Annotated in this window: 97 protein-coding genes; 17 read left to right on the top strand and 80 right to left on the bottom strand. The window is 47.2% G+C overall.

Features of this window, described 5'->3' with window-relative positions:
• Window positions 1-41: 41 nt before the first annotated feature.
• A complete protein-coding gene (locus BMW94_RS09650; RefSeq protein ID WP_053783990.1) occupies window positions 42-314 on the top strand; it encodes an HU family DNA-binding protein in 273 nt (90 codons plus the stop codon).
• 271 nt (window positions 315-585) lie between these two features.
• Here the strand turns inward: BMW94_RS09650 and BMW94_RS09645 are convergent, their stop codons facing one another.
• The 21 genes from BMW94_RS09645 to BMW94_RS09545 form a co-directional block, all read right to left on the bottom strand.
• Window positions 586-1,386 carry an ABC transporter ATP-binding protein gene (locus BMW94_RS09645; RefSeq protein ID WP_062320810.1) on the bottom strand — a complete coding sequence of 267 codons (801 nt, stop codon included), beginning with the start codon at window positions 1,384-1,386 and terminating at the stop codon, window positions 586-588.
• Between the two features lie 60 nt (window positions 1,387-1,446).
• Entirely contained in the window at window positions 1,447-2,601 is a 1,155-nt protein-coding gene (locus tag BMW94_RS09640; protein ID WP_090997614.1) for an ABC transporter ATP-binding protein, read from the bottom strand.
• Between the two features lie 4 nt (window positions 2,602-2,605).
• On the bottom strand, window positions 2,606-3,442 hold the full coding sequence (locus BMW94_RS09635) for an ABC transporter permease (RefSeq protein ID WP_090997611.1): 837 nt from the start codon (window positions 3,440-3,442) through the stop codon (window positions 2,606-2,608).
• Between the two features lies 1 nt (window position 3,443).
• Complete coding sequence (locus BMW94_RS09630; RefSeq protein ID WP_063567843.1) at window positions 3,444-4,454, bottom strand: ABC transporter permease; 1,011 nt, start codon at window positions 4,452-4,454, stop codon at window positions 3,444-3,446.
• Window positions 4,455-4,543: 89 nt separating this feature from the next.
• Complete coding sequence (locus tag BMW94_RS09625; RefSeq protein WP_090997608.1) at window positions 4,544-6,355, bottom strand: ABC transporter substrate-binding protein; 1,812 nt, start codon at window positions 6,353-6,355, stop codon at window positions 4,544-4,546.
• A gap of 205 nt (window positions 6,356-6,560) precedes the next feature.
• Window positions 6,561-7,247 (bottom strand): response regulator, encoded by a 687-nt coding sequence (locus tag BMW94_RS09620; protein ID WP_090997605.1) that lies wholly within the window; start codon window positions 7,245-7,247, stop codon window positions 6,561-6,563.
• Window positions 7,247-8,485 carry a sensor histidine kinase gene (locus BMW94_RS09615; protein WP_090997602.1) on the bottom strand — a complete coding sequence of 413 codons (1,239 nt, stop codon included), beginning with the start codon at window positions 8,483-8,485 and terminating at the stop codon, window positions 7,247-7,249. The genes BMW94_RS09620 and BMW94_RS09615 overlap by 1 nt, the downstream gene beginning before the upstream one ends.
• A 33-nt stretch (window positions 8,486-8,518) precedes the next feature.
• On the bottom strand, window positions 8,519-8,965 hold the full coding sequence (locus tag BMW94_RS09610; RefSeq protein ID WP_090997599.1) for a DUF1453 family protein: 447 nt from the start codon (window positions 8,963-8,965) through the stop codon (window positions 8,519-8,521).
• 237 nt (window positions 8,966-9,202) lie between these two features.
• Window positions 9,203-9,748: an adenylyl-sulfate kinase gene (cysC, locus tag BMW94_RS09605; RefSeq protein ID WP_217648182.1), complete on the bottom strand. Its 546-nt coding sequence runs from the start codon at window positions 9,746-9,748 to the stop codon at window positions 9,203-9,205.
• Window positions 9,749-9,780: 32 nt separating this feature from the next.
• A complete protein-coding gene (locus tag BMW94_RS09600; RefSeq protein ID WP_090997593.1) occupies window positions 9,781-10,545 on the bottom strand; it encodes a sulfotransferase domain-containing protein in 765 nt (254 codons plus the stop codon).
• Between the two features lie 244 nt (window positions 10,546-10,789).
• A complete protein-coding gene (locus BMW94_RS09595) occupies window positions 10,790-11,434 on the bottom strand; it encodes a Vat family streptogramin A O-acetyltransferase (RefSeq protein WP_090997591.1) in 645 nt (214 codons plus the stop codon).
• 116 nt (window positions 11,435-11,550) lie between these two features.
• Window positions 11,551-13,527, bottom strand: coding sequence for a CotH kinase family protein (locus BMW94_RS09590; protein WP_090997588.1), 1,977 nt, complete (start codon window positions 13,525-13,527; stop codon window positions 11,551-11,553).
• A 342-nt stretch (window positions 13,528-13,869) separates the two neighbouring features.
• The gene (locus tag BMW94_RS09585) at window positions 13,870-18,195 is read right to left on the bottom strand and encodes an alpha/beta hydrolase fold domain-containing protein (protein WP_090997585.1); all 4,326 of its coding nucleotides are present in this window, start codon (window positions 18,193-18,195) and stop codon (window positions 13,870-13,872) included.
• Between the two features lie 97 nt (window positions 18,196-18,292).
• A complete protein-coding gene (locus BMW94_RS09580) occupies window positions 18,293-19,843 on the bottom strand; it encodes an extracellular solute-binding protein (protein ID WP_175480635.1) in 1,551 nt (516 codons plus the stop codon).
• A gap of 398 nt (window positions 19,844-20,241) precedes the next feature.
• Window positions 20,242-22,650 carry a DUF4962 domain-containing protein gene (locus BMW94_RS09575; RefSeq protein WP_090997581.1) on the bottom strand — a complete coding sequence of 803 codons (2,409 nt, stop codon included), beginning with the start codon at window positions 22,648-22,650 and terminating at the stop codon, window positions 20,242-20,244.
• Between the two features lie 34 nt (window positions 22,651-22,684).
• A complete protein-coding gene (locus BMW94_RS09570) occupies window positions 22,685-23,452 on the bottom strand; it encodes an SDR family NAD(P)-dependent oxidoreductase (RefSeq protein ID WP_090997578.1) in 768 nt (255 codons plus the stop codon).
• Window positions 23,453-23,482: 30 nt separating this feature from the next.
• A complete protein-coding gene (locus tag BMW94_RS09565) occupies window positions 23,483-25,321 on the bottom strand; it encodes a cache domain-containing sensor histidine kinase (RefSeq protein WP_090997575.1) in 1,839 nt (612 codons plus the stop codon).
• Window positions 25,318-26,355, bottom strand: coding sequence for a response regulator transcription factor (locus tag BMW94_RS09560; protein ID WP_090997574.1), 1,038 nt, complete (start codon window positions 26,353-26,355; stop codon window positions 25,318-25,320). Before BMW94_RS09560 ends, BMW94_RS09565 begins: the two co-directional genes overlap by 4 nt.
• Before the next feature lie 42 nt (window positions 26,356-26,397).
• Window positions 26,398-27,276, bottom strand: a complete 879-nt coding sequence (locus tag BMW94_RS09555; protein WP_063567831.1) for a carbohydrate ABC transporter permease — start codon at window positions 27,274-27,276, stop codon at window positions 26,398-26,400.
• 12 nt (window positions 27,277-27,288) lie between these two features.
• The gene (locus BMW94_RS09550) at window positions 27,289-28,221 is read right to left on the bottom strand and encodes an ABC transporter permease (protein WP_254790205.1); all 933 of its coding nucleotides are present in this window, start codon (window positions 28,219-28,221) and stop codon (window positions 27,289-27,291) included.
• Window positions 28,222-28,262: 41 nt separating this feature from the next.
• Window positions 28,263-28,472 (bottom strand): tautomerase family protein, encoded by a 210-nt coding sequence (locus BMW94_RS09545; protein WP_063567830.1) that lies wholly within the window; start codon window positions 28,470-28,472, stop codon window positions 28,263-28,265.
• A gap of 589 nt (window positions 28,473-29,061) precedes the next feature.
• Between BMW94_RS09545 and BMW94_RS09540 the strand changes: the two genes are divergently transcribed.
• The gene (locus BMW94_RS09540; protein ID WP_090997570.1) at window positions 29,062-29,640 is read left to right on the top strand and encodes a TetR/AcrR family transcriptional regulator; all 579 of its coding nucleotides are present in this window, start codon (window positions 29,062-29,064) and stop codon (window positions 29,638-29,640) included.
• A gap of 80 nt (window positions 29,641-29,720) precedes the next feature.
• Window positions 29,721-31,907, top strand: coding sequence for a YhgE/Pip domain-containing protein (locus tag BMW94_RS09535; protein ID WP_090997568.1), 2,187 nt, complete (start codon window positions 29,721-29,723; stop codon window positions 31,905-31,907).
• A gap of 128 nt (window positions 31,908-32,035) precedes the next feature.
• Here the strand turns inward: BMW94_RS09535 and BMW94_RS09530 are convergent, their stop codons facing one another.
• Complete coding sequence (locus BMW94_RS09530; RefSeq protein ID WP_090997564.1) at window positions 32,036-32,374, bottom strand: DUF4190 domain-containing protein; 339 nt, start codon at window positions 32,372-32,374, stop codon at window positions 32,036-32,038.
• A gap of 179 nt (window positions 32,375-32,553) precedes the next feature.
• Here BMW94_RS09530 and BMW94_RS09525 point away from each other — a divergent pair, with 179 nt between their 5' ends.
• Window positions 32,554-33,105, top strand: a complete 552-nt coding sequence (locus BMW94_RS09525; RefSeq protein WP_090997563.1) for a mediator of RNA polymerase II transcription subunit 4 — start codon at window positions 32,554-32,556, stop codon at window positions 33,103-33,105.
• Window positions 33,106-33,433: 328 nt separating this feature from the next.
• Here the strand turns inward: BMW94_RS09525 and BMW94_RS09520 are convergent, their stop codons facing one another.
• The 3 genes from BMW94_RS09520 to BMW94_RS09510 all read right to left on the bottom strand — a co-directional run bounded on the left by BMW94_RS09520 (window position 33,434) and on the right by BMW94_RS09510 (window position 35,791).
• Complete coding sequence (locus BMW94_RS09520) at window positions 33,434-34,189, bottom strand: amino acid ABC transporter ATP-binding protein (RefSeq protein WP_090997561.1); 756 nt, start codon at window positions 34,187-34,189, stop codon at window positions 33,434-33,436.
• Window positions 34,190-34,251: 62 nt separating this feature from the next.
• The gene (locus BMW94_RS09515) at window positions 34,252-34,911 is read right to left on the bottom strand and encodes an amino acid ABC transporter permease (RefSeq protein WP_063565931.1); all 660 of its coding nucleotides are present in this window, start codon (window positions 34,909-34,911) and stop codon (window positions 34,252-34,254) included.
• A gap of 109 nt (window positions 34,912-35,020) precedes the next feature.
• Window positions 35,021-35,791 (bottom strand): amino acid ABC transporter substrate-binding protein, encoded by a 771-nt coding sequence (locus BMW94_RS09510; RefSeq protein WP_090997558.1) that lies wholly within the window; start codon window positions 35,789-35,791, stop codon window positions 35,021-35,023.
• A 455-nt stretch (window positions 35,792-36,246) separates the two neighbouring features.
• On the opposite strand from BMW94_RS09510, the gene BMW94_RS09505 reads away from it, so the two are divergent.
• Window positions 36,247-36,675 carry a hypothetical protein gene (locus BMW94_RS09505; RefSeq protein ID WP_090997556.1) on the top strand — a complete coding sequence of 143 codons (429 nt, stop codon included), beginning with the start codon at window positions 36,247-36,249 and terminating at the stop codon, window positions 36,673-36,675.
• Window positions 36,676-36,723: 48 nt separating this feature from the next.
• Here the strand turns inward: BMW94_RS09505 and BMW94_RS09500 are convergent, their stop codons facing one another.
• Together BMW94_RS09500 and BMW94_RS09495 are read right to left on the bottom strand one after the other, a co-directional pair.
• Window positions 36,724-38,229 (bottom strand): alpha-glucosidase/alpha-galactosidase, encoded by a 1,506-nt coding sequence (locus tag BMW94_RS09500; protein WP_090997554.1) that lies wholly within the window; start codon window positions 38,227-38,229, stop codon window positions 36,724-36,726.
• A 229-nt stretch (window positions 38,230-38,458) separates the two neighbouring features.
• Complete coding sequence (locus BMW94_RS09495; RefSeq protein ID WP_254790195.1) at window positions 38,459-39,469, bottom strand: AraC family transcriptional regulator; 1,011 nt, start codon at window positions 39,467-39,469, stop codon at window positions 38,459-38,461.
• 178 nt (window positions 39,470-39,647) lie between these two features.
• Here BMW94_RS09495 and BMW94_RS09490 point away from each other — a divergent pair, with 178 nt between their 5' ends.
• Window positions 39,648-40,253, top strand: coding sequence for a histidine phosphatase family protein (locus BMW94_RS09490; protein WP_090997550.1), 606 nt, complete (start codon window positions 39,648-39,650; stop codon window positions 40,251-40,253).
• A gap of 277 nt (window positions 40,254-40,530) precedes the next feature.
• Here BMW94_RS09490 and BMW94_RS09485 read toward each other — a convergent pair whose 3' ends face one another.
• From BMW94_RS09485 to BMW94_RS09450, 8 genes are all read right to left on the bottom strand, one after another.
• On the bottom strand, window positions 40,531-42,873 hold the full coding sequence (locus BMW94_RS09485; RefSeq protein ID WP_090997910.1) for a rhamnogalacturonan lyase: 2,343 nt from the start codon (window positions 42,871-42,873) through the stop codon (window positions 40,531-40,533).
• Between the two features lie 803 nt (window positions 42,874-43,676).
• Entirely contained in the window at window positions 43,677-46,109 is a 2,433-nt protein-coding gene (locus BMW94_RS09480; protein WP_090997547.1) for a glycoside hydrolase family 6 protein, read from the bottom strand.
• 551 nt (window positions 46,110-46,660) lie between these two features.
• Window positions 46,661-47,752: an efflux RND transporter periplasmic adaptor subunit gene (locus BMW94_RS09475; RefSeq protein WP_175480634.1), complete on the bottom strand. Its 1,092-nt coding sequence runs from the start codon at window positions 47,750-47,752 to the stop codon at window positions 46,661-46,663.
• Between the two features lie 78 nt (window positions 47,753-47,830).
• A complete protein-coding gene (locus tag BMW94_RS09470) occupies window positions 47,831-49,195 on the bottom strand; it encodes an ABC transporter permease (RefSeq protein ID WP_090997542.1) in 1,365 nt (454 codons plus the stop codon).
• The gene (locus BMW94_RS09465; protein ID WP_090997538.1) at window positions 49,192-49,896 is read right to left on the bottom strand and encodes an ABC transporter ATP-binding protein; all 705 of its coding nucleotides are present in this window, start codon (window positions 49,894-49,896) and stop codon (window positions 49,192-49,194) included. The genes BMW94_RS09470 and BMW94_RS09465 overlap by 4 nt, the downstream gene beginning before the upstream one ends.
• Before the next feature lie 237 nt (window positions 49,897-50,133).
• The gene (locus BMW94_RS09460; RefSeq protein ID WP_090997535.1) at window positions 50,134-51,291 is read right to left on the bottom strand and encodes a hypothetical protein; all 1,158 of its coding nucleotides are present in this window, start codon (window positions 51,289-51,291) and stop codon (window positions 50,134-50,136) included.
• Complete coding sequence (locus tag BMW94_RS09455; RefSeq protein ID WP_090997532.1) at window positions 51,288-52,751, bottom strand: sensor histidine kinase; 1,464 nt, start codon at window positions 52,749-52,751, stop codon at window positions 51,288-51,290. Before BMW94_RS09455 ends, BMW94_RS09460 begins: the two co-directional genes overlap by 4 nt.
• The gene (locus BMW94_RS09450) at window positions 52,748-53,461 is read right to left on the bottom strand and encodes a response regulator transcription factor (RefSeq protein WP_053784030.1); all 714 of its coding nucleotides are present in this window, start codon (window positions 53,459-53,461) and stop codon (window positions 52,748-52,750) included. The genes BMW94_RS09455 and BMW94_RS09450 overlap by 4 nt, the downstream gene beginning before the upstream one ends.
• A 206-nt stretch (window positions 53,462-53,667) precedes the next feature.
• On the opposite strand from BMW94_RS09450, the gene BMW94_RS09445 reads away from it, so the two are divergent.
• Together BMW94_RS09445 and BMW94_RS09440 are read left to right on the top strand one after the other, a co-directional pair.
• Window positions 53,668-54,144 (top strand): RNA polymerase sigma factor, encoded by a 477-nt coding sequence (locus tag BMW94_RS09445; protein ID WP_175480633.1) that lies wholly within the window; start codon window positions 53,668-53,670, stop codon window positions 54,142-54,144.
• A gap of 223 nt (window positions 54,145-54,367) precedes the next feature.
• Window positions 54,368-57,160, top strand: a complete 2,793-nt coding sequence (locus BMW94_RS09440; protein ID WP_090997907.1) for a chitinase N-terminal domain-containing protein — start codon at window positions 54,368-54,370, stop codon at window positions 57,158-57,160.
• Window positions 57,161-57,252: 92 nt separating this feature from the next.
• Here the strand turns inward: BMW94_RS09440 and BMW94_RS09435 are convergent, their stop codons facing one another.
• The 5 genes from BMW94_RS09435 to BMW94_RS09415 all read right to left on the bottom strand — a co-directional run bounded on the left by BMW94_RS09435 (window position 57,253) and on the right by BMW94_RS09415 (window position 61,534).
• Entirely contained in the window at window positions 57,253-57,666 is a 414-nt protein-coding gene (locus BMW94_RS09435; protein ID WP_090997525.1) for a hypothetical protein, read from the bottom strand.
• A gap of 239 nt (window positions 57,667-57,905) precedes the next feature.
• The gene (gene phnE / locus BMW94_RS09430; protein WP_063565946.1) at window positions 57,906-58,712 is read right to left on the bottom strand and encodes a phosphonate ABC transporter, permease protein PhnE; all 807 of its coding nucleotides are present in this window, start codon (window positions 58,710-58,712) and stop codon (window positions 57,906-57,908) included.
• Window positions 58,709-59,572, bottom strand: a complete 864-nt coding sequence (gene phnE, locus BMW94_RS09425) for a phosphonate ABC transporter, permease protein PhnE (protein WP_254790194.1) — start codon at window positions 59,570-59,572, stop codon at window positions 58,709-58,711. The genes phnE (BMW94_RS09430) and phnE (BMW94_RS09425) overlap by 4 nt, the downstream gene beginning before the upstream one ends.
• Window positions 59,569-60,369 carry a phosphonate ABC transporter ATP-binding protein gene (phnC, locus tag BMW94_RS09420; protein WP_063565947.1) on the bottom strand — a complete coding sequence of 267 codons (801 nt, stop codon included), beginning with the start codon at window positions 60,367-60,369 and terminating at the stop codon, window positions 59,569-59,571. The genes phnE (BMW94_RS09425) and phnC overlap by 4 nt, the downstream gene beginning before the upstream one ends.
• A gap of 181 nt (window positions 60,370-60,550) precedes the next feature.
• Window positions 60,551-61,534: a phosphate/phosphite/phosphonate ABC transporter substrate-binding protein gene (locus BMW94_RS09415; protein ID WP_090997522.1), complete on the bottom strand. Its 984-nt coding sequence runs from the start codon at window positions 61,532-61,534 to the stop codon at window positions 60,551-60,553.
• Window positions 61,535-61,786: 252 nt separating this feature from the next.
• Here BMW94_RS09415 and BMW94_RS09410 point away from each other — a divergent pair, with 252 nt between their 5' ends.
• Entirely contained in the window at window positions 61,787-63,538 is a 1,752-nt protein-coding gene (locus tag BMW94_RS09410; protein ID WP_090997519.1) for a bifunctional metallophosphatase/5'-nucleotidase, read from the top strand.
• Window positions 63,539-64,025: 487 nt separating this feature from the next.
• On the opposite strand, the gene BMW94_RS09405 is transcribed toward BMW94_RS09410, so the two are convergent.
• The 3 genes from BMW94_RS09405 to BMW94_RS09395 are packed head-to-tail and all read right to left on the bottom strand — an operon-like array spanning window position 64,026 to window position 66,635.
• Window positions 64,026-65,036, bottom strand: a complete 1,011-nt coding sequence (locus BMW94_RS09405) for a Gfo/Idh/MocA family protein (RefSeq protein ID WP_090997516.1) — start codon at window positions 65,034-65,036, stop codon at window positions 64,026-64,028.
• 58 nt (window positions 65,037-65,094) lie between these two features.
• The gene (locus BMW94_RS09400; protein WP_090997514.1) at window positions 65,095-65,943 is read right to left on the bottom strand and encodes a sugar phosphate isomerase/epimerase family protein; all 849 of its coding nucleotides are present in this window, start codon (window positions 65,941-65,943) and stop codon (window positions 65,095-65,097) included.
• Window positions 65,944-65,993: 50 nt separating this feature from the next.
• Window positions 65,994-66,635 carry a carbohydrate-binding family 9-like protein gene (locus BMW94_RS09395; RefSeq protein ID WP_090997510.1) on the bottom strand — a complete coding sequence of 214 codons (642 nt, stop codon included), beginning with the start codon at window positions 66,633-66,635 and terminating at the stop codon, window positions 65,994-65,996.
• A gap of 188 nt (window positions 66,636-66,823) precedes the next feature.
• On the opposite strand from BMW94_RS09395, the gene BMW94_RS09390 reads away from it, so the two are divergent.
• Together BMW94_RS09390 and arr are read left to right on the top strand one after the other, a co-directional pair.
• Window positions 66,824-67,729 (top strand): helix-turn-helix transcriptional regulator, encoded by a 906-nt coding sequence (locus BMW94_RS09390; protein ID WP_090997507.1) that lies wholly within the window; start codon window positions 66,824-66,826, stop codon window positions 67,727-67,729.
• Window positions 67,730-67,959: 230 nt separating this feature from the next.
• Complete coding sequence (gene arr / locus BMW94_RS09385) at window positions 67,960-68,376, top strand: NAD(+)--rifampin ADP-ribosyltransferase (protein ID WP_090997505.1); 417 nt, start codon at window positions 67,960-67,962, stop codon at window positions 68,374-68,376.
• Window positions 68,377-68,435: 59 nt separating this feature from the next.
• Here the strand turns inward: arr and BMW94_RS09380 are convergent, their stop codons facing one another.
• The 5 genes from BMW94_RS09380 to BMW94_RS09360 form a co-directional block, all read right to left on the bottom strand.
• Window positions 68,436-69,464 carry a LacI family DNA-binding transcriptional regulator gene (locus tag BMW94_RS09380; RefSeq protein ID WP_090997502.1) on the bottom strand — a complete coding sequence of 343 codons (1,029 nt, stop codon included), beginning with the start codon at window positions 69,462-69,464 and terminating at the stop codon, window positions 68,436-68,438.
• Between the two features lie 253 nt (window positions 69,465-69,717).
• Window positions 69,718-71,061: an ABC transporter substrate-binding protein gene (locus tag BMW94_RS09375; protein WP_090997499.1), complete on the bottom strand. Its 1,344-nt coding sequence runs from the start codon at window positions 71,059-71,061 to the stop codon at window positions 69,718-69,720.
• 70 nt (window positions 71,062-71,131) lie between these two features.
• Entirely contained in the window at window positions 71,132-71,965 is an 834-nt protein-coding gene (locus BMW94_RS09370) for a carbohydrate ABC transporter permease (RefSeq protein ID WP_090997496.1), read from the bottom strand.
• A gap of 12 nt (window positions 71,966-71,977) precedes the next feature.
• On the bottom strand, window positions 71,978-72,868 hold the full coding sequence (locus tag BMW94_RS09365) for a carbohydrate ABC transporter permease (protein ID WP_072735121.1): 891 nt from the start codon (window positions 72,866-72,868) through the stop codon (window positions 71,978-71,980).
• An 11-nt stretch (window positions 72,869-72,879) separates the two neighbouring features.
• Complete coding sequence (locus tag BMW94_RS09360) at window positions 72,880-73,980, bottom strand: Gfo/Idh/MocA family protein (protein ID WP_090997492.1); 1,101 nt, start codon at window positions 73,978-73,980, stop codon at window positions 72,880-72,882.
• Window positions 73,981-74,623: 643 nt separating this feature from the next.
• Here BMW94_RS09360 and BMW94_RS09355 point away from each other — a divergent pair.
• Window positions 74,624-76,615 carry a DUF4832 domain-containing protein gene (locus tag BMW94_RS09355; RefSeq protein WP_090997489.1) on the top strand — a complete coding sequence of 664 codons (1,992 nt, stop codon included), beginning with the start codon at window positions 74,624-74,626 and terminating at the stop codon, window positions 76,613-76,615.
• A 138-nt stretch (window positions 76,616-76,753) separates the two neighbouring features.
• Here the strand turns inward: BMW94_RS09355 and BMW94_RS09350 are convergent, their stop codons facing one another.
• The 6 genes from BMW94_RS09350 to BMW94_RS09325 form a co-directional block, all read right to left on the bottom strand.
• Window positions 76,754-78,592 (bottom strand): ABC transporter ATP-binding protein, encoded by a 1,839-nt coding sequence (locus tag BMW94_RS09350; protein ID WP_090997486.1) that lies wholly within the window; start codon window positions 78,590-78,592, stop codon window positions 76,754-76,756.
• Window positions 78,573-80,381 carry an ABC transporter ATP-binding protein gene (locus BMW94_RS09345; protein WP_090997483.1) on the bottom strand — a complete coding sequence of 603 codons (1,809 nt, stop codon included), beginning with the start codon at window positions 80,379-80,381 and terminating at the stop codon, window positions 78,573-78,575. The genes BMW94_RS09350 and BMW94_RS09345 overlap by 20 nt, the downstream gene beginning before the upstream one ends.
• Before the next feature lie 384 nt (window positions 80,382-80,765).
• Window positions 80,766-81,965: a hypothetical protein gene (locus BMW94_RS09340; protein ID WP_090997480.1), complete on the bottom strand. Its 1,200-nt coding sequence runs from the start codon at window positions 81,963-81,965 to the stop codon at window positions 80,766-80,768.
• A gap of 41 nt (window positions 81,966-82,006) precedes the next feature.
• Window positions 82,007-82,291: a DUF4183 domain-containing protein gene (locus tag BMW94_RS09335; RefSeq protein WP_090997477.1), complete on the bottom strand. Its 285-nt coding sequence runs from the start codon at window positions 82,289-82,291 to the stop codon at window positions 82,007-82,009.
• A 133-nt stretch (window positions 82,292-82,424) separates the two neighbouring features.
• Window positions 82,425-82,838 (bottom strand): DUF4183 domain-containing protein, encoded by a 414-nt coding sequence (locus tag BMW94_RS09330; RefSeq protein WP_090997474.1) that lies wholly within the window; start codon window positions 82,836-82,838, stop codon window positions 82,425-82,427.
• A gap of 121 nt (window positions 82,839-82,959) precedes the next feature.
• Window positions 82,960-83,373 carry a DUF4183 domain-containing protein gene (locus BMW94_RS09325; RefSeq protein ID WP_090997471.1) on the bottom strand — a complete coding sequence of 138 codons (414 nt, stop codon included), beginning with the start codon at window positions 83,371-83,373 and terminating at the stop codon, window positions 82,960-82,962.
• 457 nt (window positions 83,374-83,830) lie between these two features.
• On the opposite strand from BMW94_RS09325, the gene BMW94_RS09320 reads away from it, so the two are divergent.
• Window positions 83,831-84,463 carry a DUF4183 domain-containing protein gene (locus BMW94_RS09320; protein WP_217648181.1) on the top strand — a complete coding sequence of 211 codons (633 nt, stop codon included), beginning with the start codon at window positions 83,831-83,833 and terminating at the stop codon, window positions 84,461-84,463.
• A gap of 308 nt (window positions 84,464-84,771) precedes the next feature.
• Here the strand turns inward: BMW94_RS09320 and BMW94_RS09315 are convergent, their stop codons facing one another.
• From BMW94_RS09315 to BMW94_RS09305, 3 genes are all read right to left on the bottom strand, one after another.
• Window positions 84,772-85,629: a hypothetical protein gene (locus BMW94_RS09315; RefSeq protein WP_090997466.1), complete on the bottom strand. Its 858-nt coding sequence runs from the start codon at window positions 85,627-85,629 to the stop codon at window positions 84,772-84,774.
• 299 nt (window positions 85,630-85,928) lie between these two features.
• Window positions 85,929-86,663 (bottom strand): nuclease-related domain-containing protein, encoded by a 735-nt coding sequence (locus tag BMW94_RS09310; protein WP_090997462.1) that lies wholly within the window; start codon window positions 86,661-86,663, stop codon window positions 85,929-85,931.
• 247 nt (window positions 86,664-86,910) lie between these two features.
• On the bottom strand, window positions 86,911-87,804 hold the full coding sequence (locus BMW94_RS09305; RefSeq protein ID WP_090997459.1) for an NAD(P)-dependent oxidoreductase: 894 nt from the start codon (window positions 87,802-87,804) through the stop codon (window positions 86,911-86,913).
• A 197-nt stretch (window positions 87,805-88,001) separates the two neighbouring features.
• On the opposite strand from BMW94_RS09305, the gene BMW94_RS09300 reads away from it, so the two are divergent.
• From BMW94_RS09300 to BMW94_RS09285, 4 genes are all read left to right on the top strand, one after another.
• Window positions 88,002-89,126 carry a GerAB/ArcD/ProY family transporter gene (locus BMW94_RS09300; RefSeq protein ID WP_175480632.1) on the top strand — a complete coding sequence of 375 codons (1,125 nt, stop codon included), beginning with the start codon at window positions 88,002-88,004 and terminating at the stop codon, window positions 89,124-89,126.
• On the top strand, window positions 89,095-90,597 hold the full coding sequence (locus BMW94_RS09295) for a spore germination protein (protein WP_090997453.1): 1,503 nt from the start codon (window positions 89,095-89,097) through the stop codon (window positions 90,595-90,597). Before BMW94_RS09300 ends, BMW94_RS09295 begins: the two co-directional genes overlap by 32 nt.
• Complete coding sequence (locus tag BMW94_RS09290; RefSeq protein ID WP_090997450.1) at window positions 90,594-91,757, top strand: Ger(x)C family spore germination protein; 1,164 nt, start codon at window positions 90,594-90,596, stop codon at window positions 91,755-91,757. The genes BMW94_RS09295 and BMW94_RS09290 overlap by 4 nt, the downstream gene beginning before the upstream one ends.
• Window positions 91,758-92,033: 276 nt before the next feature.
• The gene (locus BMW94_RS09285; protein WP_090997448.1) at window positions 92,034-92,564 is read left to right on the top strand and encodes a hypothetical protein; all 531 of its coding nucleotides are present in this window, start codon (window positions 92,034-92,036) and stop codon (window positions 92,562-92,564) included.
• A 116-nt stretch (window positions 92,565-92,680) separates the two neighbouring features.
• On the opposite strand, the gene BMW94_RS09280 is transcribed toward BMW94_RS09285, so the two are convergent.
• From BMW94_RS09280 to BMW94_RS09165, 23 genes are all read right to left on the bottom strand, one after another.
• The gene (locus BMW94_RS09280) at window positions 92,681-92,977 is read right to left on the bottom strand and encodes a WXG100 family type VII secretion target (protein WP_090997445.1); all 297 of its coding nucleotides are present in this window, start codon (window positions 92,975-92,977) and stop codon (window positions 92,681-92,683) included.
• A gap of 44 nt (window positions 92,978-93,021) precedes the next feature.
• The gene (locus tag BMW94_RS09275; protein ID WP_090997442.1) at window positions 93,022-94,323 is read right to left on the bottom strand and encodes a Tle-like phospholipase domain-containing protein; all 1,302 of its coding nucleotides are present in this window, start codon (window positions 94,321-94,323) and stop codon (window positions 93,022-93,024) included.
• Between the two features lie 117 nt (window positions 94,324-94,440).
• The gene (locus tag BMW94_RS09270) at window positions 94,441-94,692 is read right to left on the bottom strand and encodes a hypothetical protein (RefSeq protein ID WP_079695038.1); all 252 of its coding nucleotides are present in this window, start codon (window positions 94,690-94,692) and stop codon (window positions 94,441-94,443) included.
• 243 nt (window positions 94,693-94,935) lie between these two features.
• Window positions 94,936-95,217: a hypothetical protein gene (locus tag BMW94_RS09265; RefSeq protein ID WP_090997439.1), complete on the bottom strand. Its 282-nt coding sequence runs from the start codon at window positions 95,215-95,217 to the stop codon at window positions 94,936-94,938.
• Window positions 95,218-95,647: 430 nt separating this feature from the next.
• Window positions 95,648-96,217 (bottom strand): hypothetical protein, encoded by a 570-nt coding sequence (locus BMW94_RS09255; RefSeq protein ID WP_090997431.1) that lies wholly within the window; start codon window positions 96,215-96,217, stop codon window positions 95,648-95,650.
• Between the two features lie 368 nt (window positions 96,218-96,585).
• Window positions 96,586-97,689, bottom strand: a complete 1,104-nt coding sequence (locus tag BMW94_RS09250) for a toxic anion resistance protein (protein WP_090997428.1) — start codon at window positions 97,687-97,689, stop codon at window positions 96,586-96,588.
• 15 nt (window positions 97,690-97,704) lie between these two features.
• Window positions 97,705-98,433 (bottom strand): hypothetical protein, encoded by a 729-nt coding sequence (locus BMW94_RS09245; RefSeq protein WP_090997425.1) that lies wholly within the window; start codon window positions 98,431-98,433, stop codon window positions 97,705-97,707.
• A gap of 153 nt (window positions 98,434-98,586) precedes the next feature.
• A complete protein-coding gene (locus BMW94_RS09240; RefSeq protein WP_090997422.1) occupies window positions 98,587-99,627 on the bottom strand; it encodes an ATP-grasp domain-containing protein in 1,041 nt (346 codons plus the stop codon).
• Entirely contained in the window at window positions 99,624-100,451 is an 828-nt protein-coding gene (locus BMW94_RS09235; RefSeq protein WP_090997419.1) for an HAD family hydrolase, read from the bottom strand. Before BMW94_RS09235 ends, BMW94_RS09240 begins: the two co-directional genes overlap by 4 nt.
• Window positions 100,448-101,599, bottom strand: coding sequence for a cysteine protease StiP family protein (locus tag BMW94_RS09230; RefSeq protein ID WP_090997416.1), 1,152 nt, complete (start codon window positions 101,597-101,599; stop codon window positions 100,448-100,450). The genes BMW94_RS09235 and BMW94_RS09230 overlap by 4 nt, the downstream gene beginning before the upstream one ends.
• Before the next feature lie 11 nt (window positions 101,600-101,610).
• Window positions 101,611-103,011, bottom strand: coding sequence for a phosphoribosyltransferase family protein (locus tag BMW94_RS09225; RefSeq protein WP_090997413.1), 1,401 nt, complete (start codon window positions 103,009-103,011; stop codon window positions 101,611-101,613).
• Entirely contained in the window at window positions 102,947-104,143 is a 1,197-nt protein-coding gene (locus BMW94_RS09220) for an HpcH/HpaI aldolase/citrate lyase family protein (RefSeq protein WP_090997410.1), read from the bottom strand. Before BMW94_RS09220 ends, BMW94_RS09225 begins: the two co-directional genes overlap by 65 nt.
• Before the next feature lie 140 nt (window positions 104,144-104,283).
• On the bottom strand, window positions 104,284-105,018 hold the full coding sequence (locus BMW94_RS09215; RefSeq protein WP_090997407.1) for a TerC family protein: 735 nt from the start codon (window positions 105,016-105,018) through the stop codon (window positions 104,284-104,286).
• 29 nt (window positions 105,019-105,047) lie between these two features.
• Window positions 105,048-106,292, bottom strand: coding sequence for a TerD family protein (locus tag BMW94_RS09210; RefSeq protein WP_090997404.1), 1,245 nt, complete (start codon window positions 106,290-106,292; stop codon window positions 105,048-105,050).
• A 21-nt stretch (window positions 106,293-106,313) separates the two neighbouring features.
• On the bottom strand, window positions 106,314-106,895 hold the full coding sequence (locus BMW94_RS09205; protein WP_090997400.1) for a TerD family protein: 582 nt from the start codon (window positions 106,893-106,895) through the stop codon (window positions 106,314-106,316).
• Between the two features lie 111 nt (window positions 106,896-107,006).
• Window positions 107,007-107,582, bottom strand: a complete 576-nt coding sequence (locus BMW94_RS09200) for a TerD family protein (RefSeq protein ID WP_090997397.1) — start codon at window positions 107,580-107,582, stop codon at window positions 107,007-107,009.
• 63 nt (window positions 107,583-107,645) lie between these two features.
• Window positions 107,646-108,239: a TerD family protein gene (locus BMW94_RS09195; protein ID WP_090952824.1), complete on the bottom strand. Its 594-nt coding sequence runs from the start codon at window positions 108,237-108,239 to the stop codon at window positions 107,646-107,648.
• Between the two features lie 38 nt (window positions 108,240-108,277).
• A complete protein-coding gene (locus tag BMW94_RS09190) occupies window positions 108,278-108,724 on the bottom strand; it encodes a tellurite resistance TerB family protein (protein ID WP_090997392.1) in 447 nt (148 codons plus the stop codon).
• Between the two features lie 389 nt (window positions 108,725-109,113).
• The gene (locus tag BMW94_RS09185; protein WP_090997387.1) at window positions 109,114-110,409 is read right to left on the bottom strand and encodes a galactokinase; all 1,296 of its coding nucleotides are present in this window, start codon (window positions 110,407-110,409) and stop codon (window positions 109,114-109,116) included.
• A 158-nt stretch (window positions 110,410-110,567) separates the two neighbouring features.
• Entirely contained in the window at window positions 110,568-111,185 is a 618-nt protein-coding gene (locus BMW94_RS09180) for a hypothetical protein (RefSeq protein WP_090997384.1), read from the bottom strand.
• Between the two features lie 28 nt (window positions 111,186-111,213).
• Window positions 111,214-111,954, bottom strand: coding sequence for a hypothetical protein (locus BMW94_RS09175; RefSeq protein ID WP_090997381.1), 741 nt, complete (start codon window positions 111,952-111,954; stop codon window positions 111,214-111,216).
• 179 nt (window positions 111,955-112,133) lie between these two features.
• Window positions 112,134-114,068 carry a 3'-5' exonuclease gene (locus BMW94_RS09170; RefSeq protein WP_090997379.1) on the bottom strand — a complete coding sequence of 645 codons (1,935 nt, stop codon included), beginning with the start codon at window positions 114,066-114,068 and terminating at the stop codon, window positions 112,134-112,136.
• 239 nt (window positions 114,069-114,307) lie between these two features.
• On the bottom strand, window positions 114,308-115,222 hold the full coding sequence (locus tag BMW94_RS09165; protein WP_090997377.1) for a hypothetical protein: 915 nt from the start codon (window positions 115,220-115,222) through the stop codon (window positions 114,308-114,310).
• Between the last annotated feature and the right edge of the window lie 121 nt (window positions 115,223-115,343).

Below are 115,343 nucleotides of genomic sequence, written 5' to 3'. Positions count from 1 at the left end.
CATAAACTTAACATCCAAAAACGAAAAGCGAGGTATGACAAATGGATAAAGAACAATTGATCACAGAAGTAGCCAAAAACGGCGGATTCTCCAAAAAGAACGCTGAAAAGGCCGTAACGGTTGTGCTGGATTCGATTTTGGAAGCATTGAAAGAAGGCAAAGAGGTTCAACTGGTTGGATTCGGCAAATTCGAAGTGCGTAATCGGGAAGCACGTATGGGTAAAAGCCGTCGAACTGGTAAGGAAATTCAACTTCCAGCAGGTAAAGTTCCTGTATTCACAGCAGGATTAACAATGAAAGAAGCTCTAAACTAAACAGCAACAACAAGATCGGAAAAGAGGTTTTTATTCAAACACACAACGAACATTTTGATGTAAATGTCGTGTTTTCTACGGTTGATGATATCATTAACTTTTATTCGGGCAAGCAGACAAACCAGAATATCGCGGAAGATCACACCCATTCAACACCCCCATCAACAGAGTCTGCACGGACGCTACAACTACCCACTCGCTAAAACGAACCTTTCATCTTGGACAATAAGAAGCCCTGTTCCGCTTAAAACGGTCCAGGGCTTGATTTGTGTCAATCGAGCACCCAGGGAGAATGAATTTTGGGTACATCATTGATTAATTGCTTGGTATAGGGATGCTCCGCATGGTGAATGACCTCCTCCGCTCTCCCTGCCTCCACCATTCGCCCATGCTCCATAATACAGATCGTGTCGCTCACATAATAAGCCAGACCCACGTCGTGCGTAATAAACACAATGGTCATGCGGTTCTCGTCGCGCAGCTTGAGCAGCATATCGAGAATCGTTGAACGCGAGCACGCGTCCACCATGGACGTTGGTTCATCAGCGATCAACACCTTAGGATGCAGCATGAAAATGCGGGCAATCATGAGCCGTTGCATCTGTCCACCGGACAGCTCAAACGGATATTTATTGTATAACTCTTCGAACTTCAGATTGACGAAGGAACAGGCTTCCTTCATTTTGGCATATTCCTCGTCCTTATTCAGCTTCAGTCCCTGAAGTTTGATACAATCCACCAGCAGCTTTTCCACCCGGTGAAATACGTTGAACGAAGAGAACGGGTCCTGGAAAATGGCCTGGATATCCTTCCAATAGGCTTTACGCTCACGATACCGCTTCAGTTGTCTGGGCTTGCCATCGTATTCGATCGCTCCACCCGTTTCCTTGAGCAAGCCCATGATCATTTTCGCGAGTGTCGTCTTGCCACTGCCACTCTCTCCGACAATGGAGATAATCTCCCCTTCATGAAAATCAAAGCTCACATCATCCACCGCTGCCTTTTTGCGATTGCCTGTACCGTACACCTTGGTCAGATGGCGGCCGCTGATCAGCACCTTGCCCATTGCCATACTACCTCACTCCTTTCGGGGAGCCTTGATCCGAGCCCGTTACGCCCAGAAAGAATCATTTCATAGGTCTGCGATATCGTCTGTGTCAGCTCGAACATCTCGGACATCTTCTTTATTTAGGCCGCTTTCCTCCTGGTTTTGTTCACTCTCCTGGGACTCTTCGTTCACAGCCTCCTGCTCTACGTGACCGTCCTGCTCCTGCTCCTGCTCCTGCTCCTGCTCCCTGATCTGCTCCAGCATCTTGGGTGTCAGGAGACAGCGATATATGCGCCCATCGACATGAATGTTCTCGATTTTGCCCTGGCGGCACTCGTCGGTCACCAGTGTACAGCGCTCTGCGAAGCGGCATCCGTCCGGCACATGCTTCAGATTTGGTGGTGCACCGGGAATGGCAGCCAGTTTGTGCTCCTTCATGCCCTCTTCCGGCACAATGATGGAGCCCATCAGCTTCCGGGTGTACGGATGCAGCGGATTGAAAATCATCTGATCTGCCGTGCCACGTTCCACAATCTCTCCGGCATACATCACCATAATTTCATCCGTGACATGGTACAACAGCGGCAGCTCATGCGTGATGAACACCAGTGATTTGATTACTTTGCGCTTCAACAAATCCTTCAATAGACGAATGACCGCCTTCTGGGAGGTTACATCCAGTGCCGAAGTAGGTTCATCCGCAATGAGCACGTTGGGATTCAGAATTGTTGAGATGGCGATAACCGTTCGCTGCTTCATGCCGCCGGATAATTCATTTGGATACATATCCAGCACATCCGGCGACAGGTTCAGTGATTGGAAGCGCTCCGTAGCCATCTTCCGCACATCCGACCGTTTCATCTCCGGACGATGCTCCTTCATGATATCTTCAATAAACCTGATAATACGCAGCGTTGGGTTCAGTGCATTCATGGCAGCCTGCGGAATATAAGCAATTTCTTTGCCCAGAATGCGCGAACGAAGCTGCTCTTTGTTCAGCTGCATAATATCGGTACCATTGATGCGGATCGAACCACTGCCATAATGAAGCGGCGGGAAATAAAAGCCCATCAGGCTGAGCGCCAGCGTCGATTTGCCACAGCCCGATTCACCTGCAATGCCCAGCGTCTGCCCCTCTTTCAGTCCGAACTCCACCCCGTCGACGGCAAAGACGTTCTCCTTGAGCCGGGTACGGTAATAGGTTTTGAGACCGCTGACCTGAAGTATAGGTTGGTTCATGGTCTTAGCTCCTTATTTTCGGATTAAAAATTTCGTCCATGCCCGTATTCATTAGATAAAGCGAGAAGGTAATGACCGCAATCGCCAGCGCCGCAGGAATGAACGCCCACCACGCCCCTGCTACTGGCGCTTCAAACACCAGTGCCCAGTTCATCAGAATGCCGAGCGAGATCGTATTATACGGCCCCAGGCCCAGCATGGAGATGGAAGCTTCGGACAGAATGCCCGATGCCGTCTGGAGCACAAAAGCCATCACCACATAAGACGCGATATACGGCAAAATCTCATGGATAATGATACGCGGCGTACTGTGTCCCGAAATTTTCGCAATATGCACATGATCCCGGCTGCGCAGAGATGTCGTCTGGGCTCGCACAGCCCGGGCCGTCCAGGGCCAGCTAGTTATACCGATAATGATCGCCGTCACCAGGGAACTGCGTGAATCAATGCTGACCGAGATCAAGATCAGAATAATAAACGAAGGAATAACGATGAAAATATTTGTAATTGCCGTCAGAAAGTTATCCAGCATTCCCCCGATATATCCCGACACCAGACCCATAACCAGACCGATAATGGTCGCAAACACACCTGCAATCAGCCCCACACGTACGGATGTCTGAATGCCATACATCAATTCAAGGAAAATATCCCGTCCAAAATTGTCCGATCCTAACAGCAGGCCATCGCCAGGTGGCTGGAACGCCATCGCAATCATCTCAAGGGGATCACTGCGATTAATGAGTGGATAGATCGTAACCAAGAGCAGCATGCCGACAAAAGTCACCGCACCGATCATGAATTTGGGTGACTTCAGCAAAATAGAGATCGAATGCTTCATATCACTGTTCCTCCATTTGAGCGGCCTTGATGCGCGGGTCAATGAAGCCGTAGATGACATCAATGGTGAAATTCGCAAGCAATACAGCAATGGCAATCAGCAGCGTACACCCCGAGATTAGCGGGTAATCCAGTTGCCTTATGGCCGTGAACAACCATGTGCCGATGCCCGGATAACTGAAGACAATCTCGCAGATGAGTGATCCGCCGACCATCGTACCGATGGAAAGCGCAAGTCCCGTAATTTGCGGCAGCATGGCGTTACGGAACACATAACGCGCAATTCGGCCGTCGCGTATACCTAACAGTTTGCTGTATAACACATAGTCTGAATTCAGCTCATAGATGGACATCTCCCGCATGCCAATCGCCTGACCACCAATGGTCACAAGCACGATGGAGAGGAACGGCAAGGTATGGTGGCGAACCACGGACATGATGAAGTCGAAGCTCAGCTGCGGCACCATCTGGAAGTCATATCCCCCGGATAAAGGGAACCATTTCAGTGATAATGCAAAGACATACAGCATAATAATAGCCAGAGTAAAAAAAGGAATGGAATTGATAAACAACGCTACCGGAAACAGCACTTTATCAAAAACGCCCTTCCGGTACGCTGCAATCGCACCGAGCAAATTGCCAATGATCCAGCCGACCAGAATGGCCGGAAGTTGAAGCCCCACCGTCCAAGGGACGGCGGAGGCCAGAATATCCGTCACAGGCTTCGGATACAGTCCAAAGGACGTGCCCAGATTACCTGTGAACAGATTTTTCAAATAGATGCCGAATTGGGTCCATAGTGGCTGATCAATGCCGAATTCAACCGTAAACGTCTCATACACCCGCTTGATGGAATCCGAGTCAGTCATCCCTGACGTCATTTTGGAAGCGATCATGCTCACCGGGTTACCTTCAATCAGTCTAGGCAAAATAAAATTCAGTCCGATGGCAATGACCAGGGTCAGGCCGTACCAGAATACTTTTTTGGCGACATATCTGGAATAGGCATTCATAGGATTTAGCACCCCCGAGTTTAGCGGATAAGGGCCTTATGTCTGAAGTGGCGTGTCACTTCATCGTGTCCTGATTCAATATGAGTTCCTTAATTGTGGATCTGATACAATGCCTTAATACCTGCGCCGTCCATCGAGATTTGCGGCGGAATGTTGGTGCCATCTCCTTCTGTCGGGAAACCTTTCCAGACCGATTCGTTCACGGTGTCAAACACCCATGGTCTGTACATTAGCGGAATAGAAGGGATATCTTTCAGCCAGATGGTATTCAGTTCAGTGTACAGTGACTTCAGCTTCGCCTCGTCAGACACGGATGGAATCTCTTCAATAATGGCGTCTGCACGGTCATTCTGGTACCGTCCCCAGTTCCAGAAAGCCATCTCACCCATTGGGGCAACCCCTTTGGAGTACATGATCGTCATCGCACGGTTCCACGGCTGGCTTGGGCTGACCCCGCCTGCAGGCGTATTCATGATAATATCGAATTTGCCGGTTTGCAGATCATTGGTCCATACCGGGGATTCCGGGAATTTGGTGCGAATCTCAATCCCTATGGCCTTGGCGCTCTGCGCTACGATCTCCAGGGCAGCGTTCCAGTCAGACCAGCCGTAAGGACATTCAACCTCGAAAGGTCCAAGGCGTTTGCCGTTAAGAACACGGATGCCGTCTTTACCTTTGGTTGCTCCAATCTTGTCGAGCAGAGCGTTGGCTCCTTCAATATCCATCGTCCATTGCAACGACTTGATGGCATCTTGGTCAATATATTTGGACTCAGCGTCCGAGTTCAAGGTCAGGGAAGGCTGCATTGGCGCGGAATATCCGCTCATGGCCAGCTCCGAGATTTTGTCATAGTTGATGCTCATGGCTATCGCACGGCGAACGTCAGCATTATCGAGTCCGGCTTTGGACAGATTGAAGAAAATGCTTGGCATGGAACCGGGCAGATAATACGGCGCATCCTTCAGATACGTTTTGACAGCAGCCCCGCCTTCCCACATCTTCCACACTTGAGGGATAAACTGCTGGGAGACGTCCACTTGCCCACTCTTGAACGCCAGATCACCTGCGGCATTATCCTTGTAGATCACGTGAGTGATGTACTTCGGTGCGGGCAATTTGCCGAACAATTTCTGCCCCCAGTAGTTATCGTCACGGACAATCGTAATTTTCTGGTCGTTGTAAAAATGAAGCTTATAGGCTCCGGTTCCCACTGGATTGTCATTAACCTCTTTACGAATCGCGGTCAGATCATTATTGTTCTTCTTCTCGATCTCTTCCCAGATATGCTTCGGCAGCATCGGGATCAGTTCAATGCTGTCCAGTACGGTCAGCTTGTTGGGGTTATCAGGGTTCAGCTTAATTTCCACGGCCTGTGCTCCATCTGCTTTCACTTCACGGATGTAGGTCCAGAAGCTGCTCCAGTTGATATCGTATTTTTTGCCCAGTTCATAGGTGTATACAACATCATCTGCTGTAAAAGCTGTTCCGTCGCTCCACTTGGCATCCGCATTCAGCTCGATACGCAGCGTGGTTTCATCCGTCCATTCATACGACTTGCCCAATAGAGGTTCAAGACCACCGTCCAGCTGGTTCACCATAAACAGTGTTTCGTACACCAGTTCCCTGGAGTTGCCGTAATTCACTGGAAATGCGGGATTTCCGCTCAACAGATTGAAGTTGGTTGGTGGCCCCCATTGCAGCCCGTTGATATACAAGGTCTCATTACGTGGTGTTTCCTTGTTGGTCTGTGGTGCAGGTTCGTTCTGGGTTGTCGTGGTCGGTGTATCCACCGTCCCTTGTGGTTCACTTACTGATGGTGGCTGAACACTTTGGCATCCGGCTAACAATGTGACCGACATGAACAGAGCGACGAGCGGTGTGACAGCTCTTTTAAATCGCATTCTGAACCCCTCCGTGAATTCATATTGATGTTATTGGAAGCGCTTACTTAACGTTATTCTATGACTTATCTCACACCAAACATTCCATCTCTTTTCTCAATTTTGAGACATTGTTTATGTGGTCATACAAAATAACCAGCTCCGCATGGGGCAGCTGGTTATTTGCTGAATTATGATTATTCCTTCACAGAAGATCAAGGACAGCTTACTTGACGAATCCATTACGAATGGCAAAGACGACCGCCTGTGTGCGGTCTTCCACCTGAATCTTTTGCAAAATGCGATGTACATGAGTCTTGACCGTACTCTCTCCGATAAAAAGCTTGCGGGCAATCTCCTCATTCCGTAATCCATATGCCATCTGCTGCAAAACCTCCAATTCCCGTCCGGTAAACGGTTCCGGCAATGGTTCGTTTGCTACCGTCTCCTTCACTGAATCCGAATGACTCGGAGTTGAACGAATGGCAAGACCGATCACCTTGGCTGCCACCGCCGTGCGGTAGATCGCCTCCCCCCGGTATGCAGCACGAACCGCATCAACGAGTTCGTCCGGCGCCGCATCCTTGAGCAGATAACCAACAGCTCCGGCACGTATTCCTTTGTACACATAATCCTCATGATCGAATGTGGTCAGGATGACCACTTTGCAGTCAGGCAGTATCTTCATTAGCTCCGCTGTCGCTTCCAGTCCGTCTCCTGCTTCCATCTGCACATCCATCAATACGACATGTGGACGAACCTCTGCTGCCAGAAGGACTGCTTCATGTCCCCCGCTCGCTTCGCCTACCACTTCCATATCCTGCTGTGCATTAATAATAAAACGTAAACCATGCCGGACCAGATGCTGGTCATCCACGAGGAGTACATGTATGTCCTGTATGTCTTGCTCCATTATTGTTCATCACCTCCCATAATCTCCTTCACATCTTGAGGAATGGTAAGGGTTAACCTCATTCCATGTGGATCGACTGCATCAATGGATAAGGAACCGCCTGCCCTTTCACATCTTGCTCTCATACTCGACAGTCCGAAACCGGGAGAGATCGGATTCTCTTTGCGATACATTCCGTTGTCCTCCACAATCATATGCAGCTGATGCTCCTTCTCCAGGATGTCCACCTTCACTTGCGAAGCCTGGGCATGACGAATGATATTCGTTAACGCTTCCTGAAGTACACGATACAATAATTCGGACGTTTCTGGCGTCCAATGACTCGTCTGCTCTTGGGGAGTGAGTTTGATCGTAAAACCTGCCATCTCCCGTATCTCATTCACCAGACTCGTCAAGGCGACCAGCCCGAGGCCTGCTTCATTGCTGCCCATCTGATGAGCAACGGTCCGAACCTCCTGGAGACATTGTCGGACTACTTCAAGCACCGTACCCATCGCTTTGTCCGCTTCTGCTGCGTCCATCTTCATCATATAAGGTAGTGCCTGAAGCTGAACAATAATGGAGGTCAACCGGTTGCCAACACTGTCGTGCAAATCCATCGAGATCCGGCTTCGTTCTTCAAGTACGGCATACTGCAGCAATCGCACGGTAGCCTGCTCCAGCTCCTGATGTGTATCCTGAAGCTCCTGATGGGCATGTGTCAGTTCAGCGTGCATCTTCTGCAATTCCTCATAATGTCGTTTGCTGTCCTGTCTGCTTTCCCGCCTGATTCTCGCAGCCCAGCATAGAATATAGGTTACAGCGTGAGCCATCGAATACACCAGAATCTGATTGGGTTCGTAATCATCCATATAGAGCAGGATCGCATTCCCCATAAGAATAATGATGCCGAGCAACGAAGAACGATGGATGGGCAGCTTCAACGCAGTATATCCGATGAGATAAAAGGTTAATTCAAATATGCGATCCTCGGCTTGGAAGAACTGGGCATAGAGCAGCGTCACCATCCAAATCCCCAATATCCCTAACGTCCGCATCCGTTCATTTCGAAGTGACTGTGGAACCCAAACCAACATAAGGTAGGGCAGCCTAACGATCAGTCCTGCGCCCAACTCGGTCCACGCCAATTCTTTGAAGGGCTCGATCAGACTGTAAAGCAGCAGCACCGTTAAAATAATATCTGCTAAATGATCCAGTACCACCTTTTGAATCTGCATCCATTTCGAGTCGTTCTGCATAGCTTTCCTTTCTAATCCTAAAGTTTGAAACGATTATACACCTCTGCCTTGAAAACGCTGGATTTTGGCATACAGAAAATAGCGCCGGGCAACGATGCTTCCCAGAGGCAGAAACAACAACGCACTGCTCAGTGAAACCACCGTATGATGCACATCCCATTGGCTGGCGAGCTGTCTCAGCACCATAACCGCGATCAGAAGCAAGCTGCTGGCCAGCGATCCCTTGGACATCATTTTACCTGTAGTTGGATGGATTCGAAGCTGCTCCAGATGTACCCGCCACGCACCAATCCCGCAACCGATGAGGAGAAAAACAATATATAACAGGATATTGCCTACTGTTAACGGTGTATTTATTACGCTTGAAAGCACCCAATACGCAATGATTGCTGGAAAGATCCATAAACGGGATGTCTTCACTTCCTTCTCCCTTAAAGATAACAATAGAACAATGACGGCTATAATCACAAGATTCATCATGTTTGTTTCCTCACCTTCTCCACGTGTTCTCTGATCTACATTCAGTGTAGCCGAATTCAGCGGGAGTTAAGTCCACCTGCAGATGGATTGGCTCAATTCATCTTTTCCATCCAGGGGTTTAGCTTGGGATACGTTGTCCTCTCCTCCGGCAGAACAAAACAGCTGCGCTGTCCTCAATGGACAGTGCAGCTGTTTTGGAGTTTAGCTTTAAGGTTGTTTTCTTCTCTCGAGTTCAATCTAGGCGTGTGAATCTGCCCTTCCAATATACCCATGCTTAGTTAAATAGGCGATAATCTGTTCTGTGCATTGTTCTTCGCTTGTATTCTCCGTATCTACAATAAGTTCGGGATGCAGCGGTTCTTCGTAAGGATCAGTCAAACCGGTGAAGTGCTTGATTTCTCCGGAAAGCGCTTTGCGATACAAGCCCTTTGTATCTCTTCTTGCACACTCCTCCCACGAGCATTTGACGTAGACCTCCAGAAAGGGTCCGATCCTTTGCCGACATTGGTCCCTCATGTCACGATAAGGTGAGATGAAGGATGCCAAAACAATTACACCGTGCCTGGTCAGAAGTTGGGCCAGATAGGCTGCAGTTCTTATGTTTAAGGATCGATCTTCTTTGGAAAAGCCTAATCCTCTGAATATCTGATCCCTGAGAATATCGCCATCCAGCGTTTCTGTTGCAACACCCATTCGTTTGAGTTGTTGCTCCACACAGCGGCTGAGTGTCGTTTTGCCAGAGCCGGACAAACCGGTGAACCATAACGTTACACCTGTTTGCAATATACAACACCACCTTTTGTTGAGCTGTAAGTCTACCAGTTGTAATCTGCTTCATAACCTGTCACGAGCAAGAGGTGACCCGCGACCTCTTTAAAACAGGTTTTTACCTCTTCGTCGAACTCGAACCGCCAATCCCCTATTCTCCCCCTGCGGAAAGTATAGGAGCCTTGAGGATTAATATTGCGTTCCATCGCTTCCAGGATCTTGTTTTTAGGTAGGGGAAGGTGATTTTTATCCCACAGAAAAAGAAGTATACGCTCCATTGTCTGACGGCGTGATCGGTGACTGCCTACCAACTGTTCAAAATGTACCTGCAAGCTGTTCTCTTCCCGAGTCCATCCAATGAATTGACTGTACCATGTGGCAATACTCGGATATTGAAGATTGAATACTCCTTGGATAAGAGCCAGATATTGCTCCTTTCTGCTTGGGAGGGAAAGCATATAAGCGTGAAGCGGATGAGAAGGGAAATTGTCCGTAATAAAGTACGTATAAGAAACAACAATATCTCTCAGATCCCGATTGAGAAAGATATGCTTGAATTGCATTTCCCTCAGCATATCCGACCAAAGCGTAGAATAATACACATGGCCAGTAACGAGAAGCCCCTTGGGGACGAGCTGCAGCTCTCTGTAATGAAGATCACGATCTGTGGAATGCCCTTCATAAAATTTATTGGGGTACGATAACATTCCTGGAATACCTTCGATAATCTGCTTCATCAGATGTGTACCGCTTTTAGGTACCGAATTCAGGATTACCCTTGGGTACTCTATATTTGAATTTACAATACCCATGTTTACCCAACTCCTGTTCTACCAGATAAATAAACAGCACTTATGTATTATATGGAACCCGGAAGCTTGTGCTAGTACCCTATCGATAAACAGGCAGATACCCCGCAGTGCTGCATTTCCCCGCTTAGGGTGAAGTCGTACTGAGTTGTATTTCCATCCTCAAGTTCAGCCAAAAGCAAAAAGCCGGCTCCGCAAGGAACCAGCCATAGCCTCGTTTTTTGCACATTAATTCTCATACACCAATCTACTTGCTCTTCAAAAGCTCACGCAATGTCTGCCGATCATATGTAGAGACCAGTCGTTCCAAATGTGTGTCCAACCACGCCTCATCTTGATCCCACCATTTCAGTTCCAGCAGCAAAGCAATGATCTCGTCGTCAAAGCGCTTTTTGATCGGCTTGGCCGGATTGCCACCCACAATGGTGTAAGGCTCGATATCCTTGGTGACTGTCGCATTGGAAGCGATGATGGCACCGTCTCCAATCGTGACACCCGGCATGATGGTTACATTTTGCCCAATCCAGACGTCATTCCCCAAAACAGTGTCTCCCTTAAAAGGCAGCTGATCCAGCGTAGGGGTCACTCTCTCCCAACCCCCACCAAAAATATTGAAGGGATAGGTCGTCATGCCCTCCATCCGATGATTGGCACCATTCATAATGAATGTCACACCTTCGGCAATTGCACAGAATTTACCGATCACCAGACGATCACCCAGGAAATCATAATGATGCTGAATGCGGTCATAAAATTGCTCGGGTGGACGACTGTTGTCACTATAATACGTATAATCACCGATCAGCACATTAGAGCGCGGCGGCAAATTCTGAATGTAACAAACGGTACGAATATTATCATTAGGGAAAAGTTTTGTTTTATCGGGAGCCATATGTGTTCCCTCCTTTTCCCTCCTTTTCCCTCATTGTACCAGAAAGGGATTCGATCTGATCATCGAATCCCTTTTCTCGTTCTCCATAGAACAACGTTACTCTACCGGAGAAATTCTTATTTGGATGTAAGTGTGACTTGTGCTGCCGTTTGATTCCAATCCACGGTCAGTCCCAGTCCTTCAGAGATGAAGCGCACCGGCACAAGGGTGCGACTGTTCTTGATAATGGCTGGTGCATCAATTTCGAACGTTTCACCATTCACTGTTGCCGTGCTGCTTCCGATCTGTAGCACAAGCGTCTGGTCATTCAGAACGGCTGTTACCGTTTTCGCTGTTTTGTCCCACGTTACTTCTGCACCCAAAGCTTCAAGGATGGCGTTCACCGGCACCATAACTCGTCCGCTTTGCTCTAATGGGGCTTGATCGGGGAACGTAATCGCTTTGCCATCCAGAGTTACCGTAATCGCTTTGTCTGTTGTTCCTGTTCCGTTATCCGTGCCTGTATCTTCCGAAGTCTCAGGCAAAGGCGTTACTTCACGTCCAAGCTGCTCTTGCAGATTGGCAAGTCGGTTCAGGGCAAACGTCGTCAGCGATCCCGATGCCATGGAGCCCATGCCCCCGCCTCCGCCAAAGTTGAAGCCAGGACGTGTCTGGGTATTGCCTGTGCTGTCTGTTGTTCCTGTTCCCGTTGTGCCATCCGGCGGTGTTGTACCATCGGGAGGTGTCATGCCCTCAAAACCTTCCGGAGGAGTCATACCTTCCATGCCCTCTGGCGGTGTCATGCCTTCGAATCCTTCTGGTGGTGTACCACCCATACCGCCTGCTGCATCAGCGTTGGCAGAATATGCGATGTTGGATTCAAACTGCTCTGTTGTGTAGAACTTCGTTGGATCTGCTTCAACATATGGACGAATGATATCAGCCAGATCTGTGATACGGTCCTGGATGCCTTCCAGATAATCCGTCAACTCATTGACGTAGCTCAAGTATTTTTCCTTATACTCAGGCACGGCTAGCAGGTTGTTGATCATCGGTACATTTTCCATGCTAATGCCCAGTACTGGCTCATCCACGGATACGTTTGTTGCGTTGGTGTTCGTCGTGGTTGATCCAGTTGTTGTACCACGTCCGCCTCCACCGGAGTATCCATTAAAGGACATGTTAAAGTCCCAAGGTACAACGGTGAACTTGCCATCCGCATCGCCGTAAAGCATGTAGTTATGCCCTTTGTCGCCGCTATAGCTGTCATAGTTACCAAAGACCATGTTGCCCGCGATGTATTTCAGTGCCGAATCCACGTCCAGCACACTCTCGATATCGCCTTTTTCACCTTCAGGCATGTCGTTCAGTGTTTTGATGAAATTTTTGAGCTTGGTTTTGTTCTCGTCCGTACCCAAGTCTTCCGTGATGGTGCTGTAGTCACTGCCTTCTGAATATTGCAGGTAACTCTTCTCATCTGTATCGTAGAGGACACCGTCCTCATAATCTTCACCGTAATTGCGTTCCAGGTAGCTGTCATCTACTGCTTCGACCCCGGTATAGAAACCAATCAGTTCGCCGTTGATATACAGATTAACGTAGTTTGTCATCGGTACATCCATGCCAATACTGCGCAGCGCTTCATAATGAAGAACTTCACGCATGTACGATGGATCGGAAAAGTTGTTGTTCAGGACCATTTTATCCAGACCGAGCAGGGTTTGTGTTTTGTCGTATTTATCGAACTTCAGTCTGAAGCTGTAACGATCGGAATCTTGCATGGAGGCTACGGATTTCAACGTCAGATTACCCTTGGTGGAGAAACCAACGTTATCCAGCTTGTTGCCGTCCACTTCCACACTTACCTTCTTATAATCCTTATCCAGCGGGCTTTCGAGCATGCTCTTCCAGTCTGCATCATCAATCGTAACATTCACATCAATGACGTTGTCCGTTTGGAACAACGATTCATAGGCTTGCGTGATGCCTTTACTCGTGCTTGTATCCTCTGCGGCAAACGCAGCATTCGGGCTTCCCACCAAAACTAAAGAAGATGATGTTACCATCGTCACGGACAAGGCCGTTACTGCAACTTTACGTAGTAAACTATTCAAAAGATGAATCCTCCTTCTTGGTTTCTGTTAAGCAACATAGGCTTATGAAACCATGGTAGAGGACAAACCTTTAATGAATCTTAAATAAATAATCAGAACAAAAAGTAGCCTATCAGGCCACATAAGCTGAACTATAAATGTTACACCTGATCACTTCGATTGCAGTACCATTTTCCGATCGCTCTTATCCCCAGATTTTCATCATTCCCTTTGTCCAAGGGAAAAAATCCGGTGATAAAGGCGAACGCTTCGCTTCTTCAAATTGGTTCTGCACTCTCCGTTTAAGTGTAAAATTGAGCTTCAACTTATATAGACGCCTGCCAGGCTACTTGCTCTGATCCTTTATAGCTCGGTAACGGTAACACCTGCTGCTTTGTAATAATCCTCATTCACATTGTTTAGAATGTTGGCCTTCATCAAAATGCCGACTCCAGCAAAGAGTCCGATTCCATTCGTGTTACCTTCGATTCGGTTATTTTCAATTAACACATTCTCGGGGTTTCCTTCGCCGACATTGCCGGCTCCGGCATCGCCTTTGTCGCGCTCAAGCCGCACGCCCCAGTATCCGCTGGCGGTATTGTTGCGGATCGCATTGCCTCGAATCACCGTCCCCGGTCCATTCAGCACTTTAATTCCTGCCGCATCGGCAATCGTGGTTGTATTCTCGATGAGATTATCCTCGATTAGAGTATCGGGGGTGCCCATGGTTACCGAGATGCCAACTTGGCTGTTCGTGATCGTGTTGTCATGAATATAGTTTCCGTTGCCCGACTTGCTGTGGTTACTGGGTGCTGAACCCCCTGTATTGCCAAGTCCAATCCCAGCGCCTGTCAGCACATCCGTAATCAAATTGCCCGAAATTTCATTCAAATACTCCAGTTCACCATGAAGATCAATGGCATCCAGCTTCGTTCCGTTAAATGTATTGCCACGCAGCACGTTGTTATGGGCGACAAACTGGATCAACGCTCCATGTCTGAGATAAGGGCCCTCAAACGTACTATCCTCCACCACATTCCATATCGCATCATTGTCAAAGCCGAGCCGATCGGACTTGGCCGTTCCCTGAATGGAAATTCCGTAGCCTGAGCCTCCAGGGCCCAAATCTGTTGCATTGCGGAATGTTGCATGCTTCACAACGACATCGCGGCTGTGTTCGATACGGATCGCCATTCGTTTAAATTTCTCCACAATTACACCGTCGATCGTAATGTCATACGATGGTTCCTCACCATAGTTAGCGATGTGGATCATGCTATCCGGCCCCCCTGCGGAGGGATTATTGGATTGGTGATCGGTCGTGTAGCTGCCAGACCAGGATGAAGATAGGGTCATATTGGATACGAGAATGCTGTGCTGAGCCGATGCTTTCAGGACGGCGCTGCCCGTCACCTGATCCAACGATGTCTTGAGCACGGTTCCTCCACTGCTCTCTCCTCTCAGGTTCACCCCGGATTTGAGCATCAGGTTGGTAGATCCATCCGGTCCGGACAACAAATTGTACACTCCATCAGGCAAAAACACTTCATCACCAACGTTCGCCTCATCAATAGCGGCCTGTATTGCGGGTCGGTCATCGCTCGTATGATCAGCCAGATCTGCTCCGTAATCCCGTACATCAATCGTACGTCCGGTTACAGTATGAGGAGGATGGACTGCATGTGGTGTTCCATCTGTCTCCGTCAGACCTGGAGCGATAAAGGGCTCTGTTCCCTCAGGTGGCTGAGGCTCAATGTATGGAATCAGGGCGACAGGCGTCCCTCCCCCTGCAATAGGAGCATACAGATGCACATCGGTCAGACTTGTATAAATACTTGCATCCGAATTGCCATGCCCGGTGATCCGTACATAACGTGCAGAAGTGTCCGGGATATCAAATGCCTGCATTTCGGTTGTATCCCCACTGCTTTCCCCGTTAAATATCTGGGTCCAGTGCTCACTGTCAACAGACGATTCGATCTCAAAAAATGTCTTTCGGACATCCCCTTTGTAAAAACCAATCCCAACATAGCCTACTTGCTGTGCCTGCCCCAGATCAAACGTGATCCATTGCCCCTCTCCGGCAACAGACCAGCGGGTATAACTGTTATTGTCGATGGTATTGGTCGCCAGGTTGCCGTCGCTACCGCTTGCTGAGACGGAAGCAACAGGCAGGGACGATACCGGAACCGCAAGGGTGGTCATATCGGTTGATAGAGCACTGCTGACGTTGCCGGCTTCATCAATCGCCCTCACTTGAAACGTGTACGATGTTCCGGCTGCAAGTCTGCTGTCACGAAATGACTGCTTACCTTGTTCAGCCAGCAAAACGCCATCCCGATAAATCCGGTAGGCAGATACAGCCGTATCATCGCTGGCCGCAGGCCATCTCAGTTCCGCAAAATCCGTTCCCCAGTTGCGAATCTCAAGTATAGCTCCCTGCTCCCATTCAGGTGACTGCGTGTCACTGCCTTCTTCGATTAAAGCAATGACCGATAACTGAGGACGCGGATTGCTCGTTCCGTTGGCTTCCTTGGTGTATACGTTCACAGAAACACCTGTTGATCCCGCATCCCCAAGCAAAAATGCAACCTGCCCCGCATCTGGACGACTCTTCACATAATCGGTTACATCCACTTCATAGACGGCCGGACTTCCATTACGATCTGCCGTGACCTGGAATGTGCCAAGCAGCGAACCTTCGCTGAGACTTTGGACCGGGGCATTCGACCAGGTTAACGATGATTCACTCCAGTCTGTTGAATTCAAACCGTATAGAGACAACTCTGTATCGATATTTGATGTGCCTTTCTTGGCGGCAATCCGTAGTCGATACCGATCTCCTTCGGGCTCATTTCCGGACATGTCAAATTTGAAATACACATATTTCTTGGTCGACGAAGTGGAAGAGATGCTTAGTAATCCGGTGCTGGAGCCCGTGGCCTGATTGAAATTCAGGTCAGGCTTGCTGCTGTCAATCGCCGCATCGTCGCTTGGCAGCTTGCTCGCGATGATCTTCTCCATCAACGGTTTTTCTTCTTCCTCTTGTTCATTTCCAGGCGAAGTGTCTTCGGGATTGCTTTTGAACATAATGCGCTCCGTAACGATCCGGTTCTTCACATGTTCATCAAGAAAGGCCCACGCCTCCGCATTGGCAACCACGGAAGCCGTTCCTGTAAATCCATGGCCCTGACCAGGTACGACTTTCATATCCACAATCGGGACACCCACAGATTGAAGCTGTCCCGCGAAAGTAACACTGTCGGTATAGGGAATGGTGGCATCAGCATCACCGTGCCGAATCCAGAACGGTGGGTCATCCGGTGAAGCATACGTGCCCGGCATCGCAAGTCTGGCCTGCTCCGGTACATCGAATGCACGATGTCCGCCAAGCAGAGCTGTGACCGAGCTGTAGTTATTGGCAAATGTCGTCGTAAAATCAGCGGGTCCGTACCAGTCGGCAACGGCCTGCACTTTGTCGGAATACTCAGGCCATCCGCCAGAACCTTCAAGATCAGGTACATCTAACGTCACCCCTGTATCGAGTATTACAGTGTCACCAGCCACAATGTCCCCTGTTGTACCGAGCAATGCAGCCAGATGGCCGCCCGCAGATGATCCCCAGACGCCTATACGACTCGGGTCCAGGTTGTACTGCGCCGCATGGGCCCGCAAATATCGGATAGCAAGCTTTACATCTTGAATCTGGGCAGGGAAAGGCGCCTCAGGCGTCAGCCGGTAGTCCAGAGATACACCGATGTAACCGCGTTTGAGTACATAATTGCAAATGGAGTTCAATGCCTGCTTTCGGTCCCCGTGATTCCATCCACCTCCATGGATATAGACCATGACCGGCATCGGTTCAGCTGCCGCTGTCTCGGGAACAGCAATGGATGTATAGATTGCTCGCCCACCAGCCGTGCCAATCTCCACATCCTCGTATAAAGTCACTCCTTGTGGTGGCGTAAACTCCGTATTCTCCTCTCCAGGCGGAACTGGCGATGGGGCAGGCGTTATACCGGGAATAGCCTGACCGTAAATGGCAACATTGTCGATATACATGTTGGCCTGCATGGCATCTCCTGTTCGAAAACGAATTTTCACCGTGCTGTTATTGTTCGCTTCCGAACCCAGCGTCCAGCTTTTTAGCGTATTCCCTTCCTTATTCTTCATGTCTGGAGTGCCTGGGGGAAGTTCAAATGTCTCCAGCGTTGCCCAGGAACTGCCCCCGTCCTTCGACCATTCGATAATCATGCTTCCGCTGATATAGGACGAGGCGCGTGTGTAGTAGCTCAGCCGAATATTTCCGTATCCAGTCAGATCAAGTGGCAGCGCAAGTGCATCGGTCCCGTCAATCTTGATCATGTTGGGCAGCGAGGGGGCAGTTGTGGCAGACGACGTTTTGGCCTTGCTTCCACCTACTCCTTCCTGCAGCCAGGGAGTTCTCAGTGCAATTCCGCCTGTAGAGCCAAAATTGTCCGGATCATCAAAGTTTTCCGCGTAAATCTCCAGCTCTGGGCCCTCCGGATCTGGGATATTTTCTTCCTGCGTAGCATTTAAAATAGAATGAGGATCAGCGCCTTCCAGCGCCCGAACTTCATGCACGGGAACGGTAATACCGCTAATGAGTATGATAGACATGGCAACAAGTACAACCCGCTTCTTCCACGTTTTGAACACGTCATTCACCTGTATCCCCTCCGTATTCAGCTGACTTGCCACTCCGATGACAGAACAACCTTCCGATCGCTGTTATCGTGTAAATTGTATAGTTCAACTTAGATCATTAGCGACGCGGTGCGGACACGCCTTCACCCTTATTGAATTTCTCGGTGGCTTCTTTGATTGCCTGATCGCCCCCCTTGGATTTCCATTCCTCTACCACTTTCGGCCAATCGGAAATTGGCTCCTTCCCATAAACCATCTTGATCATGTGTGTGAGCAATACCTGAGGAGGTGTATCCGAATTGGGAGCAATCTCGGGATTCTGTACAAAAGCTTCCAAACGCGGATCAAAGTTGATGCCATCCCGACCTTCTTTGGCTAAGATGGTATCGTAAATATTCATCAGCTTTCTGCCTTCTTCTGTCAGCGATAACGAGCCTTTATTGTACGTCGTGTCCTGTACGAACCATAAGAACGACTGACGGTAACGCTCTTCGTCCACGCCAGCGGAGTCTGTTGGAGCTTTGTATGAAATCACGCCATTATCCTCTGTGTAGGTCTCTCCTTCTGTGCCATATGTGAAAAACTTCTCGGCTTCGTCAGACACCATCCAGTTAAAGAAACGGATAATGGAAGCCGGATCAGCCGCATCCTTATTAATAAAGTAGGCACGTGTCACCGGACCGTACAAATAATAACCGCCCTTTCCGTCCGGGCCGACTGGGGAAGGGATGATCTCGATTTTGGCATCGGGAACTGACGCTTTAATCTGCTTCTCCCATTGGATCAGTTCGTTGGCATTCATGGACCACATGCCCGCCTTGCCCGAGAGAATTGTATTCTTGAATACGGTCGAATTGATGGTCGCGAACTCTTTGTTGATCAGCCCTTCCTCGTACATCGTCTTATAGACAGTAAGGGCCTTCTGCATATTCTCGTTATCCATAAATTTCGGTACAACCTGATCACCTTGCTGCTCCATCATGGACAGGAATTGCTGTACGTCATAGGCACCGAAAAAGGTATCTGCATATTTGAAATCCTCACGTCCCATATACGGATTCTCCACGCCGAGCTTCTTAAAGGCGCGCAAAACGTCCATCGTTTCCTCAACTGTAGTGGGTACCGGCAGTCCCGTTTGATCCAGTAGATCTTTGCGAATCCAGGTTGCCCGGCGGGATGGATTGGATAAATATTCAGGGATGGCATAAATATGGCCGTCATGAGTTACCTGGTCCCAGGCTTCCTTCGGCACGGCTTTCAGCAAATCTTGCCCGTACTGCTGTAACAGTTCATCCAGGGGCTGAAATACCCCGGCTTCGACCGAGCCGGCCATCTCTTTGCCGTTAACGCCGCCGTCGCCCTGCACCACGTCAGGAATATCATTGGTGGCAAACATCTGGACCATTTTCTGTTCATATTCCTTGTGCGGCACCAGGACAATTTTCAGATCGGTATGGGTCAGATCCTCCAGTTTCTTCACCCATTGATCCTTGTTAATGTCGGGTGACTTCTCCACATACGTATACGCCAGCGTACGGAGTGAAATGGAGAATTTTGTTTTGCCATCTCCCCCGCCCTCACCGGATGCCGCTCCGCTGTCTTTGTTGCACCCCGTCATGACAGCTGCCGCCAGCAATAGAGCCATGCCTGAGACCATCCACTTTTTCATGCTACCCCTCTTTTCATCCTGATTTAGATTTAGGTACCACTCGTCGGTGAAGCGCTTTCAAATAGATGTTAAAACATCCCCACCGCCTGCAACAATGGGGATGTTTTAGATGAGATTGCGTTTTCTTTAGGTCAGCACTCAGCGTTCAACAGCATCCAGTCATATAGCACTATATAAATTGAACGTACAAACTTTACACTCAGCCACTGCGATTGCAGTACCCTCTTCCGATCGCTGTTATCCCCAGATTTTTTTGATTCCCTTTTCAGAGGGGAAAATCCGGGGATAAGCGTATGCTTCCGATGTAGCTTTCTTACAGAAAGCTTTTAGCGAACGCTTCGCTTCTTCAGATGGGTTCTGCACTCTTCGTTCTTGTGTAAATATTCAGTTCATCTTAACTAGTACGTCTTGGATACCTCGATCTTCTTCGTTACACCGTTGTCGGTAAAATAGAGATGGATGCCGTGATCCTGGTCATCAATGAAATAGGGGACATACTTCGGCTCCTCGATCTTGTACGGCACAAGCAGCGTCACAATCCTGTGGCTTGTGGCAGGCCGCGTTTCTGCGCTGAGATGATAATGTCTTTCCAGCCCTTCGTACTCTGCCGGGTCCACCTCTGCAAATTGATCCGTCTGACTGAGCGCCAGCTCACCGGAGGAAGCATATACAAACGTGCCCTCAAGCCCCGCCTTATTCCCGTTCAGACGGAAGCTCTGCCCTTTCAGCTGTAGCGGGTGCAGTGCATGGAACAGCCATTGAACGCTGTCCGGCTTCTCCAGGTCAATGTGGTCCACAATGACGAAATAGGATGATTGCAGAAAATGAATCTCACGTACAACACGCTTCACATGGGGTACGGTGCTGGCATAGGCATCGGTCGCTACCGCGCGCACATAACCATCGCCATCCCGCCAATAGGCCTCCTCGATCTGCCCAGTTGCGGCCATGTTCAGCACTTTGTTGTTCTCGGCATACTGACCTGTTCCACCAATCAGCAGGTTGTTCTTGGAACGTGTCTGCCTGCGCCATTCCCGGTGAAAGGAGCTGCCGTGCGCGATATAATAGCCTGTATCCGCCGCAAGCGGCTCACCGAATGCGTGCAGGGTAAAGCTGTTCTGATCCGCATGACTATGGCTGATGGAGCCATAACGGCTCGATTTGAGAAGAAGCATCATATGCTCATCCGGATCGTCCATCCGGTGATGCATGGCTACCCACCCCACATCACGGAACCACTTGACCGGCTCGATGTCCACAGGCGACTCTTCCTCCACCTGCGGATAATCGTGGCGGTATACCAAGTCGTCAAAGTTAAAGTCCCACCAACCGTAGTTATAAAAAGCTCCCTCTGTCCCCGGATCGGATTGGCGCACACGCTCAAAGTACCACTGGTACCAGCGGTTGCCTGTAACACCTGCCAGTTGGCGGACAAGATAGCCTGTTTTCAAATTTACCGGGTCACCCAGCGTAGACTGATCTCCGAAGCTGGCGCGACGAGCATCGGGCGGGTACACGTAGAGTGGAAAATCCCCGGTACGCTGGAAGAATGGCCGACGGAAGAAGTCGATGCCCGCATAGTTTCGCAACAAATTCATCGCTTCGGTCACATAGGCCATACCTGTTGTCCAGTACATTGGACCTTCAGCCCAACCTCCATCACTTCCTCCCCAAGGGGAGTACAGACAGGCATAATAATCGATCGCATAATCCAGCCACTCTGCAGCTTGCTGCTCCTCATGCAACAAGGCCATACAGCAGGGCACAAGCACGGAGGATAATGAACGCACGGCATGGCTGTCATAAGGCACATGATGGATCTTCGAGCGGACCATCACATGCTGGGCTACCTGTTCTGTCCGCCGCAGCAAACTGCGCCTTACCACTTCTTGCTCTTCACTGTTCAACTCATCATGCAGCCAGTCATAGCCCCAAGCGAGCGCTGCGGCGACCCGAAAAGCCGCCTCATCGTTATAATCACGGGAAGTCGTTCCCTCGGTATCCCAAGCCACCACATGCAACAGCCAGGTTTTTGCTGCTCCAAGCAGCCGTTCGTCACGAAGCACCCGCCCCGCGATGCTGAGATGACGAATCGCATATAACGTTTCCTGACAGTCAATGTACATTTGCCTCCACAGCGGGGCGACACGTTTGTTCTCCGGGTAAGGCAGCGGTTCACAGATCGGCTCGCGGTTGGCCCACGGCTCCACGGAATTTGCCATAAACACATCCCAGCCGCAATACGCGGAATCGGACGCAACACCATCCGCAAGTGCATTCAGCCCACGTTCACCAAGCCACAGCCGGGGGTGAGACATGTCCGTGGAATCGTATCGCTGCGCCCGGGAAGCTAGAGGTGTCTCGGGTAATCCCACTGGCACAGTGAACCGTCGCACCTCACTCCAAGCCGACATTTCCCCTTGCTCCCCTTGTAAGGCATGCCCTTCGGCTTCATTCCCATGCTTCCCCTGGGAGACATGCGCTTCGGCTTCGCCTCCTTGCTGCACTGGTTGGTCTACAAGCAGCGCATATCGCCAATAATACTCCCCAGGTTCAAACACCCGATCAGGCGTGAAAAAGTTATACGGGAGCGGCGCAAAGGTCATCGTCTCTTCTTCCTGAAAAGAAGGGCTCGCTGACACTTGCAGCAGATAGGCATTCTCATCCTCTTGCTGTGCCGCCATCCAGGTAAATCTCGGCGGATTTTCTGCCAGAACGGTATGTTCATCAGGAGCATAGTCCACATGGAACGGCCCGCTGATTGGTTGGTACAACGGTCTTTCTGCAAGCTTCCGCTTCACTTCCATCGTATCGTTCCCTCCTTATCCCAATGGTGTAGCATCAACGCATGTACATTCCGCCATTGATTTCTAGCGTTTCTCCGGTTATAAAAGAACCCAGCTCGGAACACAGGTACAGCGCCGCTCCTGCCACATCATCGGGAGTCCCTTCCCGTCCAAGCGGGATGCTGCTTACCGCAGAAGTTCGACCTTCCGCCGAGGTGAACGTAGCATGGAATGCCGTTTGCCCGATGAAGCCTGGTGAAAGGGCATTAACCGTAATCCCGCCAGGAGCCAGTTCTTTGGCAAGTCCTTTGGTTAACGCAATGACAGCTGCCTTGGAGGCTGCGTAAATAGCTGCACCCGGGCCGCCCCCGTTATGAGCCGCTACCGAGGTCAGATTGATAATTCGGCCGCCTCCAGCCGCTTTCATACCAGGAATGACCGCTTTGGAGACAAATACGGCGCTCTTCAGATTGACATCCATAATCCGGCTGTAAAGCTCCTCGCTCATCGTTTCAATGGGGCTTCGTTCCACCAGATGCCCTGCATTATTAATCAACAGATCAATCGGACCGCCGAAGCGGAGCGTAATCTCCCCAACCATCAATTCTATGGCATTCGTATCGGTCACATCTGCCTGAAATGCAGCTGCTTCACCGCCAGCATCCCGGATGGCGGCCACGACCTCCTCCGCCCGATCCATATTATGCAGGCCATTCACAGCCACCTTTGCTCCGCAACGCGCCAATGCCCCAGCAATGGCAGCACCAATTCCTCCGCTGGAGCCGGTAACCAGCGCAATTTTGTTCTGCAAGTTAATATTCATGTTCGATCTTCCTCCCTGTTATAGGTTCAATTAAATCCGTTTGCTATGCTGATCTGCGGGAAGCGCCATCGTAATGGTCGTTCCCAAGCCTTGCTCACTCTCAATCATCAAGCCATACATTTCTCCAAATACAAGCTGAATCCGGCGATGAACATTCATGAGTCCGATGCCTCCGCGATGGTAGACATTATTGGATTCTTCGCCTGCCAGACGATTCAATTCCAGACGGTCACGCAGCTTCTCCAGACGTTCCTCGCTCATGCCCATGCCGTTATCCTGGACGATAACAAGAAAGCGATCTTCCAGGCGCCGAGCATCGATACGGATAAAGTGACCGGGCTCCATGCCTCGCGGAAATGCGTGTTGTAACACATTTTCCACCAGTGGCTGAAGGGTGAGTCGAACCATTTTTTCCAACAACAGATCCGGCGCAATGATAACCTCAACTTCAAGCTCCCGATCCATGCGATGCTTCATAATGGAAAGGTAGGCAAGCACATGCTTCAGCTCGTTGGCAACCGTAATTTCCTCCAGATTGGTCTGAATGGAATACCGGAGCATATGAGCCATCGATTCCACCATCTGTGCAATTTCTTCGAAGTCCTGTACGACGGCATAACATTTGATCGTTTCCAGTGTGTTGTAGAGAAAATGCGGATTGATCTGCAACTGAAGCGCCTGAAATTCCGCACGATGCCGTTCCAGCGCCTCCTGCTGAAGCTCGATTTCCGACTTCTGGCGGCGCAGCTCCGACTCGTATACACTCTCAATCATGTCCGACAGGCGGCTGACCATCAGATTATAGCTGCGGATCAGCACACCAATTTCATCGCGCCTTTCCTTCATCTCCACCTTGTTCCAGATCCCCTTCTCCGTCTGTCTCATTCCGTTCATCAGCACACGAATAGGTTCCACTTGAGATGCTCCGATCCGGTAGGCCACGACAAGTGCAGCGAGCAAGGTTCCTGCACCAACCCATAAGGTGGCCGAACGGATCGTTGTAATCGGTCTTTGCAGCTCAGACAGCGGCACGGAAGCGACAAAGCGCCAGCCCGAATATGCAGAAAGCTCCGATATGAGCAGCCGTTTGGTGCCATCCGTGTTCTGTTCCAGTGATCCTGCCTCCATGTGCATTAGCCTGTTCACGCTGCTGGACGCCATCGCTGTCTGCGCCTCTTCGTCCCCGGGTGTGTAGATTACCGTTCCGTTCTGATCCATCACATACTGATACCCACCTTGACCGAGGTCGAGTTCTCCCCATATTTTGTCAAGCTCCAGCACATTTACTTCCATCGCCAGTACTCCGTTTGGCGTATAGGAGGATACCCCTCTAATCCGGCGAGCGATCGTAATCACATTGGCGCTCTGTCCACTGCGAATACTGCGGGTAAGCAATGTCGATTCGCCATTTGCAGGGGTTGCAGCCAGTAACTCCTTATACTGCTGCGGCGCGTCGATATCCGGTATGCCGGCTGAATTCTGGTTGTCATCAATCACAACACGCCCGTTATCCCCGATAACATACAGGAACTTGATCTGTGGGTATAACATAAAAACAGGCGGGAACACGTTCGTCTTAATCTGACGGCTGTACTCGTAATAGGCATAACTGTCCTCCGAATTCATATCGAGGAAATGCTTCACACTTCCGTTCGAGAGAATGGAGTAGGTCGCACGATCATAATTTTGCAAATACAGATCGGTCTGGTACGCCGTATTGCGCATCGTTTGGGCGATGTTGTCCGCAAGCTGGTCGTTCATTTCAGTCGAGGCATAGGTATAGGTGAACAGGCCGATGGCGGACAGTGACAACGTAATCACGACGGCAAAATGAAAGAACAGACGGATGGACAGGCTGCGCTTCATCATTCAATGCCCAACTTGCTACGATATTCGGACGGGGTCAGTCCGGTAATTTTCTTAAATGTCTTCGTAAAATGGGGATGATCCGCATACCCCACTTCGTAGGATATATCCGTAATCCGGTTGCCCGGCTGTTCCAGCATGCGTTTGGCCAGTTCCATTTTGCTGCGTATCCGGTATTGGATAAAGGTCTGCCCTGTCGTCTGCTTAAATAGTTGACTAAAGTAGGACGGGTTAAGGCCCAGCTTGGCGGCAATCTCGTCCAGTGACACTTCGCGGCGCAAGTGCTTCTCTAGATAGGCTTTTGCTTCTTCCACTGGATGCTTGCGCTTGCCACTGCGCTTTTCCTTGATCGTCTTCATTAACGTGTGGATTTCGTTGCCCAAAGCCTCGAAGCACTCTTTTGAGGAAGCGCTTTCATTTATCTCGCAGGATGTACTCATCGTTCCGTTGCCACGTGCGTTCATGCGGGCCACAATCAATTCCAGCAATTCCTGAAAAAGCTCCGCTGTCTGCTCAGGCATCAAGGAATATGCCGGATACCGACCTGACCATGCTGCGAGCAGCTCCGTTACATCGGACTGCCGTAACTCCCATATGGCCTCTTCCAGACGCTTCGCCCAATCATTCAGCTCCCTCACGGGTACAAGGGACACCGTAGGTTTATCTTCTTCGGTTGCCAGCAATTTGAGCAGCAGTTCATGCAGCTCCTGTCGTCCCACAGGCTTCAGCAGATATCGCTTTACTCCATAATCCATACAGGCTCTTGCATATTCAAAGTCCGAATAACCGGAAACCACAATAATGCGCATCGTACTTCCTTGCTCGGATAAACGTCGACACAGCTCAATACCATCCATCGTTGGCATGCGGATATCCGTAAACAGGATGTGTGGCCGAAAGGCCTCTACCACCCGAAGGGCCTCTTCCCCATGCGCAGCCTGCCGTATCTCACAGTCGAACAGTCCCGCTTGCTCGATCATCTTCGCCAGACCCATCCGAATCATCGGCTCATCGTCCGTAATCAAGATTCTGAACATCGCCATTCCCCCGTTCCCGTCAGATCTGTATGCTTCATGTACTTAAGATTTGACGGAGCCGACCATGATTCCTTTTACAAAATGCTTTTGCAGGAAAGGGTAAATGATAATAATCGGCAACGTGGCGATGATGATGGTTGCCATTTTGATGCCTTCCGGCGATGTATGTGCAAGGGTGCTATAGACGGCAGAACCTGGATCGACGGAAATATCGTCACTTTCAAACAGCTTCTTGAGTGTTACCTGGATCGGCCACCAGGCCGGATCATTCAGATAATATAGCGCAGTGGAATACGCATTCCAGTGGCCCACGGCATAGAAAATGCCGAGTGATGCCATGGCCGGTTTGGACAATGGAATGACGATACGCCAGATGATGCCGAATTCCCCACAGCCATCAATACGGGCAGCGTCGATCAGTTCACCCGGCAGCTGTGCGAAGAACGAGCGCATGACGAAAAAGTTAAAGGCATTAATCGCTCCTGGCACAATTAGAACCAGCGGATTGTTGACCAGATGCAGTTCCTTCATCAGGATAAAGTTCGGAATGAGCGGCGCCGAGAATACAACGGTCACCAAGACAAACATGACAACCAGGGAGCGCCCCTTGTACTCTGGACGGGAAACGGGATACGCCAGCGATGCCGTTGCAGCGAGATTGACCAGCGTCCCGAACAGCGTCACCCCAACCGATACTGCAAATGCCCGCCAGAACGAAGCATCGCCGAATACATATTCATAATTGATCCAGGTAAAAGCGACAGGCCAGAAGCTGACCTTTCCGCCCATGATCGCTTCCGAGCTGCTAAGAGATTGAGCCAGCACATTAATGAAAGGCAGAATCATCGTCAACGAGAGCAGCGTAAGAAAAACGAGATTGCCAATGCGGAATATACGGTAACGGACACTGGGGGTGCGCATCAATCTCGCCTCCTAATACAGGCTTTCGCCGGTTGTTTTTTTGCTGAAGAAATTACCGAGTAGAACAAGCATCAAACCCACGACCGACTTGAACAACCCGATGGCCGTTGTATAGCTGTATTGCTGTGAGAGAAGGCCGGCTTTGTAGATATACGTATCGAGAATTTCACCCGATTCCAGATTGAGCGGATTCAGGAATACAAACACACGCTCAAAGCCCAGATCAAGGAACTTCCCGATGTGCAGCAGCAGCAGGATCATAATCGTCGGCAGTAAGGATGGCAGGGTAATTGACCATATTTGCTTCAAACGTCCGGCTCCATCTACCTCTGCCGCCTCATACAGATCGGGATTGATGCCCGCAATGGCAGCCAGGAAAATAATCGTTCCGTAACCGGAGTCGCGCCAGATCCCCGAACCGATCAGAATGGAACGAATGTACGAGTCTTCTCCAAGAAAGTAGATCGGCTGCATGCCCAGAAGTCCAAGTGCCTTGTTCACCACCCCGGCATCCATCGAGAAAATCCCCATGAATATACCACTAATGACAACCCAGGACAGAAAGTGAGGCATGTATACAATCGTTTGCAGCAAACGCTTAAACACAATCATCCGTACTTCATTCAGCAGAATGGCCAGTAAGATCGGTACCGGGAATGCAATCACCAGATCATACAGTCCGAGCAGAAGTGTGTTATTGAGAATTCGCAAAAAGTCATAATGGCTGAACATCTTCTGGAAATGCTCCAACCCTACCCAATCACTTCCGGTGATGCCTTTAAAAATGTTGTAGTTCTGAAAAGCAATGATCGAGCCGAACAGAGGCACATATTTGAAAAGGAAAAAATACAGGATGCCCGGTACGGAGAGCAGATATAGTATCCGGTATCGCCAAAGATAACGTCCCGCATCTCCGAGCCGAGTGCCCAGACCAGACGAGTGCAGTCTGGCTGCTCCCCGGCTTGGCGGCCCGATGTCCGCCGGCTTCACGTCTTCTCCCCTCCTTGCTTCTGTGATTGCATGGCTTTCAAATTATCAGGAACGTTCTCGTCCCATGGGATTTCATTGAATTCAACGGAAATATAATCCGGTTCACGGTCGATAATACGAGATAGCTCGCGTGTGAACACCTCCACGATCTCCTGCTTTTGCTCATCCGTCCTGCCTTCATACAGCCTGATCGTAATTTCTGGCATCCGAGTTAAGCTCCCTTCACCATATAATGTAAACGCTTTAACAACTTCATCTTAGCGTTCCTGTGAGAGAGCAACAATGGACTGTCTTTTCGTTCACTTGTGTTTTCTTTAGGTAATAGCAAGCCCAAAAGGCCCATATACAAACGTGGGCCTCATGCATCAGTATACTTTTATGGATAATACTCAATAATCACACTCCATACAGAGTGCGACAGCGAAAAAACACGTATCTCAACGATCTGATCCATTAAAAACACGTTTTTTCACTATTATTCTATGACTTTCCATATCATAATTCAATCTATTCCTGTCTACGTTATGCCAAAAGGCAATAAATGCCCACTTTTCGACAAAATCTGAGGTGCGAATCCCCCAGGGTTTTTATGTGAGCATCACATTCGCACCTGCCTGAGTCACATACTGATTCCCTGAATAACCTTCTCACTCCCCCATGTACATTATGAAAAAGATCACATCCATCATCCCTGTTCGAGTGCTACAGTTATAAACGACCGACTGACCAATTAAGTAATTCGGTCAGTCCAGATATACCTTTTATTTAATCATACGACAAGGAGGTGTACATACCATGAAAACCATCGATCGAAGGCAGCAGGTCATTGACTCTGCTGAAAAATCATTCGCTCTGTTTGGCTACAAAGCAACAACCATGGAGCAGGTTGCCCGGCTTGCCAATGTAGGCAAGGGCACGATTTATACTTTTTTCGAGAACAAGGAAGAACTGTTTGGAGAGATCCTGCACTCGATCATTGCTGATATGAAGCGAATTACGGAACAAACTGTTCAAGACGACAAACCATTTCTTGAGAACGTACACCAGAGCATGGACGCTTTGCTGGAGTATAGAGAGGAACATGAGCTGTTGATCAAGCTGTTTCAGGAGGTAAACGAGTTTGGCACGCCTCAGGCGAAGGAAGGTTTGCAGAAAGTAGAGACAGCCATTCTCGAATATCTGGAACGTCAAGTTCAGCGCGCCATGGAACTACAGCAGATTCGCGAGGACGATCCAAGGCTGGTCTCTTTTGTCCTGTTGAAGCTGTATGTCACCTTAACTTCCGATTGGAATAAAGCGCATCCTTCGCTGCACAAGGATCAGATCAAGGATTTCGTGGGCATCTTTCTCAAAAGTGGATTATCCCCTACATAAAGAAAGATGCGCGGCTTAATCCTTTATCGATTAGAGATAGATATAGCAACAGAGTAGCGTAATGATGGGGAGAGAACATGATGAAATCATTCACTGTATTTGGGCAGGATTTGAAATCCGCCTTCAAGAAACCCAAAGTATTTATTCCGATTCTCGTGGTGCTGTTCATTCCGGTACTGTATAGCGGTCTGTTTCTCAATGCATTCTGGGACCCTTATGGCAAAATGAATGAATTGCCTGTCGCCGTGGTCAACACGGATCAGGGGGCAACCTACAATGACAAATCGCTGGAAGTCGGACAGAATCTGGTCGATGAATTGAAAAAAAGTGACGACTTCAACTGGCAATTTGTGACCCGAGAAGAAGCCGAGAAAGGCATGGAAGACAACACATATTATATGACGATTGTTATTCCAGAGGATTTTTCCAAGAAAGCAACCACTCTGATGGATGACCATCCACAACCAGCAGAGCTGATCTATGAACCCAATGAAGGATACAACTTCCTAGCGGGGCAGATTGGCGGGACAGCGGTCAAACAGATCAAATCCAAAGTCTCTGCGAAAGTGACGGAATCATATACGGAAACCCTGCTGGATCAGGTAGAGAAAATCTCTAGCGGTTTGGCAGATGCCGGAGACGGCGCAGGTCAGATCAACGAGGGTGCGGTTAAGCTGGATGAAGGTGCCTCCAAGCTGAAAGAGAACCTGTCCAAACTGGCCGATGGAACCAACCAACTCGAAACAGGCATTACCCCGTTAAAAGAAGGCACGAACACCTTAGCTCAGGGTATTGATGAGCTTCATATAGGAGCCAGCTCCCTTTCCAAGGGTTTGTCCCAATTGGCGGCAGCAGGTACGAAGCTTGGTGACGGAGCAGCACAGGCTGAAGCTGGCGGCAAAAAGTTACAGGCTGTGATTCAATCTGCTCAGGAAGGAGTCGCAAAATTGGATGCTGGACTGGCAGCAACCGAGGAAGGCAGTGCCAAGCTGACCGCTGGATTGCAGGCTTCAGTCGGAGGCAGTGCCAAAGTAAGTGAAGGTGCCAAGGCCGTTGCGCAAGGTCTTGCCCAATTAGCTGAAGCCAGTCCAGAGTTAGCTGCTAACCCGGCTGTACAGCAACTCCTAGCAGCAAGCCAGGCTGTTGCCGCTGGTAGCGAACAGGTATATCAAGGTGGACAGCAATTGCTCGAAGGCAGCCAAAACCTGCAAGCTGCGCAGCAGCAGCTGCATCAAGGCAGCAGCCAGTTAGTGCAGGGTGAGCAGCAGCTTCTAGAGGGAGCAACGCAATTATCCGCTGGACAGGTGCAGCTTGCGACTGGCCTCCAGCAGTTCAACGCCAAGTTGTCTGAGGCTGCCGCTGGCGGAGCCAAACTTTCAGAGGGTTCGAGTCAATTAGACGCAGGTGCAGGGAGTCTGGTTGATGGGTTGAACCAACTTTCAGACGGAATCACCACCATTGCAGACGGTTCCCGCAAGTTGGATAACGGTGCAGGAAATTTAAAAGCAGGTACCGCCAAATTGACCGACGGCTCAGGTGAGCTTGCCACCAAACTGAATGATGCCGCCGATCAAACGGGCAGTGTGAAAAAGACGGATAAACTTGTAACGATGTATGCAGAGCCCGTTCAGGTGGATGAACATAAACATAATGAGGTGCCCAACTATGGAACAGGATTCTCGCCATACTTCCTATCATTGGGGCTGTTTGTCGGGGCATTGATTGCAACGCTGGTTGTACCCACACGCGGCAGCTCGGTTGCCGATGCGAGCAGCTGGAATCGTTTTGTGAGCAGAACGCTGGCTTTCACGATCATGAGTGCCGTGCAATCCCTACTCGCTTCCTGGCTTGTCTTGTCCGGCTTGGGTCTGGAAGTTCAAAGCGTGCCTTTGTTCCTTTTATTCAGTTTCGTTACCAGCCTGACCTTCATGTATATCATTCAGGCTCTGGTTACTTGGTTGGAGAATCCCGGCCGCTTCCTGGCGATCCTCATGTTAATCTTCCAATTGACCACCAGTGCAGGTACGTTCCCGTTGGAGCTCATTCCGAATTGGCTGAAAGGTTTCAATCCATGGCTGCCGATGACCTATTCGGTAACCGGGTATAAAGCTGTTATTTCGAGTGGACAGTTCGGTGTGGCTTGGGATCAGATCGGAATTTTGTGCCTCTTTGCCGTGATTGGTCTGGCGGCTACCTTTACGTATTTCATGGTGCATCGTACGAATGAAGGCGAGGAAGTAAGTAGAGAAGCAGTGCTTCACGTGTAGGATGGAAACATAAAAAGCAAGGCCTGTTGTAAGCAACGCCCTCGCTTCAATAACAGCGGGTGTTTGCTTATACACGGCCTTGCTTTTTTTGATCATGAAGATAAGGAGGTAGTAAACTGCTCAAACACTTAGTATGTAGAAGTAACATTGGTACTTACCAAAAAAGTAAATAGCAGTACAAGTATAATGAGAATAGCATAGAGAGCCGTCCCAATAATCCCACAGACGAGACCCGCAATGGCCAACCCTTTCCCCTGTTCCATACGAATTCTGAGTTCTTTCAGTGCCAGAGACGCAAATATGATAGCTACGATACCAATAAAAAATCCTAAGTATGGTATGGTGAGCGACAAAATCCCCAAGACAAGAGCTGCGATAGACTTGCTATTGGTTTTTGGTACTACATAAGGTGGTGGCGGAAGCGGATCGCTATAATAACGATCCACATCATTGTGACGTTGATCCAAAGGTAAATCCTCCCTGTTTATTAAGTAGTCTCATTATACTTGATAAGCCAGGAAAATATGCTCCATTATTTGTAAATATTTCGATTTTATTAAATATATTTACTTATTTGTCCGGAAATACGGAGCACCTAAAAGCACAGGAAATATGATATTCTATTTTAAGGATAAGGAGGTTTATTATGTATAAATTTACACCTTTACTATTGTCACTTACTTTTCTGATGACGGGTTGCAGTGAAACGGATAAATCGGTCGAAGCTTTGAAGTCGGTAGAGCTTCATGAGGAAAATATCCAAACGATCAAGGAACTACGTGAAGAAAACGCTCGTCTTCAGGAACAGATCGTTCAACTTCAAGAGAACGTACATAGCGAGGAGCTCAGAAACAATTTAAGAGAAACTCTAAACATGACGTTTAAGCTGATCGCTGCCATGGAGTCTGGAGATATTGCTTATATGGAGTCCGTATCTTCACCCAATGTAGATATATCCAAAAACAGCAATACCATGACTATTTATAATGCAGGCCACTCCTATGAAGTCCATTTCCTTAACGGTATACAGTGGGATGAATTCGAATTCAGAGGTTATAATCAAAAAGATTCAGACCACTTCATGCTGTTCATAGCCAAATACATCAAGACAAAGGGTTCTGAAGGAAATATTGCGTATGAATTCTCTTTTGTTCGTTCCCCAGAAGGAAATTGGCTATTTGATGGCTACATCTCTTGAATGAAACTTAGTCAAAAAAATGGGGCTGACTCAAAAGTTCCGCCTCGCTCCAAGCGCTAATGAACCTATCGCACCTTAAAAGGCAGATCATCAACGGTTGCAATATTTAAAGAATCTCAGTAACGCTATTTCGTCATAAAAGGGCTTCAAAACCTAAAAAATCAAGTGAATCGACGAAATAACGTCTCTGTGATTCGTTAGATCTCAGATCTGGGCATATGGGAGCGAATTGCGTGTGTCAGGTTCATGAAAAAAATAACACTAAAAGAGGATGTCCTCCCGTCATGTTCATGACTTATGAGACATCCTCATTTTTAATATTTCTAAGTTACCCTTCCACTTCCACCCGCTGCAAAAACGTACGCGTGCGCTCCAGCTTGGCATTACCGAAGATCTGCTCCGGCGGTCCCGCCTCGGCGATTTCTCCGTTATCCATGAAGAAGACACGATCCGCAACATCGCGGGCAAAGCTCATCTCATGGGTGACGATCATCATCGTCATATTCTCCTGTGCCAGCTGCTTGATGACACGCAGCACTTCCCCCGTCAGCTCGGGATCGAGTGCCGAGGTCGGCTCGTCGAACAGCAGAATATCGGGCTGCATCATAAGTGCGCGGGCAATCGCTACGCGCTGTTTCTGTCCACCGGACAGGTTGGCGGGATACGCATCCGCCTTGTCGGAGAGCCCTACTTTACCGAGCAACTCCAGACTTCGCTGCCGGATGATCGCTGAGCTTTCTTTTTTCAACGTCTTCGGTGCCAGTTCCAGATTCGCCTGTACCGTCAGATGCGGAAACAGGTTGAAATGCTGAAAGACCATGCCCATGCGATCCGTAATCTTCCGAATATCCGCGGCACCTGCATACGATCCGTTCTCAGCCAGCTCCTGGCCTTGGATACGAATGGTGCCACCCGAAATATCCTCAAGATGAATCAGGCTGCGCAGCATCGTACTTTTACCCGAACCGGAAGGTCCGATCACGGCAATGACCTCACCCGGCTCCACGTTGAACGTTACCTGCTTCAGCACATCAAGTGTGCCGAATGATTTTCTTAATTGATTCACTTCTATAATATGTGTCATATGCAGACAGTCCTTTAATTGATGAGATTGGATAACTTCATAAACTTCTGTTCCGTTCGTTTTTACTCAAATGTATAACGTTTCTCCAGTGCCTTGAAGAACAAGGTGAGTACCATGGTCAGCAACAAATAAATAATACCTGCAACCAGGAACGGCGTCAGACGGAAATCCCGGTTTACTGCGGCCTGTGCATAATGGAGCAACTCGGGTACGGCAACTGCATACAGCAACGCCGTATCTTTAATTAACGTAATGGACTCGTTCGCCGTCGCAGGCAGTACAACCCGGATCATCTGCGGGATGATGACTTTCGTCATCGTCTGCCATTTGCTTAGGCCCAGTACCTGTGCGGCTTCATGTTGTCCTTTATCAATCGAGAGCAATCCACCTCTGAAAATCTCGGCAAAATAGGCACCATAATTCAAAATAAAAGCTAGTGCTGCCGCCGTGAAACGGTCAAATACAAGATACTCCCCTACGCCTGGAAGCAGCGGCAGACCGAAGCAAAAGAACAACAGCTGAAGCATCAGCGGCGTTCCTCGCATCACATATACGTACGTATGAGCGATCCATGCCAACGGCTTGAATCGGCTTTTCATCAATAAGGTTACTCCAAATCCAAGTGGTACAGACACTATAATAGCCAGCAAAAATAAAAAGATCGTGGTCTGTGCCCCTTCAAGCATGGGCTTCATGATGCCCAATAAATACTCCCAGCTCATCGCAATCGGCTCCTCTAATCTGTTAACCCCGCATTCCGCAGGAGACTTGCTCCTTTTTGGAATCCGGGGTCATGTTGTTTACTACATATGTCAGGCAAGTGGCCTGATCCTATTTCAAAACTTCATCTTCACCAAACCATTTGGTGGAAATCTCGGCTGCTGTGCCATCGGCATTCAGCTCATCCAACGCTTTTTGCAGCTGATTCAGCAGTTCTTCATTGCCTTTTTTCACACCAATGCCGTATTGTTCCGGAGCAAGGGATTCATCCAGCAGTTTGAACGTTCCCTCTTCCTTGGACATGTAATATCTCGCGACCACTTCGTCGATGATGACAGCATCCAAACGTTTCGTCTTGAGATCGGTAAGGGCCAGTACGTTGTCCGGGAATTCGGAAGCATTCACTTTATCCTTCAGAGGACTTGCCGCGAGTGCATCTGCCGCAGAGGACAGCGCCTGCAATCCTACATTTTTGCCATCCAGTTCATCCAGCTTCGTAATCGGTGAGTCCGCGAGTGTGACTGCAACCTGGCTGTTCTCCAGATACGGCTTCGTGAACAGCACTTTATCTTTCCGCTCATCCGTAATCGTGTACCCGTTCCAGATCAGGTCGATTCGGCCGCTGTTCAGCTCCGATTCTTTGGAAGACCAATCAATGGGCTGGAACGTAATTTCTTTACCCATTTTCTCCGCTGCCGCTCTGGCATAGTCAATATCAAAACCAACAATTTCATTATTGTCATCCCGGAAGCCCATTGGAGCAAATTTATCATCTATCCCCACAATAATGGCACTATTATCTTTGCTTCCCAAGCTGGAACATCCCGCAACAACAATCATGCATATGCTGATCAATAATAGAAATATCGCTTGTTTTCTCATCTCTCTAACCCCTCCATGTCTATAACCAAACCCAAACGCTTTAGTTCGTTACCACGTTATCAGAGTCTTATAATAACATAGCATAGGAGAAGAGTCGAGCCTCTTACCTTTCCCTAATCTTTGAACCAGCTTAATTGTCAACAATTTGTGAAAAAGCTTCGTTCACTTGCGCGGGCTCCACCAGCTTCTTACGCACCAATATATCCCACTCCTCAGGTTCCTGAAGGGTTTTCAGTTCCGTTCCGGCTTATGACAATGAGCAACATTCTTCTCTTTTTCTTCGTCTGGAAGATATTAGGGAGGTAGATAAAATAAAATTTATCATTACTATAAGAACGTTGGCTTCACTCGTGTTCCTTACAACTTTGCTGATATTATCCGGCTGTAATCCTACTCCAAGTAACAGTACTAACGGAACTGCCTCACCCCCAGCAGCAATTGCAAAGGAAACCGAAATGGGATCAAAACAGGTTCAGGAACCGGAGTCCAACTTACCTAAGAAACTGCCTAAGCCAACTATTCAAAGCGAAAGTGGCATCTCTATTCCTGCTATACAGGGCAGTTATTGCTGGGGAGGCACCTGCGCTGATTATGTGGGAGGTAAGGACTTGCTAAAAGGACATACACCTGAGTCCGTCCAGGTTGGTGAAAAAGTATCCATAGATATGGGCATAGATATTCCACCTGATGAATTAGATTTGTTTGAATATGTGGAGGAGAAAATCAAGCCTCTCGCTTTAACGAAGGGGTCATTCCATCTACCGCAAGAACCAGGAACCCACTACTACGGTGCATCTGTCCGCTGGACTTCAAGTCAAGATTCACAGATCAGCTACGGAAGTACTTCTTTTGCCTTTGTAATCCGTGGTGTCGAAAAAAAATAGAACGAAACAAGGCCTCTCCAATTTTGGAGAGGCACTACTCATTTTGTTCTATTGCTGCACTTTCTCGCGATCTTTCCCTTTATCCGATTCACCCGCATTTTTGTTGGCGGCATCGCGATCCTGCTGCATCTCCTCAACGGTTTTCACTTTGAGACGTGCAGCACCTTCATATTCCTTCGTTGGAATCAGGTTGCCTGCAGCAAGTCTTGCTTCTGCCACAGCAATCGCATCACCATATTGTGGCAACCATTCGGCTTGGGCGACCAGCATCTCGTCGACCATTTGCCAGATTTCTTTTGGATTACATACCGCACCCACGAGTGGGTCCATCATGAACGCCTGACGCAATATTTTATCGTCACCATGTACCGCAGCTTCAACCGCAAGCCGTTGAACGGAAATGCTCACATTACACACGGCAGCCGGGCCGAGTGGCAGGTCGCCTACATACGGCATCGAAATTCCGTTGCTATCCACATATCCCGGTGCTTCAATGATCGCATCATCCGGCAGATTGGAGATCACACCGTTATTGACGGTATTGAAGTGTCCGCGGTATACGCGTCCCGTTTCCAATCCTTCTATAATGTAGGAACCATGTTCTCCGCCTCGTTTTTCCGGGGCAAATTGCATCGGCTCATCCTTCATCCAATTCGGGAAATCAGTCTCAAACCAATTTCTGCCCTCTGTACACACACGCAGATACCCGCCCGTCTCGCCGTTAATCCAGCTGTCCAGATCAATCCAGTCCTTGATCTCTTCCGGACGTTTGCGGTACCAAGGCACATATTCGCTAAGGTGACCATTCGATTCCGTGCTATAATAACCAAATCGGCGCAGCATATCAATCCGCACTTTCTCGGTACGGCTATACTCCGGATGTTTCTCGAAGGCTTCGAGCAAATCACCCGTAAGGTCTTTACCTTCATGGGATGCCTTGATGTACCAGGTCTGATGATTAATTCCGGCACATACGATATCCACTTCATTCATTTTCAGTCCAAATGCTTCCGCAATCTGGTGATGACCATGCTGTACCCCGTGACATAGTCCAATCGTGCGAACACCGCCATACTTGTTGCAGGCCCATGTCAGCATAGCCATTGGGTTGGAATAATTGAGGAGCAGCACATCCGGTGCGCTTTGCTCACGAATATCCTTACAGATGTCGAGCATTTCGGCAATTCCGCGCTGTCCGTACATAATGCCACCTGCACACAACGTATCGCCGACACATTGATCTACCCCATATTTGAGCGGAATATCCACATCGGTTGCAAAAGCTTCCAACCCTCCTACACGGATTGTACACAGCACATACTTCGCATCCTTGAGCGCTTCTCTCCGGTCTGTTGTCGGCTGAATCTGAATATTCAGTCCATTCTCGCGGATATCGCGCTGACACAGCTCGGTAACCATGTCCAGATTGTGCTGACTAATATCACAGAACGCAATCTCTATATTGTTGAATTCTGGTACCGCGAGCAAATCCCGCAGCAACCCCCGTGTAAATCCGATACTACCCGCCCCGATAAATGCCACTTTAAACGACATGCACAGTTCCTCCCGTAATCCGAAACGATTGGCTTCGGTTAATGACTTCATTCAGTAACACTTGCAATTGAATTGAAGTTGCATGATGAAATCATTGTAACAACGGTACATAAGGAAGCGTTATCAAAATCATGACCAGTTCACGAAGTAGCTGTCAAAAATCCTCACTTTTGTGTCCTAAGATCATCAAGCCTATCCTGCTCAGATAAAAACAGAGTATCTATTCCCCCTATTCTTCCAGTGGATAATGACTGACATGTCGCTCCATCGAGGAACGGAATTCAACCGGAGTTCGGCCTGTATATTTCTTGAATAACATATGAAAATATTGTCTGCTCCCCACGCCCACGTAATCGGAAATTTCGGAGATTGGAATATTGGTCTGTTGCAGCAGCATCTTCGCCTTTTCCATTCGCAGCATCGTGAGATAGTCGGTAGGCGTGCGCTCCGTGTGCTGGCGAAAAATACGGTGCAAATAGCCTGGATGCAGATTCACCGCTGCTGCGATATCCTTCATTTGAATATGGCGATCCACATTGTGATGCATGAATTCAATCGTCCGTTTTACGTACAGCTCCGTCTGATCCAGCGCACTTCGGTTCATTTCCCCGCGAAGTCGTGCAACCCGAACCAGCAGTTGGATAAACAGCGTGCGTACCAACGTACCTTGCTCAGGCGACTTCAGATCACGTGCTTCGCGATGATGCGAGCGTTCCTCCGACGGTATAACTCGCATGGGTGCAGATGGTCGTCCCTGCTCCATCAGTCCACGCTGATCCAGCTCCAGCACCAGGCTTTTCATAATGTGGTACACCTCTTCCGGGTCAGGCAAAACGAGATAAGGTGAGGCTTGGGTTAGAAAAGCATGGACTTCCTCCTCTTCCAGCGCGAGCTGGCGAATGGAAGGCTGGCCTGGCTCTGATCTGACAACTCCAAATTCAACATTCAGCATGCGGCACGGTACGCCATCCTTCACCAGCAGACGGTGCGGAACCCCCGCGTCCAGCAGAATGAACTGCCCTTTTTTCAATACTGCCTGTTCTGAGCTGCCATCCGGCATCTGTACATCGACCCGGCACATTCCCGAAATAATGTACATGATCTCCGTGGAATCATGATCGTGATAGGACATCTGGTAGTTGTCCCATTGCTTGTAATAATACGCGTAGAAACGTGGTCCATAATCCTCTGTGCTCAGTTTCTCCTGAAACAGACTGCCTGTCGAATGATTCGCTTCCAATACCTGCACCTCCGTTGCTGCAACGATCCTCACTTTTCTCCATTGTAGCAAGTCTCGGCGATGTATTTCACCATGTAATTGAAAAATCATTGCGATTATAAATTAGATAAACATATAATTAGTTATAAATCTAATAAATATCATTTTATCTAATCTATAACGAGGAGATAGTGAGACTATGAAAACTACATTTTTTCTGGTGAGGCATGCATTAAAAGAAAAACGCATCGGTGATGTTCCCATCACATCCGAGGGAGTAGCACAAGCTAAGTCGACAGCACTTCATTTGGCTAACGTACCTGTCACCAAAATCATTGCAAGCCCACTCCGAAGAGCAATCGACACTGCGGCGCATATTGCTCTTCAAACCAACGTTACAGTGACTGAAGACCCGAGTCTGCGGGAACGCGCCAACTGGGGTGACCTGCCTGAACAAACCTTTGAAGAATTCATCGCCATGTGGGACCGTTGCACAAGTGATCCAGACTACCTCCCACCCGTGGGTGATTCCTCTAAGCAGGCAGGCCAACGTTTGGCCTCTTTCCTAACAGAATTGGTGAATGTAGAGCCACCAGATAGCCATATCGTTATCGTTACTCATGGCGGGTTAATTACGGATTTTCTGGTAAACACATTCCCAGAGCATGAACTTAACGTCTGGCATCCTGATTTTATCGCCATGCAAAGTCAACTGATTCCCGAATGCTCCATCACCACATTGATTCATGTAAAAGGGAAATACACCATTCAAGATTTTGCTTCTGTAGCACATTTGGAAGGATGATGCCGTTCGTTGTTTCGGTTTGACCATATCAAAAAAACTCCGGGTAACCTCCCGTACGCCTAAACGCACTGAGGTTACTCCAGAGCTTCACTTTAATACAATAGTAAACAATTTCTATAACGAAATAATACTTTGGAATTTACGATCTTGGATTTACGTTTTCCAAGTGGCGTTCCGCAGTATCACCATACAGGTATTGCGTTCTCAAACCCTGCCTTCAGATGATCATCTGCGTTTTGGGCTACTTTCTGACTTTTCTCCTATCCCCTATCACTTCTCACTTTCCACCCTTACCCGACTTGGGTGTGTGGAACTTGGGCAGCGTAACCTTCGACCAGTCGATATCCGATGCCATGTAGAAGGATGGGTAGGACGGCTGATTGTATCCACTGTTCTGCCCGGCAATGCCGACACGATACATCGCATCGTGCATCAGCGTGTACAGTTTACGGTCAGTCTTCTCGGTGCTCAGGTAGATGCGGATCGCTGAGCTGTCCACGGTTCTCACCAGCATCTCTTCCCGCCAATCCCCGAAGATATCCGCTACGAGAGATGGCGTACCCTTGGTATAATTGTTGGTCAACGTGCCGGTTGCGGTCAGCAGCGTACCTCGATTCCAATCCTTAATCGTAGGCGTGACATTGATGGCACCGTCCACGATTTGAGTTGTCATATCGGCGGCCCATCGTATATTCATATTCGTGCCAGGGGCTTTATCGCTTATTTTCTCACCGCTGGCCGTCCACAGTCCCACAGCCCATGTCTCCAATCCGCTGCGGGTCGGGTCCACATCACCGATCATGCCGCGTCCAGTGTCTTTGCCCGTATACCCGCCATAGATCACTTCCCCAGTCTTCGCATCCCGCAGGGAATATCCGTATGGCGCCCAAGGACCACCCTCATGTACCATGAAGATCTCCAGTCCTGGACGATCTGGATCGATATCCGCTACATGAAGCGCATCTCCATGCCCCAGACGTGCAATTGTTCCCGGAGCAGCACTCTCCGCAGGCATCAGGTCCTTGGAACTGTACAGCACACTGCCATCATGATCAATCGTGGCCGAGCCGTACACAATCTCCTGTTTACCGTCTCCATCCACATCAGCGACACTGAAATAGTGCGCGCCTTGGGTTGTAATTGAGCCATACACCGGATCTGTACCGTCCACCCCATGTGGACCGTCATTGAACGGGTTCTTCATCGGTGTCCAGCCACTGTCCGCTTTCCATTCACGCTTGAGCTTTTTGCCATCCCAGTTGTAGGCGACCAGTGTGGAACGTGTGTAGTAACCGCGTGCAAAGATCGCAGACGGTTTCTTCCCATCCAGATATGCCACGCCTGCCAGGAAACGATCTACCCGGTTCGCCGGTTCAATACGCGCCATTGCGTAATCGCCCCACATCAACCCATCATCCTGCCGTCCCGGCTCATAAGGAATGGTCTCCAGCTCTTTGCCTGACTCTCCTTCGAACACCGTTACATACTCAGGTCCATCCACGATAAAACCTTCGAACTTGCGCAGCTCATTCTTGTCACTGCGGCTTGGTGCATACACATCGATGAAGTAATCGGCCAAGCTCTCAGCATCCTTCTGAGACAATGGATAGTTATACTTTTTCGCAATCCCAAAAGCTTCCTCCAACGTAGCAGGCCAGTTGCCCTTCACAACCTCTTCATGTTTATGCCAGTTTTTGAACATATCCACGACATGATCATAGTAGCCATCTGCACTTAAACGATAATCATCTTCGTTGGAATAACCTGCCTTGCGATCCTGCTTCGGAAGGGTGATGTATTTCTCGGAAGTGACCTTTCCTTTTTTGTTATATTGAATGATCTTGGTTCCTGGTGCGGTCTTGAACATCATCTCAGCCTTGCCATCCCCGTCAAAATCATAAACGAGCATCTGTGTATAATGAGCACCCGAACGGATGTTGACCCCGAGATCGATCCGGTACAACAATTGTCCGTCCAGCGTGTAACAATCCACGTACGTTTTACCGGTGTAGCCTTTTTGCGAGACATCCTTGGAGTTGGAAGGGTCCCATTTTACAAAAAACTCATACTGTCCGTCCCCGTCCACATCGCCCACACTCATGTCATTTGCAGAATACGAGTAGGCTTCTCCCGCAGGCGTCACACCATCGGCCGGTTTTTGCAAAGGAATATCGACGTAGCCGTTCGCCCAAGGTTTGACGGATGCACTGCGTTTGCTCTCCTTGCCCTTCTTGCTTACCGCTGCCACTTCATAACGGGACGATGATTTGCCTGCGGCATCAACAAAGTTGGTGCTGTCGGTGACCGTAGCAATCTTCTTGCCATCACGATATACGTTGAAATCCGTGCCTGTCAGACCTTTATCGCTATACCCTGTGGCCTCGTTACCAAGCAATCTCCAACTGAGAAAAACACCCTCCGAAGTAGACGCCGCAACCAGACCGCGATCAAGATACTCAAGCTGAATGTCTTTCAAAGAACTCCCTCCCTTATGTGACTGCACGCTGGCCTCAGCCGCGCTGTTCTCACTGGAAGCTGCTGCTCCGCTCGCACCCGCTGTTCCCGCAACGAGCAAAGCAACGCTTAGTGCCGAAGACAGCATTTTGGCTGCAAGCGGCATACGTACCTTCCTGCGATTGGAGTGCATACCTGAAACCGATCCTTTATGTATCGGTGCTGTTGTTCTGGATTTCATCGACCTTCACTCTCCTTGAGACAGAATGGGTGATGCTTATGGCTGTGCTTGGATCGTTGCGACATCCGTTAATCCATACAGACGTTCATACCCTTCAAATTTTACTGAATGCGCTTACAAAAAAATATAAAAGAAAGAGATCCCGCCTCAACTAAATTCCTAGATTCCGTCCCCCTTCCATTCCCTCTCCATCAGAGCAGCTTCATCCTCCCCATCGGGTATTATTATAGACATCCCACCTGCTGTGACATAGGCAAATATCCGTCCAAAACGATCAATATTCAGTGTTTTTAGAAGACATTCAGGAAATCAAACCGACGAACAATGCAGTCCGAAGGAAGGAAGATTCAGGCTCACCGCCAAGTTTTTTCTTACGAATCTCACACACCCTATTGGAGTGTAAAACTCCAACAATGAATCCTAACGAACCTCAGTAACCTTAATTGAACCAAAACGGGTCTAAGCGGTTCAAAATCCATCCAAATTTACTGAATAGCGTGTCTAAGATTCGTTAGAATTTCCAACTGCACCAAATCATCGATATAGCATCTACTCTGTTCGTTAGAAAAGAAAGAGGGCTGTCGCCAGATCATTTCCATGATCAGAGGACAGCCCTGCTTCATACGTCCGCTTACACATCCCTAATTTCGGATCTTCAAGCGGCTCTTAAACACTTCCATCAGCGAACTTCAATTTAACACAACCGAACCAACTGTATAACATTCCTTTTAAGGCTCAATGCCCCAGACCAGGGTACCGCCTTTGTAAAGGGTCACCTTGTTCCAGTCCTGATAGGATGTTTTGGTTGGATCGTAGGAATAATCATTGGTTTCATCTAAGTTGCTCCAGTCCGTTTTGTACATGCGGAGCTGGATATCCCCGGATTGTCCACCTGCCTGGATCGCGCCTGCTCCAGAAGTGAAGCTCAGCTCCACATAGGAATCGGTGAACGTGCGCTGGATGTTGGCTCCGCCAACTTGAGCGTAATCGACAGCAGAGTCCATCGCTGCGGTACCTTCTTTGGAGAAGTAATAACGGATTTTCAGATCACTCAGATTTACAGCCGTGTTACCTACGTTTTTGATGTTGAAATACGGTTTAATTTGGTTATCTGCCGCGTTGGTATCTCCCGCACGATATTGCAGAACCAGGTCACTGGTCGGAACAACTACACTTTGCGGTGTTGCAGAAGCTGCGGCAGAATTGACACTTTCCCCGGCAGCGTTCACGGCACTAACCACATAATGATAGGTCGTTCCATTGGTCAGACCCGTATTGGTGTAGGATGTGCCGCTCACGTTGGCAGCAACCGTAGTGAATGGACCCGATGCACTCAACGCCCGTTTCACGTTATAACCTGTCGCTCCTGCCGAAGCCGCCCAGGTCAAGCTGATTTGAGCATTGCCTGCCGTAGCTGTCAGCGCTGTTGGTGCAGCAGGGGCAGTCACACCTGCTACTGGTACCGCACTTTTTACAGCCGAATTCACACTCTCACCCGCAGCATTCACGGCACTAACCACATAATAGTAGGTTGTACCATTGATCAGACCTGTGTTGGCATACGATGTGCCGGTCACGCCAGCAGCAACCGTAGTGAATGGACCCGACGCACTCAACGCCCGTTTCACGTTATAACTGGTCGCACCTGTGGAGGCTGTCCAGCTCAGGGAAACCTGTGCGTTGCCTGCTGTCGCAGACAGTGTTGCCGGAGCAGCTGGAGCTGTCGTTCCACCCCCTCCACCATTGCTGGCTGGAAGAACAGGGAATGAGTTCTGCACCAGCATGACGAATTGGTCATGGAACCAGTGACCTGACACTGGTGCGTTAGGCAGTGCACCCGTCAATACACCATCACGAGTTGTAAAGGTTGGATCACACATCCGGTCGAAGCCTTTTCCTTCGTTGTTCGGAATTTCCGAGCTGGAGCCATCAGACTCCCCTGGAGGTTTGACCCATACATAGGCATCCAGATGGGCTGGTCCTGGTGCAGCTTTAGGTGCTTCACCTATGCCTGCTCCACTGTTATTACACCAGTTCCCCCGGTGATCGCGCTTATCCACACGCCCGGAGTTCACGTACGTGTTAATATCACTGCCTGTGGCAGACGTTGGACGATTCACCCCGCCCCATCCATTACGACTGGTATCAATGAGGAAGCCCGTGCTGGCCGGCCAGCCAGCTTGTACAAATCCGCTATACAGTGCCGCAGTGAAATCGGTTTCGTCAAAGTAAGGGTTCCACTCATAAAACTTGGAAGACTTGATCGGTTGTCCGCCGATGTTCAGATCGGGATTAGGCAGATTCGGTTCATTCAGCGGTGTGCTATTCGCTGTGTTCGTAATGAAGCCATCGGCGCTATTCAGACCTGCTGCTGTTCCTTGGACAACGCTAGTATACAGCGAGATTGCGCCTGTACGGTTGTTATCCCAACCAAGCCAGCCGGAGTGACCAATATCCAGGTAGTTGTACACATTCGGAATGGCATGCAGCTTTTCCAATGCGTATTTCACACCAGCTTCATAGATTCCTGTTGAACTCGCTTGGGCACAAGCTGGTGTACTGAGATTGGTTACCAGATTGGGCAGACTGTCCGGCTCAATGATGGCGATGATGCGAATGTCCTGATACTTGGGCTTTGCAAAAATATCGGCAATTACATTGATATAATCATTTTTATACGTCTGTAGGGCCGCCTGTGTTAGTGGAAGTTCACCATTGGATGCAAGGGCATGACAATCCCGCCCAGGTAAGTTGTAGATAACGAATGAAGCGGTAATTGGAGTACCTGACTTCTTTTGTGCCAAGGCGGCATCCAGATGCTGCTCCACACTTTTGCGTCCGGCATTGTCTGTTCCACCATTAATGGCAGCAATACGGTCGATCCAGACTGCCGTTGGATAGGATTTCACCGTTTCCATCTTGGCTTTTAACGCTGCATCACTGGTGAGAGCAATGGACGTATCCACGAGAGCGGAATAATCCTGGTTTAAATACGACGTAGCTCCGACAAACGGATTATCCACATGCGCTTCAGCCGCCTGACTCACTCCTGGAGCCATGCCCGGGAAAATGCCCGCCGCGAGCAGCGTTGCTGCCAGCATTTGTTTTACACTTCTGCGAAGCACCTTTCCGCCTTTCGATAAGGTTTTCGATTTTGTCATTAGGGTTCCACCTTTCTTGTACTTGGATTGGGTATATACTCATGTCTGATCCTCTGTGTCGGCAAGATGCTATGCACGGTAGAGAACGTATGGATGAGCTGTAGGAACTTCACCTCCATGAATGTAGTTCAATTGGGACAAGCCAGGTCAACAACAATAAGGTGTGAAACAAGAAACAGAAATGGTGTCTTACACTGAGGTTAAGGGACAAAGCAAGGGGGATAACATCTGTAGGTGTGTGCGGGTGATCTTTGGTGAACGGCTTTCAAGGCATTGCTCTGACTTAATTAAAGTAAGCGCTTACTTTTAGAGGTTTTAAAAAAAGGCTTACCCTCGATACAAACCTCACATCGCGTGTCCACCTCCTTATGAATCGATTATACTCCATGTAAATATTACTGTAAATTGAATTTATTAAAATTTATTATATTTAATTCCATAAATCAGGCAGGAATTCCGAGATGTGCCTCCCCAAGCCATAAAAAAGGCTCATTACGGGCTTATCCCCCCGTAATGAGCTAATTGACATAGCATATTCTCATGCTACTTTTTTATGGAAGCACAACAATATCTCCTGGTTTCAAGCCGTTCAATACTTCAGTCTTGTCATCTGTCTCGATGCCTGTTTGAATCGTCTGCTGTACATATTGCCCGTTGCCCTGATCCAGCATCACATATGCCGTATCCTGATCTCGCATGACCGCCAGCGTGGGAACGACCGTCGCTTTCTCCTTGCGCAGCGTTTCAATCTTGCCCTCCAGACTTAATCCACCGATCAGCTTGGCGTTTGGCTTCAAATCAATGACAATATCGAATTGGGAAGGCTGTTTCAGATCTGTTTCCGTTCCCTTTTTGGCAAACTTGGAGATTTTGATGACCTTTCCGGTTAACGGAACCTCCTTGTTTCCCGTCATATGTACACTTACAGGCATGCCTGTTTGGATTTTGAATAGCTCCTGCTCGCTAATGGCCGCCACAAATTGTAATTTGCCTGTGTCCACAATGGTACCCACATACTGACCTTCGCTCACCATACGTGTCTTGGTCTCCGTATCGTTCATCAGAAACACACCGGATACCGGCGCGTACACGGTGGATAAACCCATGACCGCTTTCTTGGCCTGAACCTCCTGCTCCTTCACAGCGATGGATTCCTTGTTCATTTCGTTGGTCAGTCGTTTTGTTTCCCGCTCGGCGAAGGCTTTCTTCCGTTCTTCTTCAGTAACCCCCAATTGCTCGGGACCCTCTCCCTGAGTAAGACCAATCTCATTCAATTGAGCTTCCAGCCTCGATTTCTCAATATCGGTCTCCAACTGCTGCACTTCCGTCTGCAATGCTTTCGAATCAAGCGAGAACATGACGGCTCCCTTGTGAATGGGCTCCCCATTCTCCACATTCCACTGCTTTATCTTCGAGGCAAAAGGAGCGTACACATCCGTCTGTTTGGCATAAGCCGACTTGCCTTTGACCTGAATTTCCTGCGTGATCGTCTCCTGTGTGACTCCAAATGTAATGGGCTGCGGAGCCTCGATGGGCGCTTCGGGTACCGGTTTATATTGCTGGTACAGAAAGTATCCAGCGCCTGCGAGCAGTCCAATCAGGATGATTCTCTTTATCCATTTGCTTATTGCCGATTTCTTCATTGCCGTATGTCCCTTCATTGAATCTGTCTGTTAAATCCTTAAATCCATAAACTGTGCTTTCCTGTATCTCTGCTTTATTTATGCCGATTTAATTACCTGCAACGCATTCGTACGCGAGGCGCTAATCGCCGGATAGATTCCCGAGAGTACTCCGGTCAACACCGCAAACGCTATACCAGCAGGCAGGGCCGACGTCTCAATAACCACTTGGAGAGTTGTGCTTGCCTCCATCGAGATTTGTCCTTGGAGCAGTCCATTCACCCCCTGGATGGCTCCGTAAGCGATGAAGACACCCACAATGCCGCCCAACACTCCAAGTACAGCAGCTTCAGTAATGAACATCTGCCTGATCTGCCACAGATTAGCTCCCAGCACCTTCATAACGCCAATCTGTTTGCGGCGCTGATGTGTGGACATGATCATCGCGACAATAATGGACAGCGAAGCCAGCAGCATGACGAATATCCCAATGCCCATAGCAGCCTTCTGGTACATGCCGAGCTGCTCCTTCATCGCCTGCTCCTGATACAGATTGCTGTCTGTCATCAGCGTCAGTTTCTTAATCTGCTCCTGCACCTGTGCCAAATACTTCTTGTCCTCTACCTTCACGAGTGCCGAGTTCAACCTTCCTGCTGCCGCGGCCTGTGCCTGACTGCTCTGGAACTGTTCAGCGAGCATTCGGGCGGTTTCGAGGGAGACATAGACTTTTTTGTCATACATGGCATTGTTCTCACTCATGCCCCCAGGTACTTTCAGCACACCCGTCACTCGCAAAGGGGAACTTGTTTTGGTTTTGGACGAATCATTCATGTCCTGATATTTCAGGTTAAACTGTGCCTGAAACAGCTCGGTTTGGGTAGACATCAATGCCATGTACTGCTGCAAAAACTCGTCATTAAACGAATCCTCCATGAGCTTTTTGTTCAGTTCGCGGATCACCTCGGCGTCCACAAGTCCAAAGGTTGCACCGTAATTCACAATAGCGGCTCCGCTGATCCCCGATGCCCCGCCTTTGTCAAAACGGTAGCCAAAACGACTCAATGATCCAAGCTCTGTACCGATGACTTCCACATTGGAACTTTTGCCATCCAATGTAGCCATCTCCAGCATATCCAGCTTCAACATCGGAGCAACAGCGACAACATGCGGAAGGCTGGCGATAATATCGATTTTTCGAGCCGTCAGCGCTCCTCGTTCGAAGGTGGACGTCTGCCCATTGCTTCCGCTCGAACCGATCCCCTCATTGGGAGATACTGTAATCTCATCCATTTTGTAATTCTCGTTTAACGTTTTCTCACCATAGACCTGTACCGACTGCCCCACGCTTAATGCGATAATCATGGCCGCACAGCCGATGGACAGACCAATCATGCACAGTAGAGTAACCACCTTCCTGCGCACAATCTGTCCCCATGACATTCGCAACACATCCAGAACTCTCACAACCGCTCTCCTTGCTCTATTGCCTTGGACGGGCCACTTTCCACCAAGCATCCGTCCTGCAATGTAATGACAACCTGCATCTGCTCCGCCACTTCAGCCTCATGCGTGACAATAACGAATGTTGTATGCATCTCCCGATTCAGCTGTTGCAAAATGGAAATAATCTCTTCCTCCGTTCGCGTATCCAGATTCCCGGTAGGCTCGTCTGCGAATATGACGGACGGTTCCGTAATCAGTGAACGCGCAATGCTGACACGCTGCTGCTGCCCTCCCGATAGCTGGGACGGGAATAATTCGGACTTATCGACAAGACCAACCTGTTCCAGCAGGTGCATCGCCTTTTGCTTACGCCGTGATGGGCGAATGCCCTGAAACACGAGCGGCAGCTCCACATTTTCCCGAATGGTCAGGTTCGCCAGCAGCTCATACGCCTGAAAAATAAAGCCAATATGTGTCCTGCGAAATTCCGCCAGTCGGTTCTCACTCATACGTACAATATCCTGATCTGCAATAAGGATCTTGCCTGTGTCCGGCTTCATCAGACCTGCCATCAGATGCAATAACGTCGACTTGCCTGAACCGGAGCTTCCCAGCAGTGCAACCATCTCACCCTTACCCACGGATATGTTAATGTCCTGCAATACGGGAACATTCCCTTGTGCATTGCGGAACGTGTGTGATACCTGTTCAACTCGCAGCATGAATCCGGCTTCCTCTCTCATCGATATAATAGAGGTAATTATAGCCATCAGATGTATCGGTCCAATCTGGACTTGTATCCAATTTGTAAAATCAGCCTTTTACACCATTGGATCGAATGGCCTTCTTTGGATTTATGCAACATGTTCAAATCACAAAAAGACCCTATGGGTTCAGTCCTTAACATAGCGACTTCATTCCATAGGACCCTAGTATCTGAGCATTCCATATTCACATCTTTACCAAGCACGGAAGCTAAACCGATATAACTCGCTTTTTTCCATAGAGCTCCCGACAACAAAGAGATTGCTGTCATTCCATTTCAACTTGATAAAGTAATCGATATTCCGGTAGATAACCGTATCGGACCCCAGCTTCCGGTCATTCAGATAGGCAATGTGCACCTCATTCTTCTGTCCTTCGAGTGTCAAAAAATAGGCAATGCGGGACTCCTCCTCATCCAGATCGAAGCTCCAGATAGGCCCTTTGACCAGCAGCTCAAACTTCTTCGTATCCGCTCGATATCTGTATAGTCCTTGTTCGTTGTTAATCATACCCTGAATCAGCATGTCCCCATTCTTCAACACCTTGAACTGCTGGATATCCTGGGCAGGGGTGTATGCAGTGATATCATTTCTATCGTTCAGAGAGAAGCTATAGACGGCGTAATTTTCTTTCAATTTAACCAGCACATACACCCGTGACAGATCCCGGCTGATTTCATATAAATCCAGCATAATCAGGGTATCATCCGCACTTGAAATGTTGCTCGTCTGTGCAACCTTGGCAACCAACTCATCATAACTGTACAATTCATGTTTCTTTCCTGTCTTTAGCTCCACCATGTTGAACACCAGATCATCATATCCGATGTAGGATTCATTGCCTACAAAGACGCGTGAATAGGAGTTGTCATTCTTCAGCTTGCGATGTTCTCCTGTTTTCATGTCATATTCATAGGTTGTCTTCTGCGCCTGAGTCGATCGGTATTGGGAATAAATCAGCTTGCTCCGATCCGGACTCAGGCTAATGCCATACTCTGTATTTGTGGCGATGTCCTTCAAGAGATTATCATCCATATGCAGCTGTGACAGTTTGATCCCGGTATAGGAACGATCCGGCCGATTCAATATAACCGTGTTGGAATCAGCTACCTCAAAATCATAAATGGCAAAGTCATTGGGCAGCTTGGTAGCCGACTCAATCTGAATGGTGCTGCTTGGCGGCGGGGCGAGACGGCTATTGAACTGTTTATCCGGCAGAATGACGGTTCTGGGCTTCCCATGTCCAATGCTGAACAGACTACCAATGCCAAAGATACCTCCGACAAATACAATCAGCAAACCGGATAACATAAGCATATCGCGATATCTGCTCCAAAATCCTCGTTTCTTCATACGTCCGATTCTCCAGGCAGACTGATATTCACCTGTGTTCCCTTGTTCAATATACTCTTCATTTCCACCGTTCCCCCATGCTGCTCCACCGTGTTTTTCACAATGGACAAGCCTAGCCCCGCGCTTCCCTTCTCTGTCCTGTTCATCCCATTATCCCGGTAAAAGGGTTCAAATACATGCTTCAGCGCTTCCTCCGGAATGCCTTCTCCTTCATCACGAATCAGTATGGCTACCGAATCCCCCAGTCGAAACGATTGGACCTGAATGATGGAATTCACATTCCCGTATTTGACCGAGTTATCCAGCACATTCAAAAAAACTTCCTTGAGCTTGTTCCAGTCCCCCTGGACATACAGCAATTCTTCCAGCTCATAGCGAATGCCAATATTGTACTTGCCCGCCTTGATGGACATGTCTTCGCAGGCTTCCCGAATAATATTCGATACATTCACCCGCTCAAAACGAAAGGTCTGAATCGGTGTGGATGATACAGTTACTTCCAGGATATCCGCAACCATGACGTTGAGGCGTTGGCTCTCGTTGATAATATATTTCAACCCTTTATCGAAGAACGCTTGATCCGTAAATCCATTATCCCGCAAAATCTGAGCATACCCCAGTATCGTGGTCAGCGGTGTCTTTAATTCATGCGTCACATTGTCAAAAAAAACCTTGTTGCGTGCCTGTAAATGCTTGACCTCATCCCGTTCTCTCTCAATCACGTCAATCTGCTCCTTTACCCGAGCAATCATGACGGTAAAGCTGGAAGCCAGCTCTCCAATCTCATCCTTCGTTGAGATGTGGATGTCTGCATTCAGGCTGCCTTGTGCAACTTCGGCTGAACGTTTTGTCAGCACACGAATCGGCTTCGTAATCTGGCGTGAAATAAAGACAGATCCAATGAAAACAAACACAAAAATAACGGCTGCAAAGCCCTTGATGGTGTTCTGAAAGCGCAGATGCCGCTTGAACAGATCCGTATAATCCCTTTCCAGCTGAATAATGCCAAGGATACTCCCCTCCGACAGCACAGGAAAGGACAGATTCCCTGTTACTCTGCCTTTGTCCACCACGGTTGTATAGGCGATCTTTGATTTCATGGCAGCCTGTAGATCAGAGGTTTGAGCAGCAGCCAGCTTCGCCTCCGCACCCACGTTGCTAAACGGAGTGCCATCAGACCGATAGACTATGACCTTGCCGCCTACTGCGGAGCCGATCTGTTCTGCGAGGTCCCGATTCCCTGTTCCCAGGGAGTCCTCACTAATCCGTTTATTATGAATCAGGAAGTATTGATTGAGCGCGATATCCAGATTTTTTTTGGATTGCACCATGTCCTCCTGCACTTCCCTGTACATGTTCTCCTCACCCACTTTATTCGAAATAATGAGCAAGGCCGAAAAACCAATAAATACGATGACCGAGAAAAGAACGACCATTTTGAACTGGATCGTCCACTTCATGTATGCACCTGAATATTCAGTTTGTAACCCACGCCGAAGACCGTCTCAATAAGTGAAATCCCCTGCTCCCCGCTATCCAGCTTCTTGCGGATACGCTGAATATGAATGTCTACCGTCCGGGTATCTCCGGGAAAATCAAATCCCCACACTTTATCCAGCAACTCGGACCTTGTATGTACTTTGCGGTGATGGTTGACCAAATATAAGAGCAGATCATACTCCTTATTGGTCAGTCCGGCGCGTTCCCCATCTTTCCAAACTTCACGCTCATCCTTGCGGATCTCAATATGTCTGCCAAGCCGTACCACTTCATAGGACTGATTCTCCAGCGTCTCGCTGATAAGATCAATCCGGCGGAAAATGGCCCGAATGCGCACAACCACCTCACGAATGTCGAATGGCTTGGTAATATAATCGTCCGCCCCCAGCTCCATGCCGAGCACCTTGTCCAGCATATCGGACTTCGCCGTAATCATAATTACGGGAATCTTCGAATTCACGGAAAGCTGTCTGCACACATCGAACCCGCTCATATCCGGCAGCATCAGGTCGAGCAGGATCAAGTCTGGTCTGGACTCCCTGAGCAGCTCCAGGCCCTCTCTGCCTGTTGCCGCTTCGGTCATCTCAAATCCTTCCTTGCGTAAAGAATAGGACAGGATGTCGCGAATGGACTCTTCGTCTTCAATAATCAAAATCTGTTTCGGTCTCATGATGAATCTTAATCTCCCTGCTCTATGAATTTCATCTGCCTTATATTTTGTATCTCTGCTCCAGGATTGAACAGAGGTTCACCGAAAATGTTACAACTCGGATACAAGTCTGGCGTCTTTGGAAACATCATCCCGATATACTTGGAACACAGAGAACAAACCAGACCGGACAAAGCCAGATCGGTATCCAAAGGGGAAAACATCACGTGAACAAAACAACCATTCATGATGCTTATGTAAACTATAAATCAGAAGTGACACGGTATCTATCTCAGATCGTCAAAAATCAACAGGATGCAGAGGATCTCACGCAGGAGTGCTTCATCCGAATGATGAATGTATCGGCAGACATTCCGGAAGAACGACTTCTCTACTACCTCAAAAGAATTGCCCGTAACCTCGCCATGGATACATTCCGCAAGCGGACCCGTACACTGAAGCGAGATAGTAAGTTGGAGATGCAGACGTATCACTGTGATTCATCCGAGTTGGAAATCTCTGAAGGTGTTAACGACATTGTCTCGATCATTAACAATACAGAGCATCGCAAAATTCTTGAATTACGCGTGATTCACGGGTACAGCATCAAGGAAACCGCCCAGCTCGTTAACCGTAGTGAAGGCATGATCAAATCCTCAGTATTCCATGCCGTCAATCGCATTCGGGCCAAAGTCATCTCATAAGAGATGGCTTTTTTCATGAGCAGAAATGACGTGAAATCAACATCTGATGTTAGAAAGTATCAAAATTTGTTAGATGGAGCATGACAAAGGACTCATTTTTACAAAAGTCGAGTTCGTTTTTACAAATTGTTATGACTATGTGAGATTTTGGTGTGATAGAATATGGACGAACTCATGTTTCAACTAATATTTGGGAGGGATTTGGTTGGGTAAATTGACACGTATGCGAGGAGTATGGGTAAAATCACTCCTGGCATTGTCCATGGCATTGCCGCTTCAGATCGGATTGTGGAATGGAGATGCAACGGTTCAGGCCGAATGGGCAACAGACCCTGCACCGTTCATTCAGGCAAAGGTTGTTAACGGAAATGCAGGCAAGAAAGTACTGTTCGACAATACTCATGCACAGACAGCCGGAGCAGCTGACTGGGTCATTGACGGAGGCTTCTCAGACTTCGGCAATGCACTCGCGAATAATGGATATGATGTAAAGGAACTGCGCAAGACGACTCCTTTTACCTATGACGATCTGAAAGAATATAACGTGTTTGTCATCGCTGAACCCAATGTTCCCTTCAAAACGACAGAACAGGCAGCCATGAAAGAGTACGTAGAAAAAGGCGGCAGCATCTTCTTCATTGGAGATCACTACAATGCTGACCGTAACAAAAACCGCTGGGACGGTTCCGAAGCGATTAACGGCTATCGTCGTGGCGCATTCGAAGATCCAGCCAAAGGCATGAGCACAGAGGAACGTAACTCTGAGGCTATGCAAAATGTAACTAGCAGCGACTGGCTGTCCGATAATTTCGGAGTCCGCTTCCGTTACAACGCATTAGGCGATATTAATGCTACTAACATTGTGCCTGCTGGACAGGCATTTGGCATTACGGAAGGTGTATCTGCTGTAGCCATGCACGCAGGGTCCACACTTGCGATTACCGATCCAACAAAAGCCAAAGGTATTGTATACCTGCCGAAAACGAATGACGCTTGGCCGAACGCTGTTGACCAGGGCGTATACAACGGTGGTGGCGTTGAGGAAGGTCCTTACGTAGCCGTTTCCAAGCTGGGTGCAGGTAAAGCAGCATTTATCGGCGATTCCTCTCCGGTTGAAGATGCTTCACCGAAGTATCTTCGCGAAGAGACTGGCGCTCGCAAAACAACGTATGACGGCTTCAAAGAAGTGGATGACGGCAAATTGCTGGTCAATACCGTTAACTGGCTTGCTAATCAAGAAAATTACACTAGCTTGACTCAAGTGAACGGACTTCAACTGGATAATGCAACAGCATTGCTTCCGTTCGAACAACCTGCTGCTTCCACAGAACCACAGGCTGAACCTTGGGCTGCACCAGCTGCAGGATACAAGTGGTATGATCGTTCCACGTTCAAAGCAGGTTCTTATGGTGGACCAGCTTCAAGCGCGAACGCTTCTTACAGCTTCGTGAAGCAGGAAACCCTGCCTAATGCGGAGGATTTCCAGATCCGTGTGGTTGTAGAGAACATGCCTGCTAACACAACCGTTTCCGGTTACAGTGCAGGGATTTACCTGACTGGCGGAACACAGGTCGCCATGATTCAGAATGAAAGTGGTACATGGCCGACTTCATACGGTTACAGCTCCAACTTTAGCGTTACTTCCGACAGTAAAGGTCGCGCAATCAAAGACCTGAATGTCCGCATTAAATCAGGTACAACGGGCGCTGCCAGCCTGCGTCTGCGTCTGAACGGCAGCAACCTGATCACGACTGCAGTGACCGTCGGCAATGTTCCGGCTGAGCAGCTTCCGGAAGAAGAAGGACCAATCCCGGCAACAATCAGCATTGCTGATGCACGCACCAAAGCAGCTGGTTCAACGGTTACGGTTGAGGGCGTAGTTACTACAGAGCCAGGTGCTTTTGGTGGACAATCCTTCTATCTTCAAGACACCACAGGTGGCCTCTATGTTTTCCAAAGTGCTGGCGGCTTCCACGCTGGAGATGTGGTTAAAGTAACCGCAGCAACGGCGCTGTACAACAGTGAATTTGAGCTTACGGATATCGTAGCGATCGAGAAAACGGGTACAGCCTCCATCCCTGCTGCCATTGAAGTGCCAGCAGTAACGGCTGCAAACCAGGGTCAACTCGTTCAATTGAAAGAAGTAACGGTTCAGAACATCATCAGTGCAACACCGGTAGGTTCGTTTGAATTCGATGCAGTTGCAGCGGACGGAACAAGCACGCATGTACGTGTGGATACACGCACAGGTGTAACGCAAACGACCTTCCCTTATGCAGCAGGCGATAAAATCAGCGTGACAGGTGTTGCCGCTATTTTCAAAGATGTATTTCAACTGAAGCCTAGAAGCTTGAACGATTTCGTAGCCGTTGAAGAAGGCGGCGAAGAAGGACCTTCGACGCCAGCTGTTGGCGCACCAGGTAAACCAGCGCTTACATCCAACAATGGTTACAGCAACGGTCTCTCTGAAGGGTCTTATACCGTTACTATGAACCTCTGGTGGGGTGACAATGGCACGAGCTATAAGCTGTATGAAGATGGCGTGCTGATTGACACACAAAAGCTGACAGACGCTACACCAGCGGCGCAATCGGCCCAAACAACGATCAATGGTAAAGCTAACGGTACTTATACCTACGTAGCTGAGCTGACGAACTCCAAGGGTACAACTCGCAGTGAAGTACTCACGGTGCAAGTTGCGAATGCTGCCCCTGGCAAAGCAGTTCTCTCCCAAGACAATTGGGATGGGGACGGCAACTACAAAGTGACGATGAATCTGTGGTGGGGAACAAACGCATCAGAATACCGTCTCTATGAGAATGGTCAACTGATCGATACCAAAGCACTGAACGCAGTAACACCTAATGCACAAAGCGCTGTGACAGATGTATCCGGTCACGCGAATGGAACGTACACGTATCGCGCCGAGCTGATCAATGCAGCGGGTGTGACAAGCACTGAAACGATTACGGTACAAGTAACGAAATCCGCTGTATCTCTGCCAGCAGCAAGCTAAGTCTCACTAAGGAATGCCTAACGTTTAACCAAGCATTGAAAAACCGAAGCAAGTTTGCCGGGACTCCAGGCACTCGCTTCGGTTTTTTTCGGTTATTTTTCTGATAAGATCAGTTTCTCTTCAAAGTTGTTGCCCTTCATATCTGTCCACTCAATAACAACCGATTGGTCTTCATTACTACTAACTTGTGAACCTCGTGTTGCCGTTATAGGAAAATGTATTGATTTCGAAGTTAAATCGCTCTCCTTTCTAATTATTCTTCCTTCATTAATGTTAATTTTATATTCTTTAATATCTTCCAAATTATCTTTTTTATAAAATATAATATACTCTCCATTTTCCGCTCTTTCATTTGTTACTATCGTATCTAGCTCGCCTCTCCAATGTTCACTCTCTCCCATGAGATTAATTCTTGTTTGCATTTTGGAACAACCAGTGAGAGACATGGCGACTATTAAAATAAGTATAGAAATAGACACCCATAATACATTATTGTTTTTTCTCACAATTTACCTCCATTACTAAATTTATAACTATACAGTATCATAGTATGAGTCTACTTCTAAAACAGTAATTTCATATAGGCTCAACATTTTGCTGATATTAACTTCCTATAAAATACAAAAAGCAGCACCTGCTATTGCATGGGCTGCTCTTCCGATAGATCAACAATGGATTGAAACATATTCGTCATGTTCTTTATTTTATTCGTCTTAATTAGCAAGCAAACTTTAACTTTCCTTCTCTATACCAGCTTCTTGCGAATGTATCCCGAGATCAGATCAATGATCGTAATCATCACGATAATCCCCAGCAGGATAATCCCTACTCGCGGCCAGTTCCGTGTGCTGAGTGCAAAGATTAGCGGTGTACCGATCCCCCCTGCCCCGATCACCCCCAGAATGGTTGCGGAACGCACATTAATCTCGAACCGATACAACGTGTAGTTAAGGAATCCGGGCAAAACCTGTGGCAGTACAGCAAACCACAGCTGCTGCATGCGAGTCGCTCCGGAAGCGAGCAACGCTTCAGAAGGACCATAATCAATATTCTCCACTTCATCAGCGAACAGTTTACCTAGCATCCCGATGGAATGCAGCCCAAGGGCGAGTACACCCGCGAAGGAACCCGGACCCACCGCCTTGATAAACAGCAAAGCCATAATAATCTCCGGGAACGTACGGATAAAGCTGAGCACCATTTTGCCCGTACCCGATACAGGACGGAAGCTGCTCATATTTCGGGCAGACCAGAACGCAAACGGGATACAAAGTACAGCGGAAATGACGGTACCCAGCACCGAGATTGCCAGCGTATCCAGCAATCCTCGCAGCAAATCCTCACCCTCAGGCAGATAAACAAAGTCCCAATCCGGGGAGAAAATCCCGGCGACAATCGCCTTCATGATCTGACCAGCCGTTTCCTTCAAACCGGTAAACGGTACACCGGCAAGTGCCCAAGCGTACACAAGTATAAGCAAGATTACAATGACCCAGCGAAGCGGGTTCTTCCGTGGTTTGCGCCGGATTACGCTTGTTTCATTTTTCATCATAACAATTTCTCCCGCAGCTTAGTACTTACATAATCAATGATCAGAACAATGACAAGGGTAAACAGAATGATCACACTCGTTTTGTCATATTCCAGGAATCCAAGTGTTGCTTCATAATACAGTCCGATGCCCCCTGCACCAACCAATCCGAGTATGGCAGCGGCACGTACATTAATCTCAAAGGCATACAGTACATAGGAAGTAAACTGGGCGGCCAGTTGTGGCACCACACCATAAACAATCAGTTGAATCCGGTTCATGCCGACAGCTGTCATCGCTTCGAGCGGTCCCTGATCAATCGTTTCCAGCGTTTCGTAGGTCAGCTTGGCAATCAGTCCCACCGAGAATACAGCGAGTGCCAATATACCAGGAATCGGTCCCAGTCCAAACACAGCAACGAACAACGCCGCAAGTAGCAGGTCAGGCACGGTACGGATTAGGTTCAGTACAAAACGCGCTGGATAGTAGATCCAACGGCTAGGCATTAAGTTGCCTGCACAGATAATCGAGACCGGAATTGCGATGATCGCACCAATCGTTGTACCGATCAGAGCCATACGGATCGTCTCCAGCATGCCCTGAACGATGTTGTCAAAGTAAGTCCACCGCGGCGGGAACATCTCACGCAGCAGATCCAGCATGTTGGGCAAACCTTCAAACAGCTCACTGAAGCTGGCATCAGTCTGTCTCGCACTTGCCCACAAAAGCAGCAGAATGATCACTAGCGTGAGCAGATGTTTGGTACGCCCTGGTGGTTTGGGACGATGGACAGCCGAACCTGAACCTGTGTCAGGACGCTTTCCCTTTCCTGATTCATTCTGCAATGATCCATCTATCGATACGTTTACGGGTTGCTTCATACCAGAACTTCTCCCCGCTGTTCCTGTACAGCCTGTTTATCCAGCAGCTCGTCTGCCAGAATAGGTCTGCCATAAATTTCTGCAAAACGCTCATCCGTTGCTTCGGATACCGGACCATCAAACACCACTTCGCCGGCACGCAATCCAACAATACGGGTCGCATACTCTCTGGCTAGGTCAATAAAGTGAAGGTTAACGATCGTGGTAATACCGAGATCCTGGTTGATGCGTTTCAGATCATCCATTACCTGCTTCGTTGTGAGTGGATCGAGTGAAGCGACAGGCTCGTCTGCCAAAATGATCTTGGCTTCCTGTGCAAGCACTCGGGCTATGGCCACCCGTTGCTGTTGACCACCGGACAATTGATCCGCGCGGGAATAGGCTTTTTCAGCGATATTTACCCGTTCCAGTGCTCCAAATGCGAGTTCTGTATCTTCTTTGGGAAAACGGCCCAGAATGGTACGCATCGTGGAATGATATCCCACGCGTCCAGCAAGCACGTTACGAAGCACACTGGAACGTTTCACGAGATTGAAGCTCTGGAAGATCATACCGATATCCCGGCGAATCATGCGAAGTGACTTGCCATGAGCTTTCGTGATCGACTTACCATTAATCAAAATCTCACCGTCACTGATATCATGAAGTCGGTTAATGGAACGCAGAAGCGTCGATTTTCCCGCTCCAGACAAACCAACGACGGCAATGAATTCCCCTTGTTTGAATTTCAGGTTAATATTATTCAGGCCCTTGGTGCCGTTAGCGTATGTTTTCGTTACGTTGTGAAGCTCAATCATGGCAATAATCCTTCTTTCATTAATATGGTATTTCGCAGGGTCACGCTGTAATGGGACAAGCCAGCGCAGCGTGTATCACGCTGAACTGGCCTGCCCGCTGAACCGATGAAGTTATCCAATGAAAAGATAATCAATGCAATACAATGCGATCAATCCATCACGATATTTCTTGAACAGAGAACTACTCGGTTTTTACTTTCTCCCCGTACTCACGAACGATATCAAACTTGCTGTCATCCGACTCTACATAACCTTCGTGTGTGTAGATTTCTTTGATAATTTCGTGACCTTGTGGATCTTTACCGATGTCGATGAATGCTTGTTTGATCTTCGCTGTCCAATCTGCATTCATGTCTGTACGTACTGTGATGGTATCGTTAGGAATCGGCTCAGTGAACGCCAGTACACGCGTATCTTCAAATACCGTCGGGTAGTCTTTCACTACAGTGTTACGAGCATCCTGGAAAATCGCTGCGGCATCAACGTCGCCGTTCAGGACTGCCAGCACACCTTGGTCATGGCCTTTAACCGTGATTGGCTGTACATCTTTCAAAGGATCAATGCCTCTGTCGAGCAACAGGGCTGCCGGCCATACATAACCTGCAGAAGAAGTTACGTTCTGGTAAGCGATTTTTTTGCCTTTCAGATCCTCAACGGATTGGATCGGCGAGTCTTTTTTTACAATAATCATGGATTTATACGAATCTGCCAGTTGCTCGGTTGGAGCGCCAGTCTCATCATTTACACCAAAACGTTGTGCCTGAAGAATAACTTCAGCTGCACCTTTTTCTTTGGCAAGTACATAAGCCGTCGGAGGCAGGAAACCTACGTCCACTTTATTGGAAGCCATTGCTTCAATAATTGTGTTGTAGTCTGTGGATACGCTGACCTTCACCGGGATACCCAATTTGTCACCCAGCAGCTTCTCGAGCGGTTTTGCTTTGGCTTCGAGTGTATCTGCATTCTGTGATGGAACGAATTGTACAGTCAGCTCAGTCGGCACATAACCTTCAGCGGCTTTGTCTGTCTCTGCCGTGTCAGTACTGGATGAATTCGAGCTCGTATCAGCCCCGTTAGCCGAACCTGTTGTACTACTGTTAGACCCACAAGCACTTAGAAACAGAACCAAAATCAACAATGGTAAAAATAAAGCAGACTTCTTCAAGCGAACACCCTCCAAAGAGTTTCTATTTTTCGTTACTTGTCTACTATAGTCGTCAATTATTTGCGCGATGTGAAACGAAATTTGGAGTTTTGTAAAGTTTCCTGTCAGGCTGTCAGAGCGGCTTTGATCTGTTAGAATAGCCTCATTACGGTTGATAATACAAGTAGAAATGGTGATTTCCCTTGTACTCTGCCGCTAGAATGACCTGTGATTTGATATGTTTAAACTTATATATTTAGAGGAGATTGTAAAATGACATCCATACCAACTACGGCAAGCTTCGACATCATGGTAACCAGTGACCTTCATGGAGCCATTCGCCCCATACATTACAACACCAATGCTTATCGCCCAGCCGGACTTGCTTTGCTCGCTTCGCTGATCCGACGTGAACGGGAGCGTTCACCCGAACTGCTGCTCGTGGATAACGGCGATCTGCTGCAGGGCTCTCCTTTGGCCTCGTATGCTGCTTCCTTTGTTTCGAATCACGAAGTGCATCCCTTCATTAATGTTCTGAACGAACTGGGCTATGATGCAGCCGTGATGGGCAATCATGAATTCAACTACGGCCAGGACTTGCTGCGTAAAGCCGTTGAAGATTCCCATTTTCCTTGGCTATCCGCAAATATTGTTATGAATCGTCACAAGGAAGACTACGAAAGTTTAATTGAACAACACAGCGCCGACGATCATCCGTCGTATAGAACTTATCAGGACGACACGGTCGTGATCCATTCATATGAAGGGAATCCTGAAAAAGAAACACGGGTCATTGCACCTACTGGAGCAGCCATTCCCGCCTTCGGTCCTCCCTATTTGATCAAAACCTTGTCTTCAGGCGTTAAAATTGCTTTGCTGGGCGCAACGACGCACTATATTCCGAATTGGGAGCATCCGAAAAATATAGAAGGTTTACAGTTCCTTGATGCTATGGAGACTATTCGTGCGTGGGTTGGTTATATTCGTGAACATGAACAGCCGGATTTGCTCGTCGTCAGTTATCATGGTGGTTTTGAGAGTGATCTGGAGACGGGGGAACCTGCCGAGCGGTTAACCGGCGAAAATCAGGCGTACGCCATCTGCCGTGACATTGAAGGGATTGATGTTCTGCTCACCGGGCATCAACATCGTCAGCTTACTGCTGAAATACATGGTGTGACCGTAATCCAGCCTGGGTTTAGTGGGAACGGGGCCGGTCATGTATCCGTTGAGTTGGACCGGTTATCGAATGGAAGGTGGCAGATTGCAGGCAAACAGGCTCGCTTGTTGCTCTTGGATGAAAATAGTGATGTACAGCCCGATGCGGCTGTTATGAAACTGACGGACGAGTTGGAAGCAAAAGCACAGGCATGGCTGGACCAGCCGATTGGCGAGGTGGCCGGAGACTTATCCATCACCGATCCTGCCGCATTGCGGCTCGCGGCGCATCCCTTCATTGCTTTTGTACATCAGGTGCAGATGGAAGCAACGGGAGCACAAATATCGAATACCGCATTACTCAGTGAAGAGGCCCGCGGTTTCGGTTCCCTCATTACCGTTCGGGATGTGCTGTCTAACTTTATCTATCCCAATACACTGACGGTGCTGGAGCTTCGTGGTCAGGACATTCGGGATGCATTAGAGCAAACGGCGCGTTACTTTGAAGTGGAGGCTTCAGGCGAAGTAGTCGTTAATCCTGCTTACATGCAGCCGAAACCACAGCATTATAATTATGACATGTGGGCGGGCGTCGAATATGAGCTGGATATCTCCAAACCTGTGGGAAGTCGTGTGGTGAAGCTGGAACGCGAGGGCATTCCTGTTACGGTGGACGCGACGTACTCTGTCGTGATGAACAGTTATCGCGCGGCAGGCGGCGGTGATTACGCGATGTATCCGGGCAAAAAGGTACTTCACGAAGGCGCCACGGATATGGCGGCACTGGTGGAGGATTATATTCGCAGACATCAACCACTAACCGTGGAACGGGCGAATAACTGGCGGGTTGTTGGTCGTAAGGGATAATTACTGCTTATGTCGGTGGACTTGAACAGGGGATTTAGGAGGATTTAGCATACAACAAGCACAAGCATGTAGGTATGCCTGCGCTTGTTGTATGCTTGCTTCCTTCTTATTTCTAAGGAACCTAGGACGTCTTATTTGTCCCTCCGCCCCTCATTTCTAATTGTAAGGAACACCAGACACGCTATTTCCTAAAAATGTGACGATTAACGCGATATACGGCTCAACATCTTAAAGTAGCGTGTCTCAGGTTCCTTAGATTTCCGTAATTGCTTTAAACTCCTGAATAACGTGTCCGCGATTCGTTAGCGCTCAACCCTCTGCTCAAACCGTAATCGTAGGCGGTGGGATGAGCCATGACATGGATGCTCATGCTCAAAAGGGACGTCTCGTCAAATTCATGACCACGAGACAGCCCTTCTTCATTTTTTAATCCATATTCCCCTGTACGGTTAAGTTGTTACATTCGTCAAACCTGCACCTGCTCCTATTATAATGTAACCAATGCCCCACGCTCCTCCGCCGAGCGCATCTCGGCTTCAATTAACTCAAGCGTACCTGTTGCACTTTCCGGTGTACATACAGATACAGGCGTACCTGCTTGAACAGACTGGATAAAATATTTGAGTTGGTGATAATATCCCGAGTCGGGTGACAGCTCAGCGACGAAACCGGGAGCATCGTTCGGATTTACTTTCAGCTCACCATTCTCAAAGACCAGATTCCCCTGCTCCAAATTAACCCGATACGTCATGGAGAAACCGTAATCTCCCCCCAGCGTCCAGTCAGCTTGGGCATTCAGTACTTTTCCATCAGGGTACACATAATTGGTCGACACGGTATCATAGCCACTTCCCGGAATGACGTTGTGAGCCAGCGTGGATACTTGATCCGGTTTGCCAAACACCCAGTGAATAATATCCGCATCATGGATGTGCATATCTAATATGCAGCCACCGCTTTTCTCTCCATCCAAAAACCACTCTTGAGGCAAACCTGAACCCCTGAAGAAATAACCTGCGTTGACCGCTCCATAACGCCCGTCTTCTACTACGGATTTCAGATACGCATAGGCTGGCCAGAAGCGTAAACATTGACCAATCATCAGTGTTTTCCCGGTCTCTTTGGCCGTCTGTGCCATCTTCCAGCCTTCCGCCGAATGGCGCGCAACCGGCTTCTCACACAGCACATGAAAGCCTTTCTCCAGCAAGGAACACGTTAGTTCAGCATGCAGTGGTGTAGGCAGCGTAATATCAATGATATCCAGTTCTTCTTGCTCCAGCATCGCGTCGATGTTGTCGTACAAACGATAAGGTGTGAGATCATATACCTCTTGCTCGGTCGCCATATTGCCGGCTGCTTTACCGTTCTTCAGTTCCTCTATTCTCAGATCGCAGATGGCTGCCAATTCCACGGGTTCCCCTTCTGAGGCAAGACGTACATAGTTATCAAAATGCATACGTCCCATAAACCCAAATCCGATCAATCCCACTTTCAACATGTTTTTACCTCCCACAAAAAAATAAATTTTATGTTCTCATAAACGTTGTTATTTGAATTTATTCCTGAGAACGTCCAAGAATGGCATCCATCGCTTTGGATGTATTGAATATGATCTGTTTCGAATGATGGGTGTATGGCGGAATCATCTCGGCAGTCACGTAGTTGTCGTAACCAATGGCCTGTAATGCCTGCATCACCGCCGGATAATTCACATCTCCAGCCAGCAGGTCTACAAACCCATGAAGCCCTCCTGCTTGACGTCGGTAATCCTTGAAGTGCACTTTCTTGATCCGGTGACCCAGAATGCGAACCCACTGCTCTGGGTAACCATTCTGCACCACATTGCCCACATCGAAATACGAACCTATATAATCTGAGCTAAAAGAATCAATAAAGGTACGCAGCTCTAGCGGTGACACCAGAAATTTGTTCCATACGTTCTCAATACCAATCGATACTCCGGCACTTTTCGCATACGGCAGCAGATGCGCAAGGGTTTCTTGCGCCCGTTCGTAAGCAACTTCATAATCCGTCACTTCACTGTCTGGAATAAAATCCACACCAACCGCACCCGGAATGACCAGAATGGTATCCACACCAAATGCCGCGGCAAGCTCCAGCTGTTTTTTACACACATCCAGTGCTTTCGTACGGATCTCTGGACGAGCGCTCGTCATCGGGTAATCCCAGTACAATCCGGTTGCTAGTCCCGCGATTTCGAGTTCGGCCTCTTCGAGACGTCCCTGAATATCACGAACCTCCTGATCCGTGGCAGACAGACTCAGCTCGCCTTCTCCATTAAGCGAAAGTTCAATCCCCTCAAAGCCAGCTTGCTTCGCCGTCTGAATACAATCCGCAATAGAGGCATCTCCTGGAAAAGACCATATGTTAATCCCTTTTTTCATCCGAATACCCTCCTTCAAAATATGAATACCTGTTCTTCAGCATCGCATCGCTATCCTAATTGAAAATGACCAAATCGGGCAGGCAAATGAAAGTTTACAGCCCCCGTGGGCTGCCATGCCTGATACTCCCGATCTCCCTGCACATTCTCATCAATACGGTAAACGTTGACCCTCCAGCATACGCCTTTAGTCAGGGGCGACTTGAAGTTACTCGCTGGAATATGGATCACATACACCCGATGGCCCTGACGATCCACTTCGACAGCCGTTTGTAACCCCTCCAGCTGCCAGGTTACATCTGCCTTCAATATAGAACCTTCGCCGTTATTGTGAATGAGTGCATCAAATATTACGTTGTGCGGACTGACCTCCAGTTCGATGTAGTTCCTGCCATCGCCCTGTTCATCAATGAACAGTTCAACCACATCCTGCTCATACAATGGCTGATCCCTTTCCGTGAAATCAGATACAACGTGATCATCCTGGCATTCAAACCGAATATACAAATATTCGGGACTCCAGCCAAAACGGACTTCTGTGGATTGATGAGGTGGTCTGCCTGTTACCGTGTCCACCAGTTCCACTGGAACACATCGTTCCCAATCCGCAGTCGAGGGGAATCCACTCTGTGCAACTGACCTGAGTGGTTCGCAGCAATAACTCGTGCTCCGGTCCACAGGGAGAGAGTCCATCTGAATCCTCTCCTTTTTTAGCTTAATCCGTGATATTGTCTCTCTCGTAAGAACATGTGATAATACTTATATTATAAATATTTTACGTAATCATTTATTTAGGAGATAAAGAGATTATTTGCACAATTCCGTTCAGTTTTAATTAAATCTTTTTGGGCCAATCTCATCGAAAAAAGGAGATGGAATTTATGTCTCTCCAGCAAGCGGTATATCCTCTGCAACGAACCGCGACTTACAAGGAATGGTCTCCCAACGTGCATTATGCTCAGTTCCAGAGCCTTCCTCCCGGCAAGCTGGCAAAGCGGCGTCTGTATGACTTTGAACTTCTGTACGTCTCTCAAGGTGAAGCTGCAACTTATATGAACGATAAACACCATATTTTGAAAGCTGGTCAGCTAATCTTGCTATCTGCCGGTGTCTATCACCAGAATGAGGTGGTTTCCAGCCCGGAAGCACGTTTCATTGGCATTCATTTTGATTTCTTCAACGAATTGACCATTCAGACCGAGGCAGATATGGTTGTTAACGAAGAGACTGTTCTGCACCACAAATTCGCAGTGGAGGCGTGCGCAGAGGGCATGACGCCGCTATCTATTAACCCGGTGTATACCCCTTCTCCAGCTGCCGTGCAGCTTATGGAGCAATTGGTACATGAATTTACGATGCGCCCACCGGGATATGAACTGGTATGTAAAGCCTTGATGCTGCAAATATTGACCCATCTGCTGCGTTCATCCTGGCGAAGTTCATCACGCCATGATTCGGTACACGGAGATAAGCTGCTCGAACTCATGAAACGTATAGAGATCGCCCCCTCCAACCCGTGGACCAATTCGGGCATCGCCAAACAATTGAACCTGAGTGTGGATCACATGGCCAAATTGTTCAAACAGGTTGCGGGCATGCCTCCCAACGAATATATTCAATCCATACGCCTAAGCGAGGCACGCAAACTGCTGCGGGAAACGGATTATTCCATTGAGGCTGTGGGTGTACTAAGCGGTTACCCAGACATTCATTATTTCAGCCGTATGTTCCGCAAATATGAAGGCATTTCCCCCCGGGAATACCGGAAGTTGTCCAAAATGTTATAAAAAAAGAGCAGCCTGCTAATGTGCAGTCTGCTCCATACTTTTTGAAACAAATGGTTCATTTTCCCATGTCAAACCATAACCTTTAATTCAGCCTATACAGGTAATTTCCGCTCAATATCATTCTCTCTACTTATATTGTAACGTTATTTTCATGTTTTTTATAGACTGTTTTTTTGGCGATTCCTACACTATACTGCTTAATACAAATCTAAAAAAAGAGGTGCATCAGTATGGATGACCAAAAAAATGTCTTAGATAATGGACCCTTTTTTCATGGTACTAAAGCAGAACTGAACATTGGAGATTTATTAGAACCGCAATACTTATCCAATTACCAAAATAAAAAATCTAACCATATTTACTTTACGGGAACATTAAATGCTGCCAAGTGGGGTGCTGAATTAGCCAAAACGAATGCCAAAGAAAGAATCTACATTGTAGAACCATTAGGAGATTTTGAAAATGATCCTAACTTGACTGATAAAAAATTTCCCGGCAACCCAACACGCTCATACAGATCAAAATCACCTCTAAAAATAGTAGCTGAATTAGCTTTATGGGAGAGACACTCCGATGAAGAGATAAATCATATGCTTACATCTTCAAAAAAATTAAGTGAAGAAGGGAAAAATGTGATCTACGATTAATTTTCAACCAAAAAGTTCCCTTCGTCCAAATCTGGACAAGGGAACTCTTTGGTTGATCGCTATTTTATTTTGCCATTGGAAGACTGGCGGAATATACAGCGGTACGGGACGATCATTTTAACAGCCACTTCATATGAATGATCCAGATAATCGAGCAGCTGTTTAACCGCGAACATGCCCATCTCCAGCTTGGGTACATGAATGGTCGACAACGGCGGAGAGGTGAATTCGGATATTTCAATATTATCTACCCCAAAAAAGGCGATATCCTCCGGAATGCGGAGTCCCTGTTCGGTTGCAGCACGCATGGCCGCAATCGCCATCATATCACTGGCTGCAAAGATGGCTGTAGGTCTGTTCGCATTGTTGGTAAATGCCTGCTTGGTCAATTCATAACTCAGCGAAACATCCCATTTCACATCGATCACCCAATCATGATCAATAGGTAATCCCGCATCAGTCATGGCACGCCGGTAACCAAGAAATCGTTTTTCCTCCAGAAAATCATTCTTGAATTCTGCTCCGCCAATGTAGGCAATGATCCGATGCCCTTGGGCAATCAGATGATTCGTTGCTTCTCTCGCAGCCTCTTCACGATCATAACCGACGACCGGAATGTCCGGGTCCGTAATATCCACACCCACAACAGTCCGTACATTGGCCTTGAGCCAGCGATAGGCTTCCGGATCAATCCGTTCCACCACAATCATGCCGTCAATCTGATGTTCCTTCACCAGAGACTGCAGCTGCACGATATCCCCATCGTTTTCGATGCTGTACACAAATTCCAGACGCATGCCTGCTTCAGCAAGCTGCTTCTCAATCCCTTCCATAATGACTGAAAAATAAGGACTGTTGTATTTATTTTGGGGAATAGCCACCACACAGCCGATCGCATATGCCGTTTTGGGCTGGACCTTTTTCTTCTTGGCCGGACGCTGTGAACGATAGCCCAGTTCCTCAGCGGTGTCCCATATTTTTTTGCGGGTTTCATCGCTGACTGATCGATTGACATCGTTCTTCATCACACGTGAAACGGTAGAGATCGATACACCAACGCGGTCTGCAATATCCTTCAATTTTGCCATGTGAAGTCCCCCACCTTTCCTCAACCTATGTATTTAAACCCCATTCGTATTGGGGCAATTTCATCTCTGCAAACACAAATTTGCGGCAAATATAATTCTATATTTCTACTGGACAGAAGTCAATGAAATGGTGCACAGGCGCAGTCTTTTATAAAATAATAGCGGCAGTCAGGGAGCTTGCTGTCCCCCATAACTGCCGCAATTTTAATTCTTTTTAAGAAAACGTATGAAGCTTTGCCACCTCTTTATCTGCTTATTGCATCTTGGAGGCCAAATCCTTAAGCGCTGCGTTCAGATCACCATCTCCGGCAAGTGGAAGTTTGAGTGATTGCTCACCATACGTCCAGACCAGATCGGTTTTCTTGGTTGTAAAGGGAGATACAATGCCATACTGCTGCGCATCCAGGAAGATTTTATTATCTTCACCTACAGTGGCAATATAAGCATCCGCTGCGGCCTTGTTCGCGGGAATCGAGTATCCCTGTTTCGCCAGTTCTGTCTGTCCTTCCGGACCTGCTAGCCAAGCGAGCAGCTTGTAAGCTGCCTCTTCATGCTTTGTATTGGAGCTGATGGCAAGACCTGCTGGCTGAACAACGGTTTGGTTGGTTTTGAATTTCGGCAAATAAGAGATACCGTAATCCACACCAGCCTCCTGGTAGTTGGTTGTATTCCAGCTGCCACCCGGATTCATCGCTACTTTGGATGTCGTGATCGCAAGATTCACCTGTCCACCCAAACCTTCAATCTGTGCAGGTGTGGTGTTGATCTTTTTATTTTTGGTCAAGTCGATAAAATAGTTCAGCACTTCCATTGCTTCAGGTGTCTCAAGCGCAAGGGAACCATCGTCATTCACCAGTTTCGCACTGTTGGACCACAATTCCGGCTCCAGGAACCAATCCATCGTTGACCCTGGTGAAATGGACAAGCCCCACTGCACAATGTTTCCGGCATCAAAACCCGCTTCGTCTGCGCTTTTCCCGTTCTTATCCAGCGTCAGCTTGGTTGCAATATCGGTAATTTCATCCCACGTTGGCTCAAGCGATGGAACGGGAGCTTTATGAGGGTTCGTGGCTTCATTCTCAAAGATCGCTTTGTTGTAATACCATACGATGACGTTGGCATCGATCGGCAAGGATACTTGTTTACCCTGGTATTGGTGAAGACCGAGCAGACTTTTGTCCACATTGTTCAGATCAAACTGATTTTCCGCGAGCAAGCCGTCCAATTCCTTGAAAATGCCCAGCTCGGCGTATTTCTCCACGTATGCATAACTCGTTTTGAACACGTCCGGAAGTGTGCCCCCAGCTGCATTCGCTGTCAGTCCGTCCCAGTAGCTGCCCCAATCCTTGCCTTCGAGTTTGACCTTAATATCGGTATTGGCCTTCATGAACTGATCCAGCAGTTCCTGTGTACGATGAAGCTCTTCTGCCGTCCCCCACTGGGAGTATGTGATCGTTACAGGTTCACTCTGGCTGCCGCCGGAACCAGAAGAGTCGGCGTTTTCGGACGATCCCCCGTTTCCACATCCACTGATCACCACCATTGTAGCAAGTACAAGTGCCCATACATTGAATAGCCGTTTACTCTTCGCTCTCATATACACAGCTCCCCTTTAAGTCATATCAATAAGTCCTGTTCACCTGAAAACCGGAAAGCAAGCAGCCACTCTACCCTTTGGTGCCCGTAAGCACCACCCCCTCAACGATATAACGTTGTGCAAACAGATACAGCAGACCGATAGGTACAATACTGATAAATGCACCCGCAGCGAGCGCCGGCAAATCCTGGCTCGTCTGACCAATTAACAGCTGCAAGCCCACACTCAGCGTAAACATTTCTGCGTTTTTGATATACAGGAACGGCCCCAGAAAATCGAGCCAGGAGTTCACAAAGGCAAAAATAATGGTCGTCATAATAATGGGTTTGGACAGCGGCATAATGACTCGTGCATATACCGTCCAGCGATTGCCGCCATCGAGATATGTAGCCTCGTCCAGCTCCTGAGGAATGGTCATGAAAAACTGTCGGAACAGGAAGATATAATAGGCACCTCCAAGCCAGGCTGGCACAATGAGCGGCAACCAGGTGTCAATCCAGTTCAGTTTGGAAAAAAGAACGTACGAGGGAATCATCATAATGGATGGAGGGATCATTAAGGTAACAAGTACAACCGGGAACAGAATATTCCGATACTTGGTTGCAAAACGGGAGAAACCATAAGCGACAAGTGAACTGGACACCACCGCTCCCGCCGCAACAAAAAAGGAAATGAACAATGAGTTCTGAATCCACTGCCACATCATCGGCTGCACAGCGAACAACCGTTCAAAGGCTTCCAGACTGAATGTGTCTGGCAGGATGGTTGGAGGTACCTTGTAGGTTTCCGCTTTGGTTTTCAGCATGGTCGAGAGCATCCATACAAGAGGCCCTGCGAACAGCATTAATGCTACAATCAGCATGGTATATTGGGACGCTTTTACCGCTATTTTTCGGCTGTTCATGTAACTCTCCTCCTATCGTTCTCCCTCGTAATACACAAAGCGGTTTGATACTTTCATCAGGATCAGGGTGACAAGCGAGATCACGGCGAACAGGAAAATCGACTGCGTCATCGCCATGCTGAATTTCAGATCGGTAAAGGCCGACTTGTAAATATTGTAGACAAACGTATAAGCAGAGTAGTTCGGACCACCCTTAGATAGCAGCAGCGCTTCCGTAAACATCTGAAAGTTATACATCGTCTGAATAATGATGACAAACAGGATGGAAGGACTGATCATCGGCAGTGTAATTTGGAAAAATCGGCGAATCCCGCTTGCACCGTCAATTGCAGCAGCTTCATACAAATGTCTGGGTACATTTTTCAGTGCAGCCAGGAAGATCAGAACCCCACTACCCGAGATCCAGACCTGAAGCATGATGATGACCGGCTTGATCGTATGCTCCCCGCCAATCCAATCCACTTTGCCTATACCCAGCGCGCCAAGTCCGGCGTTCAGGATGCCGAATTCGGAGTTGAACACTAGCCGCCAGATAATAACCGTTGCCACAATAGGCACCAGGGTCGGTAAATAGAAGAAGGTACGGAACAGGGCAATACCTTTGACATTGAAATTAAGCAGCATCGCCAGACCCAGCATACCCGCCGTTACGATCGGAACACCGAATACAACGAAAAACATCGTGTTCATCAAGCTTTTCAAGAAGATGGGATCATCCATCATGTGCGTAAAATTATCAATGCCGACAAAGTTGAAGTTGGTCGCTCCCGGAAGTCTCGCATCCGTAAAGGCGTAGAAAACCGAAGTCCCGAAAGGAAACAGGAAAAAGGTGATAAATCCGATAATCCAAGGCAAAATGAAGAGAAAAAACAGCAGTGTGTCATATTTTCTCAACCTGTTCATGATGACACCCCTCAGCCTGAAATTTCTTCTAAATAGACGTACCGTTCTTCCAAAATGGATTTCTCTGCCGCCAGGGCAATAAGCAACGCGTTACGACCAACCTGCGCACTAGCAAAAGGCTTTCTGCCTTCCTGTACACATTTCAGAAAATCAATGCGTTGGGTCTGTCCACCCGTGTGTCCACCCATAATGGAATCCGAGGTCACATCAATCTCCAGATGGTCCTTCGTCCAGTCCTGCCCGCCAACGATGTCAATCGTCTTGTCATTACGGGCAACCATCTGGCCACCGTTCTCTCCGATCAGGCCAATCTCAAGCCCTTCTCCCATCAGATTGCGCGGTTTCAAATACATGCACAAGCCCAGATTGGCCTTACTGCCGTTATCATAATCAATGGTGATAAATGCATGGTCGACGATGGAGGTATCCGAAATTTCTTTCGTCGGATAGTGACTGTATGAATTCTGAATCCGATTGGGCTCTCCTTGCTTCATGACATGCTGGCCACCAGAGCCAAACACGCGGACAGGCTTCGCCTGGATCATCCAGTTGAAAATATCGAAGTGATGACAATCCTTCTCTACAATCGCGCCCCCAGACTTGGTCTTGTCATAGAACCAATCCGCAGGCGGGAACGGATCACGGAATTCCTTGCACCACATCAATTTCACATCACCAAGACGCCCGCTCTCCAGTTCCTTCTCCATTCGGCGATACAGATTCGAATACCGATATACCAATCCGATCTGCAATACCCGTCCCGAGGCTTCCGCCGCTTCTATAATGGCATCACAGTCCTCAATGGTATGGGCGACCGGTTTCTCCAGAAATACATGCTTGCCAGCTTCCAGAAAAGCGACTGCCACTTCACGATGCAAATAGTTCGGTACACTGATGACCACCGCATCCAAATCTTCCTTGGCAAGCAGCTCACGATAATCGCTAACGATGGTGGGATTACTGTTCTTAAGTTCAGCCAGCGTACGTGCCACATTGGCTTCATTCATATCACAGATATAACGAACCTCACTATCCTCAAGCAAATCAAAACCAATGCAATGATGTGACCCCATGTCTCCTACACCGATAAAAGCCATTTTTATCTTCCCCATGCTTACACTCTCCGTTGCTCGTTAATTTGCGGCAAATGCCATGAAGCCAATTCAATGTCAATAAATCTAACAAGACTGTGACTATGTAACGATAGTAAAATAGTTTTAATTCCTTGTCAATTGATTTTGGCTAAATTTTAAATTATTTTGCGGCAACATATTTGCGCTCTATTTTATATACTACTAAACAGTATAACTCTTTATTCATCATAAATTAAGCGTTTACATTTTCGTTGTATTATCATATACTTTAATTTGCATTCATTTTTATTTGCGGCAAATATTTTATTCCAGTTATGAATAATCATGTTCAAATTCCAATGAAACACGCTTATTTTCAATAGAAAACACAATAAATTCTGGAAAAAATTCTGTTGAATCTCCTGTATTCATCCCCTATAATGCAATTTAGACACGCAATCCAAGGACTAAAAACACATTTTATATTTGCCGCAAACCAAAATCACATCTTTTTGGTTGTTTATTTCCCGATTACTACCATGACTCTTACATAAAACGTTACTAATCTGCTGCTTCATGCAGATCAGAAAGGAGTTGAGCTCTCCTAACGCACCCCTCATAACGAAATTCGGGGTGGGAAGAACGAGTTATCATTCAAAATCCATTATTCAGGAGGTATACCATGACAAAATTATTTGATCAAAGCAAGCGGAGCCTTGGATTGTTTTTGGCTTTTGTCCTCATGATTACCTTGCTATTGCCTGCGGGAGCCTTCCCCAAAGCCTCTGCTGCAACCATCACCATTGATGGCAATGTCAGCGACTGGAGCAGCGTTAGTGCTCTCACCACCAATAGCGGCACTGCCCAGACGCTCAAAGTAACCAATGATGGAACTAACCTCTATCTGCTTATTCAAGGCTCAGGCCTGAGTACAACGATGGGCAACTTCTGGATCAACACCGATAACAATACTTCAACCGGTTACCAGGCTGCGGGCTGGGGAGTTACAGGTGTGGAGTGGCTGCTTGAAAATACGGGTTTATATCGCTATGGCGGCAGCGGAACCGACTGGGTCTGGAACTTCAACAGCACGTTGACCAGCTCCCAATTCTACCGCAGCTCCACCGTCATTGAGATCGCTATTCCTCTCGCCACACTGCAAATCAGTGCAGGCAGCACAGTGCGAGTCGGGTATATCGACAACAGCTCGGATACATCGAGATTGCCCGCGTCTGGACAAACACTGCCAGCTTACCTTCTGACCTCGGCTGGATCAGGTGGTGGTACGGGGAACAATACCGTGGTGAATCCCGTAGAGCTGGACAGCCCACTCAACAATCCATTCAAAGGCTGGGCGCCTTCGGCTAAGAGCACCACATATACACAGCCACACAGGCTCGTATATGCCGGAGTGACTTGGAAGGAACTTGAATCTACCAAAGGCACATATGATTTTAGTGCGATTGAAGCTGCCAACAATTTTGCCTATTGGAAAAGCAAAGGTGTCAAAGTGGTGTTTCGCTTCATTCTGGACAGCCCGACAGGACAGGCTCACCGGGATATTCCCGACTGGCTCTACAATGACATGATTGCCCGCGGAGAATCGCCTGGAACCGTATACAACGATACAACCGGAGGCATGGGTACGGGCAACAACATGGGCTTCTCTCCCAACTACAATTCCACCTATCTGCAAGAACGGCACAAATTAGCCATTGAAGCCATTGCGGCAAGGTACAACACGAATGATCGTCCGGTCGCTTTTGTCCAAATCGGTTCCCTCGGACACTGGGGCGAGTTCCATACTTGGCCTTATGTCGGACCCAATGGTGAAACCAATTACACAGGTGCTTTCCCTACCAATGACATCTCGAACAAGTACGTTCAGCATTATATTGATGCCTTTGCTGGCAAAGAGGACAAAATGCAGGTTCTGATCCGGCGCAGTATCGCCCTCGCCAAAACCAATAATAAAGGCATGGTCATGGGCATGTTCAACGATGTGTTTGGACATAAAGACAGCTTCGATGCGGATTGGGGCTGGTACACAGGCACCCAGAATGGCTATTGGGATGACATTGGTCAACAGCAGCCTGCACATCCGAACTTCTGGGAGACACGTATCTCAGGCGGCGAATTTTACGGGGGAGCTTCCGGCATGCTTGCGGCATTAACCACCGGTAGTGGATTTACGGAAACGTTACGTCAGACGGAGCTTAGTAAACCAAGCTGGCTGGGACCGAATTCCCCTGCCTCGCTTCCTCTGAATCACGCCTTACAGGCCAATATCGATGCACTCAAGAAACGAATGGGTTACCACTTTGTGGTGAAGGAAATCTCGCACCCATCCACCATTAGCGGAAGCACATTTACAACAACCATTAAAGTGGAGAATAAAGGCGTACAGCACTTCCCGTTTGCCTGGCCGGTTGAAATTCAACTGCGCAGCGGCAATACCGTGGTCGCCAAGAAAACAACAACCGTTAATCTGACTACGTGGAAAACGGGTACCTACACCCTGACCGATTCCATTCCGGTCTCCGGTCTTGCTGCCGGAACCTATGATATCGCGATTGCGATCATTGACCCGGAAACAAATCAGCCTGGCGTGGACTTTGCCAATACAAACAAGCTGACGGACGGATCATTCAAGCTGAGCAGTGTAACGAAGTAATCTCAGGTTGCTTCGACTAGTGAAAATGAAGAAGAGCAGGAATGAGGGCACTATGCTCTCATTCCTGCTCTTCTTCTTGGTAGAATAATACCTATGATCCACTTTTCCAAACATATCGTTTAAGCTTTTCTCCTTACACTACTGTGCCTTGTTCCGCAGCTGACTGTAATACAGTTCGCTGTAGAAGCCGCCTTGTTCCAGTAATGCATCATGCGAACCCTGCTCAAGAAGCTGACCATCCTTCAGTACAAGAATGCGATCGGCTTGGCGGATCGTGTTCAGCCTGTGAGCGATAACAAAGCTGGTGCGGCCTTGCATCAGGCGCTGCAGCCCTTCCTGGATTTTGATCTCCGTGACGGTATCGATACTGCTGGTCGCCTCATCCAATACAAGAATGGAAGGATCGGCCAGAATTGCCCGGGCAATTGCAAGCAGCTGCTTCTGTCCCTGACTGATGCCACTTCCGTCGGCCTGAAGCACTTTATCGTACCCGTCCTTCATCCGTATGATGAACGAATGGGCATTCGCCAGCCTCGAAGCAGCTTCCACCTCTTCATCGGTCGCATCCAGGCGGCCGAAACGGATATTTTCCCGAATCGTACCCTGGAACAGGAATGAATCTTGAAGAACGAATGCCATGTGTGAGCGCAAATTCTCGCGCCGAATGGTCGTAATGTCACGTCCATCCACCGTTAATGTGCCACCTGTCGGATCATAGAAACGGGATAATAGCTGGATCAGAGTCGTTTTCCCCGCTCCGGTCGGACCCACAAGGGCAATCATCTCACCCGGTTTGGCTTCAAAGCTGATGTCATGCAAAATGTTACGTCCTTCATCGTATCCAAAGGATACTTTGTCGAAACGAACGGCTCCCTCCACCTTGTCCAAAGATACCGCTGCCCCTTCATCCTTCGCTTCCTCATCTTCGTCCAGCACCTCGAACACACGCTCAGCCCCCGCAATCGCGGACAATAACGTATTCCACTGGTTAGCCAGATCGTTGAGCGGACGGGTAAACTGACGGGCATATTCCACAAAGATAATAATCACCCCGACTGTAACCGAACCCTGAATCGCCAGAATACCACCGATGCCCGCAACAATCGCAAAGCTCAGGTTGTTTAATCCATTCATCAGTTTCGGGATAAAACCAGAGATCGTCTGTGCCCAGAAACCAGAAATCCGGATACGGGTATTCCGTTCCTCAAAACCGCGAATCACCCGCTCCTCTTGCGAGAATGCCTTAATGATCCGCTGCCCGGATAATGTCTCTTCAATATAACCGTTAAGTTCACCGAGATTGCGCTGCCGCTCCTTGAAGAGCGGTCCCGTTCTACGCGTAATCCAACGCATGCCGATGGCCATCAGAGGCACAACGATAAAGGTAAGTAGGGTCAGCAGCGGACTGAGCCAGAGCATAACCCCAAACGTCCCGAGCAGCGTCAATACACTTGAGAAAATCTGGATGGCCGAGCTGTTCAACGTACCGCTGACATTCTCGATATCATTGGTCACCCGACTCATAATCTCCCCCTGCTGGCGTTTACCGAAGAATGGAATCGGCAGCTTGTGCAGATGGGAGAACAGATCATACCGCATGCGGAACACGGTTTCCTGTGCAATTTCGATCATCCATATGTTTTGTAACCAGGATGTAAGAGAGAACAAGACATACACTGCGGTTAATCCAATCAAAAACCGAGTCCAGCTTGAACCGGCTTCACCCGCGATGAAATCATCCACGGCCACCCCTACCATGTAGGGGCCAAGCAAAGCGAGTGCGGAGCTGGCAAACACCATCAACAGTACCATGGACAGCTTGACCTTACGCCGTGCCAGATAGGTCCAGATACGACCTAATGTACCTGACCAGTTCTTCGCCCGTGCCTTGGGTTTGCGGCCACCGCCTGACCGTAACGTCTCCGGATCAATCGGCGGGGGCGGCTGACGGAAAGGCTCAATGAATGCTTTGAACATGCTGTGCACCCTCCCCGTATTGTGATTCATGGATTCGACGATACAGCTCTGACGATTCCATCAGGTCTTCATGTTTTCCCTGTCCAATGAGTTGTCCATCATCAAGCAGCAGAATCAGGTCCGCCGAAGTGGTCGAACTGATCTTCTGGGTGATGATAAACGTAGTACACGACAATTCTTCCAGCGCATCGAGCAGTCTGCCTTCTGTAGCTACATCCAGCGCACTTGTGCTATCGTCCAGAATCAAAATTCTTGGTCTACGTACCAGTGCTCGTGCAATGGAAAGTCGCTGCTTCTGTCCACCGGAGAGATTCACTCCCCGTTGACCCAGCAATGTATCATAACCGTTTGGTAAATTCTCAATCGTTTCATGGATCTGCGCGCGCTTCGCGGCTTCCACGATCTCATCCAAGGTAGCATCTTCCTGACCCCAGGCAATATTCTCCCGGATGGAACCGGTAAACAGGACAACCTCTTGAGGCACATAACCAATCGCACCACGCAGCATGAACAGATCCAGCTCTGATGCATCGGCACCATCAATCCGTACCTTACCTTGATCCTCTGTGTATAACCGCGGAATAAGCTGCACCAGTGAAGATTTGCCTGAGCCAGTTGCTCCCATAATGGCAATGCGCTCCCCAGCTTTTGCAGTGAATGTGATGTTATCCAGTACTGTAATTTCACTATTCGGATAACTGAAGCCTACACTGCGGAATTCAACCGCTCCCTGCACAGTGCGCTGTTTCTTCGCTGGGAATACAGATTGCGGAAAATGCGAAGATTTCATAGATCCAGCAGATGTTGCAGATGTTGATAACGACTTCGTCTGTTCAGTCTCCGACGTGTCCTCCGTATTAAACACTTCATTCAGCCGTTGCGCCGAAGCGCTTGCTCTGGAGAAGGTTACCAGAATCCAGGACAACGCAGACATGGCACCAATTGTGCGAAGCAGGTAGTTAATGACGGCGACCACTTCACCGACGGTTGCATTACCGGAGGCGATGTCGACTCGCCCAAACCACAGCACGGCGATGATACAACCGTTCATCATCAGCAGCATGAACGGCATCGTGGTCTCCGTCAGGCGCAGCGCGGAGATTGTGCCTTTCATCAGCTTGCCGCTGAATCCAGCAAAGCGTTCAATCTCATGGCCCATCCGTACGAAGACACGGATCAGCCGAATGCCTGTCAGATTCTCCTGGATGACTCCATTGACGGCATCCAGTCTGCGCTGCACATTGCGGAACAGCAGCGCTGCCTTTTTAATCATCCACACCACAACGAGTAGCAATACAGGCACCATGACAACCAGCAGCAGACCCAATCTCGGATTCACGATTACTGCCATAATCATGCTACCAATCACCACCAGGGGCACACGTGTCATGAAGCGCAGACTCATGAAGACGGTATCCTGAACCTGGGTCACATCCCCCGTTAATCGGGTAATCAGAGACGACGTCGCGAATCGGTTAAAGACGGCATAAGAGAACGTTTGCACTTTCTCATACAGCTTCTCCCGCAGATCGTATCCAAACCCCAGACTTGCATGGGATGCAAAGAACGAACTCGCAATTCCGGCAGCAAAAGCCACCACAGCACTACCAACCAGCACACCGCCCCATAACCAGACGACCGATAAGTCTCCCTGCTGAATCCCGTTATCAATGATCTTGGAGATCAGATAAGGCTGAGCCAGCTCCACCGCAAGCTCAATTAACATCATGACCAGGGCTGCAATCGCGGCAACTCGGTACTTCTTCAAGTAGTACAACAGCTTGATCATAAGCATTCCTCCGGCCCGGAGCGTATTTTCTGGTGAAGATTTGGAATGTCCACACAGCCAGCTCCGTTAGTGTCTTTGTTAACTCTATGTAAAATTTCACGTAACCATTATGATTATTATATCGCTTTTTCTCCCATTAAATCGTTAATATCTTCTTATTCTTTGTATTAACCTGAAATAGACATAGAGTGAACATTTATCTGCAAATAATAAAGGGACTCTCTCGAAAACACATCAATGAAGAACAAAAACACCGATACGTTAAAAAGAACGAAACAGAAGTTCATCCTGCTTCGTCCCTTTTACGTTTTTCCATCATTCATATTCAAACAAGAGATAGTTGATGTCATCGTCCAACGGCCTTTTTTAAGGGGGAGAAACGCCCTACCACAGTTCTCGCATTCTAAGTGCAACACTGCCGTTCCCGGTACCGCTTAATGATTTTACGGCTAATGTCAGGATCTCATTGCCTGGCAATGCATAGTTTACGTTGAAATTGGACAACCCATCTGTTTTTCCTGCAAGGGAGATTCCTGCCAGTATCCGGACACCTGCAGCTTGATCCATGTCTGTTGCCGTCACATCCGATAAAAACGCGGTTTCCGAGGAAGGCGTACTCGAAACGGATAAGAAGGAAGCACCTGTAAGTTGGGACCTAACTCTCAACTCCCAGGCAAAATCGGCAGACCCCAATATATCGAAGCTCTCTATTGACAAATTGACCGAATTGGGTCTGGTAGTGCCATCGGGGAAAAATTGCTTGCGTCGAAAGCTCACCGTAGGGGAGAATACTGCATTAGTAATCAACGTATTCGTGCGTATTTCCGTTGTAATTCGTGATGTCTCCGTGACTGTGCCCAAGTTGTTGAAATATCTTCCGCCAACGTTCAAGCTTACTGATCCGCCTGCTGCACCGTTGTTTGCCAGCGCCTTGATATTTTGGTTAGGGTCCGAGATCAGGATATCACCCAAGGGATTAAACCGATGTATCGTAATTGGCTGCTGGAAATTTTGAGGATTCACTGCTACAATCCGAAGTTCCACCTGTCCATAGGAATAACCATAGCGTATTTGATATAAATATCCAGTAAAAGTATTCAGAGTAACCCTGCTTTGACTGGTTCCGTCCATTGTGTCAACATTCCAGTTCTGTTGATATACCTTTTGGGTTTCCACTCCATTTTGGACTAATGCAACATAAACCCCAGTGCTATCTTGTCCGAAATAAACACCATTCACACCATCCGTATAACCCCACTCCACCTTTTGAGTTCCTACAGGTACAGCAGGAACTTGTACATTAATACCACAATCAAAAGCAACCGATAGGAATTGACCCCGTTCTGTTGTTGTCAACTGAGCAAGGCTGTTGGCAGTCGCAGCTGATTGTAACAAAAAGTTTTCACCAGAATTGCTAACAGAACCCCCACCCATAGTAGTAACCATATCCCTTAATGCGGAAATACCGTAATTGGGTACAAAATTAAACCGGGAGCTTACTTCAGCGGTTTGTAGCTTATCAATCATTGCATTGGATGTTGGAGTAATCCCTCCGAGATTATAGATGGGTTCAATAAATACCATTGTACTCCCTCCCATTCCTCTCAAATTTGAATACCAGCAGGTTAATTGACAATAAACTCAACCAGAATCGGGATATTGGCATCAAGTGTGTCTCCATTGGGAATCGTAATCGAATTGCCTGAAACCGTAGATGCAGAGCTAAGCTGAAGAACACCATTAATATCAAGCAAATAGTAGGAATAGCGGTTCGGAAATGCGATAGCGCTGTTTCCTGTATCATCAATGAAGCTGGTTGCGGCAATGGAGAAGCTTGCATCAGATCCTGTTCCCTGACCAGCAGTCGTTACAAATTTTCTTGATGCCTCAAACGGTACAACAATAGGCATCCTGTTCACATCCTTCTTTTGTGACGTATGCACATATTCGGAGAGGACACGGTCTGAACCTTGGTAGATCATTGGCCCAGGACCGTGATGAATATCTCCGATCAGATCAGTTGTATACAATTAAATTCGATGATTAAGTGATAACAGTGATAACAGGCGTAGAAATGGTAGGCTGCGTCGTAATGGTGGATACCGTATCGGCAAAGCTGGAGATCTCCAGGGTCACCGGAACACCAACAGAAATATCAACTGTATCCAGAATCAAGCTAGTTGTAGAAACTGTAGACAAAGAGTTTTGTTGTATTACGCCATTGACATACACGTTAAAATATTCTAAGGCTGTCAAAACAGGAAACGTTACTACCGGAGCATCGGCATCATCGACAAAACTGGTCGCAGGAATTGTTATCGTTGTTGCACCAATGTCACCCGCTGCTACTGCCGCAAAATAACGAGATGTTGCTGGAGTGACAACAGTATCTACCGCTCCCCCTGATGAAACAGGAGTCGTAGAAGTTGCTGTATAAACAGGTTTTATCACTGCCATGTTCTTCACACCCTTCATATAAATAGGCTCGGAGAAATCGCGGGCCCAAGCCACGGCGCTTAATTGGCTGGGGACGCCTTGAATATCTCCGATCAGATCGTTTCCAATACAGGTTCAATCACTACGTTATAACAGTTATAACAGGCGTAGAAATAGTAGGCTGCGTCGTAATGGTGGATACCGTATCGGCAAAGCTGGAGATCTCCAGGGTCACCGGAACACCAACAGAAATATCAACTGTATTCAGGATCAAGCTAGTTGTAGAAACTGTAGACAAAGAGTTTTGTTGCATTACCCCATTGACATACACGTTAAAATATTCCGTGGCCGTCAGAACAGGAAACGTTACGACTGGAGCATCGGCATCATCGACAAAACTGGTTGCAGGAATTGTTATCGTTGTTGCACCAATGTCACCAGCTGCTACTGCCGCAAAATAACGAGATGTTGCTGGAGTGACAACAGTATCTACCGCTCCCCCTGATGAAACGGGAGTCGTAGAAGTTGCTGTAACAACAGGTTTTATTACTGCCATTTATATCACCTCACTTTCGGACTCTATACACGATATGAATATCAATACTAATGGTCACGGCAAAATGAATAAATATAAATAAATTTGGGTTTAAATGTATTATATATGTCATTATTTTTATATATAAAGGGTTTCATGTGATTTTTTGAGAATTTTTGGTAAAATATCTGCGAACACTATCATTGGCCCAGTCCACTAGAGTTAAGTCCCATATGATAAACAAACTTTACAAATGGAGGCTGAGAAAGTGAAAATCATTCAAAAAAAGTGCTCATGTAGGGGAAAGTCGATGAGAAATGGGAAACATCCACATCAAAGGGTGGCCAAAAAATGCGAATTATTACATGAACCGAAAAAGAACTCCATAGGCTCAAGACGCAAATCAAAAAAAATAAAAAGAAAATGCAACTACCATAGAGCGCATAAAAGAACTCCTTACGCAGCAGGTCATAAAAGGGTGCAGACGCGCCATGGATTACAAAGGTTGAAGGGGGGGGACGAAGCGCATGACTCACACAGATTACACGGGCTGAATGGGGAGCGTGAAGCGCATGGCCCACACGGATTACATGGGCTGAATGGAGAACGTGGAGCGGATGGCGCACCAGGCCCACAAGGGCCGATCGGGGAACGCGGAGCGCAAGGCGCACCAGGCCCACAAGGGCCGATCGGGGAACGCGGAGCGCAAGGCGCACCAGGCCCACAAGGATTACAAGGGCCGCCAGGACTTCAAGGATTGCCTGGAGCTCAGGGTGAACAAGGACCTGCTGGTCCGGCTGTTGACATTTCCACCATCGCTGTCATTCCTAGGTCCTTCAGATTTTTCTATTCTACACCAACCAGTATCACTGGAACCATTGCGATTCCAGTGACACAATTTACAAATGATACCGGAGACGCCATCGATCAATTCATAGGAATGGCGCCCAATAGTATTCATAATTTATATATCAATGGTGTGATGCAAGAAGGCAGGCTATTTACAATCAACCGCAATTCATTGGTACTTCAATTAAACGAAGATACCATTCTTGCAGGCACTCCAATCATACTTGAAATCATACAAATATCTTTACAATCAGTGAGTTAAAACGTTTAAAATTAACCCTCCAACGATAACTTTATTGGATAACTTATCTATACCTTGTTTCAGTTGATAGTCATAGTTCATGATGTATCTGTATTTCTGGGCATCCACTATTTTTAATGGTTATACATTAGGTACACGGGTGCTACACATGGGGGGAGATTATCCTAGAGGGAATGCGTGCTGTTCACACATTCCCCTCCTAGACAAGGGTCGTTGTTTTTTCGAGGGAACATGATTCGTTTTGCAGCCCAAAATGCTGAAATTACATGCTGATCGAGAAGAATCGCGGTATGCTCAGATGCCTCCAACTAGTGACTTCCATATGTCTGCTCCATGCGTTCTTCCTCATTTGTAGACAACAGAATATTAAGCAACCCCATGGCATTATTGGCTCCGGTCCTCGCTGTCTTGTACATCTCAGCAAACGCCACTTCATCCTGCTCCGGGTCCATCGCAGCAAGCTTGCCCCACGACGTGCGTGCTTTATCGTATAACGTGGTCAACGTGATGTCATAGGGGTGCTGTGCAACAGGTGCCATGAATTCAAATTTCGCTGTGACCCTGAAGAAATCCATCGAATCCTGGAATGATGTACTGCTATAATCCTTATTTTTCATCGCATCTTCCGTAATCAGCAGACCTTCACGGGCGATAAACAGTGTTTTCACCATCGCACGTTCCAGATTGGTTGCTTCTTCCCAAGTTACATAAGATTCATCAGGTGCCTGTACGGTTGTGAAAAAAGGAAAAGTATCATCAATCAACCGCTGCGAATCGGAATGAATTGGAACCTCTGCATTCATGTCCACAACGGCATCGCTATAATTGGCGACATTAATGTTTTTGGAACCCGCCTCACTGACCCGACGTACTGGATGATCTGTAAGCGGGATACGGATGTAACCGAGCTTATCGGCATACTGCTGCTTCAACTCTTCCAGTGTGGAGTCCTTTCCAATCTTGCCGTCGTCGGCTGAAGAAGATTCTTTTGCGGCTGAACCTGTCTCCTCACTCCCATTGGAATCGGTTGCTGCGGTTTCTGTTACGGCAGCATTCGAGCTGCTTGTTTCTGATGAAGCAACTTCTTTACCGGAAGCAGACTCCGGCGATGATGTCTCTTTCGCTCCGCCACCACAAGCTGTCAGAATCGCTGCCAAACCAAGCATAACTGTGAACGTCTTTATCGTATAATTTCATTTCATTTTCATCGTATAATCTTCCCCTATCATATGTATATTCCTGAGAACCATTAACCTCTAAGACTTGAACACTCACTTACAAAAATATCCTTTCAGATAACATACTTGATTCACAATCGGACATGGTCTACATTCTATCATAAGTTAAAAATCGGTTGTATACGACGATATACCTGTGTCTAAAGCCTTTTACTACTTCCAAATAAACTTCAGACCAACACAAAAACACTGCCGTCCGTATGGATAACAGTGTTCGTGAAACGTAATTATTTGATCCCTTTAGCCTTCTCCATATGCTCTGACCGAATCTGAGGGTCTGTCGAATTGACCGATGATAACAGAGCGTAGATCGCCTGAATATCCTTCTCTTGAAATACGGTCTCGGGAACTTCAGCTTCAAGCCTTTCCGTTTTGCGCAGAATGGTCTCCACCAATTCATGATCATAGATAATCAGTTCATCCGAATTGACGTACCGCACAGCAGGATCAACACTGATCCGGCAGCGATTGGTGAAGGTCACCATGGAGACGAGACGAACTCTTTTATAATCGCCGAGGTGTGCCTGAATGGCCTCCACATGCCCTCGGTGTTGCATGAGTGGGTTATACATCTTGATTCGGCTGCTGCTGACTGTCCAGTTGGCCTCTCTTCGGCCGCCACGAATCTCACCTGTCGTCAGGTTTCGTGTCTCAATCACGAAGATTCCCCGCGGACCGATGACAACATGATCAATCGATGAGTAACCCGAGCGGGACTTGGAATTGGCAACGAGCAAGTCGTTCAGAACTTTGTATTCACCCGGAAGAGCATGCAGCTGCTGGGCAGTACTTGGTTCCTCGGGCTGACGGGTCCAATTTCCATCTGATTTCGTTTTTTTGCGTCTGCTGCGGACCATACGCGTCGGAATGGGGGCCGTTGACGGTAAAGATGAAGCGGAAGCTGTAATCTGGTTCGCGAGCTCTGGCTGTGACTTGAACAGAGACAGGATTTTTTTGAACATGGGCAAGCTCCGTTCTATATAGTGTGGGTTTCGCACATCCATTATGTATACTTCTATTACTTATGTCGGATAAAGAGGGGCAAAAATAAAGGGAAGAGGACCAAAAATCCATTGTTCAAATAAAGTATATACGATTCTTTAACCAATACTGTGACTTTAGACGCATACGAGAAGGGAAAATTTTATAAATACAGCGTATTCCTTTCTATCGAAGAAAAAGAACACGCTGTTGTCTTGGTGGTGAGGACTAAGCCTGTAAATAATAGGTGTAAAGCACCTGTGTACCCTTCTCATCTAGACCGTTGCTGGATATTTCCTGATACAAGGATTCAGCCAAGGCCAGCCCTGGTGTCTTCATGCCCATGGCTTTGGCAGATTCGAGAGCGATACCCATGTCTTTGATAAAATGTTTCACATAGAATCCAGGCTCATAATCGCCTGCGATCATGCGCGGACCAAGATTGCTAAGCGACCAGCTTCCGGCTGCACCGGTAGCGATGCTCTTGAGCACATTCTCCGCGTCCAGACCGGATGTCTTGGCATAAGCGAGCGCCTCGCATACACCCATCATGCCTGAAGCAATGGCGATCTGGTTGCACATTTTGGTATGCTGTCCTGCTCCTGCCTTGCCTTGCAGCACAATATTGGTGCCCATTTGCTCGAACAACGGACGAACCGCTTCAAAGGCCTCCGTACTACCACCTACCATAATGGACAGTTTAGCATCACGTGCTCCGATATCCCCACCGGAAACCGGTGCATCCAATGCATGCAATCCTTTCGCTTCCGCAGCTTCATAGATCCGTGCAGCCAGCAGCGGACTGGATGTGGTCATATCAATCAGATACGAGCCTGGTTTCGCGTTTGCCACGAGACCATCGTCACCAAGATAAATCTCCTCGACATCCTTCGGATACCCCACCATCGTGATGATGACATCACACTCGGCTGCCAGTTTGCCTGGTGTGTCATGCCATACGGCACCTTCCTTCACCAACGCTTCCGCTTTGGCGGCCGTGCGCGTATAGACATGCAGCGGATAGCCTGCCTGCTGGATGTGCCCTGCCATGCTTTTGCCCATTACGCCTGTACCGATAAAGCCAACTTTCGTCTCTCCAGGTGCCTTCGTCGTATTTGTCATCGTAGGTTTCCTCCTATTTCTCTATACTTCGTTTGGAGCTTGTCTTCTAAACTTGCTATATCTGTATGTTAATGCTTTCTGTCTCTTCCGTCTATCTCGTTTCGTCTTCTATTGTTCAAAAAGATAAAACAGGAATCGAAAATCCATTTCCTGTACAACCTAACGGAAACTTCCTTGAACGGAAAGGAGGATTTCCATTGAGCCGTGAAAAGAATGAAATCACGATTTGGCTGTCCTTTTCCATTCTCCTGTTAAGCGCCGGATTAGTGTGTCACGTTCTCTCCATTCCGGCCATTCTTGAAGCTGCTGGAAGAGACGGATGGTTATCCGTTGTGCTGGCTGCACCTTTTTTCATGCTTTTCCTATGTATGATGTACATCGTGATCCGGCGGATTCGTGGGCAACGACTGACGGACTGGATCACCCGGGAATTCGGAATCGTGCCTTCGTGGATTTTCCGCATTTCTGCAGCACTGCTGCTGCTGAGCCTCGGAACCCATACGTTATATGAAACCACCAACTGGACGGTATCGACGTATCTGCAATTTACGCCACCTTATGTTCTTGCGGGAGGCGGGGCACTGGTAGCCGCCTGGTCCGCAGCGAAAGGGATACGCTCCATTGCCATGACGTCAAGCATCTTGCTGCCTTTTGTAATTCTGCTTGGTTACTTCGTCATGTCTGCCAATATGAAATATAAGGATTACAGCCAGTTGTTTCCGATCATGGAGTACGGCATGGGACCTGTTTGGCGGGGCCTGATTTACTCACTTGCCGGGCTGATGGAGATCTGGATTCTGATGCTGTTCCAGCATGATATCAAAAGCAAGCTTCGCTGGTGGCATATTCTGCTGCTCGGTGCGTTTATGCTCAGTATGGCTATCGGTCCAACCTTGGCGGCCATTGTGGAATTTGGCCCGGAGGAAGCCGCCAAACAGCGTAACAGCCCTTATGAGCAATGGAAGCTCGTCAATATTGGCAAGCTGCTTCAGCACGTGGATTTCCTGTCGATCTATCAGTGGCTCAGCGGTTCATTCGCAAGAGTGGCCATCTCCATCTATCTCATTGTGGATCTGCTGGATTTCCGCCGGCCGAAGAAACGCTACATCGCCATTCTGACTACCACTGTGATCATGAGCCTCATGGCGATGCAATGGTGGCGAATCGATTATGTTGATTATTATGTCGACCATATTCAGTTTCCCGTGATGCTGGCCTATGTATCGGTTGTTACTTTGATTTTAACGATTGCCGCGCTCATCCACCGAAAAGACAAGGAGGCTCCCGCACATGACAATCACCAGCACATCCAAGAAAAATGATCGCGCTGAACCATTCCGAATGAACGCGCATAACCTGTCTACCTTTTTTGCCGGATCAGATGATGTGATTATCAACAGTCACATGATTGGGGAGTCTCCTATGCAGTTGATCATTGTATATTGCAGCGGTATGGTAGACAGCACAACGATCTATGAAGTGATTCTCCCTGAACTGACGCGAACCTATGAGAATACGCATTTTGTCCGTGCTTCGGACATTGAGAAGTCCATCAGTTTGCAATGGTCTCGCATGGACTTGCAAGATCCGGCGTTCGGGACGGAGCTGATGTCTCTCCGTGTTTTCGAAGGGCATATGCTCATCTGCATCCCTTCTCTGCAGGCGATGTGGAGTATAGATATTTCCAACATTCCCACCCGCACACCCGAGGAATCCACGACTGAAGTGTCCATACGGGGGGCCAGGGACGGTTTCATTGAACCGATCGCTGTGAACATTGCCCTCATTCGTACACGCCTGCGTACAGCCGAGCTCGCTTGTAATATTGAGGTCATCGGCACACGTTCAGCAACAAAGGTTGCGCTGATGTACATCAAAAATATTGCCAACCCCGAGTTGATTGAAGTTGTCCAGGATCGGCTGCATAAGATTGAGACGGAACGCATCATGACTGCGAATGAACTGGAAGAATTGTTGTCTCCTTCAAAAATTACATTGTTCCCCGTTACGCATTACACGGGAAGACCCGACTTTGCCGCGGAATGCCTCCTGAACGGACGCTTCATCCTCATCGTTGATGGCAATCCGAGCGCCATTATCGGCCCGGTAAATCTGTTTTTGCTGCTCAAATCGCCCGAAGATGCCAGCTTTCCATTCCTTCCCGTGAATGTGGGCCGCATGCTCCGTTTTCTGGGTCTTATGATTACCGTATTCCTGCCGGGCTTCTATATCGCGCTGACCTCGTATCATATGGATCAGCTTCCGTTTCCTCTCGTCGCAACCATATCCGTCGGGCGAATGGGTCTGCCGATGGAATCCGGGGTGGAGATGTTCCTCATCATGCTGCTCATGGAACTATTCCGGGAAGCAGGTGTGCGTCTCCCAAGTGCAATTGGCCAGACGCTAACGGTGGTTGGCGGATTGATCATCGGCGATTCGGCGATTCGCGCCGGTATGGTCTCCCCGCTGATGATTGTGGTTATTGCAGTGACGGTAGTTGCCGGAGCAACGATTGTGAATCAGGTCATGACCAGTTCTGTCCTGATTCTGCGTTTTCTCTGTTTTGTACTGGGAGCATCGCTCGGGATCTATGGTTTTATTTTGTCGCTGATCCTGTTTCTCATCTACCTGACCGATCTCAAATCATTTGGCATTCCCTACCTGACTCCGTTAACTCCGCTCCATTTCAAACAAGCCTTTGCTGCTTTATTCAAACTGCCCAAAGGCTGGGGCAAACGCAGACCCGTGTATCTCGAAACACAGGAGCCGCGAAAGAAAGGCAATGACCGATGAAACGGCTTCTGCGACGATGTATCTTGGGTTTGTTAAGCCTGATGATGTGTATTATGACGAGTGGCTGCTGGAGTGCCTTTGAGATTCAACAGGTCGACTACGCCAAGGCGTTCGGGATCGATTACAAAAACGGTATGTATCATCTGTATGTGCAGACACTTGATTTTGCCAGTGTCGCCAAAAGTGAAAACTCGACCAAAAGTGCCGAAAAACCGCCCGTATGGGTCGGTCATGCCTCGGGTAAAACGATGAGTCTAGCGCTCAACGAGCTGTTCCGTACAGCCCAATTACACATTGCCTGGGGACATGTTACCGCCATTGTCATGGCTGAAGGGGTGCTCACCAGCAAACATATCAAGGAAGTGTTCGATATGCTTGGACGTTTCCCGGAATCACGTTATACGACCTGGGTGTATGGGACCCGCGAGCCACTGGAGGAGATTCTGAGTGCAACGTCCATCTATAATATGTCGCCACTGGACAGCATTCTTCATAATCCGCTCCCGGGTTATATGGAAGAATCATTATTCCCGCCTGTGCTCAGTTTCAAATTGATCGCGACCCATAACGATCCGGCTACAACGACGTATCTGCCCAGCATCGCGCTAAATAAAACGCAGTGGACGGAGAATCAAAAGGAACATGATCTGTTTCTGATCGAGGGGGCTTTTTTCGAAAAAACCGGTGTTGCCTTTGAATATCTGCCTCGCAGTCAGCTTCCCGGTTATCATTGGCTGATCAAGGACATGCGGCGAGCGCCATTGCTTGTTCAAAAAGAAGGTACGATCTACGGGGCACTTAGCGTTGGATTACCCACAATCAAAATCAAACCCGTCATCCACGGAGAGGATGTCACGTTTCATATTGATGCCAAATACCTGACCGCCTTGTATGAATATCTGGTTCCCACCTCGTATGGGGAGATGATCAAGATTAGTGAAGATAAATTGCGAGAGCAAATTCTGCAGACCTATCGTCATGGCCTCAAACAAGGTGTAGATATCTACGGACTACAGGAGAAGCTGTATCGCAAAAATCCAAAGCTATGGCGCAAGTTAACCAGCAACGGCACCAGGATGATGCTTACGGAAGACTCGATCCAGGACCTTAAAATTCACCTCACCATCCCGTACACAGGGAAATATAAGAGGAAAGTGTAGCAACAGCAGCAATCCCCCTGCCCGGATGAGTCGGACAAGGGGGATTGTTTATTAAATAAATGACCTCCAACCATACAGGCTAGGGGCCATTTCATGATGTTAAGTTATCGTATTTACCACTATGCAGCGGCCGCCTATCAGAGATATCGATTTAATTGCTCTTTGTGTTTCTGATCAGAGGTATGCTTATTTCTGGGAAAGAAATGAAGAATATAAGCATGATTATGGATATTATAGCTCATACTACCTTCAGGAAATTATTGAAGGAGTGACAACATGAGGTTAAAAAGCATCATCGCCGTTGGAACGGTGTTAACTTGCTCGACTCTGTTATGGGGCTGTGGCAATGCCAATATGAACCATGCTTCGGAGCAGAAGGAAACCGTTCAAACCGAAAGCTGGAACGATCCCAAACGACTGGAGGCTTCCCACCTGGAAGCGTTGGAACGGATGGAAAAGGATCATATTCATCGCATGGTTTCGCTGAATGCGAGCATGGATGAAGACAAAGTAATGACCACCCTTGAACGGTCCACCCAGAAGCTGGAGGAAATGAGACCACTCGCTGAAATGCTGCAACATGAGGGTCATCCAACGCTGTTACAACGAATTCAGGAGATGGCTGGAGATATTCAAGGCTCGAAACAAGTGGTTGCTGAGATGAAAAAACTGCCTGAGGAAGGTAAAATTAAAATTCAGTCCGAAAATTCCGATTCCTTGCACCACATCAGCAGTTTTCGCGATTACCACCAGTACATGCAAGAGAAGATTCAAACGTTGAACCAGTCTAATTCAGCTACACACTAATCCGTATCGGCTATTCGAATGACGCTGTCCTATACCAACGCTAAACAAAACAACCATAGTTAGATGGGAAGCTTCATTTCCTATCTAACTATTTTCTTGTGAAAACGTACCGTCCATTACTGTACCCTGCTTCGATCCCTGCGGTCTTCTCTGTCCGCTTCCTCCATTTTACGAATGTATCGCTTCAGTTCTTCTTTATGAGCTTCGAGTTCATTCAGCTTTGCAGAAGCCCCATCCATAAATGACTGCATCTTATGTGTCAGCTCTGTTGCGGATGTACCGATCCAGTCCTGCTGTAATCGGCCATGAATGGAACGCATGTTCTGTTCCTGCTGCATGAGCCGTTGCTGCAACTGCTCGCATTGCTGAACAGCCCTTCTTAAATCAGACAAGGATACGGATATTCTGCCCATTTCTCATTTCCTCCCGTTAGTCCTTCTATGTAGAAATGCATGCATTAGTGTTGGTCTGCGATTACAAAATCCTCTCGTTTACGCTCAATATATTCCGCTATTTCGCTGATGGATTCCTGATACCAACGATTGATCGTTTGCAGCGTTGCTGTCGCGTTATAGGCGATGGGTGTAAAGGACTGACTTTCGCTTGTAGATATATGTGTCTGAAACATCTGAATCGAAGCCTGCGCATCATTCGAGAAGCCACTTAAACTTAGCCTCATCTCCCGAGCAGCCTTCGCTAATTCTTCCGGTGTTAATTGAATCTTGCCCCCGCCTTTACCACTAATCATTCCTGTAGCTGCTGCGATCAACGGAGGAACAATACCTGCCCTCAAATTAGAGAACGTGGCTAATGCTTCCTGATGTGCTGTCCATCTTGGAGAAATATCAATGGTTTCACCTGTGCTCCGGTCTATTAGCGGTCCTTTCAGATTTCCATTCTCATCAAACTCATATTGATCCATGGAATGATACCCCTTGCCTTCGTCCTTCGAGAATGAATCAAAAAATCTCATAATATCACCAACATGAAGCTTGTCCAGATCGACACCTATTCTTACGTCATGAACTAATATGGGTGATCCTGCGCCCAGAGGCTGAAAAGGAACCTTTAACTGAAACTGAAATTTCCAGTTCTGGTACATCGCATTAGCGGTGTCAAAGTCCTGACCTTTATACACGGTACTTCCTACGTGCCTGTCATATTCACTTATTCCCCCAGCCCCTACAGAATCATTGGGATGAACCACGTTAACCATTTTGTTATCAAAATGACCCTCATTCACCTTGGCCAAACTGACATCATCCAGCAGATTCGTTACACTAGGAGCACTATACGTCATCCCAGACACATCCTGACGAGCAGCTACATATTGAGCCAAACCGCCACCTAGGGAATGACCCGTCAATGAAATGTCTGAATCAGGATACGCCACCTTCACCGCCTCATACAATTCCTCAGCCTGGTGAAACTGATTATTTTCCCAATCCATGTTATCCTTCATAAGCTTGAAGGGACTATTTTTAAATATATTATGGCGCTCTGGATCGATTATCGCATCTTCAAGCCTTCTGGTTCTGCCACCTACGACATCGAAGGCGTCTGTCTTCCAATCTGCAAGTTTATCCAAAAAGTTCCCCTGTGGCTCGGTTCCGCGATAACCAATGACAATCTGGTCCGTTAAATCATTCTTTAATACAACAGCATCGAAACCGGACCTTCTATGTAATTTGGCGCCTTCTGGCTCAACGACTTGCCAATTTGCCGAATCCAGCGTATCTGGATAGTCCCCTTCCTTCAAATCAAGATAGCCAGTTCCGAAATATCTTTATACGTTTTATCAGAGATATAAGTGTCCATAGCTCTCCTTTTTGTTACTGTTCTAAATAGATATTCGTATTATGTGTTCATGCGGAGTTTAATTTTTCTTTTGTTTAAGCAGTTCTTTGGGGACAATGGCTGTTTGGACTTTAAACGTATCATAATCAATAAGAATAGATATTTCCGTTTCTTTGTCGTCTTGCACATGTCCGCTTAGACTAACATTGTGACTCAGATCTTTTGGCATGAACTTATGATCTGTAAACTCAACTTCCGTATTGTATTGATCTATAAAATACTGTTGACCAACTTGCGTGGCCTGCTCAATGATTTCGTCTTGATTGGGCATAGAATTGCATCCTCCAAGGAAAAGTAATATAAGTATAGATATCATAGACATACATTTAAGCTTTTTAAAAATATTATTCACCCCCTATTTATGAACTTATTCCCAAAGAAGTAGAATCATTATAGTGCATCTTTGGCCTAATGAAGTTATTAGGCAGTGACTGTACACATAATTCCTACATAACCACTGACCTCCCTTTAACATGCTATTCATTCAAAGATAATCACCCTAATCACCTATGATTCACTCCACCCATAAGGATACCCATATAAAAATACTGAACAACACTACTGGCATAAGCGCCCCAGTGGCTAACATGATCCAAAGTGTTACTGGCCTTACATTCAGGAAGTATTGATCAAACCAGTGAAATCGTTCCTTCCGCCATTTGGCAAACTTGATTTGCCCGATCATACGCTTCAACATTTTCTGCCGCTGCTTTCCTTCTTCCACTTCTTCCAGCGTACGTCGCAACTCGTCATACAAACGCGCCTCTTCCTGCTCCTCTAATGCCGGTGTAGTCATCCCAATCCCTCCGTACGAAAAAATATGAAAATCTCAGCCTTCCACGCATAGCAATCCACAACGCTGCCTATTTTTCGAGTCGCTACCCTATCAACACGTTAATGACCTGCGAAGTTTGAAATTTAACAGAAAAAAGATCTACACCAAAAAGCCCGGGCAAGCCTGGACTTGGTTTAACACACTTATTTATTCTTCTGATTTGCTTGTTCTCGTTCCACAATCATCTTCCCAATGACCTTTGCATCTCCTACCGGATTAATGGGCATGCTGCAATAATAAGCATTTCCACTTCCCACCCGATACTCACACTCGTTCAAATGAATTATGGTCTCAAATAAATTGGGCGTGAAAATTAAAAAAGAAGAGATCGGAATCCCTTCTTTATCACTCTTTAAACTCAACCTCTCACCAAAATATTAAATTCATAACTCTACCATCTTTTACTGTTGTAACCGCCCATATTGGTATCATTGATATTCCCCAGTCTATCGAACGTATCCTTGTAGATCCGAATAATGGATTGAACCTTGCCAAAATCAGGATCTTCTGGTCCGATACCTTCCATAAACATTCTCTGTATAATTTGCTTAAAAAACTCCACTCTTGCATGGATCTGCTGCTGCTCCAGCTGAAGGATCTCTTCAAAACTATGATTTTCTATGTAACTTATCAGACCATCATCATCCTGGTATGACCGATCATTGATTCGATGATTTACTTCGAACTCTTCCGGATCTTCCGGCTGAAGATTTACGGTAGTTCGTAAATGGGAAAGTATAATCTTTTCTTTTGCAAGCATGACGTGAAAATCCTTATTCTTCAGCAGGTCGGCTACAATTAGGCTGCACATCTCCCGATTTTCGATAAGAATGCCATCGAACGGATGCAATGTCCAATCTCCATTGAACCAAAACAGATTAAAATTAAAAAATTGACTGCCGTATTTGTACTGAATGTTAATCTTAGTCTCATCAATAATCTCGAATGAAAATTCCAGCATGTTGAGTAAGCTCCTTCACACACTTCCAAAGTTTACCTTCATTCTATCAAACGCTCTTGAAAAAATACAGAAGATTAACGGTCATTCAACTCCGCAATTGACTCGGCTTTCTCGCTACTGGCGACAATGATTAACACACAAGCAATACCGATAATAACGAACGTAAGCATAAATCTACCCCTTTTCTATGAAAAATGCACCATTCTGTACTTACCAGATTGTATGCAGGAGAGTTCAATGTATGCTTATTATTCCCGGGTGAATATTCTTATAAACGAAATTTCCTTACTAACATGAGACTTTCTATAAATCTATGCTATGAATGCAAAAAGAGACGCCGCGGCGTCTCTGCTTCACAAAAAAAATAATCAATCCAAATAAGAGCTCAATGAATTGGCATCAGGTTGACTTTTACCCTGAATGGCTGCAGCCTTCGGAGCCTCCAGTCCCAATCTCTCACTCATGCCTGCGTTTAGTGCAGTCATCTTGGTCGTATAGTCATTGCAGCTCTCAATAATACGACGATTGGACTGCTCAGACAGATCAAGCGCTGACATCAAGTCCCCGATCGCCTGATTGACGGACTCAATAGACATAGACGGTTTGGATAACAACTCATTGGTCTTCTCGGTTGTGGTACGAAGCAATCTCGCATTCTCCTTGAACTGATCTTCAATCGTCTTGTTCGTAGCTTCCACAGCAGAAATGACCTTCTCCTGATCATTCAATGCCATAGCAATCATGGCAGATACCGTGATCAGATTAGCGGTTTTGTCTATGGCATTATTCACGGAATCAATAAGTTTGTCATTGTTGTCATTGATGATGTCCGTAGCAGCAATAGCCTGATTATACAGCATGATCATCTCAGTCATGGATTGGGTGCGAGTAACCACTTTGCGTAATCCGCGCTCCAGATGAGCCTTACGGTTCTCATTTTCAGGCTTAGCAATCTCTGCCTCAAACAATTCCTTCAGCTGATTACCAAAAGCAATTTTAGTTTGCAGGTTGTATATCTCCTGAATGGATGACCGTTTTAACTGGCGCATGCTCACAATACTCTCTTCCAAATTATCCTTCCCGTCGCGTAATCCGTTGATGATACCATCAATATTGGTTCGTACAGACTGGTAGCGATAGACATAATTCTTCAGTGGACTTTTACGCAGTAACCGCCCAACAAAACTAACATTTTTGCTCTGCTGCAAGCTCTCACACTCATCTCGCAGCTTCAAGATCATCGTCGACACTTCAGCCCTATTGCCGGACATGAGATCATTTACAGGGCGATCGAGCATTTTCAGCGTTTGACCCGCTTTTTCCTGTGTCTTCACGCCCAGTTTGCCGATATCATCCATTAAAATATCCAGTTGCACAACATCCGTTTGTGATACCTTCTGAATCAATTGAGTTGCCTCCTGGTTAATCCGCTGCTGGTCATCCTGTTTTAATTGAACATATTCCGTTGCCATACTCAACCATGCCTCCTATAATTCGGAGCTGTTATACCTTTGATGAATAAGCTCTGCTTTGTTCTGAAGCTCCAATAAATCTTTATGCTCGATCGTGGATACAATCTCTGAAATCTTGGAATCTACATCCTTAAGGCCATTTAGCAACATTCGACGATTTGTGCGCTTTGCTTCTCCACTCAAACGGAGAAAGGGATTAATAAAACCATTCAGATCCTTCAAAATTAATCTGCGCATCGTATGGTTAATATCACCGTTGTTTAACTCTTTTAGTGCTGGAATAACTCGCTGTAATCTGGCAAATAGAGCTAACGACTTCTCGACAATTTCATTATCCAGTTCATTTTTTTGCCCCTCAGAGATCACCATATCTTCCAACACTTCGAGATATTCAATGACAGGTCCAAAAACGGGGTCCTGCTCGAGCTGATCCTGCTGATGTCCCGGTATGGGTACACCGGATTGATCTGTCCGATCAGATCTTTCATCCCTGCGTTGACTGATAGAATAATCATCGGCAGCTCTATCCAATTCGCCAGCATGACTTTGACCCTTAACAGACCGCTGGGTAGCACTTGATGTTTCAATTTGTCGCTGTCGTTGCTGTGATGGAATCAATGCGCCCACCATTGTAGCGAGAGCAGGAATCGCCCATGATACAAATTCAGGCACAAAGGGACTGCTTGCGGCTGCTAGAACATAACCAATCAGAGCTCCCAGTCCAATTTTTGTTTTGCGTAACATCCTTTATCCCCCTGCCTTTAACAACACATGGTATACAATGAACAAATGAAGACTACACTTGATCACTTCGTTCCTGTGTAACTCTCAAGATCATCTATATAATTGTATTGTAAAAAACTCAGTCAGAAGGTGTCAATGTTTGGAAACTAATCTTTAATGGTTCCTAACCTTCTGCGCATCCATAATCAGTGGCTGTTCTACATGACTCCCCAATATACCGTATTGAGGATTAAGAGGCCCCACCTCATGTCCCAGAGCCAGCTTCACAGCCAAATAAGGGAAGTTGATTCCCGATAGACAGGATACATGTAACCCTCCGGACATTCGTGGATTAATCTCCAGAAGTTTCGGGGTCTCCTTGCGATATTTCATCTGTATGTTGAAGTTATATGGAATGCGGTAAGCAGCAGCAACATCACTGGCAATTTTTAATAGTTCAGCATGCTCTTCAAGCCTTCTTAAACGTCCACCTGCTTTGCAGCGAGGCACAGCCGCCAGTAGTTTCCCCTCGCTGTCGGCTAGACAATCAATACTGTATTCATAACCTTCAAGGCGTTCCATGACCATAATATTTGGGAAGGATTCCACGGAAGAAAATGCACGGAATGCATCCTCAAAAGAGATACGGTTCTGCGTATGTCCGAACAACTCCTCTAGCGGATTGCGACTGTTATCGATCACCCTGAATCCCATTCCACCTTCACCGTTACATGGTTTGAAACACACCTCATGCCCAGAGTCGGAGAGTGCGTCATAAGCCTGTTTGAACTGTGATGCGTTGCTAACGGTGAAATAATCCGGGATGCTCAGAATTCCCAATTCACGCACAGATTCATAGAAGCAGTCCTTCTCCATCAGCTGCTCCAGTAATTCCGTATCTGTGCAAACCAAGACTTTGGTTCCGATTTCTTCAAAGAGGTCAACATGTTTGCTGATGTCCAGCATATGGAGACGTGGAATAAATACATCGATCTGATGTCTACGGCAAAAATCTAGACAGAAATCAACGTACTCTCTTCCCTTAACCTTCGGCTCCACCTCAGCATGGTCACAACCCTGAAGCGCCATGTTGTTAGGATCGGAATGCGTACCGTAGATCTCAAATTCTAAACCATCTTCGTTGTTTCGAATCAGATTCATATAATGATACGCCACCGAAAACCAACGATTAAAATAAATACGGGTCTTTTTCATGAGACAGCATCTCCTATCGCAACTTGATGTGTAGAATGGACATATTCCAATATCTCGTCGGCGGCAAATATACCGGATTTTTCGGTAAATCGGTAAGGGATCAACTCGGGATTCCGCTGTTTTTCCCGGTAAAGTTCACCATGACGTGGAGCAATAGCATAATCTGCGAAATCGAGTAGACAACGGTCCAGTAGAGAATCTCCTGAAGCAATAATAGGCACATTTCCGATCTGATTTCGAACGTATTCTACTGCAGCTCTCTTGTTCACTCCAGAAGGAACAAGGTAGAGCTTGCGACCTTGAATTGAGGCCTCCCATCCTAGCGACTCCAAAGCCTGAATCTTCTCTGTGACTTGCTCTATTGGCATACGATCACGGTGAATCACAAAGGCAAAAAACAACCCATCACAGAGTCGCTCCCCCGCGACCCAGTCGCTATTTAGCACATCGCCAAACATCTGTCTCACCTCAACTGCTTCAGCCGAATGCTGTTGAAGTTGAGAACGGACATATTCATTCCAGGATTGGTCCACTTCCCCCGCAATCAGAATATTCCCCCCATTACTAGTTACCGCATATGCCGGAATTACGTCCTGCTGAAAAATCCGAATGCGCTGGTACTGCTCTACTGTTCGTGTAGTTACAGGCATAAAAATGATATCTTCTGGAAGGTCTTTGAGCCGATTTAAGGCTTTGTCTGACATAAAGGCTGATAATTCTCCACGAATCCATTCAGCTGGAATTATCCCTGAGGCATCATCGGAAACTCCCATTGAACGGCGGGAATAGATCAGTGTCTGATCCAGATCACTTGCATAGATCATTCGCTGCCCCCCCGTACAGACTGAATAATACCGCAGCATGAATAGCTCAATCCGGGGAACACTTCAACAGGGACTCCCCTGTCTTCCGCAAGCATCATAATATGTTTCAGATTGGGGTTGTTCGGGCGATCTATTAGGATCTTCCAAGGTACACGACGCAATAATACGCGTGTAGTCTCTCCAATCCCCGGCTTGATCAGATTTACGTCTTGGATATCGAAACCATGTTGGATGGATTTGATATCCTCCATTCCCTGCCAAGTCACTTCTGGGGGATGAGACAACGCTTCATCTGCTTGGAGTGATGCCTCTTGTTCTACCTTGGAGAAGTAACTTGCCACCTTGTCCACAAAAACAATCGATAGATCGGAAGAAGCCCATTCCTTATACCACTTGGCACCATGGAAGTCTTCCGGTCCAATTAGGTCATCCCGCAGTACAGTACGGCTCATCAGACCTGACACTGTCGAGTTCAGACAAGCGCTTGGGATCAAATAATCTTCTCGGGTGCCATAAGTAGCCGAGCATTGCCCTGGATCGGCCAACACCGCAAGATCATCATCCAGTTGGATGCCATAACGTTCATTCAGGCTTTCACAAGCTTCCACTAGCACCTTGCGAATCGCTCCCTTACCCGTCCAACCATCGATAAATTGAATCAGTACATCCACTCCATGCTGTTGCCAAATATATAGAATGGCGTTCTCATCAATCCCTTTTCCGCGAATAATTGAAATACTGTAATGAGGCATATCCACGTTATATTTCATGAAAATGTAGCGTTTGACCAGAATGCCAATTGGCGTTCCAGCTCGAGCGAGCGAGACCAGAACGGTATCCAAGCCCTTCTTGCGCACGATCATCTCTGCTACCGTAGCGGCAGCCATAGCCACTTTCTCCGACGATTGGGCTAATGTATCGTGAAATAACTCAATATATTCATCCGTAGGGTGATACTCCACGGGCAGCATTTCCGAATAATGTACACCCGATTGAATGGCGTGTTCACGCTCTCCGGTCTCTTTTTCCAAATGAATGTTACTTAAATTCTTTAGCAAGAAAACAACATCGGATGGGTCATAACTGCCCAGTGGCTCAGGTGGTTTAATCTTGCGCTTGATCATGCTTTTAATTCTAGATAGATTCATAGCTTGTCTTCTCAGTCCTCCTGTGGAACACCGCAGTACACCACGTATATTTGCTTGCATCCGAGTTGAGACAATACATCCAGCATGGGCTGAATACGTTCTTCTGACATATGTCTTTCCATCAGTACAAAAATCTCATCATATTGCCCTGGTGATACATTGTAGATATAATTCCGGACAGCAGGATCTTCTGGCGAAGCATATCCTTCACCTGCAGTAACCGCATATCCAGGACGATTAACTGTATAGATTGGACTCCGAGTCGTGGACTGGTACATAACCCCGTCGCCCATCTCAGCTGCAATTCGCATCGGAATATGCATAAACTCGCCCGTTCCCATGACAAGTGTGCGCTGGCCTTTCCTTTTTTCTCGCAAAATTGATGCAATCCTTGAAATACCGGAACTAAGAATGGGATTTTGACCTGAACGAATTCCGAAGCGTCCTGTATACCGAAGATAAGGAGCCGACCAGCGACTACCATCCGAATCTTTCGATACAGCGGCCCATGGCTCCAGCTCACCTGCTACAGATATAACATGTATCAACGATGTGGATTCATTTACCAGTTTCTCTGTAGAAGCGTTGATGGATGGTTCACCCATTACCTTAATTTTTCCTTTTAACAAGCTTAATGGAGTGATTGTTATTCCAAGTTCATGTTCGAGTGCAGAGAATCTCTGCTCATCAGCATCTGTGCGCCAATCTAGCAGAGAAGCGATATAGTATTGTTTACGTGGATATGTGCGCTGGATATCCCGAATAATGTTCAATGTTGTATTGCCCGTTGTAATCTCATCATCAACAAGGACAAGAGGTCCACCTTCTGCGAGTGATCTGGAGTCCAATGCGTAACAGCGATGAGACATGGCATGAGAATGCTCTTCCTCGAATTGAATATCAGGCTCAATGTCAGGCAAGTACTCTCTTGTGGAATGAATATACGTTGCATGCTCAGCGAACAATTCGTACATGCTGTGTCCCAGAGCGGTGGCTGTCTCGGCGAAACCAACGAATTTCACCTCTTCAGGCAAGGTCATCTCAACATTCATTAAATACTCATAAGCCTCACGGGCTTGATCTGGATCTATCAATCCGCTAACCATTCGTTGTTTCCATTCCGCAATACGCTTGTCTTCTCCGTGACTTAGATCTTCATACAGAAGAACCGCTAGGGCAGCCCCGCTTAATAGCGAGGTATAGGGATTGACGGCAATATGCTTGCCAAGCAACTTACTAACAAAGAGAAATGATCTTTTTTTATTCAAACGGGCCGCCATGGAGAACAGATTCTCTAATGGGATCTCCAGAGGATTGTGCGAGGCCTCAATAGTGACATTGAACTGATCAAGAATAGGAAACGTAAGTCTGTTCGTGTTTGGGCAGGAGCCCGACAAAATGCTGCTGTTCATGTAACACCCCATATATTTGTGATCGGATCAAAATTCGTTTAGCCCAACTCAAGTGCGGCTTGATCTCGTTCATTTTGTTGGTATACGTGCTCTTGAAAACGCCTAGACTTCCGTCGTTACGGGCTACAATACCCTGCGCATCCATGAATTCTTCATGCGTGACGACATACATCGCCTGAACGGGCTTGATATGTGTAGGATGAATAATCGTTTTTCCCACAATGCCATTCTCCTTGTCCATCATGACTTCACGCATCAGTCCATCCATAGAGTTCGTAATATATTTCATTCTGAGGTTCCGCCCCGTCTTACCAAGTGATTCCTCGAATGGCGTCTGTCTTAATTGCGGCTTGAATACTCGTTCACGCTGACTAAAATATTCCCAGACTGGACCGGATATTACATATCCATTGTCTACGCGTCCGTATAAATTGATGATGTCGGATATGCAATCACGTATGGTTGCAATTTCATAAATGGTAAGTTCCGGACTTCTTCTCAGTCCAAAGAGGCTTGAGAAATCCGTCGCTCCGATTCGAATGTTCAACACATAGTGTGCATACTCATCCACGATCTGTTTCAACTCGATCAATGTATCCCAGCGTGTCTCTCGGTATATCACTTCCGCCGTCTCCAAAATTGGCATGGCGTATAGGATCGGATGTGCGCTACCTTTCTGCTGATTATATTCGTGAACAAGCTGCAAATAAGCACGTCCATTCTCACAGTCAAACTTTGGCAAAGCAACACCTGTCAACAAGGATATTCGTTCACCTAGTATTTCAAAAAGATGTTCCAACTGCTCCGGGGATCTCACCCGGACAAAAAGCAAGGGCAATCTGTTCGATGACAACATTCCCGTCTCCATGTACTCTGCTACAAGTGTAAGTTGCTGGACCAGACATTGTTCCGCAAATTCGACTTGCTCATCTCCTACAGCATCTTCCAGATCAATAATGATGGTTGTGAGTCCTTCTTGTTTACCGTTCATAATATCGTCTGCAATATGCGGACGGGTGGCTGGCATGTACAAAGCAGCCCCAACAGCGTATGCCAATATTTCTTTGGAGGTCCGGTGACTAAACGATACGGGCGAAGAAAAAAACAGTGCTTCTTCCTCCTCTGAATTCAAAAAACTAAAATATTTCAGGTTATTCTCCTCCTTGCACTTCTGACTTAAAGTCAGTCTGCATCATGAAATGAATGCTGTCGGGGTATAAAAACCAATCCCTCCGAGATGCGGAGGGATTGGTGGCAAATGTGACAAAAAGGTTAGGCTTGACCTTTGTTTTCTTTTTTTCTTCTTGCTGAACTGATAAGCATGGCTCCAGCAAAAACAGCAATCAGTAATGAGAAGAAGATTACGTTGGAGATATGGAATCCAAAAGCACTCAGCATCATTTTCACAGAAATAATAGCAATAAGGATAAATGCTGCTTTTTCCAGTTCAGGAAACTTGTCAATGAGTTTAAGGAAAATCTGTGCGACACCACGCATCATGAGCACCCCGATAATACCTCCGAGGAAAAGTACCCAAATCTGCTCACTAATACCAAACGCCGCAATAACACTGTCAATACTGAAGGCAATATCCATCAACTCGACCATAAGCACGGTTTTCCAAAATGAATATTGCTTGCCTTCCTGATTCTCCTCTGCCTGAGACTTGAATAGTCCTTTGTAGGCGATATACAAGAGGTACAGTGCTCCGAGCACTTTGATCAAGGTGATTTTGACGAGGAATGTCCCGAGCCCGATGGCAATAAACCTGAAAATATAAGCTCCTAAAATACCATAAAACAACGCCCGCTTCTGCTGTTCTTTAGGCAAATGTTTAACCATAACGGCCAGTACCAACGCATTATCTGCAGATAGAAGCCCTTCCAGCAAGATCAAGCTGCCAATAATCCCCCAACTTACAGGGTCAGAGAGTGTAGCCACAATCTCGGTCCAAGAGAAAAAATGACCATAGTTCTCGCTAATACTTTTGAAAAAATCACTTAACATGAAAAGGCAGCCTCCGCTAACTCAAATTGTTATTTACTGCCGGCAGTCCAGCGCATTCCCCACCCATGGGCTTCATCCAGGGCGCGGTGTCCATTATAGAACTGGACAATTCTCTCAATACTGAACGTCTCATCATTCACGTTGCGGAACATGGCAATACCACACATTCCCAAGGAACTTCCATGTTCATTCATGCGGACGATAATATCAGGACCGTCTTTCTGGTTAATCGTTACGACTCCATCGGCCTGTGACCAGTTTTTGACACCTTCATAAATGTAAGTGAACACGAGGATACGCTTGATATGGGCAATACGTTCACCATTTATGCGCAGATTCTCTCCGGTCTTCACTGATCCAGTCCGGTCGTCCCCGTCCAAAGCAATGTACGGATATCGGTTCAAGGACCCGAATGATTCTCCCAGGGCCTGTATTACACCTTTACTGCCATCCATCATTTCATAGAGGCAACCTAGATCCAGATCCACGCTCTTGTTCCGCCCGAACAAACCTCGGTTGGTCTGTTGATTCCAGTTGAGATTAATCAGGATCTCCCCGAGTCCGCCTGAATTTTTCTTCAGGTTGATCGTGTCGCCCTTTTTCTTCAGCTCGATCTTGTTCAAATTCAGTTCAATCTTGGGTTGAGGCGGCTGAGCTGGTGGCGCTGGTGGCTTCGGCGTTGGGGGCTGAGGTACAGGAGGAGCAGGTTGTGAAGATGAAGCATTATCTTCAACACTCACGCCAAAATTGCCACACAACGCATTTAGCCCCCCGGCAAAACCGGAACCCACCGCATTAAACTTCCACTCGCCATTATGTCGATATAACTCGCCAATAACGATCGCCGTTTCCACGGTAAATCCACTAGCCAGATCATATCTCAATGCTTCCTGTCCGTTATTGGCATTCCCAAAGCGAATATAGGTATTCTGAACCTGACCAAAGCTTTGGTTTCTGGACTCACCTTCATAGATGGTCAGACTGAATGCAATCTTCTCAATACGGGCAGGGATTTTGCTTAGATCAATATCAAATTGCTTTTTGTCCGATTGCTGCGGCGTATCCTTGTACGTAATAAATGCCGTTGTCGGCTGATTATAAAAGATAAAATCTTCATCACCGGATACTTTGCCACCAGCCCCGAGAAGAAAGGCAGATGTATCAAGTTCAAGCGCTGAGGGGGAATCCCAGCCAATACCAACCGTAAGACGGGAAAGCCCCGGATTAGTTTTGGTCAGGTCCGTTTTTTGCCCTTTGACGACAGTTACAGCCATAACAGATTCACCTTTCTTCTCCTATTTGGCATCTAATCCGTAGTTCTCACAGAGCGCAGCAAGTCCACCGGCAAACCCACTACCGATTGCCTGGAACTTCCAATCCGTACCCGAGCGGTAAAATTCACAGAAAACAACAGCCGTCTCAGTCGAGAAGTCTTCTCCCAGATCATAGCGCAGAACCTCTCGCTCATTGGATGCATCTACCACCCGAACAAAAGCATTAGACACTTGACCGAAATTCTGTGCGCGTGCTTCATAATCATAAATCGTTACGGTAATACCAATCCGGGTAATATTTGCAGGGACTTTGCTAAAATCCACGATGATCTGCTCATCATCGCCTTCTCCCTCACCTGTACGGTTATCCCCCGTGTGAGTTAAAGAACCTGCACCACCCGTTGGGTTGTTGTAGAAGACAAAATCATCTGTCCCTTTGGCTTTGCCATCTTCATGAAGCAAGAATGCTGAAGCATCGAGGTCAAAATCGACTCCACCGCTATATTTGTTGGTATCCCATCCAAGACCCACCACAACTTTGGTCAATCCAGGGTTTGTTTTGGTTAGATCAATACGCTGTCCCTTAGCCAAGCTAATTGTCATATATTCGTCCACCTTTCTTTATGTTGAAAATCCTTTTCCCTAATGAAAAGGAAAACCGCCAAATCGACGGCTTCCCTGTCTTTTATATGGTCACAAATTAATGAATGAGTTCTATTGCAGACCGTAGTCACGCGTAAGGCCAACTAAACCGTCCTGATAACCACTACCAATCGCGCTGAATTTCCACTCACCGCTATGACGGTACAACTCTCCAACCACAACACCTGTTTCAATGGAGAAATCTTCACCCAGGTCGAAGCGGATCAGTTCTTCAGAATTGGCTTCGTTTACGATACGTACATATGCACGGGAGACTTGTCCAAAATTCTGGCTGCGTTCCTGAGCTTCATAAATTGTAATCGTGAACGCAATTTTCTCAATGTCTGCTGGAACGTTAGGCAGGTCGATTTTCACTTGCTCATCATCGCCATCCCCTTCACCCGTACGGTTGTCACCCGTATGCACAACGGAACCATTTTCATTTTGCGGGTTATTGAAGAAAATAAAATTCTTTTCTCCGTTAACCTTACCGTCCGCATTCGCACAGAACACGGATACATCCAGGTCAAAATCCTTGCCGCCATCATACTTATTGGTATCCCAGCCCAAACCAACAGTAATTTTGGCCAAACCCGGATTTGTTTTTGTTAAGTCGATCTTCTGACCTTTAGATAGATTGATAGCCATTCGATTCATCTCCGCTTCACTATAAAATTAGATAAACTTTTATTCTGGAAATCCATTTATTTTCTACGTATAGCGACGAGCGAGCTCATCGATATGTACCGCATGAGCACCTTCACCGATTGCAGAGAATTTCCACTCTGCACCATGTCGATACAATTCGCCACAGATGAGGGCTGTCATACCTGCATAACTATCGGATAGATTAAACTTTACTAATTCCTGTGAGTTGCCTCCATCCAAAATGCGGATATATGCACGCTCAATCATGCCAAAATCCTGTTTGCGATTCACGCAATCATAAATGTTAACGACGATAAGAATTTTATGAACATCGACAGGTACGGAGGAGAGGTTGATTTTGATTTGCTCATCGTCCCCTTCACCTTCGCCAGTTAGATTATCTCCTGAATGAACTACAGATCTACACAAGCTTTGCTTGTTATGAAAACAGACCAGATTGGTTTCCTTCGTTAACTTTCCATTCTCATCCAACAGCAAAGCCGAAGCATCACAATCAATATTCGCCTGCTTTTTTCTTCCGAAAAACCCTTTGGAGGCTACTGGATCCCAACCCAAACCGGCTATGACTTGAGTTAATCCTGCTTTACCCTTGGTTAGATCAATTTTTTGTCCCTTAACCAAATTAATACCAGCCACTGATATTCACCTCCTTTCAGCTTCAGATGTCAGGGTGATTACAGACTGAATTCACCCGGATTCAACCCAAGAACTGTGCAAATTTCACCTACAACTCTTCGCTCTTGATCATCAAAGTTGCCATCAGCAGCACCAATCGCACTACACACACCTACAATGACACGGCCGACTTCCGGCTTCGACTTAAACTTTGCAATAGCCTTCAAGGCTTCCTGTTTCCCGATCTCGGGCGAAAACTCAAAGTTATTGACATAATGGTTGAAACGTTCAATGACAACCGTCATATCAAACACTTTCAATTCCTGACTCAGATTTATGTATCCCGCCATCTTGTTCTTCTCCGAAGCATCTACGCTTCCATCCGCAAAAGCAACCAAGGCACAGCCTGCCACTACAGCGTCCATAAAATCCTTGTTCTTGAATCGTTTAACCTGGTCCTCAAGACCCTGTTTCGTCGAGTTAAGCCAATTTCTGAATGAGCTCATTCTATATCCTCCGTTACTAGATTCATTTCACTTCAACTTCCTTTATAAACTAGCAAAATCCAACAATCGTTTTTACATCCCAATTCATAGAAAAAAAATAGTTAAATTATCCCTTTACTATACTCTATATTTTGTCATTTTTCTACATATAAAAACAAAAATCACTTCTATACCATTAATTTATCCATAAAGAGATATGATCTATTTTTTTAATGTTCTACATTTAATTACAATTTTCGACAAAAAGAAAAAGAACAACCCCCAAATAGTCTTGTTTCAGGAGGATGTTCTTCACTTTTAATCCATATTATACATTTTACATACCAATAGCAATGCACATTTATGCATTTATAAAGACTGTTAAATTCGTATACCTTCATACATCTAGTTTAACAACGATCTAGCAATTCATTCAAGCACACAGCACCCTGCGCTCGCACATTAACCACAATAATTGGTGTATCCAGCATGCCGTGCATCCAGGACATATACTCCTCAACCTTTTCGTTGGGAAGAATCGTCAGAATGACCCCTGCAAATCCACCGCCGTGTATACGGCAAGCGCCATCACCCAGCTTTTGCAGATAATTTTCAGTTAACGCCAGTGCGATACCAATCTCCTGTTCCTTCACCGAACCACTCTGATATACATTCTGGAGCCACTTCCAGGATGAGTTCCCGGATGCCGTAATCAAATTCAGGAAATCAGCAAAACGCCCTTCCCGCAAGGCCTGTACCTGACCGTCCACCCGATTGTTTTCCTCCAAGAAATGCAGCGCACGCAGTACCGCACGATCCCCCGCTGCTTCACGTACCTGCTTTATATTGGCATAAATCGCCTCGGCCGTGATTTCGCGGACATATTCGCTGCCCAGAGCTTTGGCAACCGCTCTCATCTCATAAGGTACTGCAGCATAATCCTCCGTCAGATCCGCGTGATTCCCACCTGTGTTTACAATGACCAAGGAGTAACCGTTTTGTTGGAAATCCCATTGTACAGGCTCAATTACAGGCTCGGCCGGGTTCTCAAAATCAATCGCAATCAGCCCTCCATAGGCACAAGCCATCTGATCCAGCAGACCGGATGGTTTATTCCAATAATGGTTCTCCGCATACTGACCAATCTTGGACATGACCACCACATCTAATGTGCCCTCATTGTAAAAATGATTCAGAATCGTACAAATCAGCATCTCGAACGATGCCGACGAGCTCAGCCCGGACGCCGAGAACACGTTACTGGAGATGTACGCCTGGAAGCCGCCCACTTTGTATCCGAACTGCCCAAATCCCGCAGCCATACCACGAATCAACGCCGTAGTGCCGTCGTCCTCAGCCTTCGATGCCATATCTGTGAGATCGATTACATATTTCTGTTCATAGCCTTCTGAATAAAAGGTAATAATCGAATCCGTAGTTGGCGCAGCCACCGCTATCGTATCCAGCGTAATACTTCCCGCGAGCACCTTGCCATGATTATGATCCGTGTGGTTGCCGCCAATTTCGCTTCGTCCAGCCGCACTGAACAATTTGCTGCCCTCTTGTACGCCAAAATACTGTTCGAATGATTCATTGAGCTTTGTGTAACGTGCAGTCTGTTCTTCTAATTGTTGCTGACCGTACATTTGGGCAAGCAGCGCTTGGCCTGAAGTAGACTGGATCAGTTCCAGTGGTTGAGTAGTCATTGATAATCCTCCTATGGATATGCAGCATTTATTTTTTTGACGTAGATGATGAACAATACGGGGAACAATCTATGCCCCTTTACTCTCCCATTATCTCAGCTTCGTTTCGTAAAAGGTAGGGTAGAATTGCAAGTTTGTAAGCGCTTTTTGAAGACATTTTATCTTAATTCCATAGGTTTAACTTCAATCTGATCCACAATAAATTCATTGTCGGCTTTATTGAAGGTATACGTGATATTGAAGTCACACACATATGTAGGAGATATACCAATAGAGCCAGGGAGACTTAATTTTATTTTGTGATTATCCAATGTATAAATAATTATACCGCCGAAAGCAAGCTCATCTTGATGGTAGTCTGGTGCTGGATCAAAATCATAATTGAAGTTATCTACTTGTCCTTGTGAATTCGCTGTAATCGCTAATGTGCCATCATCATTTTTAGATACACGCGATTCAATATGCTCAGCAACAATATCCTCATAACGCTGTACTTTAATTTCAGATAAGTTATCGGAGTTAACGACATGAATTTCATAGATATTCAAGCCTGTCCCTCGGCCAATCTGAATGATTATTATAGCCTCTTCCTTACCATCACCGGTAAGATCGGTATAATATAACTGAGGCTCCGTTCCAGAATAATGAGAGATGCTCCAATCAAATTCTTTTGTGCGCCCATTTATATCTAGAGTTACTCTTTCAGTTGCATCTTCCATTGCTTTATATGCATAAAGTTTTACTTGTTCATCCTCAGAAGATCCGATTAATTTCAATTTTGAATTTGTTTCTGATTAACAAAAATTAATCCAATGAATTTAACCGAATGGTTACCTTCCTCGTTTCACGATCATTAGAATCAAACCAATCCTTAAGTACGTTATATTCGCTTGTTTCTAATGCCGCTGTTTCAATCGTGAAATGGTTATTGTCTATCCATTCATAAGAGATGATGGGCCAGGTCGGTTTCAACATGAATGTTTCTTCAAATTCAGTTGATGCATATGGGATGATTTCTAATTTTTTGAGATCCACGGCAACAAGGATTTGTCTCTTAACCAGACCGCCTTCATCATAAGCATACCGAATTAACACCTGCTGATAGTCAGAGGAAAGTTTATAATCTTGTAAAATGCCCTCAGGCATCGGTAAGCTATGGGTCTCTCTACCATCAATTTTCACCAAAAGGGTAGAGCAGGCTTTGGTTCCACATCCATACTTTAGCATCGAATATGTTTCCGAAGAAGGCACCTCCAATACCTCCAATTGTGTACGATCTATTTCAGTTTGGAAGTCCGGTTCGTTCATCAGGTAGCGCTTATACTCTGGGACATCGTTAAGAGATAATTGTAGGGCCGCTTCTTCATTCATGATTTCAATGATGTTAGGTAATGATGATGCTTGGTTATGCATACCTGTGGAATTGTTATCGTTATCATTTTTCACATGATATTCGGGAGTTTCTAACCCAGAAAACCATATCATAATTACCGCTGAAGTAACGAGTACTATAACTAGTAGCAAAAAGAACATTTTCTTTTTCATAGCACTCCTCTTTTGCGCATGGTTTCGATCCAGAACCAAATGAATTGTACTACAAATATATCCATTTTTACCTACAAGGTAACATAGTGAAAAAACGTATTTCCATTGCATATGTATGGAAGATACGTTTTTTCAGTATTGTTCATGTATATTATGTGTAAATATTATTTACATATTGTTCAAAGCACATGCGATTGCCCTTTGCTTACCGCCCTATCCATTTTCCTTTCCGTTCGTTGCTGCTGAACCGCATCCAGATATTGCGTGAATCGGGATTCACCAGAGTAGCTCAGGAACAGCCATTCCAAGGCTCTTGTCATTCCAATGTAAAAACGGGATACTTCACGTTCATCCACTTCTTCTGCTTTTCCCGGCTTGCGTGGCATCGTTTCAATGGCAATGATAAATACAGCTCTGAAATCCAGCCCCTTCGCACTATCAATCGTCAATATTTTAATGCTGTCCTCTTCCCGATCGAAGTTCTTCTTGCTCTGGTCATCTCTGGTCACCCAATTATACGGAAGGTTATTGTCACCTAACACATGCTCCATCTCACCAATAATATTGACCCCATTAAATTCCTGGACTCTATACAAGATGGCTATATCTTTCAGAGACAATGATTTCTCTCGTCTTAAAAAGTCAATACGCTTGGCTACAAACGCCATCTCCGCCTGCGTGCTTTGGCTTTGATAGATCAGAGGCTCTGGTCCTTTGCGTTTTGTGAACTGAGGCGGTATAATCTCGATTCCGTCTGTCGCAGTGCTAATGACTTTATGCTGTAACCTGGAGTGTTCCTTGTAAAAATCCCACGCAAATTGCACGATCTGTGCCGTGTTCCTATAATTGATCGTCAGAATTTTGGAGCGGCCACGGAAGTCCAGTCCCGTATCTTGAGCCAAACTGTTTTTTCGTTTGAAAATCGTTTGCGCCCGATCCTCCACAAGCAAGAGCGACTGCGTCTCCTCATTGAGACAAGCACTCACCAACTTCAACCAATCCGGTTCGAAATCCTGACCCTCGTCAATCAATATTGCATCATATTTCGGCAACTCTTGTATGCCCTGCTCCATCTTCTCCAGCAAGGCTGGCAACTTCTTGTCCATAATCCGAAATTGCTTGCCGAGCCACGAATGGAACGTACTCACCTGAATATTGGATCCAAGAATAGAACCCCCATCATTATCTGCAAAATCAAATAAATCCTCAGGCTCTGCCATCTTCTGCACAATGGCCTGTCTCAAGTATTGGGATAAGGTTGATCCATAACAAAGTACAAGAATGTCCCAGTCTGGATTGGCCTTCGCCAGCATCCGCGCCCGACTGACAAGCACCAGCGTTTTACCGCTACCCGCAACTCCGCGGATTAAGCGGTGCTTGTCTCCAACCTGCTTCGCCATCTTTTCCTGATGCAGATCCATCGTCTTGATGTTATGCAAGGATAACAATAGCTGGTCCTGATGAGGCACGATTTCTTTGCGCTCCGCACTAATCCGCACTTCGGGGAACAGATGGTAACGAATTGCTTGTATATCGTCATGGGTCAAGCTATATCGGTTCCGGGTAGGCACCGTAAACATGTGCAGAAGCTTCTCAATCAGAATTTCTTCCGAGAAATCTTCATCCTCCGGATTGACCTCTTCTCTGGTCAGCACAAACACCGGATCCATAACACTGTATAAATCCATATGTAGAAAGTCCTTTTGCTTCAACCGGGTGAAAACAACACCATATCCATAATTGAATTTCAAATATCCTGGCGTTCCCTCTTTGATCAGATTCTTATCCTTCTTCAATTGATCCGCTATGAGGAATGCGTAACCTCTTGCTTGCTTCAGTGGACTCGGTTCAGTAGTCGTCTCACCTGCCGTAGTGTGTAAAGTCCATTCATCCCGATTTACCTGATGCAGTGTGCCTTTGGTATAATCCTTCACTTCTAGTACAAGCAAACCTAAATCTGGCCCGATAATGACAAAATCCGGTCGTCTTCCGCGAATGTCAGGTTCATAATACACGATGTAGTCATCAGGGAGATGTTTCTTTAAAGTCTCAAACAATAATCTTTCTCCTGCAGTCGCTTTCTTCGGGATAGCCTCTGGTACTGTATTTGCCATGCTAATCGCTCCTAGTCAAATCTATAATTGCTATAAGTATATTATTCAACATAAAACCACAATTTTCCACAAGTAATTTTATATATGGAACTTTTCTCGAAACAGTATTCGTTGCAAACGAATCTATCGGGCGCTAAAGCAAAAAAGAGAGACTCCGAAGTTCAGAGTCACTCTTTTGTTATAAATGGGAAACTAAACTCATTTCTAGTTGTTATATACTAATAAGTACCAATTCCAATTTAAGGTTTGTAATTCTGTTGAGTATAGATGTGAATGAAATAAGGAACAATAGCTCCGGCTGCTTGAGCTTTAGCACCTTCATTGTTTGCAATAGTGATTATGTTGTTCGGGAAGCTGCTTGGAACGGTTTTATCTTGAAAATCATACTTATCATAAGTATGAATATATACTTTCCAGCTTCCACTCACTTTTTCAGCTGCCCAACTAACAGTAACTTTACCCAGAGCCAGATAAAAATCCAAACCCGCATTTCCAGCGCTTGTAGCAACACTGGAATCACCAGAAACAAATGTTTTCCCAGCAGCATTTGCATTATCAATCGCTTTGGCAATAGGTATTGAAACTGTAGTGTAAGCTGAAGTTAGTGACCATGCATTTGAACGACTGCTGCCTGCAGCATAATCGAGTGCTGAAGGAGAGTCTTGAAGCGAATTTTTAAGAGCCTGTCCTGCAAAAGGGCAAGAGAAAGAGCCTAGTGATAGCGCTACCAAATTAAAATCAGAACGATACTGTGCTTTTGTTTTTTCTGCTGCCGCTGCAAAATTCAATTGATCATTGGCATTTGTAGAAGACTGGAATTGTTGAACTTCTTCCAAAAATTTGGCCTCAGCCTCTTGTTGAGCCTGAGCTTTTAAAGCAGAAGTATTGTTGCTTTTGATACTTTTCAATACCGTCTTTGCCTCATCATCATATCTTATATTCCAAGTCGATAAATCTGCTTCTTCTTTCAGCTGTTCATTATTTACAGTACCATCTGTCCAGGCATTATTTACGCCATTCGTGATAGAAGTTGATGCTTCGACTGAGAGGGGGTCTGCATAAGTAGTATTGCTAGAAAGAGCATATGGCATAAATGCTGCAGACAGTAACGAGAATGCAAGTACTGGTTTTAGTAGCTTACTAGAATTATTCATCTCACTTCCCCTTCTTTATATGTTATTTATTTACATGTATGATATTATCATATATAAAATAATTTGTAAAATTTACCTATAATAGAAAGGTTGATTTTTATGAAAAAATTAATCACTAAGT

It is taken from the genome of Paenibacillus sp. OK003, assembly GCF_900109515.1.
Taxonomy (GTDB): Bacteria; Bacillota; Bacilli; order Paenibacillales; family Paenibacillaceae; genus Paenibacillus; species Paenibacillus marchantiae.
This window is presented reverse-complemented; position numbering and strand designations above follow the sequence as displayed.

Coding starts and splice junctions, on each gene's coding strand:
- BMW94_RS09555 (WP_063567831.1), bottom strand. CDS start 27,276: ATGCGCACCCCCAGTGTCCGTTACCGTATATTCCGCATTGGCAATCTC.
- BMW94_RS09400 (WP_090997514.1), bottom strand. CDS start 65,943: ATGAAAAAAGGGATTAACATATGGTCTTTTCCAGGAGATGCCTCTATT.
- BMW94_RS09490 (WP_090997550.1), top strand. CDS start 39,648: ATGAAAACTACATTTTTTCTGGTGAGGCATGCATTAAAAGAAAAACGC.
- BMW94_RS09485 (WP_090997910.1), bottom strand. CDS start 42,873: ATGCCGCTTGCAGCCAAAATGCTGTCTTCGGCACTAAGCGTTGCTTTG.
- BMW94_RS09175 (WP_090997381.1), bottom strand. CDS start 111,954: ATGAAAAAGAAAATGTTCTTTTTGCTACTAGTTATAGTACTCGTTACT.
- phnE (WP_063565946.1), bottom strand. CDS start 58,712: ATGATGAAAAATGAAACAAGCGTAATCCGGCGCAAACCACGGAAGAAC.
- BMW94_RS09245 (WP_090997425.1), bottom strand. CDS start 98,433: ATGTTACGCAAAACAAAAATTGGACTGGGAGCTCTGATTGGTTATGTT.
- BMW94_RS09285 (WP_090997448.1), top strand. CDS start 92,034: ATGAGGTTAAAAAGCATCATCGCCGTTGGAACGGTGTTAACTTGCTCG.
- BMW94_RS09645 (WP_062320810.1), bottom strand. CDS start 1,386: ATGGCAATGGGCAAGGTGCTGATCAGCGGCCGCCATCTGACCAAGGTG.
- BMW94_RS09535 (WP_090997568.1), top strand. CDS start 29,721: ATGAAATCATTCACTGTATTTGGGCAGGATTTGAAATCCGCCTTCAAG.
- BMW94_RS09565 (WP_090997575.1), bottom strand. CDS start 25,321: ATGATGAAGCGCAGCCTGTCCATCCGTCTGTTCTTTCATTTTGCCGTC.
- BMW94_RS09475 (WP_175480634.1), bottom strand. CDS start 47,752: ATGAAGAAATCGGCAATAAGCAAATGGATAAAGAGAATCATCCTGATT.
- BMW94_RS09290 (WP_090997450.1), top strand. CDS start 90,594: ATGAAACGGCTTCTGCGACGATGTATCTTGGGTTTGTTAAGCCTGATG.
- BMW94_RS09405 (WP_090997516.1), bottom strand. CDS start 65,036: ATGTTGAAAGTGGGATTGATCGGATTTGGGTTTATGGGACGTATGCAT.
- BMW94_RS09615 (WP_090997602.1), bottom strand. CDS start 8,485: ATGCAGAACGACTCGAAATGGATGCAGATTCAAAAGGTGGTACTGGAT.
- BMW94_RS09235 (WP_090997419.1), bottom strand. CDS start 100,451: ATGATCTATGCAAGTGATCTGGATCAGACACTGATCTATTCCCGCCGT.
- arr (WP_090997505.1), top strand. CDS start 67,960: ATGGATGACCAAAAAAATGTCTTAGATAATGGACCCTTTTTTCATGGT.
- BMW94_RS09295 (WP_090997453.1), top strand. CDS start 89,095: ATGACAATCACCAGCACATCCAAGAAAAATGATCGCGCTGAACCATTC.
- BMW94_RS09370 (WP_090997496.1), bottom strand. CDS start 71,965: ATGAACAGCCGAAAAATAGCGGTAAAAGCGTCCCAATATACCATGCTG.
- BMW94_RS09450 (WP_053784030.1), bottom strand. CDS start 53,461: ATGAGACCGAAACAGATTTTGATTATTGAAGACGAAGAGTCCATTCGC.
- BMW94_RS09465 (WP_090997538.1), bottom strand. CDS start 49,896: ATGCTGCGAGTTGAACAGGTATCACACACGTTCCGCAATGCACAAGGG.
- BMW94_RS09360 (WP_090997492.1), bottom strand. CDS start 73,980: ATGGGGAAGATAAAAATGGCTTTTATCGGTGTAGGAGACATGGGGTCA.
- BMW94_RS09375 (WP_090997499.1), bottom strand. CDS start 71,061: ATGAGAGCGAAGAGTAAACGGCTATTCAATGTATGGGCACTTGTACTT.
- BMW94_RS09165 (WP_090997377.1), bottom strand. CDS start 115,222: ATGAATAATTCTAGTAAGCTACTAAAACCAGTACTTGCATTCTCGTTA.
- BMW94_RS09570 (WP_090997578.1), bottom strand. CDS start 23,452: ATGAATATTAACTTGCAGAACAAAATTGCGCTGGTTACCGGCTCCAGC.
- BMW94_RS09185 (WP_090997387.1), bottom strand. CDS start 110,409: ATGACTACTCAACCACTGGAACTGATCCAGTCTACTTCAGGCCAAGCG.
- BMW94_RS09545 (WP_063567830.1), bottom strand. CDS start 28,472: ATGCCAGAAATTACGATCAGGCTGTATGAAGGCAGGACGGATGAGCAA.
- BMW94_RS09255 (WP_090997431.1), bottom strand. CDS start 96,217: ATGCTGGAATTTTCATTCGAGATTATTGATGAGACTAAGATTAACATT.
- BMW94_RS09440 (WP_090997907.1), top strand. CDS start 54,368: ATGCGAGGAGTATGGGTAAAATCACTCCTGGCATTGTCCATGGCATTG.
- BMW94_RS09350 (WP_090997486.1), bottom strand. CDS start 78,592: ATGTTCAAAGCATTCATTGAGCCTTTCCGTCAGCCGCCCCCGCCGATT.
- BMW94_RS09500 (WP_090997554.1), bottom strand. CDS start 38,229: ATGTCGTTTAAAGTGGCATTTATCGGGGCGGGTAGTATCGGATTTACA.
- BMW94_RS09635 (WP_090997611.1), bottom strand. CDS start 3,442: ATGAAGCATTCGATCTCTATTTTGCTGAAGTCACCCAAATTCATGATC.
- BMW94_RS09540 (WP_090997570.1), top strand. CDS start 29,062: ATGAAAACCATCGATCGAAGGCAGCAGGTCATTGACTCTGCTGAAAAA.
- BMW94_RS09340 (WP_090997480.1), bottom strand. CDS start 81,965: ATGGTATTTATTGAACCCATCTATAATCTCGGAGGGATTACTCCAACA.
- BMW94_RS09265 (WP_090997439.1), bottom strand. CDS start 95,217: ATGACTACACCGGCATTAGAGGAGCAGGAAGAGGCGCGTTTGTATGAC.
- BMW94_RS09650 (WP_053783990.1), top strand. CDS start 42: ATGGATAAAGAACAATTGATCACAGAAGTAGCCAAAAACGGCGGATTC.
- BMW94_RS09240 (WP_090997422.1), bottom strand. CDS start 99,627: ATGAAAAAGACCCGTATTTATTTTAATCGTTGGTTTTCGGTGGCGTAT.
- phnE (WP_254790194.1), bottom strand. CDS start 59,572: ATGAAGCAACCCGTAAACGTATCGATAGATGGATCATTGCAGAATGAA.
- BMW94_RS09620 (WP_090997605.1), bottom strand. CDS start 7,247: ATGGAGCAAGACATACAGGACATACATGTACTCCTCGTGGATGACCAG.
- BMW94_RS09270 (WP_079695038.1), bottom strand. CDS start 94,692: ATGCCCAATCAAGACGAAATCATTGAGCAGGCCACGCAAGTTGGTCAA.
- BMW94_RS09630 (WP_063567843.1), bottom strand. CDS start 4,454: ATGAATGCCTATTCCAGATATGTCGCCAAAAAAGTATTCTGGTACGGC.
- BMW94_RS09505 (WP_090997556.1), top strand. CDS start 36,247: ATGGGATCAAAACAGGTTCAGGAACCGGAGTCCAACTTACCTAAGAAA.
- BMW94_RS09190 (WP_090997392.1), bottom strand. CDS start 108,724: ATGAGCTCATTCAGAAATTGGCTTAACTCGACGAAACAGGGTCTTGAG.
- BMW94_RS09210 (WP_090997404.1), bottom strand. CDS start 106,292: ATGGCTGTAACTGTCGTCAAAGGGCAAAAAACGGACCTGACCAAAACT.
- BMW94_RS09330 (WP_090997474.1), bottom strand. CDS start 82,838: ATGGCAGTGATAAAACCTGTTTATACAGCAACTTCTACGACTCCTGTT.
- BMW94_RS09520 (WP_090997561.1), bottom strand. CDS start 34,189: ATGACACATATTATAGAAGTGAATCAATTAAGAAAATCATTCGGCACA.
- BMW94_RS09250 (WP_090997428.1), bottom strand. CDS start 97,689: ATGGCAACGGAATATGTTCAATTAAAACAGGATGACCAGCAGCGGATT.
- BMW94_RS09305 (WP_090997459.1), bottom strand. CDS start 87,804: ATGACAAATACGACGAAGGCACCTGGAGAGACGAAAGTTGGCTTTATC.
- BMW94_RS09170 (WP_090997379.1), bottom strand. CDS start 114,068: ATGGCAAATACAGTACCAGAGGCTATCCCGAAGAAAGCGACTGCAGGA.
- BMW94_RS09510 (WP_090997558.1), bottom strand. CDS start 35,791: ATGAGAAAACAAGCGATATTTCTATTATTGATCAGCATATGCATGATT.
- BMW94_RS09365 (WP_072735121.1), bottom strand. CDS start 72,868: ATGAACAGGTTGAGAAAATATGACACACTGCTGTTTTTTCTCTTCATT.
- BMW94_RS09230 (WP_090997416.1), bottom strand. CDS start 101,599: ATGAATCTATCTAGAATTAAAAGCATGATCAAGCGCAAGATTAAACCA.
- BMW94_RS09390 (WP_090997507.1), top strand. CDS start 66,824: ATGTCTCTCCAGCAAGCGGTATATCCTCTGCAACGAACCGCGACTTAC.
- BMW94_RS09215 (WP_090997407.1), bottom strand. CDS start 105,018: ATGTTAAGTGATTTTTTCAAAAGTATTAGCGAGAACTATGGTCATTTT.
- BMW94_RS09560 (WP_090997574.1), bottom strand. CDS start 26,355: ATGTTCAGAATCTTGATTACGGACGATGAGCCGATGATTCGGATGGGT.
- BMW94_RS09355 (WP_090997489.1), top strand. CDS start 74,624: ATGACAAAATTATTTGATCAAAGCAAGCGGAGCCTTGGATTGTTTTTG.
- BMW94_RS09640 (WP_090997614.1), bottom strand. CDS start 2,601: ATGAACCAACCTATACTTCAGGTCAGCGGTCTCAAAACCTATTACCGT.
- BMW94_RS09580 (WP_175480635.1), bottom strand. CDS start 19,843: ATGAAAAAGTGGATGGTCTCAGGCATGGCTCTATTGCTGGCGGCAGCT.
- BMW94_RS09325 (WP_090997471.1), bottom strand. CDS start 83,373: ATGGCAGTAATAAAACCTGTTGTTACAGCAACTTCTACGACTCCCGTT.
- BMW94_RS09310 (WP_090997462.1), bottom strand. CDS start 86,663: ATGTTCAAAAAAATCCTGTCTCTGTTCAAGTCACAGCCAGAGCTCGCG.
- BMW94_RS09610 (WP_090997599.1), bottom strand. CDS start 8,965: ATGATGAATCTTGTGATTATAGCCGTCATTGTTCTATTGTTATCTTTA.
- BMW94_RS09380 (WP_090997502.1), bottom strand. CDS start 69,464: ATGGCAAAATTGAAGGATATTGCAGACCGCGTTGGTGTATCGATCTCT.
- BMW94_RS09600 (WP_090997593.1), bottom strand. CDS start 10,545: ATGGGTATTGTAAATTCAAATATAGAGTACCCAAGGGTAATCCTGAAT.
- BMW94_RS09595 (WP_090997591.1), bottom strand. CDS start 11,434: ATGGCTCCCGATAAAACAAAACTTTTCCCTAATGATAATATTCGTACC.
- BMW94_RS09455 (WP_090997532.1), bottom strand. CDS start 52,751: ATGAAGTGGACGATCCAGTTCAAAATGGTCGTTCTTTTCTCGGTCATC.
- BMW94_RS09335 (WP_090997477.1), bottom strand. CDS start 82,291: ATGCCTATTGTTGTACCGTTTGAGGCATCAAGAAAATTTGTAACGACT.
- BMW94_RS09515 (WP_063565931.1), bottom strand. CDS start 34,911: ATGAGCTGGGAGTATTTATTGGGCATCATGAAGCCCATGCTTGAAGGG.
- BMW94_RS09200 (WP_090997397.1), bottom strand. CDS start 107,582: ATGGCTATCAATCTATCTAAAGGTCAGAAGATCGACTTAACAAAAACA.
- BMW94_RS09460 (WP_090997535.1), bottom strand. CDS start 51,291: ATGAAGAAACGAGGATTTTGGAGCAGATATCGCGATATGCTTATGTTA.
- BMW94_RS09575 (WP_090997581.1), bottom strand. CDS start 22,650: ATGGAAGTGAAGCGGAAGCTTGCAGAAAGACCGTTGTACCAACCAATC.
- BMW94_RS09225 (WP_090997413.1), bottom strand. CDS start 103,011: ATGAACAGCAGCATTTTGTCGGGCTCCTGCCCAAACACGAACAGACTT.
- BMW94_RS09525 (WP_090997563.1), top strand. CDS start 32,554: ATGTATAAATTTACACCTTTACTATTGTCACTTACTTTTCTGATGACG.
- BMW94_RS09315 (WP_090997466.1), bottom strand. CDS start 85,629: ATGCTTGGTTTGGCAGCGATTCTGACAGCTTGTGGTGGCGGAGCGAAA.
- BMW94_RS09280 (WP_090997445.1), bottom strand. CDS start 92,977: ATGGGCAGAATATCCGTATCCTTGTCTGATTTAAGAAGGGCTGTTCAG.
- BMW94_RS09345 (WP_090997483.1), bottom strand. CDS start 80,381: ATGATCAAGCTGTTGTACTACTTGAAGAAGTACCGAGTTGCCGCGATT.
- BMW94_RS09410 (WP_090997519.1), top strand. CDS start 61,787: ATGACATCCATACCAACTACGGCAAGCTTCGACATCATGGTAACCAGT.
- BMW94_RS09205 (WP_090997400.1), bottom strand. CDS start 106,895: ATGACAATTAGCTTGGCTAAGGGACAGCGTATTGATCTAACCAAAACA.
- BMW94_RS09625 (WP_090997608.1), bottom strand. CDS start 6,355: ATGCGATTTAAAAGAGCTGTCACACCGCTCGTCGCTCTGTTCATGTCG.
- phnC (WP_063565947.1), bottom strand. CDS start 60,369: ATGATTGAGCTTCACAACGTAACGAAAACATACGCTAACGGCACCAAG.
- BMW94_RS09480 (WP_090997547.1), bottom strand. CDS start 46,109: ATGACAAAATCGAAAACCTTATCGAAAGGCGGAAAGGTGCTTCGCAGA.
- BMW94_RS09395 (WP_090997510.1), bottom strand. CDS start 66,635: ATGGACTCTCTCCCTGTGGACCGGAGCACGAGTTATTGCTGCGAACCA.